General features: G+C 72.5%; 83 protein-coding genes and 3 tRNA genes. 44 read left to right on the top strand and 42 right to left on the bottom strand.

The genetic code is table 11. The features are described from left to right. Positions 1-57: 57 nt before the first annotated feature. Positions 58-1,209: an acetamidase/formamidase family protein gene (locus IE313_RS29940; protein ID WP_189937747.1), complete on the bottom strand. Its 1,152-nt coding sequence runs from the start codon at positions 1,207-1,209 to the stop codon at positions 58-60. A 411-nt stretch (positions 1,210-1,620) separates the two neighbouring features. Here IE313_RS29940 and IE313_RS29935 point away from each other — a divergent pair, with 411 nt between their 5' ends. Both IE313_RS29935 and IE313_RS29930 read left to right on the top strand, forming a co-directional pair. Then, positions 1,621-2,016: a hypothetical protein gene (locus IE313_RS29935; protein WP_189937745.1), complete on the top strand. Its 396-nt coding sequence runs from the start codon at positions 1,621-1,623 to the stop codon at positions 2,014-2,016. A gap of 885 nt (positions 2,017-2,901) precedes the next feature. Then, positions 2,902-3,414 carry a hypothetical protein gene (locus IE313_RS29930; protein WP_189937744.1) on the top strand — a complete coding sequence of 171 codons (513 nt, stop codon included), beginning with the start codon at positions 2,902-2,904 and terminating at the stop codon, positions 3,412-3,414. A gap of 69 nt (positions 3,415-3,483) precedes the next feature. Here IE313_RS29930 and IE313_RS29925 read toward each other — a convergent pair whose 3' ends face one another. The 3 genes from IE313_RS29925 to IE313_RS29915 are packed head-to-tail and all read right to left on the bottom strand — an operon-like array spanning position 3,484 to position 4,957. Beyond that, on the bottom strand, positions 3,484-4,083 hold the full coding sequence (locus IE313_RS29925) for a hypothetical protein (RefSeq protein WP_189937743.1): 600 nt from the start codon (positions 4,081-4,083) through the stop codon (positions 3,484-3,486). Beyond that, entirely contained in the window at positions 4,080-4,496 is a 417-nt protein-coding gene (locus tag IE313_RS29920; RefSeq protein WP_373317092.1) for an aldehyde dehydrogenase family protein, read from the bottom strand. The genes IE313_RS29925 and IE313_RS29920 overlap by 4 nt, the downstream gene beginning before the upstream one ends. A gap of 50 nt (positions 4,497-4,546) precedes the next feature. Further along, positions 4,547-4,957, bottom strand: a complete 411-nt coding sequence (locus IE313_RS29915) for an STAS domain-containing protein (RefSeq protein ID WP_229925074.1) — start codon at positions 4,955-4,957, stop codon at positions 4,547-4,549. A 109-nt stretch (positions 4,958-5,066) separates the two neighbouring features. Between IE313_RS29915 and IE313_RS29910 the strand changes: the two genes are divergently transcribed. The 5 genes from IE313_RS29910 to IE313_RS29890 all read left to right on the top strand — a co-directional run bounded on the left by IE313_RS29910 (position 5,067) and on the right by IE313_RS29890 (position 11,107). After that, a complete protein-coding gene (locus IE313_RS29910) occupies positions 5,067-5,396 on the top strand; it encodes a helix-turn-helix transcriptional regulator (protein ID WP_189937741.1) in 330 nt (109 codons plus the stop codon). 527 nt (positions 5,397-5,923) lie between these two features. Continuing rightward, positions 5,924-6,262 (top strand): EthD domain-containing protein, encoded by a 339-nt coding sequence (locus IE313_RS29905; protein WP_189937740.1) that lies wholly within the window; start codon positions 5,924-5,926, stop codon positions 6,260-6,262. A 505-nt stretch (positions 6,263-6,767) separates the two neighbouring features. Beyond that, complete coding sequence (locus IE313_RS29900) at positions 6,768-9,557, top strand: AAA family ATPase (RefSeq protein ID WP_189937739.1); 2,790 nt, start codon at positions 6,768-6,770, stop codon at positions 9,555-9,557. A 190-nt stretch (positions 9,558-9,747) separates the two neighbouring features. Continuing rightward, the gene (locus IE313_RS29895; RefSeq protein WP_189937738.1) at positions 9,748-10,320 is read left to right on the top strand and encodes a TetR/AcrR family transcriptional regulator; all 573 of its coding nucleotides are present in this window, start codon (positions 9,748-9,750) and stop codon (positions 10,318-10,320) included. 40 nt (positions 10,321-10,360) lie between these two features. Continuing rightward, positions 10,361-11,107: an IclR family transcriptional regulator gene (locus IE313_RS29890; protein WP_189937736.1), complete on the top strand. Its 747-nt coding sequence runs from the start codon at positions 10,361-10,363 to the stop codon at positions 11,105-11,107. 70 nt (positions 11,108-11,177) lie between these two features. Here the strand turns inward: IE313_RS29890 and IE313_RS29885 are convergent, their stop codons facing one another. Beyond that, positions 11,178-11,693, bottom strand: coding sequence for a DUF302 domain-containing protein (locus IE313_RS29885; protein WP_189937734.1), 516 nt, complete (start codon positions 11,691-11,693; stop codon positions 11,178-11,180). 208 nt (positions 11,694-11,901) lie between these two features. Beyond that, positions 11,902-12,708 carry an SDR family NAD(P)-dependent oxidoreductase gene (locus tag IE313_RS29880; RefSeq protein WP_189937732.1) on the bottom strand — a complete coding sequence of 269 codons (807 nt, stop codon included), beginning with the start codon at positions 12,706-12,708 and terminating at the stop codon, positions 11,902-11,904. A gap of 921 nt (positions 12,709-13,629) precedes the next feature. Between IE313_RS29880 and IE313_RS29875 the strand changes: the two genes are divergently transcribed. The 5 genes from IE313_RS29875 (at position 13,630) to IE313_RS29855 (ending at position 18,887) form a co-directional block, all read left to right on the top strand. Then, entirely contained in the window at positions 13,630-14,451 is an 822-nt protein-coding gene (locus IE313_RS29875; RefSeq protein WP_189937730.1) for an alpha/beta hydrolase, read from the top strand. A gap of 162 nt (positions 14,452-14,613) precedes the next feature. Further along, positions 14,614-15,474, top strand: a complete 861-nt coding sequence (locus IE313_RS29870; protein WP_229925073.1) for an alpha/beta fold hydrolase — start codon at positions 14,614-14,616, stop codon at positions 15,472-15,474. Positions 15,475-15,757: 283 nt separating this feature from the next. Next, the gene (locus IE313_RS29865) at positions 15,758-16,594 is read left to right on the top strand and encodes an alpha/beta fold hydrolase (RefSeq protein ID WP_189937725.1); all 837 of its coding nucleotides are present in this window, start codon (positions 15,758-15,760) and stop codon (positions 16,592-16,594) included. 720 nt (positions 16,595-17,314) lie between these two features. After that, positions 17,315-18,328: a sporulation protein gene (locus tag IE313_RS29860; RefSeq protein WP_189937723.1), complete on the top strand. Its 1,014-nt coding sequence runs from the start codon at positions 17,315-17,317 to the stop codon at positions 18,326-18,328. Positions 18,329-18,431: 103 nt separating this feature from the next. Beyond that, the gene (locus IE313_RS29855) at positions 18,432-18,887 is read left to right on the top strand and encodes a tellurite resistance TerB family protein (protein ID WP_189937721.1); all 456 of its coding nucleotides are present in this window, start codon (positions 18,432-18,434) and stop codon (positions 18,885-18,887) included. A 116-nt stretch (positions 18,888-19,003) separates the two neighbouring features. Here the strand turns inward: IE313_RS29855 and IE313_RS29850 are convergent, their stop codons facing one another. The 6 genes from IE313_RS29850 to IE313_RS29825 form a co-directional block, all read right to left on the bottom strand. Beyond that, positions 19,004-19,936: a M56 family metallopeptidase gene (locus IE313_RS29850; RefSeq protein WP_189937719.1), complete on the bottom strand. Its 933-nt coding sequence runs from the start codon at positions 19,934-19,936 to the stop codon at positions 19,004-19,006. Between the two features lie 6 nt (positions 19,937-19,942). Then, the gene (locus tag IE313_RS29845; protein WP_189937717.1) at positions 19,943-20,329 is read right to left on the bottom strand and encodes a BlaI/MecI/CopY family transcriptional regulator; all 387 of its coding nucleotides are present in this window, start codon (positions 20,327-20,329) and stop codon (positions 19,943-19,945) included. Positions 20,330-20,824: 495 nt separating this feature from the next. Beyond that, positions 20,825-21,046 (bottom strand): twin-arginine translocase TatA/TatE family subunit, encoded by a 222-nt coding sequence (locus IE313_RS29840; RefSeq protein ID WP_189937714.1) that lies wholly within the window; start codon positions 21,044-21,046, stop codon positions 20,825-20,827. A 473-nt stretch (positions 21,047-21,519) separates the two neighbouring features. Continuing rightward, positions 21,520-21,593 (bottom strand) — tRNA-Ile (locus IE313_RS29835). A gap of 168 nt (positions 21,594-21,761) precedes the next feature. Further along, positions 21,762-21,834, bottom strand: a tRNA-Asn gene (locus IE313_RS29830). Between the two features lie 5 nt (positions 21,835-21,839). After that, a tRNA-Asn gene (locus tag IE313_RS29825) sits at positions 21,840-21,912 on the bottom strand. 153 nt (positions 21,913-22,065) lie between these two features. On the opposite strand from IE313_RS29825, the gene IE313_RS29820 reads away from it, so the two are divergent. The 4 genes from IE313_RS29820 (at position 22,066) to IE313_RS29805 (ending at position 28,303) form a co-directional block, all read left to right on the top strand. Beyond that, the gene (locus IE313_RS29820) at positions 22,066-22,383 is read left to right on the top strand and encodes a YtxH domain-containing protein (RefSeq protein ID WP_189937712.1); all 318 of its coding nucleotides are present in this window, start codon (positions 22,066-22,068) and stop codon (positions 22,381-22,383) included. 422 nt (positions 22,384-22,805) lie between these two features. Further along, positions 22,806-24,260, top strand: coding sequence for an FGGY family carbohydrate kinase (locus tag IE313_RS29815; protein ID WP_189937710.1), 1,455 nt, complete (start codon positions 22,806-22,808; stop codon positions 24,258-24,260). A gap of 381 nt (positions 24,261-24,641) precedes the next feature. After that, positions 24,642-26,375 (top strand): ABC transporter ATP-binding protein, encoded by a 1,734-nt coding sequence (locus tag IE313_RS29810; RefSeq protein WP_189937708.1) that lies wholly within the window; start codon positions 24,642-24,644, stop codon positions 26,373-26,375. Beyond that, positions 26,375-28,303: an ABC transporter ATP-binding protein gene (locus IE313_RS29805; RefSeq protein WP_189937706.1), complete on the top strand. Its 1,929-nt coding sequence runs from the start codon at positions 26,375-26,377 to the stop codon at positions 28,301-28,303. The genes IE313_RS29810 and IE313_RS29805 overlap by 1 nt, the downstream gene beginning before the upstream one ends. Positions 28,304-28,555: 252 nt before the next feature. Here IE313_RS29805 and IE313_RS29800 read toward each other — a convergent pair whose 3' ends face one another. The 5 genes from IE313_RS29800 to IE313_RS29780 form a co-directional block, all read right to left on the bottom strand. Continuing rightward, on the bottom strand, positions 28,556-29,881 hold the full coding sequence (locus IE313_RS29800; RefSeq protein ID WP_229925072.1) for an RNA polymerase sigma factor: 1,326 nt from the start codon (positions 29,879-29,881) through the stop codon (positions 28,556-28,558). 94 nt (positions 29,882-29,975) lie between these two features. After that, a complete protein-coding gene (dnaG, locus tag IE313_RS29795; protein WP_189937704.1) occupies positions 29,976-31,892 on the bottom strand; it encodes a DNA primase in 1,917 nt (638 codons plus the stop codon). Between the two features lie 239 nt (positions 31,893-32,131). Then, a complete protein-coding gene (locus tag IE313_RS29790; protein WP_189937702.1) occupies positions 32,132-33,397 on the bottom strand; it encodes an NAD(P)/FAD-dependent oxidoreductase in 1,266 nt (421 codons plus the stop codon). A 180-nt stretch (positions 33,398-33,577) separates the two neighbouring features. Beyond that, complete coding sequence (locus tag IE313_RS29785) at positions 33,578-35,083, bottom strand: deoxyguanosinetriphosphate triphosphohydrolase (protein ID WP_189937700.1); 1,506 nt, start codon at positions 35,081-35,083, stop codon at positions 33,578-33,580. A gap of 139 nt (positions 35,084-35,222) precedes the next feature. Next, entirely contained in the window at positions 35,223-36,152 is a 930-nt protein-coding gene (locus tag IE313_RS29780) for a sirohydrochlorin chelatase (RefSeq protein WP_189937698.1), read from the bottom strand. A 527-nt stretch (positions 36,153-36,679) separates the two neighbouring features. On the opposite strand from IE313_RS29780, the gene IE313_RS29775 reads away from it, so the two are divergent. Continuing rightward, positions 36,680-37,336, top strand: a complete 657-nt coding sequence (locus IE313_RS29775) for a SanA/YdcF family protein (protein WP_229925071.1) — start codon at positions 36,680-36,682, stop codon at positions 37,334-37,336. A gap of 227 nt (positions 37,337-37,563) precedes the next feature. Continuing rightward, positions 37,564-39,900 (top strand): molybdopterin oxidoreductase family protein, encoded by a 2,337-nt coding sequence (locus IE313_RS29770; protein WP_189937694.1) that lies wholly within the window; start codon positions 37,564-37,566, stop codon positions 39,898-39,900. A 435-nt stretch (positions 39,901-40,335) separates the two neighbouring features. Here the strand turns inward: IE313_RS29770 and cutA are convergent, their stop codons facing one another. Continuing rightward, positions 40,336-40,674: a divalent-cation tolerance protein CutA gene (gene cutA / locus IE313_RS29765; protein WP_189937692.1), complete on the bottom strand. Its 339-nt coding sequence runs from the start codon at positions 40,672-40,674 to the stop codon at positions 40,336-40,338. A gap of 231 nt (positions 40,675-40,905) precedes the next feature. Between cutA and IE313_RS29760 the strand changes: the two genes are divergently transcribed. Then, positions 40,906-42,558 (top strand): M4 family metallopeptidase, encoded by a 1,653-nt coding sequence (locus IE313_RS29760; RefSeq protein WP_189937691.1) that lies wholly within the window; start codon positions 40,906-40,908, stop codon positions 42,556-42,558. A 232-nt stretch (positions 42,559-42,790) separates the two neighbouring features. On the opposite strand, the gene IE313_RS29755 is transcribed toward IE313_RS29760, so the two are convergent. Then, positions 42,791-43,492, bottom strand: coding sequence for an NADPH-dependent FMN reductase (locus tag IE313_RS29755; RefSeq protein ID WP_189937689.1), 702 nt, complete (start codon positions 43,490-43,492; stop codon positions 42,791-42,793). Positions 43,493-43,556: 64 nt separating this feature from the next. Here IE313_RS29755 and soxR point away from each other — a divergent pair, with 64 nt between their 5' ends. From soxR to IE313_RS36520, 7 genes are all read left to right on the top strand, one after another. Further along, the gene (gene soxR / locus IE313_RS29750; protein WP_189937687.1) at positions 43,557-44,015 is read left to right on the top strand and encodes a redox-sensitive transcriptional activator SoxR; all 459 of its coding nucleotides are present in this window, start codon (positions 43,557-43,559) and stop codon (positions 44,013-44,015) included. Between the two features lie 255 nt (positions 44,016-44,270). Beyond that, a complete protein-coding gene (locus IE313_RS29745) occupies positions 44,271-44,783 on the top strand; it encodes a hypothetical protein (protein WP_189937685.1) in 513 nt (170 codons plus the stop codon). A 25-nt stretch (positions 44,784-44,808) separates the two neighbouring features. Beyond that, on the top strand, positions 44,809-45,510 hold the full coding sequence (locus IE313_RS29740; RefSeq protein ID WP_189937683.1) for a class F sortase: 702 nt from the start codon (positions 44,809-44,811) through the stop codon (positions 45,508-45,510). 253 nt (positions 45,511-45,763) lie between these two features. After that, on the top strand, positions 45,764-47,386 hold the full coding sequence (locus IE313_RS29735) for an NAD(P)/FAD-dependent oxidoreductase (protein WP_308439229.1): 1,623 nt from the start codon (positions 45,764-45,766) through the stop codon (positions 47,384-47,386). 138 nt (positions 47,387-47,524) lie between these two features. Next, positions 47,525-50,140 (top strand): nitrite reductase large subunit NirB, encoded by a 2,616-nt coding sequence (gene nirB / locus IE313_RS29730; RefSeq protein WP_229925078.1) that lies wholly within the window; start codon positions 47,525-47,527, stop codon positions 50,138-50,140. Further along, on the top strand, positions 50,137-50,613 hold the full coding sequence (gene nirD, locus IE313_RS29725) for a nitrite reductase small subunit NirD (RefSeq protein ID WP_189937681.1): 477 nt from the start codon (positions 50,137-50,139) through the stop codon (positions 50,611-50,613). The genes nirB and nirD overlap by 4 nt, the downstream gene beginning before the upstream one ends. Positions 50,614-50,745: 132 nt before the next feature. After that, complete coding sequence (locus IE313_RS36520; RefSeq protein ID WP_373317093.1) at positions 50,746-51,273, top strand: SDR family oxidoreductase; 528 nt, start codon at positions 50,746-50,748, stop codon at positions 51,271-51,273. Here IE313_RS36520 and IE313_RS29715 read toward each other — a convergent pair. The 5 genes from IE313_RS29715 to dusB all read right to left on the bottom strand — a co-directional run bounded on the left by IE313_RS29715 (position 51,173) and on the right by dusB (position 59,613). Beyond that, positions 51,173-52,111 carry a carbohydrate ABC transporter permease gene (locus IE313_RS29715; protein ID WP_189937679.1) on the bottom strand — a complete coding sequence of 313 codons (939 nt, stop codon included), beginning with the start codon at positions 52,109-52,111 and terminating at the stop codon, positions 51,173-51,175. The genes IE313_RS36520 and IE313_RS29715 overlap by 101 nt on opposite strands. A gap of 2 nt (positions 52,112-52,113) precedes the next feature. After that, positions 52,114-53,112 (bottom strand): carbohydrate ABC transporter permease, encoded by a 999-nt coding sequence (locus tag IE313_RS29710; protein WP_189937677.1) that lies wholly within the window; start codon positions 53,110-53,112, stop codon positions 52,114-52,116. A 10-nt stretch (positions 53,113-53,122) separates the two neighbouring features. Next, on the bottom strand, positions 53,123-54,379 hold the full coding sequence (locus IE313_RS29705; protein ID WP_189937675.1) for an ABC transporter substrate-binding protein: 1,257 nt from the start codon (positions 54,377-54,379) through the stop codon (positions 53,123-53,125). A gap of 214 nt (positions 54,380-54,593) precedes the next feature. Next, a complete protein-coding gene (gene ppdK, locus IE313_RS29700; RefSeq protein WP_373317091.1) occupies positions 54,594-57,506 on the bottom strand; it encodes a pyruvate, phosphate dikinase in 2,913 nt (970 codons plus the stop codon). 832 nt (positions 57,507-58,338) lie between these two features. Next, positions 58,339-59,613: a tRNA dihydrouridine synthase DusB gene (gene dusB / locus IE313_RS29695; RefSeq protein ID WP_373317090.1), complete on the bottom strand. Its 1,275-nt coding sequence runs from the start codon at positions 59,611-59,613 to the stop codon at positions 58,339-58,341. A gap of 64 nt (positions 59,614-59,677) precedes the next feature. Between dusB and IE313_RS29690 the strand changes: the two genes are divergently transcribed. Then, a complete protein-coding gene (locus IE313_RS29690; protein ID WP_189937671.1) occupies positions 59,678-61,135 on the top strand; it encodes an MFS transporter in 1,458 nt (485 codons plus the stop codon). A gap of 96 nt (positions 61,136-61,231) precedes the next feature. Here IE313_RS29690 and IE313_RS29685 read toward each other — a convergent pair whose 3' ends face one another. Further along, positions 61,232-62,350, bottom strand: coding sequence for an FAD-dependent oxidoreductase (locus IE313_RS29685; protein ID WP_189937669.1), 1,119 nt, complete (start codon positions 62,348-62,350; stop codon positions 61,232-61,234). A 53-nt stretch (positions 62,351-62,403) separates the two neighbouring features. Here IE313_RS29685 and IE313_RS29680 point away from each other — a divergent pair, with 53 nt between their 5' ends. Further along, a complete protein-coding gene (locus IE313_RS29680) occupies positions 62,404-63,096 on the top strand; it encodes a TetR/AcrR family transcriptional regulator (protein ID WP_189937666.1) in 693 nt (230 codons plus the stop codon). Positions 63,097-63,770: 674 nt separating this feature from the next. Beyond that, the gene (locus IE313_RS29675; RefSeq protein ID WP_189937664.1) at positions 63,771-65,069 is read left to right on the top strand and encodes a glucuronyl esterase domain-containing protein; all 1,299 of its coding nucleotides are present in this window, start codon (positions 63,771-63,773) and stop codon (positions 65,067-65,069) included. 147 nt (positions 65,070-65,216) lie between these two features. Here the strand turns inward: IE313_RS29675 and IE313_RS29670 are convergent, their stop codons facing one another. Beyond that, positions 65,217-66,803 (bottom strand): alpha/beta fold hydrolase, encoded by a 1,587-nt coding sequence (locus IE313_RS29670; RefSeq protein WP_189937662.1) that lies wholly within the window; start codon positions 66,801-66,803, stop codon positions 65,217-65,219. A 253-nt stretch (positions 66,804-67,056) separates the two neighbouring features. Here IE313_RS29670 and IE313_RS29665 point away from each other — a divergent pair, with 253 nt between their 5' ends. The 3 genes from IE313_RS29665 (at position 67,057) to IE313_RS29655 (ending at position 69,431) form a co-directional block, all read left to right on the top strand. Beyond that, the gene (locus IE313_RS29665; protein ID WP_189937660.1) at positions 67,057-68,061 is read left to right on the top strand and encodes an aldo/keto reductase; all 1,005 of its coding nucleotides are present in this window, start codon (positions 67,057-67,059) and stop codon (positions 68,059-68,061) included. A gap of 25 nt (positions 68,062-68,086) precedes the next feature. Beyond that, positions 68,087-68,713 carry a TetR/AcrR family transcriptional regulator gene (locus IE313_RS29660; protein WP_189937658.1) on the top strand — a complete coding sequence of 209 codons (627 nt, stop codon included), beginning with the start codon at positions 68,087-68,089 and terminating at the stop codon, positions 68,711-68,713. A 76-nt stretch (positions 68,714-68,789) separates the two neighbouring features. Then, entirely contained in the window at positions 68,790-69,431 is a 642-nt protein-coding gene (locus IE313_RS29655; RefSeq protein ID WP_189937655.1) for a class I SAM-dependent methyltransferase, read from the top strand. Positions 69,432-69,569: 138 nt separating this feature from the next. Here the strand turns inward: IE313_RS29655 and IE313_RS29650 are convergent, their stop codons facing one another. Continuing rightward, positions 69,570-69,797, bottom strand: a complete 228-nt coding sequence (locus IE313_RS29650) for a hypothetical protein (protein WP_189937653.1) — start codon at positions 69,795-69,797, stop codon at positions 69,570-69,572. A gap of 142 nt (positions 69,798-69,939) precedes the next feature. Continuing rightward, a complete protein-coding gene (locus IE313_RS29645) occupies positions 69,940-71,319 on the bottom strand; it encodes an MFS transporter (protein ID WP_229925077.1) in 1,380 nt (459 codons plus the stop codon). Between the two features lie 230 nt (positions 71,320-71,549). On the opposite strand from IE313_RS29645, the gene IE313_RS29640 reads away from it, so the two are divergent. Beyond that, a complete protein-coding gene (locus tag IE313_RS29640; RefSeq protein WP_189937649.1) occupies positions 71,550-72,485 on the top strand; it encodes a helix-turn-helix transcriptional regulator in 936 nt (311 codons plus the stop codon). A gap of 274 nt (positions 72,486-72,759) precedes the next feature. Then, positions 72,760-73,830 carry a chitinase gene (locus tag IE313_RS29635; protein WP_373317089.1) on the top strand — a complete coding sequence of 357 codons (1,071 nt, stop codon included), beginning with the start codon at positions 72,760-72,762 and terminating at the stop codon, positions 73,828-73,830. A gap of 121 nt (positions 73,831-73,951) precedes the next feature. Here the strand turns inward: IE313_RS29635 and IE313_RS29630 are convergent, their stop codons facing one another. After that, positions 73,952-75,334: a glycine--tRNA ligase gene (locus IE313_RS29630; protein ID WP_189937648.1), complete on the bottom strand. Its 1,383-nt coding sequence runs from the start codon at positions 75,332-75,334 to the stop codon at positions 73,952-73,954. Between the two features lie 256 nt (positions 75,335-75,590). Here IE313_RS29630 and IE313_RS29625 point away from each other — a divergent pair, with 256 nt between their 5' ends. The 4 genes from IE313_RS29625 to IE313_RS29610 all read left to right on the top strand — a co-directional run bounded on the left by IE313_RS29625 (position 75,591) and on the right by IE313_RS29610 (position 78,872). After that, positions 75,591-76,613 (top strand): metal ABC transporter substrate-binding protein, encoded by a 1,023-nt coding sequence (locus IE313_RS29625; RefSeq protein WP_373317088.1) that lies wholly within the window; start codon positions 75,591-75,593, stop codon positions 76,611-76,613. Positions 76,614-76,762: 149 nt separating this feature from the next. Further along, on the top strand, positions 76,763-77,431 hold the full coding sequence (locus IE313_RS29620; RefSeq protein ID WP_229925076.1) for a metal ABC transporter ATP-binding protein: 669 nt from the start codon (positions 76,763-76,765) through the stop codon (positions 77,429-77,431). A gap of 21 nt (positions 77,432-77,452) precedes the next feature. Further along, complete coding sequence (locus IE313_RS29615; RefSeq protein ID WP_189937645.1) at positions 77,453-78,415, top strand: metal ABC transporter permease; 963 nt, start codon at positions 77,453-77,455, stop codon at positions 78,413-78,415. Positions 78,416-78,470: 55 nt separating this feature from the next. Continuing rightward, positions 78,471-78,872, top strand: coding sequence for a Fur family transcriptional regulator (locus IE313_RS29610; protein ID WP_229925070.1), 402 nt, complete (start codon positions 78,471-78,473; stop codon positions 78,870-78,872). A 64-nt stretch (positions 78,873-78,936) separates the two neighbouring features. On the opposite strand, the gene IE313_RS29605 is transcribed toward IE313_RS29610, so the two are convergent. The 10 genes from IE313_RS29605 to IE313_RS29560 form a co-directional block, all read right to left on the bottom strand. Then, positions 78,937-79,731: an isoprenyl transferase gene (locus tag IE313_RS29605; protein ID WP_189937643.1), complete on the bottom strand. Its 795-nt coding sequence runs from the start codon at positions 79,729-79,731 to the stop codon at positions 78,937-78,939. A gap of 45 nt (positions 79,732-79,776) precedes the next feature. After that, positions 79,777-80,526: a DNA repair protein RecO gene (recO, locus tag IE313_RS29600; RefSeq protein WP_189937642.1), complete on the bottom strand. Its 750-nt coding sequence runs from the start codon at positions 80,524-80,526 to the stop codon at positions 79,777-79,779. A gap of 352 nt (positions 80,527-80,878) precedes the next feature. Beyond that, the gene (locus tag IE313_RS29595; protein WP_189937640.1) at positions 80,879-81,430 is read right to left on the bottom strand and encodes a DUF8788 domain-containing protein; all 552 of its coding nucleotides are present in this window, start codon (positions 81,428-81,430) and stop codon (positions 80,879-80,881) included. A gap of 40 nt (positions 81,431-81,470) precedes the next feature. Next, positions 81,471-81,905 (bottom strand): DUF8788 domain-containing protein, encoded by a 435-nt coding sequence (locus IE313_RS29590; RefSeq protein WP_189937638.1) that lies wholly within the window; start codon positions 81,903-81,905, stop codon positions 81,471-81,473. 57 nt (positions 81,906-81,962) lie between these two features. Continuing rightward, the gene (locus IE313_RS29585; protein ID WP_189937636.1) at positions 81,963-82,760 is read right to left on the bottom strand and encodes a DUF8788 domain-containing protein; all 798 of its coding nucleotides are present in this window, start codon (positions 82,758-82,760) and stop codon (positions 81,963-81,965) included. Between the two features lie 70 nt (positions 82,761-82,830). Then, positions 82,831-83,259 (bottom strand): DUF8788 domain-containing protein, encoded by a 429-nt coding sequence (locus IE313_RS29580; RefSeq protein WP_189937634.1) that lies wholly within the window; start codon positions 83,257-83,259, stop codon positions 82,831-82,833. 133 nt (positions 83,260-83,392) lie between these two features. Further along, entirely contained in the window at positions 83,393-84,916 is a 1,524-nt protein-coding gene (locus IE313_RS29575; RefSeq protein WP_189937633.1) for a phenylacetate--CoA ligase family protein, read from the bottom strand. Between the two features lie 176 nt (positions 84,917-85,092). Beyond that, on the bottom strand, positions 85,093-86,712 hold the full coding sequence (locus IE313_RS29570) for a pyridoxal phosphate-dependent decarboxylase family protein (RefSeq protein WP_189937630.1): 1,620 nt from the start codon (positions 86,710-86,712) through the stop codon (positions 85,093-85,095). A 753-nt stretch (positions 86,713-87,465) separates the two neighbouring features. Continuing rightward, entirely contained in the window at positions 87,466-89,370 is a 1,905-nt protein-coding gene (locus IE313_RS29565) for a beta-galactosidase (RefSeq protein ID WP_189937628.1), read from the bottom strand. Positions 89,371-89,889: 519 nt separating this feature from the next. Beyond that, positions 89,890-90,651, bottom strand: a complete 762-nt coding sequence (locus IE313_RS29560) for a FadR/GntR family transcriptional regulator (protein ID WP_189937626.1) — start codon at positions 90,649-90,651, stop codon at positions 89,890-89,892. Positions 90,652-90,841: 190 nt separating this feature from the next. On the opposite strand from IE313_RS29560, the gene IE313_RS29555 reads away from it, so the two are divergent. From IE313_RS29555 to IE313_RS29535, 5 genes are all read left to right on the top strand, one after another. Continuing rightward, the gene (locus tag IE313_RS29555) at positions 90,842-92,470 is read left to right on the top strand and encodes an ABC transporter substrate-binding protein (RefSeq protein ID WP_229925068.1); all 1,629 of its coding nucleotides are present in this window, start codon (positions 90,842-90,844) and stop codon (positions 92,468-92,470) included. A 91-nt stretch (positions 92,471-92,561) separates the two neighbouring features. Further along, positions 92,562-93,524, top strand: a complete 963-nt coding sequence (locus IE313_RS29550; protein ID WP_189937622.1) for an ABC transporter permease — start codon at positions 92,562-92,564, stop codon at positions 93,522-93,524. Between the two features lie 74 nt (positions 93,525-93,598). Beyond that, complete coding sequence (locus tag IE313_RS29545; protein WP_189937752.1) at positions 93,599-95,626, top strand: dipeptide/oligopeptide/nickel ABC transporter permease/ATP-binding protein; 2,028 nt, start codon at positions 93,599-93,601, stop codon at positions 95,624-95,626. A 125-nt stretch (positions 95,627-95,751) separates the two neighbouring features. Then, positions 95,752-96,762, top strand: coding sequence for an oligopeptide/dipeptide ABC transporter ATP-binding protein (locus IE313_RS29540; RefSeq protein WP_189937751.1), 1,011 nt, complete (start codon positions 95,752-95,754; stop codon positions 96,760-96,762). Beyond that, a complete protein-coding gene (locus IE313_RS29535; protein ID WP_189937620.1) occupies positions 96,759-97,694 on the top strand; it encodes a dihydrodipicolinate synthase family protein in 936 nt (311 codons plus the stop codon). Before IE313_RS29540 ends, IE313_RS29535 begins: the two co-directional genes overlap by 4 nt. A gap of 94 nt (positions 97,695-97,788) precedes the next feature. Here the strand turns inward: IE313_RS29535 and IE313_RS29530 are convergent, their stop codons facing one another. The 3 genes from IE313_RS29530 to leuA all read right to left on the bottom strand — a co-directional run bounded on the left by IE313_RS29530 (position 97,789) and on the right by leuA (position 102,143). Beyond that, entirely contained in the window at positions 97,789-99,036 is a 1,248-nt protein-coding gene (locus IE313_RS29530) for a sialidase family protein (protein ID WP_189937618.1), read from the bottom strand. Positions 99,037-99,445: 409 nt separating this feature from the next. Next, on the bottom strand, positions 99,446-100,168 hold the full coding sequence (locus IE313_RS29525) for a TerB family tellurite resistance protein (RefSeq protein ID WP_373317087.1): 723 nt from the start codon (positions 100,166-100,168) through the stop codon (positions 99,446-99,448). Positions 100,169-100,394: 226 nt separating this feature from the next. Further along, positions 100,395-102,143 (bottom strand): 2-isopropylmalate synthase, encoded by a 1,749-nt coding sequence (gene leuA / locus IE313_RS29520; RefSeq protein WP_189937615.1) that lies wholly within the window; start codon positions 102,141-102,143, stop codon positions 100,395-100,397. Positions 102,144-102,436: 293 nt separating this feature from the next. On the opposite strand from leuA, the gene IE313_RS29515 reads away from it, so the two are divergent. Beyond that, on the top strand, positions 102,437-103,519 hold the full coding sequence (locus IE313_RS29515; RefSeq protein WP_189937613.1) for a M4 family metallopeptidase: 1,083 nt from the start codon (positions 102,437-102,439) through the stop codon (positions 103,517-103,519). Positions 103,520-103,663 lie beyond the last annotated feature (144 nt).

Below are 103,663 nucleotides of genomic sequence, written 5' to 3'. Positions count from 1 at the left end.
TCGGCGTGCGCGATCAGGTCGCCCACGATGGGGTGCCGCCGGACGCACGCGGCTGCCTCAGGGCAGCAGGGACTTCGGGATGTAGGCGGCGACCAGTTTGTTCCCGTCGACCGCCTCGGCTATGACGAAGTCGACGGCGAGGCTGCACAGTGCGTAGGCGTCGGCGTCACCGAGCGAACCGTGCGTGGCCTCGCGCAGGCAGCCGATGGCCTCCGTCGCGGCGACCTGGAGGGCGACGTCCAGGTCGGCGTCGATGCCCATCGCCACGGTGTGGCCGGGCAGATCGGCCCGCGGGTAGGTGAGCCGGCCGCCCTTGCGCACCGTGAACCGGGCGGTGAACGACATCGAGTGCTCGACGGCGGTCTGGTCGATCTCGCCGTGTCCCTGGGCACCGTGCGTGTCGCCGATGTAGAACTGCGCGCCCGGCTGGAACACCGGAAGGTAGAGCGTGGCGCCCGCGGTCAGGTCCTTGAGGTCGAGGTTGCCGCCCCACCGGTCGGGCGGGTTGGCCGAGACGAAGCCCGCGTCGGTGGGCGGTGCCACCCCGGTGATCCCCGCGAAGGGCCGGAACGGTACCCGGATGCCGGGTGCGAACCGGTAGTAGCGGTTGTGCCTGTCGAGGGTGAGCAGCCGGGTCGAGGGCTCGGTGAGCAGCCGGGGGAGCACCCCGCTGCCCGGGCCCGTGCTGTTCACGCCGTAGGGGACGCGGGGCGCGACGTCGAGGATCCTGATCTCCAGCACGTCGCCCGGCTCGGCGCCCTCGACGTGGAGCGGGCCGGTCAGGACGTGTCCGCTCGATCCCGGCGTCCTCGGGATGGTGGCGATGTCGGCCAGCTCCGGCAGCACCTGGTCGGCGGGCACACCGAGCGCCTCGAAGTACGCGACCGGCCCGTTCGGCGCGGACACCCCGGCCTGGTTCACCGCGTCGATCTTCACCACGGTGCCGGACGGGACGGTGAGCACGGCCGGGCGGCTCGTGGGGAACCAGCCCCACAGCGCGTTCTCCTTGCTGGTTCTGAGCAGCACGTCGTACGTCCTGCCGCCCTTGGCCCGCGCGGCGGCCGCCCTGGCCACGCCGGGCAGCGCCGTGCCGAGCGCCGTGCCGAGGGCCGCCGAGGCCCCGGCCGCCTGGAGCACCCGCCGTCGGCTGAGCCTGGAGCGCGCGGTGTCGTTGGAACGCCGCCTGCCCATGGGGATGGGGAAGTGCACACGTACCTCCATGCCAGAGGATCGGTAACGGACGGGACGACGGCCCGCCGAGTCCGCGGTGCCGTGGCCGAAGTGCGACCAACGTGGCCGACATGGCGAACACGGCGAACACGGCCAACGTGTCGAAAGCGTCCGACGCGTCGGACGTGAGCGACGCGTCGAACCCCTCCCGGCCTCGCCGTCCCGCCTGCCCTCTTCCCTCCCGCGGCAGCGGGCACACGGGGCGGTGTACTCGCGGCGCCGGGCCAGTCGCTGCTGACTGCGGACTTCGGTGTCGCGAACCTCGTCGGGGTCCAGGGGGCCCGATCCGCGCGACCGAGCATGCGCGTGTTTCCGGGGCGGCTTCACCCACACGGATGGACTCGGGCTGATAGAAGTACAACACCGCTGTGCGAACGCGAACATGGTGGGGTGACGGACGCCAAAGCACTCCTCTGCCTGGCCCAGGCCGCAGGCGACCTCGTGGCCCGGCTCAGCGAGACACCCGGCGGCGGCAGCCCCGGGACACCCTCGAACGGTGGCCGGGCACCCTCCGGCGGTGGCCGGGCCCCCTCGGACGAGACCTACGACATGGTCCTCGCTCTTGAGCGGCTGGCCCGGTACCTGCCCGCCACGCTGGACCGCATCTGGGCACACCTCGGCGGGCCGGACACCCTCCGGCGCGCCGGCTCCCGCGGCGGGACCACCGTGCACGCCCTGGCCGACGCGCAGTGCTCACTGGACGCCGCCAAGGCCGCCGCCGAATCGCTCGCCCTCGCCCTGGCACGCGCCCACACAGCGGCACTCACCCTCGTCGAAGGGCGTTGACCTGCCGACCCGGCACACGCCTCGGCCTCGGCGGTCCGCGCCGTGCCTCAGGCGCGCTCAGGCGCTCAGGCGCGCCTGAGGGCCACAGTCCCCACACCCACCCCGCCGCCCCCGGCCTCCTGGCTCCGCTGCCGGTCCGACCTGGGCGTTCGTATGCGACACGGAAGTGACGGGGGTGAACGCGGGTGCCTTCGGGGTTGGCCCTGTCCGGGTTCTGGCCACGAGTTGTTCGGTTCGAGCCGGTTACGCCGAATGGTGGTTCCTGGACGGGACCGTGGGACATCTCTGTTCGCAGTTGTGTTGGCGCGGCCCCGGGCGGGGCTGCGGGAGAGGGCACGCCAGGTCGAGTCGCTGCTTGCGGAGTTGCCGCGAGGTGGGAGGGGGAAGCCGTGCGGCGAGGGGCTCGGAAGGTCGTGCCGAGGCGACGAACGCGGGAGCTGACGGGCGCGGCCGAGGACGCGGGTGCCGTCCCCGCGGCCGCGGGGAGCCCGGCACCTGAGCACCACCGGCGCACGGCCTCGCTGCCCTAGTACTGCAACGGTGTTTGCCGTTCCAGGGGATGTCCGGCCCTGCCCCTGCGGGTCGGGCAACCGCCCCTGACTTCTGATGACGCGGCCCGCGCCGGTTCCTGCGGGCCCCAACGACCGGCGGCGAGCCACGGGCCGCGCACTGCGGCACCGGCGTGTTCGGCTGCCTGAACTGCCGGGTTCCCGTCCGCGACCGTCACCGCCGCCGCGGTGTCCGTCGGTGCCTGCCCCTGCCGCACGCCGTTTCCGTCCGCATGGTGTGAACGCCGAGAGAAGGAGTCCGACCGTGTCGTGTGTGCTGAGCCACGACGTCATCACAGACCCTGCCCCGCTGGTGTCACGGCCTGGGGCGCCCTCTGTGGGAACCGTGCACGTGATCGTCACCAACTCCCACGCGAGCTGGGTGCGCTGGCAGTACACCGAGGTGAGGGTGCCCATCGGCGACAGCGGCACGGACCTGGCGTCCGATGGCGCGGGAATCGTCACAGGAATCGACTACGACCCGTTCCGCTTCGGGGAGGCACCGACTTTCACCTGGGACGCCGCACAAGGTCTCGCCAGGGCGAGTTTCACCGAAGAGGTTCTGTTCGCTCCCGGTATGTCCATGACCCTCGCCCTGGAGCACATACCCGTCTCCACCAGGGAGGGCTTGGCCCTCCTGGAGCTGACGGAGTTCGCCCGGGGCGGCGACCGCAACGCGAAGTCCGGCGACCGAAACGGGGTCCTGAACGCCAACGCACACATGACGGTCAGGCGCGACAAGGGCGAATGGGTCCTGAAGACCGGCGACGAGAAGGTGGTGATCAACGCGGACCACTTCCACGTCATGGGCATGATGTCGTGCCGCTCTCGGGAGTGGGAGCAGCACTGACGACGGGACGCGAGCCCCCTTTGCTGCGCTCCCCTGCCGCGCCTCCCCTGCCGCGTGAGGGGGCGGCGGTCAGCCACCCGGCGGGCGTTCGTCCTCGGGGTCGTCCGACACCCGCTGCGCGACCGCCGCGGGTCCGGTCTCCTCGCCCCGCACCAGCAGGCGCAGCGAGGTGATCAGCCCGGTGTCGCGCATGCTGGCGAGCTCCCACGCCTGGGCCACCCCGAAGATCAGATCGGCGACGACCAGGTAGCACAGGACACGTACGGCGCCGAGGTCGGAGGGGGCGCGCAGCAGGCGGACGCCGGCCCAGATCTCGAAGACCACGATGCACAGCAGTCCGGCGGCCAGCCCGTAGGGCCGCCCCGCCGCCCCCTGCCGCCCCTCCTCCCTGACCCGCAGCGCGGCCAGCGCGAAGGCCAGGACGCCGACTCCCCCGGCGGCGGACCACCAGCCCAGGGCCACCCCGGGCACCAGGGCCGCCAGTGAGAGCACCAGGGCGTCGGTGAAGACCAGCAGGGCGGCCGAGGCCCTGGTGCGGAACCATGTGCCGCCCGCCGGGCCGGCCGCCCGCCGCGGGGAGAGCGAGAGCGCGACGAAGAGAAGTCCGGTCAGGGCACCGGTGGCCCCGGCCGCCGCGACGAAGAAGTCGCGGTACTCCTGCGGCATCATGCAGGCACGGTACCGTCGGCGCCCCGGACACGCCGGGATGCCGGCCCCCGGCGGGCCCGCACTGCCTGCTGCGCGTCCCTGCGCCTGCGCCGCGACACCGCACGGTGCGAAGGTGTCAGACGGCTTCGGCCACCCGCACCAGCCTGCGGTTCACGAATTCGCCGGTGTTCCGACAGCTCACGCCCGAATCCGGAGTTCTTGACCCCGCAGAAAGGCAGGCCCGGCGAGTCGGCGAAGCAGGAGTTGACGTACACCATGCCGCTCTCGGCACGGGACGCGACCCGCCTGGCGTGCTCGACGTCCGCATCGAAGACGTAGCCGCCCAGGCCGTTCCTGGTGGCGTTGGCCAACTCCGCTCCTGCGGGGAACGTGCCGCCCAGTCGCCGAAGAACGCGGAGGCCGTGCGGTTCCACGCCAGTACGTCGGTGCGGCCCCACACGTACGCGGGTACGTCCCGGCACGCTCAGGAGACGACGGCGTCCTCCACCGTCGCCCGCACTCCCAGGACGCTGTCCGTTCCCGTGATCTCGAACAGGCGACGCAGTTGCGCTCTGGGCGCGGCCACGCGCAGGGTGGTCGCCGTGTGGACGCGGATCAGGAGGTTCAGGAACGTCGAGTCGGCGAAGGTGACACCGGAGGCGTCCAGGACCACCTTCGGCCGTTCCCTGGCCGCCGTGAGCAGTGCTCCTTCCAGGGGTGCGATCGTGTCCATGTCGTACGAGCCGTAGGCGACGACGACCCAGGCCCCGTCGTGTTCGTACTGGACCACCGCGACCGCCCCCGAAACTCGCCCGTCGATCCGGTCGTACGGCGGCTCGCCGCCCCCGTCGGCACTGCTTGCCGGCCGTGGCAGGACGGCCTCGTCCAACGACACCTCGTCCTCCTGTGGTTCATGACCTCTACCGAAACACGTCATCCAATGCACGACAAGTATGTCATGAATGCGGTTTCGCGCAACACGCGTCCCCCCATAAAATGAGGCCATGGATGCAGCGCCCGAACCTCACACCGGATGGACGTTCGTCACAAGCCACGCTCGCGTACTGGCGGCCATCGCAGACAACCCGAACGTCCGGATCCGGGACATCGCCACCCACTGCCGGCTCACCGAGCGTGCCGTCCAGCGGATCATCTCGGACCTCGAACAGGACGGTTACCTCTCCCACACCCGGGAGGGGCGCACGAACACCTACCGCATCGAGCCGGGCAAGCTGCTGCGACATCCGGCGGAAGCGGGCCTGTCCGTGGCGTCGCTGCTCTCCCTGCTCGTGCAGGACGAGACCGACCGGGCCAGGAAGCCCGTCGCCCGGTAGGCGTCCACCCCCCGAAGGAGGCGGGGACTCCCGGGAGAAGCGGAGTCCGCGCCGACCCCGGTGCGCCGCGACCGCGTCGCCGCCGGGCCGCGGCCGCACAGGGCGCCCGGGGCCGGGCCGTCCGCCGACAGGGCCGCGGTCGCCACGGGCCGCCCGCCCGGCGATCCGCCGGCGCCTGCCGCCCGGACATGGCCCGCGACGCGCCGCCGCCACCGCCACCGCCACCGCAAGGTCCGCGGCACAGGCGCGGACAGGACCGCCACCCGCGCGCGGCCGCGGAGGGAAGGACGACCACGACCGGCACGGGTGCGCCGGCCGGTGGACCGGCCACGGCGGGGCGACCGTGCCGACCTTTCCGGCCTTTCCAACCTTTCCGACCGCCGGCAATCCCGCCCGCCCTCGGGCGCGGCGACGGGACGGCGAGTTACAGAAAGCGTTGGCAGCAGCCCCCTGTTTGCGAAACGGGGAGTTCCCCGTTAGCGTGGAAGGAGAAACGGGGAATTATCCGTATCGTGTGGAGGTCTGCCATGATGAAGCTGCTCAGCTATCTGACCAAGCGGGAAGGCACTACCGCGGAAGAGCTGATGGAGTACTACGAGGAGCACCATGTGCCGCTGATCCTGAGCCTTGCGCCCTCGCCGACCCTCTACAAGCGCCATTACCTGACGCGCGGCGACGCTTTCAACCTGCGCGAGGACGAGATCGACTTCGACGTGGTCACCGAGATGGGCTGGCCCGACCGCGAGGCCTTCCAGGCGTGGATGCACGCCGTTTCGGACGAGCGGGTGGCCGTCGACGAGGCCCGGTTCCTGGACCGGTCCCGGACCCGCGCGCTCCTGGTCGAGGACCGGGTCACGGCCGGCTGAGCCCGCCGAACGCGGTCACCGGCACGAGTGGAGCACCCACCGGCGACACCGTGCCGATGTCCGCCGAAGGCGCGCGGACGGCCCTTCCGGACCCTTCCGGGCCCCTCCGGACCCCTCCGGGCCTTTCCCTTCCTTTCCATGTCCGTTTCCATGTCCGTTTCCATGTCCGTTTCCCTGCCCGCCTCGGCCGGCACACCCCCTTTCCCACCCTCCGCCGAAACCAGGGGGCCACGGCAGCACCCGGCTTCCGGTCGGACCGAAGGCCGGCGGCCGGCACGTTCCGCGTTCGGCAGAGGGGAGTCCCCTTTCCCTCCCCCGCAGCAATACAGGCCAGGACAAGGACGCGCCGAGATGGACGAAGGAGCACGGCTTTCACTCAGTGAAAGTTTTTCGCCGTTCCACGTTCCACGGATAACATCAGCACCCCACGTGATTCAAGTTTCAAGGAATGCCGGGCTTCGGTAAGACCCCGGCTCAGGTCGGACGGTTGACTGGAGCGTGACCTGTGGGGGACCTGTTCGAGCACGACGCCTCCGCCGCCCTGGTGGGACGCGCACAGCAAGTCGGACGCATCTGCGACTTCCTCGCCTCCCCCGACCGCGGCGGGGCGCTCCTGCTGTCGGGACAGGCGGGAGTGGGCAAGACGGCGCTGCTCGACACCGCGGCGGACGTCGTGTCCTCCACCGGGACGCGGGTTCTGCGTGCCGCCGGAGTCGAGTTCGAGGCCGAGGTGAGCTACTCCGGGCTCAACCAGCTCCTCTTCCCCCTGTCCGAGTCGTTCGGCGATCTCGACAGCATCCACAGCGAAGCCCTGCGCGTCGCGCTGGGCTTCGGCAGCGGACCGCCACCGGACCGGCTCATCGTGTCCAGCGCGACCCTGATGCTTCTGCGTCAGGCAGCCTCCGCCGAACGGTTGCTCCTCATCATCGACGACCTGCCGTGGCTGGACAGCGCCAGCGCCGCCGTCCTGGGCTTCGTCGCGCGTCGGCTCGACGGCAGCCGGGTCGGCTTCCTCGGCGCCATGCGCTCGGGGAGCGAGACCTTCTTCAGCCGCGTCGGGCTGCCCGAGTACGAAGTCCCACCGCTGGACGGGAAGGCGTCGAGGGAGTTGCTCGACGTGCGCTTCCCCGCCCTCGCCGAGCGGGTGCGGGAGCGGCTGCTGGCCGTGGCCGAGGGGAATCCGCTGGCCCTGCTGGAGCTGCCGACCGCGCTGAGCGGCCAGCAACAGGCGGCGTTGGAGAGCCTTCCTGCCGTACTTCCGCTCAGCCAGCGACTGCAAGCGCTGTTCGTCTCCCGGGTCTCCGTCCTTCCCGCTCCCGCACGGCGTCTGCTGCTGCTCGCGACGCTGGACGGGACCGGTGACCTCGGTGTCATCCAGGCGGCCGCGCGGCAGGCCGGCCACGACGGCGGTCTCGAAGCTCTCGCGCCCGCCGAGCAGGACCGGTTGGTGCACTTCGAGGAAGCCACCCGACGGCTCGTCTTCCGCCATCCCCTGATCAGTTCGGCCGTGGTGGCGGCGTGCACCACCGCGGAGCGCCGCTCGGCCCACCGCGCCCTGGCCCACGTACTGATGGACCATCCCGAGCGCCGGGCCTGGCATCTGGGGGAGGCGTCCGTCGAACCGGACGAGGAGGTGGCCACCCTGCTCGAACAGGCCGCGCGCCTCATCGCGGCGCGCGGCAACGCGGGTGGGGCGGTGGCCGCACTGGTACGGGGCGCCGATCTCAGCCCCCGCGCTTCCGACCGTGCCCGCAGACTCGCCGAGGCCGCCTACATCGGCGCCGATGCGACCGGGGACCTGCGTGGCGTGTCGGAACTGCTCGAGAACGCACGCCGGGCGGACCCGGGCCTGGTGGACTCCCTGCACTCCGCCGCCGCCGCCGTCTACCTCACCATCAACAGCGGCGGGGACATCGACACCGCGCATCGCCTGCTGGTGGGCGCCATCGAGTCCGGCGTACACCGGTACGACGCCAAGGACGCCGCTCTGATCGAGGCGTTCCACCTCCTGCTGCTCCTGTGCTTCTACAGCGGCCGTGCAGAACTGTGGCCCCCTTTCTACACCGCACTCGCCCGCTTGCGTCCGGAGCCGCCGGCGCTCCTGTCCGTGGCCAGCAAGACCTTCTCCGACCCGGCCCGTTCCGGAGTCGCCGCCCTGGAACAGTTGCAGTCCATCCTCAGCGGGCTCCCCGAGGAGAGCGACCCCGGCAGGATCGTGCGCATCGGGACCGCATCGCTCTATCCGGACCGGCTGGCGGACGTCCGCGAGCCTTCCTGGAAGGTCGTTCTCCAGGGGCGGGACGGCGGTCCCGCGCGCAGGACCCTCGGCGCGCTGATGCACCTGTGCCTGGGCGACTTCCTGTCCGGCAGGTGGGACGAGTGCGACGAACTGGCCGACGAAGGAATCCAGTTGTGCGAGGAGTCGGGGTACGGGTTCTTCACCTGGTATTTCTGGTACTGCCGGGCCGTCGTCGCCGCCCCGCGCGGCGACGATGCCACGGCCGAGCGCCTGGTCGACCAGATCACCCGCTTCGCGACACCACGGGGAGTCGGGACGGCGCTTCACTACGCCCTGCACGTACGCACGATCGCGGACCTCGGACGTGGAGATTTCGAAGGCGCCTTCCAGCACGCATCGGCCGTCAGCCCGCCGGGTACGTTCGCCTCCCACGTCCCGCACGCGCTGTGGGTGGCGATGGATCTCGTCGAAGCCGCCGTGCGCACCAACCGCCGGGCGGAAGCGGTCGCTCATGTGCGCGCCATACGGGAGACCGGCATAGCGGAGTTCTCCCCCCGGCTCGCCCTTCTCGCCGGCTGCGCGGCGGCGCTGTGCGCCGAGGACGACGAGGAGGCGGTACGTCTGTTCGACACGGCCCTTGCGGTGCCGGGGCTCGAACGATGGCCGTTCGATCTGGCCCGGGTGCGACTCGCCTACGGTGAAAGGCTGCGACGGGCACGGGGGAACGCGGACTGCCGAGGGCCGTTGAGCATGGCGCACGACTCCTTCTCCCTGCTCGGCGCTCGTCCCTGGATGGAGCGCGCGGCCAAGGAACTTCGCGCCTCCGGATGGGTCGCGCCGAGAACGGCAGCCGTGGAAAGCGGGGTTCTCACGCCGCAGGAGCGGCAGATCGCGGAGTTGGCCGCGTCCGGGCTGAGCAACAAGCAGATCGCCGAGCGGCTCTACCTCTCCCACAGGACCATCGGCGCGCACCTTTATCAGATCTTCCCCAAGCTCGGAATCTCCTCACGCGCGGCCCTGCGCGACGCCCTTGCGCACCTGGAAGGAACGCCATAGCTCCGAAACGACCGGTGACACCGCGGACCGGCTCACGGATCGCGCGGACGCCGGCAGCGGTCGGCCGCCCCAGCGCGCGTGGCAGCGCTGGAACGGCTACTCAGCGCGGCCGGACCGCCACGCTAAACGGGGAATCCCCCTCTTTTCTGTTAGATTAAGGGGAGTCCCCCCTTCTCGAACAAGGGCTGCCGTGACCACTCTGAGAGAGCTCGTCCGCCCACCCCGGCGTGCGGACGCCCGGCGCAACTACGACGCGCTGGTCGCCGCCGCCGAGCAGGTCTTCATCACGCAGGGGTACGACGCGCCACTGGATGAGATCGCGCGGCGGGCCGGTGTCGGCAACGCGACCCTCTACCGCCACTTCCCCACCCGGCGTGACCTCCTCATGGCGGTCTGTGTCGGCGAGGTGGAGGCCCTGTGCGGGCTGGCCGAGCGGCTGCGCACGGGGTCGCGTCCCCGGGACGCGCTGCTCGAGTGGATGCGTGCCTACGTCGACCACGTCAGCGCGCACCGGGGACTGGGGGCCGCCCTGAGCACCGACACACCCGAGGGCTCCACCCTGGCCGTCGCGAGCCAGGCAGCCGTGGCCGAGGCCGGGGGTGCCTTGCTGGCCGCAGCCGCCGAGGCCGGCGGGGTGCGCCGGGACGTGCGCATCGACGACCTGCTCGCCCTGCTGGGCGCCGCCGCGACGGTCAGCGAGAGCGGGGACGGGGAACGACCGGAACGACTGCTGCGCCTGGTGGTGGAGGGCATCTCCGGCTGAGGAGGAGGAACGCGGATCATGGCACAAAGGGGCGGAGAAGATGTCTGACGAGCACGGCATGTCGGTGACCGACAAGGTCCTGGCGCTGCTCGGAGCGTTCTCCCACGAAACTCCCGCGCTGACGCTCACCGAGTTGTCCCAGCGGACGGGACTCTCCCTGCCCACGGTCCATCGTCGTGCCGCCGAACTCGTCGAGTGGGGAGCTCTTGAGCGCGGCCGCGACCGCCGCTACAGGGTAGGTCTGCGGCTGTGGGAGGTGGCCAGCCTCGCTCCCCGCGGCCATGGCATCAGGGAGGTCGCCCTGCCGTTCCTGCAGAACCTGTACGACGCGACGAAGCAGCAGCACATCCACCTCTCCGTACGGAATCATCTGGACGTCGTCATCCTGGAACGGCTCAGCGCGCCCCACGCCCCGCAGGCCGTCAGCCGGACCGGAGGCCGGTTCGGCACCTTCGCCACGGGAGCGGGCCTGGTACTGCTCGCGCACGCCCCCGACGATGTGCGAGAGGAGTATCTGGGCAAGCCGCTGCCCCGCTACACCGAGGAGACCGTGACGGACCCCGGCCGGCTCCGTGCCATGCTGGCCGCCGTTCGCAGGGACGGCTACGCCAGCAGTGACAGGATGATGGCCTCGGACGTCCACTGCGTGGGTGCGCCGATCTACGGGCCGGACGGCTCCGTGGTGGCATCCGTGTCCATCTGCTCCCGGGCCGGCACCCAGACCTTGCAGGCGCTCGCTCCCTCCGTTCGGGCAACGGCCCGAAGGATCTCCCAGGCCCTGCGGTGACGAGGGCCGCGGCGCCGACCGTCCGGCCGGGGATCGGATGATCGTGTGCAGCGGGTACGGCGGCAGCTCCTCAACGAAGGCCGGCGGGGACCGGAGCCCCCATCCTGTCGAGCAGATCGGCGACTTTCTGATCGAGCTCGGCCCCGACCCGTGAGATCTCAGGATGGCGGTAGCTGTTGAAGTGGGAGCTGGGTTTGTCGATCACGAACAGTGGACCGTCGGATCCCTGGTAGATCTCGGTACGCAGGGGTGCGTGCAGCATGACCGACGCGTCATGGTGGAACATCCGCTGGGCAATTGTGTGGTTCCCCATGAGGTACATCACGAACGAGGTGTTCTCGCCTGCCAGGCTCATCAGTGAAGTCCCCGCATTCCTCCAGAAGATCATGAATCCATGAGGGGCATTCCGCTCCGCCTGGTCCAGGAACTGCCCCCAAGGCGCGCGGGAGCCCACAAGGCCCTGAAGCGCGGTGGTGTCCAACGGGGGAACGAGGCTCTCGTAGTGCCGCACGGCATCCTCGAACGAGCCCGGCAGAGGCACGTGCAACCGGGTGACTTCGTAACTGGTCGATCGCGGCTCGGACATGTCTGAGATCTCCCTCATCGTAGAAAAGAGCTGATCGGAGGCCCTGTGGCCGTTCTCGGAGGCCGCGGGGAGGGGCAGGACCGGCCCGTTCCGCCGCGGACGGGTGGGGCCGTCGGCGGTGTGCAGCAATCGCACGCCGACCGCGCAGGCCATCCGCACCGGGCCCCGGAGCCGGTGGGCACCGGCGAGCACCCCGGCCCCCGGCCTGTCAGACCGGGGCGCCTCCGGCCCCGGGGGCGATGCGGAGCGGACGGCTGCCCTTCGCGCTGTCCACCACCATCGCGATGGCTTCGGCCGTCCGGGCGATGTCCGCTTCCGTGACAGTCTGTTGCGCAAGAACCGCGTCCACGCTGTCCACCAGGCCGGGATACCGGCTGTCGTACACGGCGGTGGTCTCGGTGTCGTCCGGGTGGACCAGTCCCAGGTGCCGGCCGGCATCGGCCGTACACGAACGGGAAACGACGGTGGAGACCTCGATCCCGAAGCCCGCCAGCTCCCTCGCGTAACTCGCCGCGAAATGCTCGATCAGCGTGACCGCTTCGGAGTGGAGCGCGAGGTAGGGAGTCCTGTCGGCAGGGTGCCCGGAGGGCACCGCCCAGACGAGCAGCCCGTCCTGGCGCTCGCGCATGTGCGGCAGTACAGCACGGTTCACCCGTTGGGTGGAGAGCACGTACGCGTCGTAGATCTGCGCCAGTTGGTAGGGGGTGAAGGATTCCAGGGGCCCCCGGGGCACAGGTCCCACGGTGTGGATCACCGCGTCGATCCGGCCGGACTCCGCCGTGATCTCCCTGACGGCCACGGAGACCGAGCGCTGATCGGCAACGTCAAGCCCGAGGGGGCGCAGTCGCGTGCCCTGTACGAGCGCGTGCCTCTCCAGCTCGGCAGTACCCCCGGGTGATGAGCCGGCGGCGGGCCCGATTCCGGCGTAGGCGGTGTGACCGGCCCCGGCGAGGGCCAGCGCTGTCGCCGCACCGAGTTCGGTGGAGGCCCTGGTGACAAGAACGATCTTCGACATCAGGCTCCTCAGCGGACGATGCGAACGGTGAGGCGGCCGTCGGCGTGGTGAGGGACGGGCCGCCGGACACGATCAGGCCATGGAGCCGAACCAACCGGCGCCCGGCAACGCGGGTTCTCCGCCCTGATCGTTACCGACCTCTGACCGTGCACATTGTTTTCCATACGAGACCTGGCCCAACAACCCTTGAGTGGTGGGCGAAGCCCGCCGCCCCCGCCCGGGCTGTTCACCCGGCACGGGAACACCGGAGCGGGGCCACGCCCGACAGATGCAATGTGCATCTGACCACGTGCCAGTATCGGCCGAGCCCCGATCGAGCCGCCTAAGTCGGATGACTGCACAGAAGACTGCGCCTCGCACCACCCGCAGCGGTGCGAGGCGAGCATCTCGGCCCTGCGACCCCCGGATCCGGACGCCGGAACGAGTCGCACGGCCGCTTGACGGCCACGGTCGGTACGGCCCCGCACACGACCACCGGGCACCGCCCGCCGGGATGCGGGACATCCCGCCACGGCCAGGGGCCGGGCACCCCCGCCCCTGGCAGGAATCGGACCCGGGAGCGGTGGCCCCTCCCCCGGAACCGCCATGGGCGGCGTGTTCCGCGACGCGTCTTCCGGGGAGCGGGAGGGAGGGCCGGAGCCTGCTGATGCGCCGACGACGTGCGCCATATCCCTACGGACTGGACAAACGGCTGCCCAGGACGCGGTGACCTGGTGGCCGATTGACAGATGCGGGCCGAAGAGGCTCGGGGAAACCCTGGGGCTACGCCGCTGGACATGTCGCACTCGACGCGTGCCGGGGCGGGTCACAAGGAGCGCGGAATCGGCTTCGCATGCGTTGAGCAGCGGTCGCCGGCCTCGGATCGCGCGCCCCCCAGACACAGACGCCGAACAGAACTTCTCTGCACACGGGAGATCCCGCATGAGCGATACCGACAGCGAACAGGCCGGCACCATCGTGCTCATCCACGGCCTGTGGGTAAATCCGCGCAGTTGGGAGGGGTGGAAGCAGCACTACGAGGCGCGGGGGTACGAGGTGATCACCCCAGCCTGGCCCGGCCTCGACCGCGAGGTGGAGGAGCTCCGGCGCGACCCCACCGGCATCGCGGGGGTCGGCCTCCTGGAGGTGGTCGAGCACTACGAGACGATCATTCGGGCTCTGGACCGGCCGCCGATCATCATGGGCCACTCCTTCGGGGGCACGGTCGTGCAGATCCTGCTCGACCGTGGGCTGGGCAGTGCGGGAGTCGCGATCGACTCGGCAGCCGTCAAGGGCGTACTCCCGTTGCCCCTGTCCACTCTGAGATCGGCCTGGCCGGTCCTGGGCAACCCCGCCAACAAGAACAAGGCGGTCCCGCTGACAGCGGAGCAGTTCCACTACGCCGTCACCAACACCCTGAGCGAGAGCGAGTCAGCCGCGCACTACAAGCGGTACGCCGTTCCGGGCTCGGCCCGGGTCCTCTTCCAGGGGGCATTCGCCAATTTCAACCCCAGGGCCGCCACCCGGATCAACTTCCGCAACCGCCGGCGGGCCCCGCTCCTGTTCATCGCCGGAGAGGCCGACCACATCGTGCCGCCCAAGGTGAACAAGGCCAACCACCACCTCTACCGCAAATCGCCCGCCGTCACGGACTACCAGGAATTCCCCGGGCGCTCGCACTTCATCATCGGGCAGAAGGGCTGGCAGGAAGTCGCCGACTACGCCCTGAACTGGGCGGAGGAACACGCGCCCGCTCGCGTGTGACGCAGGCCGGCCCGCCCTGGCCCACCTCTCCGCGGCCGTAGGCCGGATTCCCTCCTCTCTTCTCCCCCCTTCCCCCCTCCCCTCTCACAGTCGGCCCGCCCCACCGGTGCGGACCGAGATCCCACACGAACGAGCACCATGCAGTCATCCAAGGAGACAGTCATGCACAAGCGTCCCAAGCGCCGTGCCTTCCGCATCACCGTACTCGGCGCGACCGGCGTCGCCCTCGTCGCCGGCGTGGCCACCCTCGCGTCGGCCGCACCGTCCTACTTCACCGACCCGGCCCCGAAGCCGACCGTCGTCCTCGTCAACGGTGCCTGGTCCGACTCGGCCAGTTGGGGCGGCGTGATCAAGCGCCTCCAGGGCGACGGCTACCCCGTCACCGCCCCGCCCACCGCCCTGCGCAGCCTGTCAGGCGACTCTGCATACCTGGCCTCCTACCTCAAGACCATCAAGGGACCCATCGTCCTGGTCGGCCAGTCCTACGGCGGATCCGTCATCACCAACGCCGCCACCGGCAACACCAACGTCAAGGCCCTCGTCTACATCTCGGCCTTCGCCCCCGACACGGGCGAGAGCGCCCAGGACCTGACCGCGAAGTTCCCGGGCACGCAGATCACCGACGACCCCAGCGCCCCCGTCCCGACCGCTCTCAGCCCCGTCCCCTTCACCGCCCCCGACGGCTCCGTCGCAGTCGACCTCTACGCCAAGGCCGACCAGTACCGCGATCTGTTCCTGAGCAACCAGCTCAGCAGCACGACCGCGGCCGAACTCGCCGCGGAACAGAGCCCCATCACCTCGCAGGCCCTCAAGGATGCCTCCGGAGCCCCGGCCTGGAAGAGCATCCCCTCCTGGTTCCTCGTCTCCAACGACGACCACCTCATCCCCCCGGCGACGGAGCGCTTCATGGCCACCCGCGCCCACGCCCACACCGTGGTGGCCGACACCCCCCACGCCGCACAGGTGACCAACCCCGGAACCGTCACCGGGATCATCGAGCAGGCCGCCCGCGCCACCCGCTGACGCAAGCGGCGTCCACGCCGCCGCCGAGCGGCCCGGTCCTCCCGACGACCCACCCACCGGTCGCACCGGGAGGCGCCCGGGCCGCCTGGCAGCACTCCCCACCGACCGATCAACGCCGGAGAACCCGCGAAGGCGCTCGCCGGCCCCTGTCCAAGCCGGCCTCCGCCAAAGAGGCCCGCACCGACAGGCGCCGCTGAATCCGTGGCAGGACTCCGGCGGTTCGGGCACATCGAGAATGAGTGCCGCGCCCCAAGGCCGGCACGTGAAAGTGAGCCAAAAGACCATGTTCACCATAAAGGAATCCACCACCAAGACGGTGGATGTCGGCGGGACTCCGTTCACCTACCGTGAAGCAGGTACGGCCGAGGGTGTTCCGCTGGTGCTCCTGCACCACGTCACCGCCATGCTGGACGACTGGGACCCCGCGGTCGTCGACGGTCTCGCGGCCGAGCGGCGTCTCATCCTGGTCAATCTGCGGGGCGTCGGCGGTTCCGGCGGCACCACACCGGACAGCTTCGAGGCCATGGCCGACGATGCGGTGGCCTTCCTGAAGGCGCTCGGGCTCGGCCCGGTCGACCTGCTGGGCTACTCCCTGGGGGGAATCGTCGCCCAGGTGATCGCCCAGGAGCACCCCGCCCTCGTCCGCCGGATCATCCTGGCGGCCACCACACCCGCAGGCGCCCCGGGGCCCGCCGCCACCGGCGCGGTGCTCCAGGCCGCCATCCAGAAGGCGACGTCGGAGGGCAAGCACCCGAAGCACTACCTGTTCTTCGAGCAGTCGGCCACCGGCCAGGCAGCCGCAGACGCCTTCCTCGCGCGACTGGACGAGCGCACGCAGGACCGCGACACCCCGGTGTCGAACGAGACGATCGGCGCGCAGTTGACCGCACTCACCACGTGGGAGAAGGACACGTCGCCGACCGGCCTGGCGAGCGTCGAGCAGCCCGTCCTGGTGGTCAACGGGGACAACGACACCATGTGGCCGACCAGCGGCACGATCCAGCTCGCCCAGTTGCTGCCCAACGCGAAGCTGGCCATCTACCCGGACTCGGGTCACGGCGGCATCTTCCAGTACCACGAGCTGTTCGTGCAGCAAGCACTGGCGTTCCTCCGCGACTGACCCGCGTGCGGTCGTCCCACCTGGTGCGGCGGGCGGAGCAGGACCTCGGTGATGTGTACGGGGGCTCGGCGATGTCGTAGGTGACGGCCGGCACAGCGCGGCCGGGAAAGGGCCGACGTCCCCGAGATCGGGAGGCGCCCGCAGGCGCCCGGCCACGGTGCGACGGCCAACGCCCGCCGCGGCCCCGGCCCCGGCCCCGGGGCACGGCGGGCACGGCGGGCACGGCCCAGGGGATGACCTCCACGGGACGGTCGGACGTCGGTGACCCGCCGTTCCAGGCATCGGCCGGGGTAGGTGAACCAGTCCCGCAGGTTCATATCCGCGGTGAGCTCGTCCGCGCCGGCCCGTGCGGCCGTGGTGAGGGCCACGGCGAACTCACCGTGACGGGTCCACAAGGTTCCCTCGTCAAGCAGGCTGCGCTTGTCATCCGGGGGGCCTTTTCAGCCGTTTGTGTCAGACACGCCGTCGCGCGTCCTGGGAAGGTTGCCTCACACTTATGCTTCTACAAGCATGTAGAAGTAGTGAGAGGCGGAGCCGGATGCCCCCGGCCGCCTTTCGACATCCGGCCGGGAAGGGAGGGCGCCGCCATGAGGTGGGGCAGGCCGTTCACGACCGGTCACCGGTCAACGCACCGGCAGCCGGCACCGTTCCTCGGGGTGCGCCGCCGCGCCCTGCCCGGCGCGCCGCACGTGACACGCACATGAAGGAGTGAACGCCCCCATGGTGTTCAAACGGCTACTCGGCTCGCTCGGTGTCGGTGGGCCCACGGTGGACACGGTCCTCGACCCCGGCGCCGTCCTGCCCGGCGGGGCCCTGTCGGGGCAGGTCCACCTCAAGGGCGGCAACGCCGACTTCGACATCGACCGCATCACCCTCGAACTGGTCGCCCGCGTCGAGGCGGAGTACGAGGACGGAGAGGGCGAAGGCGCGGTCGCCTTCGAGAGGTTCACCGTCGGCGGCGGCTTCCGCCTGGGTGAGGGCGAACTCCGCAGCGTCCCGTTCACCGTGAGCCTGCCGTGGGAGACACCGGTCACCGAACTGCACGGGCAGCCGCTCGGCATCGTGCTCGGCGTGCGCACCGAGCTGGCGGTCGCCGGTGCGAAGGACAAGGGCGACCTGGATCCGCTCGCGGTGCGCCCGCAGCCCGCCCAGGAGGCGATCCTGGAAGCACTGGGCGAGCTTGGATTCGGGTTCAGGTCCGCCGACCTGGAGCTGGGCCGCATCGGCGGCACCGGCCAGCAACTGCCCTTCTACCAGGAGATCGAGCTCACCCCGGCCCCGCAGTACGCGCACCAGCTCAACGAGCTGGAGGTCACCTTCCTCGCCGGTCCCGGCGGCCTGGAGGTCGTGCTGGAGGCCGACAAGCGCGGCGGCTTCCTCACCGCGGGCCATGACGCGCTCACCCGCTTCACCGTCTCCCACGACGCCGCCCACCAGGACTGGAACACTCTGGTCGACGGCTGGATCCGGCAGCTTCTCGAACACCGCGACTCCTACGGCGCCCACGCCCCCTACGGGCACGGCGACCCGTACGCGGGCCATGGCCACGGCGGCCACCACAGCCACCACGGCGACCACCACGGCGGGCAGCACCGCTCGGGTCCCGGCGTGGGCACCGCGATCGCCGCCGGCGCCGCGGGCCTGGCGGTCGGTGTCGCCGGCGGCCTGGTCGCGGCCGAAGTCGTGGACGAGGTCGGCGACTTCTTCGAAGGCGAGGACGAGGAAGAGGACTGAAGGGGCATGGCTTGCCCCCGCTGACTTCTGCACAACCGTAAATCACCGGGAGCTTCGGGCCATGTGCACGGGCCCGGGCTTCCGTTCGAGACGTGGAGTACTCATGGCCCTGTGGGACCGCCTCAAGGAATCCGCCGCCACCATGCAGACCCAACTGGTGGCGAAGAAGAACGATCTCAAGAGCGGCGCCTTCCGCGACGCCTCCATGGCGATGTGCGCGCTCGTGGCGGCCGCGGACGGCACCGTCGACCCCTCCGAGCGGCAGCGCGTCGCCCAGCTCATCGCCACCAACGAGGTACTCCAGAACTTCGACGCCGACGACCTGCGCCGCCGTTTCGAGGCCAACCTCGCCAAGCTCACCGCCGACTTCGCCTTCGGCAAGGTCAGCGTGCTCCAGGAGGTCGCCAAGGCGAGGAAGAAGCCCGCCGAGGCCCGGGCCGTCATCCAGATCGGCATCGTCATCGGCGGCGCCGACGGCGACTTCGACAAGGACGAGCAGGCCGTCGTCCGCGAGGCGTGCTTCACCCTCGACCTGCCGCCGCACGAGTTCGACCTGTAACCGCGGCGGACCCTGGTCCGGGCCGTGCCACCGGCCGGTGGCACGGCCCACTCGTCCTCCACCGGGGTCTTCTGCGGGGCGCTGTTCCGCAAAGGGCCGTTCCAGGAGGGGCCGTTCTACAACGGAGTGGCAGCCTTCAGCACGAAGAACAGCGTGACGGCGGAATTCGCCGACGACAGAGCGGACATCATGGTGCCCGCGGCGGCGGTCCACACCGCCAGACCCACCGCGGTGAAGACCGGCGGCCACAAGAGCGCGGCGGGTGCGGGGCCGAGCAGGGCGGCGACCCGGCGCGGCACCGGCCCGGGGGAGGCGACTTGGGCCAGTGTCGCCGCCGGGGCGCCCTGGGAGACCAGCGCAGCCTTACCGACCGCCAGGGCCATCGCTCGACGACTGCCGATCGCCTGTGCCGCTTCCTCGTCCGCCCACCGCTCGACGGTGTAGGAGACCGCCGTGCGCAGCGGCCGCAGGCATGGATTCGCCTGCGCCGCCAGCCGCACCACCAGCAGAAACCGGTGATGGCGGTCGGCCAGGTGCGCCCGCTCGTGGGCGAACAGCGCCCGCCGTTCGGGCCCGTTCAGACAGGAGAGCATGGCGGTGGAGACCACCACCCGGCCCCGCCGGCCCGAGGGCAGCGCATAGGCGTACGGCACGCCGTCCGGCAGCACCGCCACCGACTTCCTGGGCAGCCCCGCCAATGCCTCTTCGGCCCGCATCCGGACCCGGCGGTGCCGCCACAGCACCCGCGAGCAGGCCACCACCAGGGCGAGCAGGGCCGGAATGGCGACCTTGCCCGCGACCTCGTCGCACGGGACGGCTTCGCGTACCTCCTCGTCCGACCAGCCGTCCGGCAGCGGATTGCCCGGTAGCTGGGCGGTGCCCACCACCACCAGCAGCGCCAGGCACACCGTGCTGCACACCGCCAGCACCCCCGCCGTCACCGACAACAGCCACGTCGCTGCCCGCGGGTGCAGACGCTGCTCGGCCAGTCGCGCCACCGGCAACGCCGTCAACGGCATCACCAGCGGCAGGAAGACGAACACCCCCATGAGGCTTCAGTCGTTCCCTTCCGGGCCGAGAGGGCCCAATAGCTGCCGCAGCAGACGTTCGTCCTCCGGCTCCAGGGAGGTCACGAAGCGGGCCAGCACCGCCCCCCGGTCGCTCTCGCCATCGAGCAGCTTGCGCATCTTGCGCGCGGCAAGCCCGGCCTGGTCGGACATCGGCGTCCACACATAGGACCGGCCCGCACGCTCCCGGGTCACCGCTCCCTTGCCCAGCAGCCGGGTCAGGATGGTGATCACGGTCGTGTAGGCGAGGTCCCCGCCCAGGCGTTCTTGCACCCAGCCCGCCGGCGCGGGCCCGCGCGCCTCGCGCAGGGTCGACAGGACCAACCCTTCCAGCTCGCCCTGTCCCCGTCGCCGGGGACGCTGCCGGTCGCCCACGCCCTCTCCCTTCCGCCGGTCACCACACCACAAGCCGTCGATCCTAGAAGTGCCCCGCACCGAACTCCCCCCGGAACGCACACGGCACGACCCGGCAGCCGCGCCTCGTCCGCAGAATCATCGAAAGGAGGGCCCGGGTGTCACCGCGCGGCCGGTTCCGGGCTTCTCGCCGGGCCGATCGCAGGGCCGTCCGCCCGGACGCGGTCCCGGCAGATGCATCGGCACCACCGGTACGGCACCACCGTCCTCGGCATCGCCGGCACACTCCTCGGCGGCCGGTTGTCGGCGGTCTTGCTCCACCGCCCGATCCGGTGGGATCCCTCCTCCCTCGCCGCCCGGGCCCGGCCGTCGGCGGTGCGCTCGTCCTGCGGACCGGCCGCCGCCACCTCCTGTTCGGCAGATCAGGGGCGTGGGCGCACGCCCGTGGCGGCGGGCGGGGAGACCCCGAACCCGACGTACCGCGGACCCGCCCCGCAGGCCGGGCCGGGCACCGCATCAGGCCCGCGGCGGCCGATCGTCGCGCTGCACGACGACGCCTTCCACGACCGGCCCCGAAAGTGGCGCCCCAGCGGACTCCTGCTCCTTCAGCGCCCCGGCCTCGCTCTTGAAGATCCGTGCCGCCCTGCCCGCGGAGCGCGTCAGCTCGGGCAGCTTCCTGATCCCGAGGACGACGACCACCACCAACAGGATCAACGCCAGCTCGCCCAGGCCGAACATCAGATGCGCTCCCTCTCCGTGTGCGGCACCCGGAACCGGGCGCCGGCACCCCGCCGTATCTACATTGCTGTAGAAGTCTTGCGCAGGGCACGATCGGTCACAAGCCCGCCCTCCGCGAAGCGGCACCTGGCGGAACGGCCGCGGCGGACCCGCAACCGTGCGGGACCGAACGACGCGCCCTCCTGCGCCCCGGCCCGGGGCGGAAACGCGAAGTACCCCCGCGGGCACGGGCCCAGCCCGTCGAACCGCCGACCGCCAGGCGCCCGAGGCCGTACCGGCAGGCCCCCTCCACAGGGCCCCGGGGGGCCGCGCGATCCCCGCAGAAGTCGTCAGGGGCCGCCGTGCAGCCGTCCGTGCGGCTACCGGGGCACCGGTTTTCGGCCTGGAGACGCGCCGAGGGCCGCCACGCTTGGCGTAGCGGCCCTCAGGTTACGTTTATGCAGGTCAACGGCCTGCTATGTGCGTCACCGCGGTGGGGCGGGTGGGACTCGAACCCACGGCCGACGGATTATGAGTCCGCTGCTCTAACCGGCTGAGCTACCGCCCCATTACGGCGCGTCGCGCACATGTGTGCGCGCCGTCTGCCGCAGCATAGCTGCTCATACGATCTCCTGCTTCGGCTGGTCGGCCTCGCACGACCATGAGGACTCCCCCCGGGCCCGTACGGTTCCACCAGGCACAAAAAAGGACCCCCTTGAGGGGTCCTTCCCGGCTGCTCCCCCGACTGGACTCGAACCAGTAACCTGCCGGTTAACAGCCGGCTGCTCTGCCAATTGAGCTACGGAGGATCGAGCTCCCCCGACTGGACTCGAACCAGTAACCTGCCGGTTAACAGCCGGCTGCTCTGCCAATTGAGCTACGGAGGATCGCCTCGGTGCATCGAACGCACCTCCCGGGGTATCCGCCAGGCGGCGCGCGCTCGCTGCACCGCATACATTAGCGCAAGCAGGGGGGTGCTCCGCCAATCGGTACTCGCGACGGACCCCGGCTCAGGGGAGACAACGGAAGGGTGGCCGCCCATGCGCTACCGGCTCACATTCGCCGCCGGACTTGCCCTCGGCTATGTACTGGGGACCCGGGCGGGACGCGAACAGTACGAGAAGATCAAGCAGTCCGTCCAGGACCTCGCCCAGAACCCGGCCGTGCGCAACACCGCGGAGTCCGCGGCCCAGCAGAGCCGCGACCTCGCCGGTCGGGCGTACCACACGGTCAGCGGCAAGGTGGGCGAGCGGATGCCGGACGCGGTGACCGGGCGGGTCCGCTCGATGCGCGAGCGCGCGCACGCCGGTCACTCCGGCCACTCCGGTGAGGACGACTGGGGTACCGGCGCCCCCTGACACACGGCGCCGGCACGCTCGAAGCACGGCGCCGGCACGCTCGGGAACCGCGGCTGCGAGGGTCCTGCCCCGTGTGCGCGGGCCCCGGTTCCCGGGCGTGTCGGCGAACGCGTCCCCGCGACCGCACGGTCGCGCGCCCCACCGGCCCCACCGGCCCCACCGGCCCCACCGGCCCCACCGGCCCCACCGGCCCCACCGGCCCCACCGGCCAGGGTGATGCCCCCGGGCACCTCCACAGGGCCATACCCCGCCCGTCGGCGGCGCGCCGATCCCGTTCGAGGCGCCCGGGCCGAGCGGACCCCCTGAACCTTTTGAACCGCTCGCCCCAGTCGGGCCCGGCCCCCGCCCCCTGCGGGCCGCCCCGGGCCGGGCGAGGGGCGACCCGGTGCGGCGCGTGCCCCCCGGTGCGGCAGAATCTCCGTATGGGGATAGTCGCCGGGCTGGACAGTTCACCGGATTCCACACGCATCGTCGTCTGTGACGCGGACACCGGCGCCGTGCTCAGGCAGGGGTACGCCCCGCACCCGACCGAGGGCGGCGAGGGCAGGCCGTCCGACGTCGATCCGCAGGCCTGGCTGCTCTCCCTCGGCGACGCGGCGGGCGGCGGCCTCCTCGAAGGAGTGCGGGCCATCGGGGTCTGTGCGCAGCAGCACGCGCTCGTCCCGCTGGACGGGCAGGGCGGCACGGTGCGGCCCGCGCTGGTCGGAGGGGACAAGCGGGCCCAGTCCGCGGCGGTCGACCTGATCGACCGGCTCGGCGGGCGGGAGGTCTGGGCCAAGGAGGTCGGCTGCGTGCCCCAGGCCGCCCAGCCGGTGGCCAAGCTGCGCTGGCTGGCGCGCGCCGAGCCCGACGCCGCCCAGCGCACCGCCTGCGTGGTGGGCGCCCACGACTGGCTGGTCTGGCAGTTGCTCGGCCGGCCCGCGCGCCGCACCACCGACCGGGGCGCCGCCTCCGGCACCGGGTACTGGTCGGCGGCCGCCGGCTCCTACCGGCCGGAGCTGGTGGAGCTGGCGCTCGGTCACCAGGTGGCCCTGCCGGAGGTGCTGGGACCGGCCGAGCCCGCCGGCACCACCCCCGAGGGCCTGCTGATCTCGGCCGGAACCGGCGAGACGATGGCCGCGGCGTTCGGCCTCGGCATCGGACTCGGTGACGCGGTGGTCTCGCTGGGCGCCTCGGGCTCCGTGATGGCCGTGCACCACGAGGCGCTGGTCGACTCCACCGGCATGATCACCAGTCTGGCCGACGCGACCGGCATGCACCTGCCGGTGGTGCACACCCTCAACGCGGTACGCACCCTGCGCGGCACCGCCGAGCTGCTGGGCGTCGACCTGGAGGGGCTCTCGGAGCTGGCGACGAAGTCCACTCCCGGCTCGCACGGCCTGGTCCTCCTGCCCTACCTGGAGGGCGAGCGCACCCCTCACCTGCCGCACACCGCGGGCACGCTGACCGGGCTGCGGCGCGAGTCGATGAAACCGGAGCACCTGGCACGCGCCGCGTTCGAGGGCATGCTGTGCGGGCTCGCCGACGCGCTCGACGTGCTGCGCGGCCGGGGCGTGGCGGTGCGCCGGGTCTTCCTGCTGGGCGCGGCAGCCGAGTTGCCCGCCGTGCAGGCCGCGGCGCCCGCGCTGCTCGGCGCCCGTGTCGTGGTCGTACAGCCTGCGGACTACGCGGCGCTGGGCGCGGCGCGGCAGGCCGCCTGGGCGCTCGGCGTCTCGGAGGGCACGCTGTCCCCGAGCTCCCCGCCGCAGTGGCCGGCGCCGTCGATGCAAATCTTCGAGCCCGGCGACGAGCTGCCGGTGGGCCAAGCGGTGCGCCAGCAGTACACGACCGTGCGCGACCAGATCCATCCGGACGCTTTTTCGGCCACCGTGCAGTGAGTAGGACTCCGGGCGGGACGCCGGTGGCACGCCGCTGACCTCGCCCTTCGTCGCGGCGGCCGGGCCCCGGCCGCCGGGAGGCCGCCGGGGGGCCGCCGGGGGGCCGCTGCGTGCGCCCCGCCCGGAGGCGGCCGTGCGCACGTCACCCGGCACGGCGCCCGCTCCCGGGCCGTGTACCGCATTCTGCGCGTTTTTGATCGTCTCTTGGCTAAATCACTTGAGGCAGCACGGGCGGAGTGACGGACGATAGGGGGGTGACGGTCGCTTGGGGGAAGCGGTCACCAGGGGGAGGCACCGCCGGCCGCCGCCCGGCCTCGTCCGCTCCTCCCCGAGTCGGCACGGAGACGACCCGCCCTGCCCCCGAGAGATCAAGAGACAAGCGTGCTCATAAGACTTCTGCGGACCCATCTGCGCCCGTACAGGAGGCCGCTCGTGCTTCTGGCGCTGCTGCAGCTCCTGCAGACCAGCGCCACGCTCTACCTGCCCACGCTCAACGCGGAGATCATCGACAACGGCGTCGTCAACGGCGACACCGGCTACATCCTGTCGCACGGCTCGGTGATGCTCGCCACCACGGTCGCGCAGGTCGTGTGCAACGTGGGAGCCGTCTTCTACGGTGCCCGCACGGCGTCCGCGTTCGGCCGGGACGTCCGGGGTGCCATCTTCGACCGCGTGCAGTCCTTCTCGGCCCGTGAGGTCAGCCACTTCGGTGCGCCCACGCTGATCACCCGGACCACCAACGACGTGCAGCAGGTGCAGACCCTCGTACTGATGTCGTTCACCCTGATGGCCTCCGCGCCGATCATGTGCGTCGGTGGTGTGGTGATGGCGCTCGGCCAGGACGTGCCGCTGTCCGGGGTGCTGCTGGCCGTGGTACCGGTACTCGCCATCGCCGTCAGCCTGATCGTGCGCCGTCTGCGCCCGCTGTTCCGCGCCATGCAGAAGCGCCTGGACACCGTCAACCGCGTCCTGCGCGAGCAGATCACCGGCAACCGCGTGATCCGCGCCTTCGTGCGCGAGCGCTACGAGAAGGAGCGCTTCCACGGTGCCAGCGACGAGCTGACCCAGGCGTCGCTGGGCACCGGGCGGATGCTGGCGCTGATGTTCCCGCTGGTGATGACGGTGGTGAACCTGTCCTCGGTCGCGGTGGTCTGGTTCGGCTCGCACCGGGTGGACAGCGGCGGGATGGAGATCGGCCAGCTAACCGCCTTCCTCGCGTACCTCATGCAGATCGTGATGGCCGTGATGATGGCCACGTTCATGTTCATCATGGTGCCGCGCGCCGAGGTGTGCGCCGAGCGCATCGAGGAGGTGATGGACACGGAGAGCAGCGTCACGCCGCCCACCGCGCCGGTGCACCGGCTGCGCAGCCACGGCCATCTGGAGGTCCGTGCGGCGGGCTTCCGCTACCCCGGCGCCGAGGAGCCCGTGCTGAAGGGCGTGAGCCTGGTCGCGCAGCCCGGCGAGACGACCGCGGTGATCGGCTCGACCGGCAGCGGCAAGTCGACCCTGCTGGGCCTCGTGCCCCGGCTCTTCGACGCGACCGAGGGCGCGGTGCTGGTCGGCGGCACCGACGTCAGGGACGTCGACCCGGCGCTGCTGGCGAAGACGGTGGGACTCGTCCCGCAGAAGCCCTACCTGTTCTCGGGCACGGTCGCCACCAACCTGCGCTACGGCAACCCGGACGCGTCCGACGACGAGCTGTGGCACGCGCTGGAGGTCGCGCAGGCCCGGGACTTCGTCGAGAAGCTGGACGGCGGTCTCAACTCACCGATCGCCCAGGGCGGCACCAATGTGTCCGGCGGCCAGCGGCAGCGGCTGGCGATCGCGCGCACGCTCGTCCAGCGCCCGGAGATCTACCTCTTCGACGACTCCTTCTCCGCGCTCGACTACGCGACCGACGCGGCGCTGCGCGCGGCCCTGAGTGCGGAGACCGCGCAGGCGACGGTGGTGATCGTCGCCCAGCGGGTCTCCACCATCCGGGAGGCGGACCGCATCATCGTCCTCGACGAGGGCCGTGTGGTCGGCACCGGGCGGCACCACGAACTGATGACCGACAACGAGACCTACCGGGAGATCGTCCTCTCCCAACTGACGGAAGCGGAGGCCGCCTGATGTCGGGGCCGGGCGCACGGATGATGGCCGGCACCAGGCCGACCCAGCGGTCGATGGACTTCAAGGGCTCCAGCAGACGGCTGATCAGGCAGTTCAGGCCCGAGCGGCCCACGATGATCGTGATGGTCTGTGCCGGGGTGCTGAGCGTGGCCCTCTCGGTGGTCGGCCCGAAGATCCTGGGGCGGGCCACCGACCTCGTGTTCGGCGGCATCATCGGCCGCAGGATGCCGGCCGGAGTGACCAGGGACCAGGCCATCCAGGGGCTGCGGGCACGCGGCCAGGGCGGCGTCGCCGACATGCTCTCCGGGATCGACTTCACCCCGGGCAGGGGCATCGACTTCGACGCGGTCGGCATGGTGCTGCTGCTGGCGACCTGCACGTTCCTGGTGGCGGGCCTGCTGATGGCGGTCTCCACCCGGCTGGCGAACCGGGCGATCAACCTGACCGTGTTCCGGCTGCGCGGCGAGGTGCAGGCCAAGCTCTCGCGGCTGCCGCTGTCGTACTTCGACCAGCGGCAGCGCGGTGAGGTGCTCAGCCGCGCCACCAACGACCTGGACAACCTCGGCCAGACCCTCCAGCAGACCATGGGCCAGTTGATCAACTCCCTGCTGACCATCGTCGGCGTGCTGGTCATGATGTTCTGGATCTCCTGGGTGCTCGCGCTGGTCGCGCTCGTCACCGTGCCGCTGTCGTACGTGGTCGCCACCACCATCGGCAAGCGCTCGCAGCCGCAGTTCGTGCGCCAGTGGAGCTCCACGGGGGCGCTGAACGCCCACATCGAGGAGATGTACACCGGCCACACGCTGGTGAAGGTCTTCGGCCGCCAGGAGGAGTCGGCCCGGCTGTTCGCCGAGCAGAACGACGCCCTCTACGAGGCGGGGTTCAAGGCGCAGTTCAACAGCGGCATCATGCAGCCGCTGATGCTGTTCGTCTCCAACCTCAACTACGTACTGGTCGCGGTCGTCGGCGGGCTGCGGATCGCCTCGGGCACGCTGTCGATCGGCGACGTGCAGGCATTCATCCAGTACTCGCGGCAGTTCTCGATGCCGTTGACGCAGGTCGCGTCGATGGCGAACCTGGTGCAGTCCGGTGTGGCCTCCGCCGAACGGGTCTTCGAACTGCTGGACGCCGAGGAGCAGGAGGCCGACCCGGTCCCCGGCGAGAAGCCGGAGCGGTTGCGCGGACGGGTCGAGCTGGAGCACGTCTCGTTCCGCTACGACTTGGACAAGCCGCTGATCGAGGACCTCTCGCTGACGGTCGAGCCCGGGCAGACGGTCGCGATCGTCGGCCCGACCGGTGCGGGCAAGACCACCCTGGTGAACCTGCTGATGCGGTTCTACGAGGTGACGGGCGGGCGGATCACGCTCGACGGCGTCGACGTGGCGAGGATGTCCCGCGACGAGCTGCGCTCCGGCATCGGGATGGTGCTCCAGGACACCTGGCTGTTCGGAGGCACCATCGCGGAGAACATCGCCTACGGTGCGCCCGGCGAGGTCACCCGGGAGCAGGTGGAGGAGGCGGCACGCGCTGCACACGCGGACCGCTTCATCCGGACGCTGCCGGACGGCTACGACACGGTGATCGACGACGAGGGGACGGGCGTCAGCTCCGGGGAGAAGCAGCTCATCACCATCGCCCGGGCGTTCCTCTCGGACCCGGTGATCCTGGTGCTCGACGAGGCGACCAGCTCCGTCGACACCCGCACGGAACTGCTGATCCAGAAGGGGATGGCGAAGCTGGCGCACGGCAGGACGTCGTTCGTGATCGCGCACCGGCTCTCCACGATCCGGGACGCGGACACCATCCTCGTCATGGAGAGCGGCTCGATCGTGGAGCAGGGCACGCACCAGTCCCTGCTGCTGGCCGGGGGCGCGTACGCGCGGCTGTACGCGGCGCAGTTCGCCCAGGCGGTCGCGGAGGTGGACTGACCGAGGGACCGGCCGAGGGACCGGCCGAGGGGCGGAAACCCCCATGTCCCGGCTCCTGGGCCGCCGCCGGGTCCAGGAAGCCCCTTCTTGGCTCGGGGCGTCCTGGGCCCGGGGCCTCTTGGCCCGGGGCCGCGCCCGAGCGGCTGGGCAGCGCGCCCGCGGCGGCCCGGCCGGCGCAGGGCCGGGTCGGTCCCCCGCGGCGGCGGGCCGGTGGACGGCGGCGGGCCCGGTGGACAGGGACGTGGCGCCGGGTCAGTCCAGGTAGCCCCTGAGCTGATCGGCCAGCGCGTGGTCGCGGAGCTTGCCGAGGGTCTTGGACTCGATCTGCCGGATGCGCTCCCGGGTCACGCCGAAGATCCGGCCGATCTCCTCCAGGGTCCGCGGCCGCCCGTCCGCGAGCCCGTACCTCAACTGCACCACCTTCCGCTCCCGCTCCCCGAGGGTGGAGAGCACCGCGTCCAGGTGCTGGCGCAGCAGCAGGAACGCGGCGGACTCCACGGGGGAGGCCGCGTCGCCGTCCTCGATGAGGTCGCCGAGGGCGACGTCGTCCTCCTCGCCGACCGGAGCATGCAGCGACACCGGCTCCTGCGCGAGGCGCAACACCTCGCTCACCCGCTCATGGGTCAGGTCGAGCTGGGCGGCGACCTCCTGCGGCGTCGGCTCGTACCCGCGTTCCTGGAGCATCCGCCGCTGGATCCGGATGACGCGGTTGATGAGTTCCACGACGTGCACGGGGACGCGGATGGTGCGCGCCTGGTCGGCGAGGGCGCGGGACATGGCCTGCCGGATCCACCAGGTGGCGTAGGTGGAGAACTTGTAGCCACGCGCGTAGTCGAACTTCTCGACCGCCCTGATCAGCCCGAGATTGCCCTCCTGCACCAGGTCCAGCATGGTCAGTCCGCGGCCGACGTACCGTTTGGCCACCGACACCACGAGCCGCAGGTTGGCCTCGATCAGGCGCCGCTTGGCCATCCGCCCCATTACCACCAGCCGGTCCAGGTCCATGGCGAGCCGGGAGTCGAGGTCGGCGGCGGTGCCGAGCCGCTCCTCGGCGAAAAGCCCGGCCTCGACCCGGCGGGCCAGCTCGACCTCGTCGGCGGCGGTGAGCAGCGGTATGCGGCCGATCTCACGGAGGTACTGCCGGAACAGATCGGAGGACGGCCCCTGGGACTCGGCACGCACGGCGGCACCGACCGGTGTGATCTGACCGGATTCCATCGCCTCGGCCATGTCCGGGCCGGACCTGCCGTCCACCGGCGGGGCGTCCGCCGCCGAGGAGGAGCCGTCCGAAGCGGCCGCGGGCCCGGACTCGGGGTGGTGGGCGGCCCGATCCTGTGCGGGCACCGCGGGCAGGACGTCGGTCGCCGCGCCGGTGTCCGCGGCGCCGTCGACAGGGGTGAGGGTCTGGGTCTGCACGGGGGCGACCTCCAGGATGATCGCTGCTGAGGCATGCGACAGCGGTAGGGCGGGACCGGTGTCGGCGGCCGCGCCGCTGACCGTCCCGGACACGATGAGCGGAACCGCGAGGGTGGGGCGCCCGCCTTGGGCGGGCCGGCCGCGCTCCGAGGACTCAGGCACCGCACCCCAGTGTGCGCTACGACACATCTCCGCCACGAGGGGCGTGCGACGACTTTTTGAGTCCTGGCCGTGACCGTTCGGTTACCCTGCCGCCTCAGAGGGCGTCCGCGCCCCGTTCGCGCAGGGAGCGCCCGTACTGCTGCAGGACCCACAACTCGTTCTGCACGGCGGCCAGATGGGCCGGGTCACCGCCGGTCGACAGGCGGGTCAGGGTGCCCTGGATCTCCTGGACCCGGCGATCCACCGCGCGCAGCCGGACCTGCACCAGTTGGGTGGCCGCGTAGATGTCGTCGACGGTCCTGCGCAGGATCGTCTCGACGGCGAGTTCGGTGACCATCGCTCGGACCGTGTCGTCCGGCGCGGCCTCGCGGACCCGGGCCAGGTAGTCCGGGCCGTCCTTCGCGCCGAGTTCGGCGCCGCCCGCCTCTTCGATGGCCACGCGCACCGCCGCGTACGGCGGTGCCGTGAACTCGTCGGCGCCGTAGGCGTCGAAGGCCGGCGAGACCAGCTCCGGGTACTGGAGGGCGAGTTTCAGCAGTTCCCGCTCGGTGCGGTGGGCGGGGCTGCGGAGGTTGAGCGCGGGCCCTGCGTGGCGCGCGGGGCGGGCCGGGCCGGGTGCCGGGGCGCCGTGCGGGGCGCGCGGGGGGCCGGCGGGTGCCGGGCCGCGGCCGCCGCGGTCGCGGGCCCAGCGCGCCAGTTGCGCCACCCGCCTCACCACGAACTGCGTGTCCAGGATGCCGAGCATGCCCGCGAGCTGCACCGCCACCTCGTGCTGGGAGGCGCTGTTCTTGATGCGGGCCACCACGGGCCCCGCCTCGTCCAGCGCCGCCGCACGGCCCGCCGGCGTCTCCAGGTCGTAGCGGGCCACGATCTGGCGCAACGCGAACTCGAAGAGCGGGGTGCGCGGCTCGACCAGGTCGCGCACGGCGTCCTCGCCCTTGGCGATGCGCAGCTCGCAGGGGTCCATGCCGTCGGGTGCGATGGCGATGTAGGTCTCGGCGGCGAACTTCTGGTCGTCCTCGAAGGCCCGCAGTGCCGCCTTCTGGCCCGCCGCGTCGCCGTCGAAGGTGAAGATCACCCGTGCCGAGCCGTTGTCCATCAGCAGTCTGCGGAGGATCTTGATGTGATCGCCGCCGAAGGCGGTGCCGCAGGTCGCGATGGCCGTGGTGACCCCGGCGAGGTGGCAGGCCATGACGTCCGTGTAGCCCTCGACGACGACGGCCCGGCTGGACTTGGCGATCTCCTTCTTGGCGAGGTCGATGCCGTACAGGACCTGGGACTTCCGGTAGATCGCGGTGTCCGGGGTGTTGAGGTACTTCGGCCCCGTGTCGTCATCGCGCAGGCGGCGGGCGCCGAAGCCGACGACGTCCCCGGCGATGTCCCGGATGGGCCACATCAGCCGGCCGCGGAACCGGTCGATGGGGCCCCGCCGGCCCTCCTGCGAGAGTCCGGACAGCAGCAGTTCCTTGTCGCTGAAGCCCTTGCCGCGCAGGTAGCGGGTGAGGTGGTCCCAGCCGGCCGGGCTGTAGCCGACACCGAAGTGGACGGCGGCGGCCTGGTCGAAGCCGCGCTCGGCGAGGAACACGCGGCCGGCCTCCGCCTCCGCTCCGGTGTCCAGTTGCTCGGCGTAGAACTGCGCCGCGACCCTGTGGGCCTCCACCAGGCGGATGCGCTCACCGCGCTGGTGTGCGGGGTTGTAGCCGCCTTCCTCGTAGCGCAGGGTGATACCGGCCTGGGCGGCCAGGCGCTCGACCGCCTCGGAGAAGGTGAGGTGGTCGACCTTCATCACGAAGGTGATGGTGTCGCCGCCCTCCTGGCAGCCGAAGCAGTGGAAGAGGCCCTTGCTCGGGCTGACCTGGAAGGAGGGGGACTTCTCGTCGTGGAAGGGGCACAGCCCCTTCAGGTTGCCGCCGCCCGCGTTGCGCAACTGGAGGTACTCGGACACCACGGCGTCGATCGGGACCGCGTCCCGTACCGCCTTCACGTCCTCGTCGTTGATCCTGCCGGCCACGCGGAGATTCTACGGCGCCGCGGCACCGCGGGGGTACGCGCAAGGGTGCGACCGGTCACCCCTGAGCGGGCGGCCGCCGCCGGCACGCGGGGGCCCCTGCGGCCCCCTCCCGCCCACCGGGCGGCGGCCGTGCGCGGCCGTGGAAAGGGCCGTGGACGACCGCGGGCGGGCGGGGTCCTCCTCCGGTCCCGGGCCTGCGGCGGGCCGCGGGAAAGGTGCGGTCCCGGGCCGCCGGCGGGTCAGCCGGCGAGGGAGTCCAGGGGCACGGACGGATCCGCCAGGGCGTCCGCGTCCACCCGGGTGCGGGCGGCGATCAGCTTCTGGACGGGCCCGGTGACGTCCCACACGTTGACGTTCATCCCGGCGAGCACCCGCCCGTCCGCGAGCCAGAAGGCGATGAACTCCCGTTTGGCGGCGTCCCCGCGCAGCACCACCTGGTCGTAGGATCCGGGCGGCGCCCAGCCCGAGTACTCCAGGCCCACGTCGTACTGGTCGGAGAAGAAGTACGGCACCCGCTCGTAGCTGACCTCGCGGCCGAGCATGGCGCGGGCGGCCGCGGGGCCGCCGTTCAGCGCGTTGGCCCAGTGCTCGACGCGCAGCCGGTCGCCGCCGAACAGCGGGTGCCGTGCGGCGGCCACGTCGCCGGCGGCGTAGATGTCCGGGTCCGAGGTGCGCAGCGAGGCGTCCACGGCGATCCCGCCGCCGCGGGCGGCATCGACCAGGTCAAGGCCGGCGGACTCGGCGAGGGCGGTGCGCGGGGCGGCGCCGATCGCGGCGAGCACGTCGTGCGCGGGATGCTCCTCGCCGTCGTCGGTGCGGGCCGCGAGGACCATGCCGTCCTGGCCGACGATCTCGGTGAGCCGGGCGCCGAAGTGGAAGCGGACGCCGTGCTCGGCGTGCAGGTCGGTGAAGATCTGGCCGACCTCGGGCCCGAGCACCCCGTACAGCGGTGCCGCCTGCGGTTCCACGACGGTGACCTCGGCACCGTACTCGCGCGCGGCCGCGGCGGCCTCCAGACCGATCCAGCCCGCGCCGGCGATCACCAGGTGGCCGTTGTCCCGGCCGAGCGAGGCGAGGACGCCGCGCAGCCGCTCGGCGTGCGCGAGCCGCCGCAGGTGGTGCACGCCGGCGAGGCCGGTACCGGGGATGTCGAGCCTGCGCGGCTCCGCACCGGTGGCCAGCAGCAGCTTGTCGTAGCGGACCAGGGTGCCGTCGCCGAGCCGTACCGCCTTCTGCGAGCGTTCGACGGCGACGGCGAACTGGCCGAGGTGGAGTTCGACGTCGGCCTGTGCGTACCAGGCGGGCTCGTGGACGAAGACGCTGTCGCGCGGCTCCTTGCCGAGCAGGTAGCCCTTGGACAGCGGCGGGCGCTCGTACGGATGGTCACGCTCGTCGCCGATGAGGATCACCCGCCCGGTGAAGCCCTCGGCGCGGAGCGTCTCCGCCGCCTTCGCTCCGGCCAGGCCTCCTCCGACGATGACGAACGTCTGATCCGCGTCGACCACTTGGTGCCTCCTCCTGTTGACCATGGCGCCCTATGCGAGCCTCCCGCACCCTGCCTGCCGCGGGAAGAGGGAGTGGCCCGAACAGGCCAGTGGTCGTCACACCCGGTGCCCGCGAGGCCCGCCGGGACACGGGTCCCGCGGGGCCGGGCGCCGGCGGGCCACCCCGCCCCGGGGGGCCGCTCAGGCCGCCCGCCGCGTGAACCTGCGGTGCAGGGCGCGGGCGGTGGCGTCGGTGAGGGACGCGATCTGGTCGACGATCACACGTTTGCGGGCCCGGTCGTCCGCGGCCGTGTCGAACAGCGCCCGGAACTGCGGGTCCAGGCCCTCCGGCGCCCGTGCCGCGAGGGCGGCGGCCAGCTCGGCGACGATCACCCGCTGGTCGGCGCGGAGCCGCTCCTGCTCGGCGCGCTGCATGACGTACAGGTCGGCGACGGCCTTGAGGACCGCGCACTCGTTGCGGGTGGCGCGCGGCACCACGAGCTGTGCCTCGTACCTGCTGAGCCCGCCGGCGCCGGACCCGGCCCGCCCGCCGCCGGGCCGGGGCCCCCAGCGGGCGTGCGTGGCGGACTCGGCGGCCAGGCAGAACCGGCCGATGAGCTGGCTGGTGGCGTCCTTGAGGCGGGCCTGGGCCACGGAGGAACCGTCGTACCCGTGCGGCCACCACTCCTGGTCGAGCAGCCGGTCGAGCGCCTCAGCCAGCTCCTCGGGGCCGGTGTCCGCGGGGACGTACCTGCCGATCGCCACGTCGAGGATCGCGCGGCGCTCCGGCTCGGCGCAGAGCGCGTTGGGGTCCACGTGTCCGGCGTGCAGGCCGTCCTCCAGGTCGTGCACCGAGTAGGCGACGTCGTCGGACCAGTCCATGACCTGGGCCTCGAAGCAGATGCGGTACGGCGGGGCGCCCCTGCGGAACCAGTCGAAGACGGGCCGGTCGTCCTCGTACACGCCGAACTTCCGCGAGTCCGGGTCGGTGGGGTGGCCGCCGAGCGGCCAGGGGTATTTGGTGGCGGCGTCGAGAGCCGCACGGGTGAGGTTGAGGCCCACGCTGACCAGTTCCTCGGACGGTCCTGGCGGGTTCCCCGGCGTCTGCTGCGGCGGGTCCGCGGACGGACCGCCCGCGGCACCCGCCCGGGTCACGGTGCCCGCCCGGACGAACCGCTTGGGTTCGAGGCGGGTGAGCAGCCGCAGTGACTGGGCGTTGCCCTCGAAGCCTCCGCAGTCCTTCGCGACCTCGTTCAGGGCCTGTTCGCCGTTGTGGCCGAAGGGCGGATGGCCGAGGTCGTGGGAGAGGCAGGCGGTCTCGACGAGGTCGGGGTCGCAGCCGAGGGCCGCGCCGAGCTCGCGGCCCACCTGGGCGCACTCCAGGGAGTGCGTCAGACGGGTGCGGGGGCTCGGGTCCCACGCCTGGCTGTAGGTGCCGGGGGTGACGACCTGCGTCTTGCCTGCGAGCCTGCGCAGCGCCGCGGAGTGCAGCACGCGCGCGCGGTCACGCTGGAACGCGGTGCGTCCCGGGCGCTTGTCCGGCTCCGCGGCCCAGCGTTCCAGGGCCGCGGCGTCGTAGCGCGCGGCGCCCGGGAACGGCGCCGGCGGCACGGAGGGCGCGGACGGCGTCGGGGACGCAGACGACGCAGACGACGCTGAGGAGGAGGGGTGCACAGCCTCCCCCGTGCCCGGTGTGGTGCCTTCCATGCACCGACAGTACGCGCAAAGGGGGCGTTCCGGCCGGGTACGCGGGCGCGGGGACGCGGCCGGGCGCGGGGGCCGGCGGGTCCGGTCCCTCGCTGCCGGGAGGGGCGGGTGAGCGCGGCCCGGGAGCGCCGTCCGGGCCCTAGGCGGAGGTGAGGCGGTGGGGCTGAGGACGGCGCCGGGCGGCCGTGGCGAGGGCCTGGTCGTAGCGGTGCAGGAGGAGGCGGGCCATGGCGGGGTGGGCGCCCAGGGGCGCGGAGGCGCATCCTGCGGCCGCATCCGCGCTCTGGGTCGCGAACCGCCCCGGGGCGGTGAAGTACGAGGCGACGACGGTGTGCCGCCAGCCGCCGATCGCCAGCATCCGTAGCGCCTCGGGCACGCTCGGCGCGGCAGCGGACGCGTACGCCGGGACCACCGGCACTCCGAGGCGGGCGGCGAGCAGCGCGGCCGTCGCACGGGTGTCCACGGCCGCGTCCGGGTCACGGGAGCCTGCCGCGGCCAGCACGACGGCGTGCGTGGCGGACGGGTGCGGACGGCGGCGCGGGCGCCCGCCGCGGATGCGGGGCACGGCCCCGTGCCCCGTGGTCGCCCGGGCGGCGGACACCTCGCGGGCGCCGGGCCCCGGGGGGCCGTCGGCGGGACCGGGCACCCGCCAGCCCGCTTCGAGCAGCCGCTCGTGGAGCACTTCGGCGAGCAGCGGATGCGGTCCGAGCGGGGCGGCGAAACAGCTCTCCAGGTGCGGCGCGTCGGCCGCGGCGGCCGGTATGTCGTACGAGACGTGGTGCCCGCGGCCGAGCAGCAGGGGCACCAGCACCGCGCGGCCGGGCGGCAGGGCGGCGAGCGCGGCGGACAGCGGCGGCTCGTTCAGCTCGATGTGCCCGAACCGCACAGTGAGTTCCGGCCGCAGCGCCCGCACCAGGCCGAGCAGGGCCCGGACGGTGTCGAGCGCCCGCGGGTCACGGCTGCCGTGCGCCACGGCGACAAGCGCGGGCGGGGCTCCCGCGGCGCGGGCGGGGAGTGCGCTGCGCGGATTGCTGGACACCGTCGTGAGCGGATTGCCTGGCACCGTCATGAAGCGATGGTGGCCCCGGCACGTTGCGGTCCCGTTGCACGGCGGTCACAGCCGCTTTCTGCCCGGCTCACGGTGCTCGCGGGGCGGTTGTCAGTGGGGTGTCCTACGGTGGATCACCGACAACCGGTGAGGGGGCGGGAGCGGGGATGCGCGGGCGTCGGGCGCGCGGGTGTGTGGGCGCGCGGGTGTGTGGGCGCGCGGGTGTCGGGAGTCACGGGGACGGGACAGGGGGTCTGATGGGGCATGGCGGGAGCACCGAGGGGGCGGGTCCTCCGCAGCGGGCGGAGAGGGGCCTGTCCGAGGGGCCTCGGCGCGACGGCGCACGGGAGCCGCGGAAGCGCCCGGACGCCCGGGCGTCCGCGGGGGCTGCGGGGTCCGCGGAGCGTGCCGGGGAGCGGGAGCGGTCGGCGGCGGGCGCGCCCGCGCAGGCGCGGGGGCCCGCGGGGCGGTCGGGGGCGGGGCCGGCGGCGGAGCGGTGGCGCGGGCGGGGCCCCGCGCGGGTGCCGTGGTGGCCTGCGTGGCCGGGGATGCCGAGGGACCGCGCGGGCCGGCGGCGCGCCGTGCAGGTCCTCATGGGCCTGTGCGTGCTCGCCCTGCTGCCCGCCACCTGGATGTTCCTGACCGCGGACGGCCGCCTGCGCACCCCGGGCGACGTGCCGCGCACGGAGGTGGCGGTCGTCTTCGGCGCGGGCCTGTGGGACGGCGAACCGTCCCCCTACCTCGCCCACCGCCTGGACACCGCGGCCCTGCTGTACACGACCGGCCGCATCAAGGTCGTCCTGGTCACCGGCGACAACAGCCGCAAGGACTACGACGAGCCCGACGCCATGCGCGCCTACCTCGCCCGGCACGGCGTGCCCGGCCGGCGGGTCGTGACCGACTACGCGGGCTTCGACACCTGGGACTCGTGCATACGCGCCAGGAAGGTCTTCGGAGTGCGGCGCGCGGTGCTGATCAGCCAGGACTTCCACATCCGCCGTGCGGTCGCGCTCTGCAGGGCCGCCGGGCTCACCCCGTACGGCGTCGGGGTCGCCGACGTCCGCGACACGACCTGGTACTACGGCGCCACCAGAGAACTGTTCGCCGCGGCCAAGGCCGCCGTGGACGCCGCCGTCCGGCCGGACCCGCGCTTCCTCGGCCCCAGGGAGAAGGGCATAGCCGAGGCACTGGCCCGGGCGGGGTGACGGGTACGGGGCGAGGGATGCGGCGCCACGGGCACGGGGCGACGGGTACGGGCCACAGGTGCGGGGCGCCGTGCCCGCGGCCCGCCCGATCTCTCGCCCATGGACCATCCCCACCTCACGCCCGTGGACCCGCCTCACCGCACGCCCGCCGGCCCGGGGAGCCGCCCGTACCGGCGCCGTAACCCGTGCGGCCGGGCCCCGTAACACGCACGGTGCACCGTGCGGATATGCAGCCGCGCACTCCCACCCACTGCCCCTACTGCGCCCTCCAGTGCGGCATGAACCTCGTGCCGGGACCGGCGGGCGTGGCCGTCGCCGAGCGCCCCGACTTCCCGGTGAACCGCGGCGCCCTGTGCGGCAAGGGCCGCACCGCGACCGCCCTGCTCTCCCCCGCCGCCCGGCTGACGGAGCCGCTCGTGCGCACGGCCTCGGGCGACCTGGCGCCGGCGAGCTGGGCCGAGGCCCTGGACCGGGTGGCCGAGGGCCTCGCCCGGGCGCGGACGGCGGGCGGCGCGGACGCCTGCGGGGTGTTCGGCGGCGGCGGGCTGACCAACGAGAAGGCGTATGCGCTGGGGAAGTTCGCGCGGGTGGTGCTCGGCACCTCGCAGATCGACTACAACGGCCGGTTCTGCATGGCGTCGGCGGCGGTCGGCCAGCAGCGGGCGTTCGGCCTGGACCGCGGGCTGCCGTTCCCGCTGGCGGACGTCGCCCGCACCGGTTGCGTGATCCTGGTCGGCTCCAACCTCGCCGAGACGATGCCGCCCGCGCTGCGCTACCTGACGGAGCTGAAGGCGAACGGCGGCCGGCTGGTCGTCGTCGATCCACGCCGCACCAGGACCGCCGAGCAGGCCGACCTGCACCTGGCCCCCCGGCCCGGCACCGACCTCGCACTCGCGCTCGGCCTGCTGCACCTGGTGGTGGCCGAGGGGCACCTGGACGAGGCGTTCATCGGGGAGCGGACCAGCGGCTGGGAGCAGGCGCGGGCCGCGGCGATGGCGCACTGGCCGGAGCGCGTGGAGCGGATCACGGGAGTACCGGTGCCGCTGCTGCGGGAGGCGGTGCGGATGTTCTGCACGGCCGGGTCGTCGATGGTGCTCACCGCCCGCGGCCCGGAGCAGCAGTCCAAGGGCACCGACACGGTCGGCGCGTGGATCAACCTCTGCCTCGCCACCGGGCGCGCGGGCCGGCCGCTGTCCGGGTACGGCGCCCTGACCGGTCAGGGCAACGGCCAGGGCGGGCGCGAGCACGGCCAGAAGGCCGACCAGTTGCCGGGCTACCGCAAGCTGACGGACCCGGCTGCGCGGCGGCACGTCGCCGAGGTGTGGGGCGTCGACCCCGACCGGCTGCCGGGGCCCGGCCGCAGTGCCTACGAGCTGTTGGAGGCGCTCGGCTCCGACGTCCGCGCACTGCTGCTGATGGGGTCCAATCCGGTCGTCTCCGCGCCGCGCGCCGCACACGTCGAGGAACGGCTGCGCGCACTGGACTTCCTGGCCGTGGCCGACGTGGTGCTCTCCGAGACGGCGGCGCTCGCGGACGTGGTGCTGCCGGTGACCCAGTGGGCCGAGGAGACCGGGACGGTCACCAACCTGGAGGGCCGGGTGCTGCTACGGCGGCAGGCCGTGGCACCGCCGCCCGGCGTCAGGTCGGACCTCGCCGTTCTCGGCGAGCTGGCCGCACGGCTCGGTGTGGAGAAGGGGTTCCCGGCGGACCCCGAGGAGGTCTTCGGCGAGCTGCGCCGGGCGTCGGCGGGCGGCCCCGCGGACTACTCGGGCATCACCTACCGTGCGCTCGCGGCGGGCGAGGGCGTGTTCTGGCCGTGCCCGGCGCCGGAGGAGGAACAGTCCGGCAGCACGGGGCCGGACCCGGACGGGAGGCCCGACCCGGACGGGAGGCCCGACCCGGACGGGAGGCCCGACCCGGACGGGTGGCCCGAGCCGGGCAGGAGGCCCGGCCCGGACGGGCCGCTCCGAGGCGGACCGCTCCGTGACGGGCCATTGCCTGACGGGCCATTCCCTGGCGGGCCCTCACCTGCTGGGCCGCTCCCCGGCAAGCCGCTCACGGACAGCCCGCTCCCCGACGTGCGGCGGCCGCCGGACACACCGGCCGGTACACCCCGCCTCTTCCTCGACCGCTTCGCCACCGAGGACGGACGTGCCCGGTTCGCACCGGTGACGCACCGGCCCGCCGCGGAGGAGCCGGACGCCGAGTACCCGGTGTTCCTCACCACGGGAAGGGTCCTGGCGCACTACCAGTCCGGGGCGCAGACCCGGCGGGTGGCCGAGCTCGACGCCGCGGAACCGGGCCCGTTCGTCCAGTTGCACCCCCGCCTGGCCGCCCGGATCGGGGTCGCCGAGGGCGAGCGGATCGCCGTCGTCTCACGGCGCGGCCGGGCCGTGGCACCGGCCCGCATCAGTACGGCCATCCGTGCGGACACGGTCTTCATGCCCTTCCACTGGCCGGGCGAGGGACGCGCCAACACGCTGACCAACCCGGCGCTCGACCCCGCCTCGCGGATGCCCGAGTTCAAAGTGTGCGCGGTGCGGGTGGAGCGTGCCGAGGGCTGAGTGCGCGGGCGGACGGCAGCAGTGCGGGAAGCGCTGGTCGGCGCCTCACCACGGCCGCCCGCCGCCGCGCTCCGTGCCGCGCTCCGGCACGCAGGCCCGCACCGGCACGCCGGCCCGCGCCGGACCACCGCCGTGCCCGCGCACGCGCCCACGCCCGCGCCCGCGCCGGAGGCCCGCGCCACCCGCCGGCTCCGCCCGCCCCACCGCACCACGTCCCGTCCGTCCCGTCCGTCCCGTCCCACCGCCGCACGCGCGCCACCGGGGCACGGGGCCACCACCGGTGCCGCCCTGTCCGTACTGGCCGGCCTGGCGGGCCCACCGTTCTCGCAGCAGCCGACCACCGGGGTCGGCCCACCACCGGTGGCGGGCCCACCGTCGAGGGGGCGGGCCCACCGTCCGGCACGAACGCGCCCCGCCCCCGCCCCCGCCCCTGCGCTATCCGGCCGTCTCCTCCTCCAGCCAGCCCAGGTAGCCCGCACTGCCGCGGACCACCGGTGTGGCGATGATCTCGGGCGTGTCGTAGTCGTGGACCGACAGCAGCCACGACTCCAGCTCCGGATAGCGGCCCTCGCTCGTCTTGAAGAGCACCTGCCACTCCTGCGCTGTCTCGATCTCCCCCTTCCACCGGTAGACGGACGTCACCGGCCCGTTGATCTGCGCACACGCGGCATGCCGCGCCCGCACCGCACCGCGTGCCAGGTGTTCCGCCTTCTCCGCGGCGTCCGTGGTGGTCAGCACGGTGAGCCAGGCGGAGGCGCTGGTGTCGGTCGTCATGGGCGTACTCCTCTCGTCCCGCGGTTCCCGCCGGCGGCCCGGTGCCGCACCGGCGCACCCCGCGGTCCCTTCCCTCCGAAACGGTCCACCGATTCTCACCCGTTGCAACCCTTGCACCGCCTCTCCACCCGAGGCGGTATGGACATGCCAGGTCATCAGCCCGTACACCTGATGGGACATCAGCGTGCCGCGTGCGCGCACTCCCGTGTTCCCGAGGAGGCCGACGACACGATGAGACATATCCGAGCGCCCCGCATATCCGCTCCCCTCACCCTCGCCGGCACCCTCGCCGCCGCCGTCACCCTGCTGGCCGCGGCCCTCGCCCCGACAGCCGGTGCGGACGCGCCACCGCAGTGGAGCCGCGCCGACGCCATCCGCCACGCGGAAACGGCGGTCGGCGACCACGCCGCGGACCTCGACCTCACCAAGGCCGAGAAGAGCACCGTCCGCGACGTCGTCGTGGACCCCGACGGCAGCCAGCACGTGCGCTACGACCGCACGTACCGCGGGCTGCCCGTCCTCGGCGGCGACTTCGTCGTCCACCTGGCACCGGACGGCGGCTACCGCGGTGCCGACCGCGCGGTGTCCGGGGACGTGTCCGTACCCTCCGTCACCCCCCTGCTGTCGTCGCAGCGGGCCGCCGGCCTGGGCGCGGGCGCGCTGCGCGGCGCGCACCGCGGCGAGCGGCTCAGCAGCGTGGTGACCAGGCCGGAACTGGTCGTGGACGCGCTGCACGGGGCGCCGCGACTGGCCTGGCGGACCGGCACGGCGGGCAAGGACCCGCTGGGCAACCCGGTGGCCCGGGTGGTGCTCACCGACGCTTCGGACGGCAGCCGGATCGACGCCTGGGACTCGCTGGAGAGCGCCACCGGCGACGGCAAGTCGCTGTACAGCGGCACCGTGCCGTTGCAGACCACCCAGGGCGGCTCCGGCTACGAGCTGTCGGACGCCACCCGGGGCGGCACGTACACCGGTGACGCCCGGAACAAGACCGACCTGTGCATCCTGACCATCTGCATCAGCCGCGCCCCGGCCGACCTGTTCACCGACGCCGACAACCACTGGGGCACGGGCTCCGACACGGACCGCGCCAGCGCGGCGGTCGACGCCCAGTACGGCACGGACACCACCTTCGACTACTACAGGAACGTGCACGGCAGGAACGGCATCGGCAACGACGGCAAGGGCTCGTACAACAGGGTCCACTACGGCAACGCCTACAACAACGCCTTCTGGGACGACACCTGCTTCTGCATGACGTACGGCGACGGCGACGGGACGACCTTCGGACCGCTGGTGGCGCTGGACGTCACCGGCCACGAGATGTCGCACGGCGTCACGGCGGCCACCGCGGGCCTCACCTACTCCGGTGAGTCCGGCGGCCTGAACGAGGCGACGTCGGACATCTTCGGCACGCTCGTGGAGTTCTACGCGAAGAACGCCTCGGACCCCGGGGACTGGCTGATCGGCGAGAAGATCGTCCGGTCCGGCGCCGGCACGCAGGCGCTCAGGTTCATGGACCAGCCCTCGAAGGACGGCCAGTCGGCGGACTGCTGGAGTTCGTCGGTCAAGAACCTGGACGTGCACTACTCGTCCGGGGTCGCGAACCACTTCGCCTACCTGCTCGCCGAGGGCAGCGGGCCGAAGGACATCGGCGGGGTGCGGAGCGACGGCACCACCTGCAACGGATCCTCGCTGACCGGCATCGGCAAGGACAAGCTCGGCGCGCTCTGGTACCGCGCGCTCACCGTCTACATGACCTCCTCCACCGACTACGCGGGCGCGCGCAAGGCCACGCTCTCCGCGGCGTCGGACCTCTACGGTGCGAACAGCGCCGAGCACGCCGCCGTGGCGGCGGCCTGGTCCGCGGTGTCGGTGAACTAGCCCCACCGCGCACACGCACGGCACGCACGCGCACGGCACGCACGCACACGGCACGCACGCACACGCACACGCACCGCACGCGCACGCCACGCACCACCGAGGGCGACCGCCCCGGCCCGATGAGCCGGGGCGGTCGCCCTGTGCCGGGGCGGTCGCCTTGCGCCGGACCGGGGACACTCGTACCGGGCCGGCCGCTCCGCGCCCCGGCGGCGCCCGCATGCCGTGGGCGCCCTCATGCCGTGTACGGATGCTCCTCCTTGGCCGTGCGCAGTGCCCTCGCCCACCACACGAGCTGGTCCACCATGCGCCGAGCGGCCGCGTCCGCCACGGCCGGGTCGCGGTGGCGGCCCTCCTCGTCGAAGTGGCTGCCCGCGTTGTGGAAGGAGACGGTGTCGCGGATCGTGACGGCGTGCAGCTCCGCGAAGACCTGCCGCAGGTGCTCCACGGCACGCAGGCCGCCGGAGACGCCTCCGTAGGAGACCAGTGCGACGGGCTTGGCCTGCCACTCCGCGTAGTGCCAGTCGATGAGGCTCTTCAGCGCGGCCGGGTAGGAGTGGTTGTACTCGGGGGTGAGCACGACGAAGGCGTCGGCGGCGGCGAGCTTCGGGCTGACCCGGGCCAGTTCGGCCGCCACGTCCGGGGAGGGGCGTGAGGTCAGGGCCGTGGGCAGGTCGGTCGCGGCCAGATCGATCACGTCGACGTCGAGGTCGGCGCGCGGTCTCAGCCGGGACAGCAGCCAGTCGGCCACGACGGGCCCGAAGCGCCCGTCGCGGTTGCTGCCGATGACCACGGCGGTCCGGATCGGAAGGGCGCCCGGCGCGGAGCCGGACCCCGGCGCGGGGACCGTGGCGGTCGAAGCGGTCGAAGCAGTCGGAGCGGTCGACGTCGCGGAAGTGGGCGCGGACGTCGGCGTCGGAGTGTCGGTGGTCTGCATGACGGGGAGCCTCCAACTTGAAGGACGCTTCAAGTCAAGCGCGTGACGAGGTTACATTGGCGAGATGTCGACGCACCTCACACCGAACGCCAGGGAACTCACCGTGGGAGAGCTCGCGGAGCGCAGCGGCGTCGCCACCTCTGCCCTGCGCTTCTACGAGCGCGAAGGCCTCATCCACAGCCGCCGCACCGCAGGCAACCAGCGCCGCTACACCCGCGACACGCTGCGCCGGGTGGCCTTCGTGCGCACCTCGCAGCGGCTCGGCATCTCCCTCGCCGCGATCCGCGAGGTGCTGGGCCTGCTGCCGGACGACAGGACTCCGACCCAGGAGGACTGGGCCCGCATCTCCGCGTGCTGGCGCTCCGACCTGGACGCGCGGATCCGCGCCCTCCAGCGCCTGCGCGACAACCTCAGCGACTGCATCGGCTGCGGCTGCCTCTCCCTCGACCGCTGTGCGCTGTCCAATCCGTACGACGAGCTGTCCACCCGCGGCCCGGGCCCGCGGCGGCTGATGGAGGAGTGAGGCGGGCGGCCGCGGCGCCGGTCACCCGTTCACAGCCGTCCACGTCCTACTTCGGAGCCCGCCCGGTGCACCCGCCGTGACCTGCTCAAACGTATCTGTCGCCCTGTCAGGTGCCGTGCGGCGGCAGGTCCTTTGGGCCGCACACGGGAGGCGGGCACGGCCGACTGGCACTTACCTCGGTAGGGCAGGGGCGCGACCGACGCAGCGGCACCTCGGGGGTGCCGCGGGCCGTGCCCCCTCCGAGGAGCGAGCACCATGCGCACAGCCCGCCTACTGACCGCGTCCTTCCTCGCCGCCGCCGTGACGGGCCTGGCCGCGGCGGCACCCGCGCCCGCCGCGGGCCCCGACGGCCTTCAGGTGTCGCCGTTCAGCGCCGCGCCCGGTGCCACGGTCACGGTGCACACCGCCGCGTGCGGCGCGGGCGGCATGGCGACGGGCGACGCCAGCACGGTGGGGGCCGGCAGGTTCGCGCTGGCGCCCGGTGCCGGGCGCCAGACGGGCCGCTTCACGGTGCCCCGGACGGCGCAGCCCGGCACCTACGAGATCGTCGCGACCTGCCAGGACCGTACGCGGGTGAGCGGCGACCTGGCGGTCATGCAGGCGGCCGCCGGGTACGGGGCACCGCCGAAGGGCCATGTGGCGACAGGTGTCGGCGGGGCGCTGGGGCCCGATCCGGTGCGCACCGCAGGCGGCATCGCGGCGCTCGGGGTGGCGGCGGCGGGCGGCACCTGGCTGCTGCACCGACGGGTGCGGGGCGACGCGCTCTGAGTGCGGACGGACGGAAGGGAGCGGCATGGCCAGGACCAGCACCGTACTCATAGCCACCGTCAGCGTGACCGCCCTGGGCACCGGCGCCTGGCTGCTGGGCAGCGGCACCCGGGGCCATCCCCCGCCCCAGCCCTCGGCAGCGCAGGCCGCCCCCTCCGCCGGCGCCCCGGCCGGCCCTGCCGCGGCTCCGCTCGCCCCCGTGGCACCGGAGCGGATACGCATCCCGGCGATCGGTGTGGACGCCCCGCTGGCCGGGCTCGGCCTCACCCCGCGCGGGAGCCTCGCCGTCCCACCGCCGCAGCGCAGGAACCTCGCCGGCTGGTACGAGGACGGCACGGTGCCCGGTGCCACGGGCACCGCCATCGTCGCCGGGCACGTCGACAACGCCGAAGGACCCGCCGTCTTCTTCGGCCTGGGCGCGCTCAGGAAGGGCAGCACGGTCGAGGTGGAGCGCCGGGACGGCACCGTGGCGGTGTTCACAGTGGACGCCGTCGAGGTCTACGACACCGAGAACTTCCCGGACGCCAAGGTGTACGGCGCCGCGCGGCGGCCCGAGCTGAGGGTGATCACGTGCGGCGGCGGCTATTCGGAGCGGACCGGGTACCGGGGCAACGTGGTGGTGTTCGCCCACCTCACGGGCGCGCGGCCGGGCGGCACCCGGCTCAGCGGCACCCGGCTCAGCGGGGCGCGCGGTTCCCCGCCCCCCGGCGGGCCACGCCCCACGTGAGGCGGGCCCCGGGCCCCGGCAGGAGCCGCCGGGCGGTGCGCGCACGGCCCCCGCGGACGATGGCCACCGAGCGCGGACCACAGGTGGGAGCGGCAGTCCCCCGCGGGACAGTGCAGGACCGGAGCCTGCCACGGCCGGGCGCGCGGTCCTGCGCGCCGCCTCACATCCCGCTCCCCCGCCCGCTGAGCGCAGCGTTCCGCGCGGGAAACAGCGGGGATGCCACCGGGTAACACCAGCGCCGCACGCTCGGGACATGCCGCCGCAACCGCCACCGCAGGCGCCCGGGGCGCAGCGCGCGCCGGGCACCAGCGCACCCGCACCCGGATCCGCACCCACCGCACCCTTCGTGGTCATAGGTGCCGGACTCGCCGGGGTGCACCTCGCCCAACGGCTCGGCGAGCCTGCCGGCCCGACCGCGGCACCCGGCACCGGCACCGGAGCCGGTTCGGGCACCGGCTCCGGTGCCGCGCGGGGCCCCGGGTCCGGCGTCGTCCTCATCGGCGACGAACCCCACGCCCCGTACAACCGCGTCCTGCTCGCCGAGGTCCTCGCGCACCGCTACGGCCCCGAGGTCATCGCGCTGCCCCGGCCGCACGGCACCTTCCTGCGCACCCGCGCCACCCGCATCGACCGGGCGCGCCGGGCCGTGCACTGTGCGGACGGCACCGTGGTCCCGTACGGCACGCTCGTCCTCGCCACCGGCTCCAACCCGGTGCTGCCGCCGCTGCGGGGCCTGCTCACCCCGGGCGCCGCCGCGCTCCCCCGCGGTGTGCACGCCTTCCGCACCCTCGACGACTGCCTCGCCCTGTCCGCCGCGGTGCGGCCCGGGGTCCGGGCGGTGGTCGTGGGCGGCGGGCTGCTCGGGGTCTCCGCGGCCGGGGCACTGGCCCGCAGGGGCGCCGGCGTGGTGCTGGCCCAGCAGGCCGAGCACCTGATGGAGCGCCAGCTCGACCCGGCGTCAGGGCGCCTGGTGGACCGGCATCTGAAGGGACTCGGCGTGGAGGTGCACACCGCGTGCCGGGTGCGCGGCGTGGGCGTCGAGGCGGGGGCGGTGCGCAGCGTGGAACTGGCCGACGGCTATGTGCTCGGCACCGATCTGCTGGTGCTCGCCTGCGGGGTGCGGCCGCGTACCGGCCTGGCGGCCGACGCCGGTCTCCAGGTGCGCCGCGGCATCGTCGTGGACGACGAGCTGCGCACCTGCGACCCGCACATCCGGGCCATCGGCGACTGCGCGGAGCACGCGGGCGAGGTCCCCGGTCTGGCCGCGGCCGCGCTCGACCAGGCCGAGTTGCTGGCCCGCGCGCTCACCCCGCCCCACCCGCCCGTCCGCTACCGCGGCACCCGCGCCCTGACCCGCCTCACCCTCGCGACCACCGCGAACGCCCCCGCAGCCGGGAGCGCCACTGCCGCACCGGGGCCCACACGGACCACCGGAACCCCCGGCGCCATCAGGACCACCGGAACCCCAGAGACCACCGGAACCGCAGAGACCGCGGACACGGCGCTCACCGCGGACACGTCGTACCCCGCAAGCACCCCGGCGCACACCGGAAGCACCACGACCACCACGCCGGCCGCGGCCCCCGCCGCCCACCTGGAGCTGGCCGCCTTCGGCGACCCCGAGCCGCGCCCCGGTGACGACGTCGTCCAGCTCACCGACGCCACCCGGGGCACGTACCGCAAGCTCGTCGTCCGCGGCGACCGGCTGGCCGGCGGGGTGCTGCTGGGCGAGCTGGGCACCGTCGGCGCGCTGGCCAGGGCCTGGGAGGCCGACGACGCGCTCTACGACGACGACACCGGCACCGGCACCGGCACCGGCGGCAGTGGCAACGGCGCCCCGCTGCTCCACCTGCTCACCAACGACGGAGGCTCCTGAGCCATGCCCATGGAAACGGACACGCACCCGGCCCCCGGCGCGCGCCCCGGCGGCCCGCCCGCGCCCGGCGGGGACACCGGCACGCCCCACGGGGCCGACCGCTCCGGCCGTCCCACCCTCGTGCTCGTCGGGCACGGCATGGTCGGCCAGCGGTTCCTGGAGGCGCTGGCCGAACTCGGCCTGACCGGCACCCACCGGGTGGTCGTGCTGGCCGAGGAGCCCCGCCCCGCCTACGACCGTGTCCGCCTCACCTCCTACTTCTCCGGAAGCACCCCGCAGGACCTCTCGCTCACCGATCCCGCCTTCCTCGCCGGGCACGGCATCGAGCTGGCGCTCGGCGACCCGGCGGAGCGCGTCGACCGGGCGGCGCGCACGGTCACCGCCCGCTCGGGCCGGGTCGTCGGGTACGACACGCTGGTACTGGCCACCGGCTCGTACCCGTTCGTACCGCCGGTGCCGGGCCGGGACGCGACGGGCTGCTTCGTCTACCGGACGGTCGAGGACCTGCTGGCCATCGAGGAGTACGCGAAGGGCCGGGCGAGCGGCGCCGTGGTGGGCGGCGGGCTGCTCGGCCTGGAGGCGGCCGGTGCGCTCCAGGGCCTCGGCCTCGCCACGCACATCGTGGAGTTCGCGCCCCGGCTGATGCCCGTCCAGGTCGACGAGGCGGGCGGCGCCGCGCTGCTGCGCACCATCGAGGGCATGGGCCTGACCGTGCACACCGGTACCGGCACCCAGGAGATCACCGTCGGTGCTGACGGCCGGGTCACCGGGATGCGGCTCTCCGACGGCAGCGAGCTGGCCACCGACCTGGTGGTCTTCTCCGCTGGCGTACGGCCCAGGGACGCGCTGGCACGCGAGTGCGGGCTCGCCGTCGGCGAGCGGGGCGGCATCGCCGTCGACGCCCGGTGCCGCACCTCGGACCCGGCCGTCTTCGCCATCGGCGAGTGCGCGCAGGCCGTGGACGGGCGGGTCTACGGCCTGGTGGCGCCGGGCTACGAGATGGCGCAGGCCGCCGCGGCCGCGATCGCCGCGGCCGCGGGCACGGGACCCGGTGGGCGGACGGCGACGGCGCCCGCGGAGTTCACCGGCGCGGACACCTCCACCAAGCTGAAACTGCTCGGTGTGGACGTCGCGTCCTTCGGCGACGCGCACGGCACGGCGGAGGGCAGCCTCGACGTCGTGTACGCCGACTCACGCTCCGGCGTCTACCGGAAGCTCGTGATCGCCGCGGACGGGTCGCTGCTCGGCGGTGTCCTGGTCGGCGACGCGGAGGCGTACGGGACGCTGCGGCCGATGACCGGCTCCGTGCCGCCGGTGCCCGCCGAGCGCCTGGTGCTGCCGGCCGGCGCCGGCGGCCCCGCGGTGCTCGGGCCCACCGCGCTTCCGGACACGGCCGTGATCTGCTCCTGCCACAACGTCACCAAGGGCGCCATCCGTGCCGCCGTCACCGAGCAGGGCTGCGGCACCGTCCCCGACGTCAAGAAGTGCACCCGGGCCGGCACCGGTTGCGGCAGTTGTGTGCAGGTACTCGGCCGGCTGGTCGCGGCCGAGCTGGAGGCGGGCGGCATCGAGGTCGACAAGGGCCTGTGCGGCTGCTTCGCGCAGACCCGCCAGGAGCTCTACGAGACCGTGCGCGCCCTGCGCATCACCGGCTTCAGGGAGCTGCTCGACCGGCACGGGCGCGAGGGTGCGCGCGGCGGCGAGGGCTGCGAGGTCTGCAAGCCCGCGGTCGCCTCCATCATCGCCTCGCTGGCCCCTGCGCTGGGCGCCAGCGGCTACGTCCTGGACGGTGAGCAGGCCGCGCTCCAGGACACCAACGACCACTTCCTCGCCAACCTCCAGAGGAACGGGTCGTACTCGGTGGTGCCGCGCATCCCCGGCGGTGAGATCACTCCCGAGAAGCTGATCGTGATCGGTGAGGTGGCCCGGGACTTCGGCCTCTACACCAAGATCACGGGAGGTCAGCGTATCGACCTGTTCGGAGCCAGGGTCGAGCAGCTTCCCGCCATCTGGGCGCGGCTGGTCGACGCGGGCTTCGAGTCGGGGCACGCGTACGGCAAGGCCCTGCGGACGGTGAAGTCCTGCGTGGGGCGGACCTGGTGCCGTTACGGGGTGCAGGACTCGGTGCGGATGGCGATCGACCTGGAGCTGCGCTACCGGGGGCTGCGCTCCCCGCACAAGCTGAAGTCCGCGGTCTCCGGCTGCCAGCGCGAGTGCGCGGAAGCCCGGTCGAAGGACTTCGGCGTGATCGCCACGGCGGACGGCTGGAACCTCTACGTCGGCGGCAACGGCGGCGCCACCCCGCGGCACGCCGACCTGCTCGCCCAGGACCTCTCCGACGCCGATCTCGTGCGGCTGATCGACCGGTTCCTGATGTTCTACATCCGCACCGCGGACCGCCTGGAGCGCACCGCCGCCTGGCTGGAGCGGATCGAGGGCGGACTCGACCACGTGCGCGACGTGGTCGTGCACGACTCGCTCGGCATCTGCGCCGAGTTGGAGGCGCTGATGGCCGACCACGTGTCCCACTACCGCGACGAGTGGGCGCAGACGCTCGCCGACCCGGAGCGGCTGGCCCGCTTCGTCTCCTTCGTCAACGCGCCCGGCGTGCCCGACCCGACGGTCGGCTTCGTCCCGGAGCGCGACCAGATCAAGCCGGACCTGCCCCTGCTCTCGCTGGGCACCCGGCCTCCGGCACCCGCCCCGGCGGGCAACGGCCCGACCGCACTCCTGGAAGGAACCTCCGCGCGATGACGACGGCACCGACGAGGCAGCCGGCGGGGCAGCGGCCCGCGCCGGGCGGCGCGGCACCGACCGGTGCGGCCGCACCCGCACCGGGGCCCGGGACGGGGTCCGGCGACCCGGCCGGCACGGTCCACGGCGGGACGCTGCGGATCCAGCTACTCCTGGAGGACGGCTGGCGCACGGTCTGCGACGCGGCGCGCCTGACGGCCGGACGCGGGGTGGCGGTGCTGCTGCCGGACGGCCGGCAGGTCGCGCTCTTCCTGGACAGGACCGGGCGGCTGCACGCGATCGACAACCGCGATCCGTTCACGGGCGCCTCCGTCCTCTCCCGCGGCCTGCTGGGCTCCGCCGACGGCACGCCCTTCGTCGCCTCACCGCTGCTCAAGCAGCGCTTCGCCCTGACGGACGGACGCTGCCTGGACGACGACGAGGTGTCGGTGGCGGCGTACCGGATCCGGGCGGCCGAGGTCCGGGCCGCCTGACCGGGCCGCTCGACCGGGCCGACGAACGGGACTGGGACACCGTGCTGCGGACCAACGTCACCGGCGTCCTGTTCTCCATGGAGCACGGGATCGCCCGGATGCGCGCGGACGGCGGCGGGGGCCGTCGTCGACATCTCCTCCGGCCTCGGCGCCCGCACCCGCCGTCCCGGCACCGCGGCGTACACCGCCTCCAAGGCCGCCGTGTCCGCGCTGACCCGGGCGGCCGCGCCCGACCGCATCGGCGAGGGCGTCCGCATCGACGCGGTCAGCTCTGGACCGTCCGACAGCGCCATGTCGCTCGCGCCCGGCGAGAGCGGGGAGGACCGTGCGGAGCGCATGGAGCGGGCCTCGCCGCCGGGCCGCGTCTGCTCGCAGGGAAGGTGGCCGCGGCCGTCCTCCACCTGGCCTCCGACGCCGCCGCCTGCCTGGTCGGCACCGGCCTGGTCGTCGACGGCGGCATCTCGGCCCGAGCGAACCGGCCCCGACCGGCGCCCGGGTGTCCGCGGGGCGCCGCCGGGCGCACCGGTCCGCGGGCGCCCACGGGTGCCCGCGGAGCCGTTCAGTCGTCGATCCCCGACCGCTCCACCCCGGCCACGATCCACCGCTGGAAGAAGAGGAAGACCACCAGCAGCGGCACGATCGAGACGGCAGCGGCGGTGAACAGCTCGTGCAGCCGGATGACCTGGGAGGTCGTGAACGACGACAGGGCCACCTGGACCGTCCACGCCTGCCGGTCCTGGCCGATGACCAGCGGCCACAGGAACGAGTTCCAGGCACCGATGAACACGATGGTGCCGACCGCCGCGAAGACCGGCCGGGAGTTCGGCACCACGATCAGCCAGAACGTGCGCCCGTACCCGAGCCCGTCCACCCGCGCCGCGTCCTCCAGCTCCCGCGGGAAGCCCAGGAAGTACTGCCGGAAGACGAAGCAGGCGAAGGCCGAGAACAGCGTCGGCACGATCAACCCGCGCAGCGTGGAGATCCAGCCCAGGGTCGACACCAGCACGAACGTCGGCACGAAGGTGACGGTCGCCGGGACCATCAGGGTGCCAAGGATCGCGTAGAAGACCTTGTTCGCGTGGCGGTACGGGATGCGGGCCAGGCCGTAGCCGGCGAGCGAGGCCAGCAGCAGGGTGCCCAGCGTGGTGGCGACCGCGATCAGCGCCGAGTTCAGCAGCGAGCGGGCGAACGGGACGGATGTGTCGGAGAACAGCTCCGACAGGTTCGACCAGTGCAGCGTACTGGGGAAGAACGTCCACTCCGGCGAGGTGATGTCCTGCTCGCTGGCCAGGCCGTTGCGGACCAGGAGGTAGAACGGCACCAGGAAGAGCACCGCCAGTGCCGTCAGCAGCGCGGCCCGCAGCGCCCTGCCGGCACGCACGAGACCCTCGCCGGAGGGGCGCGGGCGGACGGTGGCGCTTTGGCTGTGCGGGGCGCGCTGCGGGCGTGCGGTGCGGTCACCGCGTGCGCCGGGACGCCCGTGGGTGTCGGCGGCCATCGTCAGTCCTCCTTCCTGCCGAGCCCGAACCAGCGGGCCTGACCGACCGTCACCACGGCGATGATCAGCGCCAGGATCACCGCGCCCGCACTGCCGTAGCCCAGGTTCTGCTCCTGCCCGAGAGCCGTGAAGTAGAGGTAGACCAGCGGCGGGCGGGCGTAGGGCGGATAGCCGCGGGCGTCGGAGAGCAGGTTGTAGAACTCGTCGAAGGCCTGGAAGGCGTTGATCACCAGCAGCAGCACCACGGCCACGGAGGTGGCGCGCAGTTGCGGGAAGGTGATGTGCCTGAAGACCTGCCAGCCCGGCCGTGCCCCGTCGACCGCGGCGGCCTCGTAGAGCACCGGGCTGATCCGCTGGAGGCCGGCCAGGAAGAGGATCATGTAGAAACCGGCCTGGAGCCAGAGCCGCACGGTGACGATCACCAGCCAGTACCAGGGTGGCGAGGTGGTCGACAGCCAGGCCGTCTGGTCGGCGCCGAACCAGCCGAGCACCGTGTTCGCGAGCCCGAAGCGCACCCCGTTGAAGATGGACATCTTCCAGATCAGCGCGGCGACGACGTAGGAGCACGCGGCGGGCAGGAAGAACACCGACCGGAAGAACGCCTGCGCCCTGCGCAGCCGGTTCACCATCAGGGCGAGGGCCAGGGACAGCAGGTAGGTGGCGGGGACGATGAACGCGCAGAACGCGGCGAACGTCGTCAGGCTGCCGGTGAAGGCGCCGTCCCGAAGCATCGACGTGTAGTTGCCGAGCCCGATGAAGTGGTCGGGCGTGACCGTGTTGTGCGCGTCGAAGAAGCTGAGGTAGACGCTCCAGGCGAGCGGGATGTACGTGAAGACGCCGAGGCCCAGCGCGAAGGGTCCCACGAAGATCCAGAACCAGAGCGCGTCCCGGCCGCGGGTGCGCAGTGCGGGCAGCGCCGGGCGGCGCCGGGATCCGGCGGGTGCGGCCGCTTCCCGGCCGGTGAGCAGGTCGGTGGGAGGGTCAGGTGCGGAGCGCTTCATCGCCGGGCGGTCACCTCTGCACCCGGTCGAGTTCCGCGGACACCTTCCGCACCACCGTCCTGAGCTGGCCGTCGGGGCTCGCCCCGTCCCGGATGATGCGGTTGACGGCGTCCTGGTAGGCGGTCTTGCTGGCCTGGGTCCACAGCAGCGGCTCGGCGAAGCTGTGCTCGGTGGTGAACCGGACCGCGTCCGCGGCCGCGCCCTCGCGCAGTTGCCGGGCCTGCTTCGCCAGCGAGATCCGGGCCGGGATGTGGAATCCGTAGGAGAGCGCGAAGTCCTTCTGGTCGGCGGTGCCGTCCACCCACAGCCACTTCACGAACGCCTTGGCGGCGTCCTTGTGCTTGCTGCGCGCGCTGACGGCCGCACCGTAGGCGCCGACGGGCACGGTCGGTGCGCCGGAGCCGTCCTTGGGGAACGGCAGCACTCCGAAGTCGTCGCCCAGTTCCTTCTGCACCTGCGGCAGCGCCCACAGGCCCGTCCACTGCATGGCGGTCAGGCCCTGGAGGAACGCCGACGGGTCGGACCAGTCGGCGGGGGCGCCGAGCAGCAGCGACTTGTCGGCGTAGAGCCGGTGCAGCTTGCCCAGGGTGCGGGCCGCGGCCGGGTCGTCGAAGCCGACCTTGCCGCCCTCGGTGACCAGTTCCAGGCCGGCCGCGTACAGCGGGGTGCCGCCGAGCGCGCCTGCACCGCCGTCGTTGCCGAGGAACAGGCCCTTGACCTGCTTCGACGTCAGCGCCTTGGCGGCGTCGACGAGTTCGTCGAGCGTCGTGGGCGGGTCGATGTGCGCCTTGGCGAGCAGGCTCTTGCGGTAGAAGAGCATCTGCATGTCGATGACCTGCGGGATGCCCCATATCCTGCCCCGGTAGGTCTTCGGTGCCAGTACCGCCGGGTTGAAGTCGTCCTTGACGCCCTCGATCAGGTCGGTGAGGTCGACGACCTGGCCGCCGCGGATCTGGTCGAGCGTGGGACTGCCCTCGAAGACGTCCGGGCCCGAGTCGGTGAGCAGGGCGGCGGCGGTCTGCTGGTCGTAGTTGCCGGGCCGCCACTGGACGGTGACCCGCGCCTTGTCGTAGGCGGCCGCGTACCGCTGGACTGCCTGCTCGGTGCCCTGCTCGCCGTACTGGTGGTACCACTGCTGGAGCGCCGGCCCCTTCCCCGCGGACCCCGAGCCGTCGCCGCGGCCGGTGTTGGAACCGCAGGCGCTGAGCGCCGCCCCCGCCCCCGTCGCGGCACCCGCCGCGAGAAGCATCCTCCGGCTGACGGTCATGCTGTCCCCCTGTCCGATCGTGTGGCCTGGCCCAACGATCAACCATGCAGTGCGTTTACGACAGGGTTATTACAGCGGAATGTCACCCCCCGGGGCCCCACGGGTACCGCGGCGCACGCCGGCGGGGGGAGCGCCGGCGTGTGCGGGCGGGGGCACCGGCCCGTGCGAGCCGGAACCCGGCGGCCGCGCTGCCGTGCGGGCGGACGGCCGGGGGTCAGCGGCTGTCGCTGCTGTGCGGGGCGGCGCAGGCGCGAGCGGCCTCCAGACGGGCCACGGGGATGCGGAACGGCGAGCAGGAGACGTAGTCGAGTCCGACCTCGTGGAAGAAGTGCACCGACTCCGGATCGCCGCCGTGCTCGCCGCAGATGCCGAGCTTGAGGTCCGGCCTGGTGGCCCGGCCAGCGCGGACCGCGTCCTCGACGAGCCTGCCGACACCGTCCCGGTCGATGGTCTCGAACGGGGAGACCCCGAAGATGCCCTTCTCCAGGTAGGCCGTGAAGAAGCTCGCCTCCACGTCGTCGCGGCTGAAGCCCCACACGGTCTGGGTGAGGTCGTTGGTGCCGAAGGAGAAGAACTCGGCGGCCTCGGCGATCTCACCCGCGGTCAGTGCCGCACGCGGCAGCTCGATCATGGTGCCGAGCGCCAGGCCCAGCGTGGTGCCGGTGGCCTCCTCCACGTCGGCGATCACCTGGGTGGCCTCGTCGCGGACGAGTTCCAGCTCCTGGACGGTGCCGACCAGCGGGATCATGATCTCTGCGCGCGGGTCGCCCTTGGCGGCGCACCGCTCGGCGGCGGCCTCGGCGATGGCACGCACCTGCATGGCGAACAGGCCCGGGATGGCGAGGCCGAGGCGGACACCGCGCAGGCCCAGCATCGGGTTCTGCTCGTGCAGCCGGTGCACGGCCTGGAGCAGCCGCAGGTCGTTCTCGTTGGCGTCCTTGCGGGACTCGGCGAGTGCCACGCGTACGGACAGCTCGGTGATGTCGGGCAGGAACTCGTGCAGCGGCGGGTCGAGCAGCCGCACCGTCACCGGCAGGCCGTCCATGGCCTCCAGGAGCTCAACGAAGTCCTGCTTCTGCATCGGCAGCAGCGCCTTGAGGGCATCCTCGCGCTCGCCGTCGGTGTCCGCGAGGATCAGCCGCTCGACGTACTCGCGGCGCTCCCCGAGGAACATGTGCTCCGTACGGCACAGTCCGATGCCCTGGGCGCCGAACCGCCGGGCGCGCAGCGCGTCCTCGGCGCTGTCGGCGTTGGCACGCACCCGCAGCCGCCGCACCCGGTCCGCGTACGCCATGATCCGGTGCACCGCGACGACCAGTTCGTCGGCGTCGTCGGCGCCCGCGTGCATCCGGCCCTCGAAGTACTCCACGACCGGCGACGGCACCACCGGCACCTCGCCGACGTAGACCTTGCCGGTGGAGCCGTCGATGGAGACGGTGTCGCCCTCCTCGACCACGACGGTGCCGCGGCCGGTGGAGCTGTCGATGCCTCGCGCGGTCATGCAGCGCCGCTTGGTGTCGACCTCCAGCTCCTCCGCGCCGCACACGCACGTCTTGCCCATCCCGCGGGCGACGACGGCGGCGTGCGAGGTCTTGCCGCCGCGCGAGGTCAGGATGCCCTCGGCGGCGATCATGCCGTCCAGGTCGTCGGGGTTGGTCTCGCGCCGGATCAGGATGACCTTCTCGCCGGACCGCGACCACTTGATCGCGGTGTACGAGTCGAAGACCGCCTTGCCGGACGCGGCACCGGGCGAGGCGGCGATGCCGTGCGCGATCTTCTGGACGCCGTGCTCCGCGGCCGCGCCGTCCGCCGCCTTCTCGTCGAAGCGCGGGAACATCAGTTGCGCGAGCTGGCCACCGGTGACGCGGCGCAGCGCCTCGGCCTCGGTGATCAGCCCCTGGTCCACCAGTTGGACGGCGATGCGGAAGGCGGCGCCCGCAGTGCGCTTGCCGACCCGGGTCTGGAGCATCCAGAGCTTGCCGCGCTCGATGGTGAACTCGATGTCGCAGAGGTCCTTGTAGTGGTTCTCCAGGGTCTCCATGATCCGCAGAAGTTCGGTGTACGACTTCTCGTCGAGCGCTTCGAGCTCGGCGAGCGGCACGGTGTTGCGGATGCCCGCGACGACGTCCTCGCCCTGGGCGTTCTGGAGGTAGTCCCCGTAGACGCCCTGCTGGCCGCTGGCCGGGTCTCGGGTGAAGGCGACGCCGGTGCCGGAGTCCGCGCCGAGGTTGCCGAAGACCATCGAGACCACGCTGACCGCGGTGCCGAGGTCGTGCGGGATGCGCTCCTGGCGCCGGTAGAGCCTGGCCCGCTCTCCGTTCCAGGACGTGAAGACGGCCTTGACGGCGAGGTCCATCTGCTCGCGCGGGTCCTGCGGGAAGTCCCGGCCGGCCTCGTTCTTGACGATCTTCTTGAACCGCTTGACCAGTTTCTTCAGGTCGGCGGCGCTCAGGTCGGCGTCGGAGGTGGCACCCGGTGACGCGCCGGGGCCGGTGATCTCTTCGAGGGCCCGTTCGAACTGCGCGCCCTCGATGCCGAGCACCGTCCTGCCGAACATCTGGATGAGCCTGCGGTAGGAGTCCCACGCGAACCGGTCGTCGCCGGCCTGGGCGGCCAGGCCCTCCACGGAAGCGTCGGAGAGGCCGATGTTCAGAACGGTGTCCATCATGCCGGGCATCGAGAACTTCGCTCCCGAACGCACGGACACCAGGAGCGGGTCGCTGGGCTCGCCGAGCTTCTTGCCCATCGTCTGCTCCAGCGCGGCGAGGTGCGCGCTCACCTCGTCGTTCAGCGCCTCGGGAACCTCACCGCTCTCCAGGTAGACGCGGCAGGCCTCCGTGGTGATCGTGAAGCCCGGCGGCACGGGGAGACCGAGGTTCGTCATCTCGGCCAGGTTGGCGCCCTTGCCGCCGAGCAGATCCTTGAGGTCCTTGTTGCCCTCCGTGAAGTCGTACACGTACTTCGTGGCTGAGTTCCCTGCGTTTTCCGACACGGCTCTCGACTCCTGAAGATAGGCAGCACGGACGGAGTCCGCTCCGATGAGGGCGGCGGTGGGCGACGGGCGGGCGCGGTGGCTGCCCTGACGGCGAGGAACATACCCAGATCGAAGGTGTCTCGGTACGTCCACTCGTGCGTCATACGGCCGCAACCACCCGTCCGCCAGCAGATCGAAAGTCGCTGGGACGAGTGGTATCCGACCGGCCTGCGTTCACCTCTTGAACGGGGCTGGGATGACTGAGCACATCCAGCGCTCACATGAGCGACTATAGCCCCATCTGATTTCAGCCGCCGAAGATCGACGCCATGGCACTGGGTGCCATCTTTTGGAGAAGTGCATCCGTACGGGGGCCCGCTCATTCGAGCGGAAAGGCTCTCGAAGTGGCGAGAATCACATGCCCGGATCGGTGCCGATGTCAGCATCCGGACAGCGCACGGCGCGGCCGGAGGTAGGCCCCGCGGTCCGTGCCGCGGGCCTGAGCTCGGGAGATGTGAGGCCGGTCGGACGCGCGCCGGGCGGTCCTGAGCCGGACAGGGCGGGACCCCCGGTCCCGAGCCGAAGGGGACAGGACCAATCCGGGGCGGTTTCCAGCCGAATGTGTGGGAACCCTCGCGGCTTCCGCCCGCAGGCCCCTCATCGATGCCGCTCGGCGGCCCCCTCACCGGCCCGCTCACCGGAGCGTTGCCGCTCGGCACCGCGGAGACAGGGGCGAGGGCTCCGCGGCGCGGCCGGGCGGGGGGAAACCGCACGGCGCCGGGCTGGGCGCAGGCGCGGCGCGAGGCGCAGGCTCACTGGCGCGAGGCGCAAGCTCCGTGGCGCGGGGCGAGGCGCAGGCTCACTGGCGCGGGGCGGGCCGGGGACCGCGCGGCACCGGCCCGTCCGGCGCGGATCGTGCGCCGCGCCGCGGGCCGCCCCCGCAAACCCGTGCGCTCCGCGCGCCCCGCGTTCCCGCGCCCTCGGGTCAGCCGCCCGACGTGTCCAGTTCCGCGTCCGCGCCGAGGCCCGTGCAGTCGTGCGGATCGGCCAGCCAGCCGTCCGGCAGGACCACCCGGTTCTTGCCCGAGGTGCGGCCGCGCGGACCCTCCGCGCCGGGCGGCCAGGGCTGGTCCAGGTCCAGTTCGCCCAGGCCCGCCGCGAGCTCGGCGAGCGAGGAGGCGATCGCCAGCCTGCCGCGCATCTCGGACCCGACCGCGAACCCCTTGAGGTACCAGGCCACGTGCTTGCGGAAGTCGATCACACCGCGCGCCTCGTCGCCCAGCCACTCGCCGAGCAGCGTCGCGTGCCGCAGCATCACGTCCGCGACCTCGCGCAGCGTCGGCCGGGCAGCCGCCCCGCCGCCCTCGAACGCGGTGACGAGGTCGCCGAAGAGCCAGGGCCTGCCCAGGCAGCCGCGGCCGACCACGACGCCGTCGCAGCCGGTGGCGCGCATCATCCGGAGCGCGTCCGGCGCGGACCAGACGTCCCCGTTGCCGAGCACGGGGATCTCGGGCACGTGCTCCTTGAGGCGGGCGATTGCGTCCCAGTCGGCCGTGCCGCCGTAGTGCTGCGCGGCGGTGCGGCCGTGCAGCGCCACGGCACTGACGCCCTCCTCGACGGCGATGCGTCCGGCGTCGAGGTAGGTGAGGTGGTCGTCGTCGATGCCCTTGCGCATCTTCATCGTGACCGGCAGGGTCCCGGCGCCGCGCACCGCCTCGCGCAGGATCGCGCGCAGCAGCGGCCGCTTGAACGGCAGCGCGGAGCCGCCCCCCTTGCGGGTGACCTTCGGCACGGGGCAGCCGAAGTTGAGGTCGATGTGGTCGGCCAGGTCCTCCTCGGCGATCATGCGGACGGCCTTGCCGACGGTCGCCGGGTCCACTCCGTACAACTGGATGGAGCGCGGCCGCTCGCTCGCGTCGAAACGGACCAGTTGCATGGTCTTCTCGTTCCGCTCGACCAGCGCGCGAGTGGTGATCATCTCGCTCACGAAGAGGCCCCTGTGCCGGCCCTGGGCCGGGGCTGCGGGCCGCCCCGGGCCGGCCCCGCCGCGGCCCTCGGCGAAAGCGCGGCACAGGGTGCGGAAGGGAGCGTTGGTGATACCGGCCATGGGCGCGAGCACGACGGGCGGCCAGACGGTGTACGGGCCGATCGCGAGGCCGCCGGACTCCGGGGCGCGGGAGTCCTCCGTGGCCGCGGGCGCTTCGGTGGCCGCCACCGCGGGTGCGGCGGGCGGCGCGGTCGTCGTCATGGGCGTGGACATCCCCCCATTGTCGCGTACCGGGAAGCGTGCACTCAAGGTCGTTAGTTAGGCGTACTATTGAAGAATGCCGGAGCTCAGTCACCGACGGAGGATGCTGGTTCTTGCCATCTGCTGCATGAGCCTGCTGATCGTCAGCCTCGACAACACCGTACTGAACGTCGCCCTGCCCGCTTTGCAGCGCGAGCTGCACGCGAGCGTTGCCGGGCTGCAGTGGACGATCGACGCGTACACGCTGGTCCTCGCCTCACTGCTGATGCTCTCCGGCTCCACCGCCGACCGGATCGGGCGCCGCCGGGTCTTCCAGGCGGGCCTCGTCATCTTCACGGTCGGCTCGCTGCTGTGCTCGCTGGCGCCCAGCCTCTCGCTGCTCGTGGTCTTCCGCATGGTCCAGGCGATCGGCGGCTCGATGCTCAATCCGGTCGCCATGTCCATCATCACCAACACCTTCACCGATCCCCGGGAGAGGGCCCGCGCCATCGGCGTCTGGGGCGGTGTGGTCGGGATATCGATGGCCGCGGGACCGCTGGTCGGCGGACTGCTGGTGGACTCGGTGGGCTGGCGCTCCATCTTCTGGATCAACCTCCCCGTGGGCCTCGCCGCCCTGCTGCTGACCATGCGGTTCGTTCCCGAGTCGCGCGCCCCAAAGCCGCGCAGGACCGATCCGGTGGGCCAGGTGCTGGTCGTCGTGCTGCTGGGCTCGCTCACCTACGCGATCATCGCCGCTCCCGACGCGGGCTGGGCCTCGCCGCGGATCCTGTTCTTCGCCGCGCTCGCCGCCGTGGCGCTGGCCGCGCTGATCCGCTACGAGCCGCGGCGCCCCGAGCCCCTGATCGACGTGCGGTTCTTCCGCAGCGCACCGTTCAGCGGGGCCACGGCCATCGCGGTGAGCGCGTTCGCGGCACTCGGCGGATTCCTCTTCCTGAGCACGCTCTTCCTCCAGGACGTACGCGGACTCAGCGCGCTGCGTGCCGGGCTGTGGATGCTGCCGATGGCGGCGGTGACGTTCGTCTGCGCACCGTTGTCGGGACGGCTGGTGGGCAGCCGGGGGCCGCGGTTCCCGCTGCTGCTCGCGGGAGTCGCGATGACCGCGAGCGGGGTGCTGTTCGCCGTGCTGGACGCGGAGACGTCGAACGTGACCCTGCTCACCGGCTATGTGCTCTTCGGCCTCGGCTTCGGGTTCGTGAACGCGCCGATCACCAACACAGCGGTGTCCGGGATGCCCCGGGCGCAGGCCGGAGTGGCGGCCGCGGTGGCGTCCACGAGCCGGCAGATCGGCTCGACCCTGGGCGTGGCCGTCATCGGTGCGGTGCTGGCGTCCGGGGTCGGCACAGCGAGCTACCGGGCGGGCTTCGTGGCCGCGAGCCGTCCCGCCTGGTGGATCCTGACCGGCTGCGGGGTGTGCGTGCTGGTGCTGGGGTGGGTGACCAGCGGACGGTGGGCACGCGGGACCGCGCGCCGCACGGCGGAACGGCTCGCGGCTCCGGAAGCGGTACCCGAGCGGGCGGGCAGCCCGATCCACTAGCGCGCGGCGGACGGGGCCCCGGACGTCCGTTCCGGTGCCGTACCGCCCCGTGAAGCAGTGGCGAGCCGTCGGTGCCGGTGCCCTCGCGCTCGGCGGTCAGGACGGCTGGACCTGGTCGAAGAGGGCGAGGGCTTCGGCGGGGTCCGGGCCCACGAGGCGTTCCAGGCCGGCCGTCGTGGTCTTCGCCCACCTGCCGGCCCGTGCCCACATCCGTTCCTCGAAGGCGCGGACGACCTCGTCCGGATCTCCCGGGGCGCTGGCGAGGGACTCGGCGAGTTCGGCGCCTTCCAGCATCGCGAGGTTCGCGCCCGCCCCCAACGGGGGCATCAGATGGGCGGCGTCGCCCAGCAGCGTCACCCCGGGGACGTGGGTCCAGGTGTGGGACACGGGCAGGACGTAGAGGGGCCGGTCGACGAAAGCGGTGCCGTGGCGGAGGAGGTCGAGGACGGGAGCGGCCCAGCCGTCGAACAGGGCCAGCAGGCTCGATCGCACGGCCTCGACGTCGGCCAGGTCCAGGTTCGTGTGCCAGTCCAGCGGCGCGCGGAACTGGGCGTACACCTTGACGTGGCCGCCGCTGTTGCGCTGGGCGACGAGAGCTCGGTTCACGCCGTACACGGCCATGGAACCGTCGCCGATCAACCTGGCGAGGTCGGGATGGCGGGTGTCGACGTCGTCGAGGGAGGTCTCGACCGAGGTGACGCCGGTGTAGTGCGGGGTCACCGGCGAGACTGCCGGGCGGGTCCGGGACCAGGCACCGTCCGCGCCGACCACGAGGTCGAACGCCTCCTGCCGCCCGTCCGCGAAACGGACCAGTACGCCGTCCCGGGTCCCCGGCACCACCTGCGTCACGTCCCGGCCCCACCGGACGGCGAGCCGACCGAGCAGCAGGTCACGGAGCTGCCCGCGGTCGATCTCGGGATTGGCCCGGTCATCCGGACGGGGTCGCCAGTCGCGCAGGACGGTCCCGTCCGCGTCCAGGATGCGCATGGCCTGCCCCTCGGGACGGGACAGCGCCCGGAACTTGGCCAGCAGCCCCGCCTTGTCCAGCGCGAGCTGGCCCAGTCCTTCGTGCAGGTCCAGCGTGCCGCCCGGGGGGCGCGCGTCGGGGGCGGGATCCCGTTCGAGGACGGCGACGGGGTGGCCATGGCGGTGCAGGACGCCGGCGAAGGCAAGGCCGGCGGGGCCGCCACCGACCACGGCGATACGTTGTCTCATGTCGATACACTGTATTTACACGATACGGCGTATCGCAACAGTAGGGTATGACCATGACTGTGTGGGACCGGCCGGAGCCGCCGACTCGCCCCGTGCCGCTCGACCGGGAGCGGATCGTCGCCGCCGCCATCGCGCTGGCCGACGAGGGCGGGCTGGAGGCGGTGTCGTTGCGCAAGGTCGCTGCCCGGCTGAGCGCCGGCCCGATGCGCCTGTACGGATACATCTCCACCAAGGAGGAGCTGTTCGACCTCATGGTGGACGAGGTCCAGGCCGAGATCCTCCCCGAGGGGCAGCCCGGTGACTGGCGGGAGGCGCTGCACACCCTCGCCCACCGCACCAGGCGGGCCGCTCTCCGCCACGAATGGCTGGCCGACCTGCTCGGCGGCCGCCCGGCCCTGGGTCCGAACGGCCTCGCCGTGGCCGAGGCCACGCTGGCCGCCCTCGACGGCCTCGCCGACGTCGACACCGTCATGCGCGCCGTGGAGACCGTCAGCGCCTACTCCACCGGCGCGATCAGGCGCGAGATCGCGGACCTGCGGGCCGAGCGCGCCACGGGCCTGTCCAAGCGCGACTGGCAGCGCGCCCGTGGCCCGCATATGACGAGGATGCTGGCCACGGGCCGCTTCCCGGCGCTGGCCAGGGCCGTGTACGACGGCACGGACGTGGACGCCGAGGCATCCTTCGCGACCGGCCTGGACTGGGTCCTCGACGCCGTGGCCGACAGACTCACCCGGCCGCCGGCGTGACGCCCAGCCCCCGCCGGGTGTGAGCCGGATCGGGGTCGGTGTCCACGGGTCGCGCGCCACCACCTCACCACGCCGGTACCGCCATCGGACGAGCGGACGCCTACCAGATCACGCCCGCCGGGCGCGAGGACGCTCCACCCGCTCGCGGTGTCGAAGGCGACCCGGCACAGGGTCGCCGGCATCGCACCGGCCCGCTCCCGCACTCCGGCCGATTGCCCGACATCCCGTACGGCGTCTCCCGCAGCCGCCGGTTCGCCGCCTCCCGCACCGAGGCCGCCGACCGCGTCGGCGCCGTCGCGCCAGGCAGCGAAACCGCCCCTCCCGCGACCGGCCGACCGCCGCGGCGAACAGGGCCTTCGCGCACCCTGGACCGCCGCGCCCCGCAACGCGCCCGACAAAGGGTCCCAACGCGCCTCACGAGGGGCCCGACAGGGGCCGAAAACGGCCAACCCTCGGAGCCCGCGTTCCGGTTGTTGCCGCCTCCCGGGCCCACTCCTACAGTGGGAGCGCTCCCAGTTCGTGTACGGGCCGTGTTCGAGGTCTGGGGCAGCCTCGATGGCATCGCGGTCCGGCGCGCTTTCCCCCATCCGGCGCGCACCGGCACACACCGACTCCGTGCCGTCCGGCAGGGAACCGTCGCCGTCGTCCGCGCGCCTTTTCACGGAGGTCCCCACATGCGCTTCCATCGACATCGGCCCCGGATGTGGGCAGCCGCGGTCTTCGTGTCCGTGGCCGGCCCGGCTGCCGGCACCCTCAGCGCGCAGGCGGCAACCCCGCTCGGCACGCCGTCGACCACCGGCGGCACCGCGCCCACCGCGGCCACCGCGCCCCAGATCAACGCCGGCGGCGAGGACGACGGCGCCGACTGCGCCGTGCCCACCCCCGGCTCCCTGACCCCCGACTCCAAGCTTCCGGACCCCTTCAAGAGGATGAACGGCACGCGCATCACCGCCAAGTCCGACTGGCGGTGCCGGCGCGCGGAGATCAAGAAGCTGGCGGAGAGATACGTCTACGGCGAGAAGCACACCAGACCCGCGAGCGTCACGGGGACGGTGTCGAACACCGGCATCACGGTGAACGTGACGGACCAGGGCAGGAGCTCCAGCTTCTCGGCCAGGGTCGAACTGCCCAGCGGCCCGGGCCCGTTCCCGGCGGTCGTCGTGCTCGGCGGATTCGGCGCGGACACGGCCACCATCAAGGCATCGGGTGCCGCGGTCATCACCTACGACCCGCTCGCGGTCGGCAGGGAGGGCACGCCGCGGAACAACAAGCAGGGCGCGTTCTACGGCATCTACGGCGCATCGAGCAGCACCGGGCTGCTCATGGCCTGGTCGTGGGGCGTGAGCCGCATCATCGACGTCATCGAGCAGTCCGGCGGCACCCTCCTCAAGGCGGACGCGCTGGGCGTCACGGGGTGCTCGCGGTACGGGAAGGGCGCCTTCGCGGTCGGTGCGTTCGACCAGCGCATCGCCCTGACGATGCCGATCGAGTCCGGCACCGCCGGCGCCCCCATCCTCCGCGGCATCCCGGGTGAGGGCGGCTCGCAGCCGCTGAGCAGCGCCTACTCGGAGCAGCCGTGGCTGGGCGACGCGTTCAGCTCCTTCACGGGGAACCCGTCCACACTTCCGGTGGACACGCACGAGATCGTCGCCATGGTCGCACCGCGGGGGCTCCTCATCATGGAGAACCCCCACATCGACTGGCTGGGCGCCAGGTCGGGGAGCGTGGCGGCCCTGGGCGGCGCGGAGGTCTACAAGGCGCTCGGGGCGGGCAGCAACATCAGCTACTGGTCCGACATCCAGGACGGGACGCACTGCGCCGTCAGGAACGAGTGGAAGGCTCCGTTGCAGCAGAACATCCAGAAGTTCCTGCTGAAGACGGGCAGCCAGGCCGGTGTGTTCAGGATTTCGAGCAGGAAGTCCGGCGACCTGGCCGAGTGGAGGAACTGGCAGACCCCGGTCCTCACCGGTTAGCCCGGCAGCCGCCGCACGGCACACCCCCTGCGGGTCCCGGGGCCCGGGGGATCCCGGGACCGGCGGACCCCGGACCCCTGCGAGCCCCGAGGCCCGGCGCGCGCTCGCACCGGGCCTCGGGGTCCTCGAACGGTCGGCCGCGCCGTGTCAGGGCGTGCGGGGCGCCGGGATCGGCGCCCCGGGGCACGACCCGTCGGAGGTGGTGCCGTCGGTGAAGAACGCCACGGCCTTCGAGGCGCAGGGCAGGTTCTCCAGCGAGACGTGGACGTCGTCCTGGACGGTCAGCAGCGAGCCTCCGATCGTGGCCTGCATCTGCTTCGCCCACGGCAGGGGGGTGTTCACCTCGAAGGCGTGCCCGACCAGTTGCAGCGCCCCGCCGTTCCTGCTCAGCCGCCAGGGCTGTGCCGGGAAGGGCCAGCCCTGGCACCGGATGATGCCGGGCGTGGCGTTGCTGCCGTAGGCGGCGACCGGATACTCCTGCCGCAGTTCCTCCGCGTGGGCCCAGCTCGCCTCGAAGTCGCGGTCGGCCGGCGAGTCGTTGCAGCCCACGGACGCGAGCATGAAGTCGGCCTCGCCGTCGGGGGCGGGGTCGTCGGCGTAACCGTTGCCCACCGGCTCCGCCGCTTCGGACCCCCCGGCCTCGGACGGTGCCGCCGAGGGCGCCTCGGGTACACCGCCGTCGCGAATGGCGACGAGGTCACCGGCCGACCGCGCCCAGTCGGCCCGCGATGCCTGCAGCAGGGCGTCGACCGCCTCGCCGTCCACCGCCGGCCCGCCGGTGCCGCCCGGCCGGGGATGGGCCGCCAACTGGTCCCGCAGGGCGATCAGGGCCTTGGCGACCTCCTCCCCGGTGCGGCCGAAGTGGTAGGTGCCGTCGTACCCCGCGATCCACGCGGCGAAGTCGTGGAACAGTGCCTCGTGGGCGGCGAGCTGGTCGTCCGCGTCGGTCTTCGACTGGCCCGGTGCCAGCACCGAGTCCAGCAGCATCCTGTCCACGTGGCCGCCGAACAGGCTCCGGTAGGAGGCGCCGAGCGCGGTGCCCCACGACTTGCCGAAGTAGCTGATCTTCTTCTCGCCCAGTGCGGCGCGGATCCTGTCCATGTCCCGCGCGATGTTCGCCGTGGTCATCGACCTGGCGAAGTCCGGGTCGCGCTCGGCGCAGTGCGTCAGGTTCTCGGCGTAGTCGTCGCTCCTGAACCTCGCCCGCTCCTTGGGGGTGAGCCCGGCGGGCGGCTGCTCCGCGGCGTCCGGCGACAGCTCGGGGCAGACGAGCTTGCCGCTGTATCCCAGGCCGCGCGTGTCGAAGCCGATCAGGTCGTGGTCGCGCCCGACGTCGGCCATCTTGCTCCGGGACAGGAGGTAGGGCTCGCCGACGCCCGGCACGCCGGGGCCACCGGGGTTGATGAGGAGCACCCCCCGGCGGTGGGCGGGTTCGGTGGCCCTGATCCGGCTCACGGCTATGTCGACCTGACGGCCGTTCGGCTTGGCGTAGTCCAGCGGGACCGGCACGGTCGTGCACTCGGTCTCGTGGTCCTCGGGGGTGCTCCAGTCGCGGGCGATCTCGAAGCACGGCTTCCACACGAGCTTCGCGGCGGCCGGCACCGCGGCCGGATTCTGTCCGGCATCCGCCGTCGTGGCGGCCAGCGACTGCACGCCCAGGGCGGCCAGTGCCATACCGGCCGCCGCGACGACGGCCTTCCTCGTTCTCCTGTGTGCTGTGCCGGTCAGCGGCATGAAGGCTCCTCGGGTCCATCCGGTCGGATCGTTCGGATCACGAAGGCAGGTTAGGAGCGGGCTGTATCGACTGTGCCTCCGTGCCGCGTCGAAGTCCCATCCGAACTCGCGGACGTCGCGGACGGCCCTGCGCCCGCGCTGCGACCGGCGACACGACCGTTCGGCTGACAGAAATTGATAAATGTCATCTGTCATGACAGGGTGGCCGGGACAAGACAGGTTCAGGCGAGCGGCTTCACGTAAGGAGCATCCAATGCGCACCCTGAAGCTCGGCAGCAGCGGCCCCGAGGTCTCCGAGGTCGGCCTCGGCTGCATGGGAATGTCCTCGATGTACGGGGACACCGACCGCGACGAGTCGATCGCGACCATCCACGCCGCCCTGGAGGCCGGGGTCACCCTGCTGGACACCGGCGACTTCTACGGCCAGGGCCACAACGAGCTGCTGATCAACGAGGCCCTGCGCACGGCCCCCGCGGCACGCCGCGAACAGGCTCTGATCAGCGTCAAGTTCGGCGGCCAGCGCGACCCCGCGGGCGCCTTCGTGGGGTACGACGCGAGCCCGGCCGCGGTGAAGAACTTCGCCGCGTACTCGCTGCAACGACTGGGCGTGGACCACATCGACGTCTACCGTCCCGCCCGGCTCGACCCCAAGGTGCCCGTCGAGGAGACGGTCGGTGCCATCGCCGAGCTGGTCGAGGCGGGGTTCGTCCGGTACATCGGGCTGTCCGAGGTCGGTGCGGAGACCATCCGCAGGGCGGCGGCCACCGCCCCGATCGTCGACCTGCAGATCGAGTACTCGCTGATCTCCCGCTCCGTCGAGGAGGCGATCCTGCCGACCACCCGCGAGCTGGGCATCGGCATCACCGCCTACGGAGTGCTCTCCCGCGGCCTGATCTCGGGCCACTTCACCCGGGACCGCAAGCTCGACGCCCGTGACTTCCGGGCCCGTGTGCCGCGCTTCCAGGGCGAGAACCTCCGGCACAACCTGGGTCTCGTCGAGGCGCTGCGGAAGATCGCCGAGCAGAAGGGCGTCACCGTCGCGCAGATCGCGATCGCCTGGGTGGCCTCGCGGGGCGACGACATCGTGCCGCTCGTCGGCGCCCGCCGCCGCGATCGGCTCACGGAGGCGCTGGGCGCACGGGACGTGACGCTCGACGACTTTGACCTCGCCGCCATCGAGCGCGCCGTGCCGGCCGGAGCCGCGGCCGGCGACCGCTACCAGCCCTCGGAGATGGCACACCTCGACAGCGAGCGCTGAGCGCGGTCCGGGTACCTTCGTCGACATGTCACCCGAGCCCCTGACCGCCGAGCGCATCCTCGAAGCCACCGAGGAGGTGCTGCGCCGGCACGGCCCCGGCAAGGCCACCGTGGTCGACGTGGCACGCGCGCTCGGCGTCAGCCACGGCAGCGTCTACCGGCACTTCGGGACCAAGGCGGCGCTGCGCGAGGCGGTGACCAAGCGGTGGCTGGACCGGACGGCGGACGAGCTGCGGCACATCGCCGGCCGCCGGGAGCAGTCCGCGGACGGTGTGCTGCGCGCCTGGCTGGCCGCGCTGTTCGCCGCGAAGCGGCAGAAGGCGGGCGGCGATCCTGAGCTGTTCGCGACCTACGAGGTGCTGCTGGACGGGAGCAGCGGGGTGGTCGCCGCGCACCTGGCCGACCTGGTGGGCCAGCTCACCGTCATCGTGGAGGCGGGCGTGGCCCGCGGCGAGTTCACCGCCGTACCCGGTGGCGCCGCCGCCACCGCCGAAGCGCTCTTCCACGCCACCAGCCGCTTCCACGACCCGGCCCACGCCCCCGAATGGTCGCGCCCCGGCATCGGCGACGCCTTCGAGGCCACGGTGGAGCTGCTGGTCAGGGGGCTTACGGCCACGGCGGGGCGGGAGCCGGGCCGGTCCCGTGGCCACTGACGGGCAGTCGTCCTCCGGCGGCGGGGCCGGCACGGGCCCGGCAGTGCGACCGTGCGCGGGTGTTACCTTCCCACCCGTGGTGGAGCACCAGGAAGAGACCAGGGCGGCCTACGACGGGGTCGTCGAGCGGTACGCCTCGATGTTCGCGAACCGCCTGGAGGCGCACCCGTTCTCGCGGGCCATGATCGGCACCTTCGCCGAGCTGGTGCGCGGGACGGGGAACCCGCGCGCAGCCGACGTCGGGTGCGGCCCCGGCCATCTGACGTCCATGCTGCACGAGGCTGGACTGGACGCCTTCGGGCTCGACCTCTCCCCGGGCATGGTCGACCACGCCCGGCGGGCCCATCCGGCACTGCGGTTCGACGAGGCGCGGATGGAGGCCCTGCCGGTCGGGGACCGTGCGCTCGGCGGTGTACTGGCCCACTACTCGATGATCCACACCCCGCCGGGGGAACTGCCCGCGCTGCTCGCCGAGCAGGTGCGCGTCCTGGCACCGGGCGGCCTGCTCCTGGTCTCGTTCTTCGCGACCGACCGACCGGAACCGGTCCGCTTCGACCACAAGGTGACGCCCGCCTACGGCTGGCCGGTGGACCGGTTCGCCGAGCTGCTCTCCGGGGCCGGCCTCGTCCCGTTCGCCCGGCTGCTCCACGACCCGGCCTCCGAGCGGGGCTTCCTCGACGCCCACCTGCTGGCCCGCCTCCCGTCCGAACAACCGTGATCCGCCCAGATCGGCAGGAGGCGCCACCGGAGCCTCGGCTGCCGGCGGACGGTGTGCCGACCGCGGCTGTCTGCGGACCGCATGCCGAGTACGGGCCGTCCCCGGGCGCGGGCGGACCGGGCCGCTGGCTCCGGCCGGTCACCGCTCCGGCTGCTCCTGCGCCTCCCCCGCGGCGTCCACCGTCGCCCGGTGCGTCTGCGCCAGGTGCTCCTCGGCCTTCAGCCACGGCAGGAACTGCGCGGGCCTGTGCCAGCCGCAGGTCTCGCACTCGATGACCCGGCGGGCGCCCGTGCGCTGCACGCGCACGGTGTGCTCGCGGCCGTCACCGTCCCGGCGGCTGACTCTGCTCGCGTCCATCTCCGGCATGGCCTCTCCTCCTGTGCGGCGTGGCAGGGGGCGGGCGCCCCGAAGAACGCTCCGCACCGCAGCAAGGAGTGTGCAGCACGCCCAACATCAACGGGGGCTTCCGCACCGCGCGTTCACGTGCCGGCCGGCACCGGGCCAGGGCTCAGGCGATCGCGCGGGGCAGCCGCAGGCTCAGCAGCCCCGTCAGGAGCACCGTGGCCAACTGGGCCAGCAACGTGGCCACCAGGGCGTTCTGCATACCGGCTCCGGGCACCAGGCCCAGGAAGAGCGAGCCGAGCGTGGCGACCCCCAGCGCGAGGGCGGACTGCTGGGTGGTGATCATCACGCCGCTGCCGACGCCGGCGCGGTGCTGCGGCACCTCGGAGAGGATGATCCGGAAGACGACCGGCAACTGGAGCGCCTGTCCCGCACCGGCCAGCGCGGTGCCGGGCAGCAGTGCCGGCAGGCCCAGGTCGGGCCACTGCCGCCAGGCGGCCAGCGCCAGCAGCGCCACGCCCACCCCCTGCACCGCGCTGCCCGCGGTCACCACCCTGGTGCCGTACCTGGCCACCAGGCGCGGACCGGCCAGCGACACCGCGAAGAAGACCACGGCCATCGGTGCCAGTGCCAGGCCCGCGGCCACCGGGCCGAGCCGCGCGCCCTGCTGGAGGGCGATCGCGATCACGAACATGAAGCCGCTGAACCCGATCGAGAACGGCACCACCATCAGCAGACCGCGGCGCAGCGACACGAGCCCGAAGAGGCTCGGCGGCACCAGCGGGGTACGGCCCAGCCGGTCCGCGCGCAGCTCCACGCGGTAGAAGGCGAACGCCGCGAACGGGAAGACGGCCAGCGCCGCCCACGTCCACACCGGCCAGCCCGCGGCGCGCCCCTCCGTCAGCGGCGCGAGCAGCGTCAGCAGCGAGACGCCGAGCAGCAGCGTGCCGGGCACGTCGATGGGCTCGGGGTGCCTGGAGCGGGTCTCCGGCACCGTGCGCACCGCCAGCACCAGGCCGACCAGCACCACCGGCACGTTCACCAGGAACACCGAGCGCCAGCCGGAACCGGCGATGTCCGCGGCGACCAGGACGCCGCCGAGTATCTGCCCGGCCACCATGGCGAGGCCGGCCGTCGCACCGTAGAGCCCCATGGCCCGGGCCCGGCGCGGCCCGGAGGTGGCCGACTGGATGGTGGCCAGCACCTGCGGGAGCATCAGCGCCGCCGCAGCCCCCTGCGCCACCCGCGCCCCCACCAGCGACCAGGCGTCCGGAGCGAGGCCGCAGGCCAGCGAGGTGAGGCCGAAGGCGGCCATGCCGCCGAGGAACAGCCGGCGGCGGCCGAACATGTCGCCGAGCCGCCCGCCGAGCACCAGCAGAACCGCGTACGCGACGCCGTAGCCCGCCACGACCAGTTCCAGCACCGCCTCCCCCGCGGCCAGGTCACGGCCCATGGTCGGCAGGGCGACGTTGACGATGAAGAAGTCGATCAGGGGCAGTGCCGCACCGAGCAGCACGGTGAACAGGCCGGGCCCACCGAGGAGCACCGCGGCACCGGCCGGGTCGGCGGGCGGGACGGGTGTCCGGGGGGCGGCGGCCGAGGTGGGAGCGCTGCCGGGGGCGCCTGCCGGTGGTGCCCCGGGGCTGGTCTCCGAGTCGATTCCTGTGTCACTCACCCCACCAGGTTCGGCCACCGCTCAGGGTGGTACCAGAGTGTCCTTGTCCTGGTAGTGGCAGTACCTGGCAACAGGCTGCGCGATGCGGCAGGCTGGAGCGCATGTCCACCACGGCCGAGGAGCAAGCGGTTCTGCAAGGTCCGGGGAAGCCGCAAGAGCCCGGGCGCGCGAGTGCGGCGCCGGAGCCGGGGCGCCCATCGGAGTCCGAGGTCAGACGATCGGAGCTGGCCGGATTTCTGCGCAGCCGCCGGGAGCGGATCGCCCCCGAGCAGGTGGGCCTGCCGCGCGGGGCCCGCAGGCGTACGCCGGGGCTGCGCCGCGAGGAGGTCGCCCAGCTCGCCGCGGTCGGCGTCACCTGGTACACCTGGCTCGAACAGGCCAGGGACATCACCGTCTCCGTCCAGGTGCTGGACGCGCTGGCCCGCACCCTGATGCTGGACACGAGCGAACGCTCGCACCTGTTCAGCCTGGCCGGCGCCGTGGATCCCGCGCCCGGCACACCGTGCCCCTCCATCACCCCCGCCATCAGGCTGCTGCTCGAACAGCTTGAGCCCTTCCCGGCCTGCGTCCAGAACGGCCGGTACGACATCCTCGCCTACAACCGCACCTACGGCCGGCTCTTCTGCGACCTCGACGCGCTGCCGCCCGAGGACCGCAACTGCATGCTGCTGTGCTTCACCAACCCCGACTGGCGCGCCTCGATCGTCCTGCTCGACGAGACCGCGCGGCTGATGGCCGCCAAGTTCCGCGCCGCCATGGCCGGGCACCTGGCAGAGCCCGCCTGGAAGATGCTGCTCAAGCGGCTCCAGCGGGAGTCCCCCGACTTCCGCCAGGCCTGGGAGCGGCACGAGGTGATGGGCCCGCGCAGCAAGCGCAAGCAGTTCCGCAACGCGGACGTGGGGCTGATCACGGTGGACCACAGCGACCTCTGGCTCGGCCCGGTCAACGGCCCGCGCATGGTGACGTACGCGCCGGCGGACGACGAGAGCCGGGCGCGCCTGGAGGAGCTGCTCGCACTGGCCGTGGCACCGGCGTGAGGAAGCCGACGACGGCACGGGCCCGAGCAGCCGACGGCGCCCGGCCTGACGGCACGAGTTGACGGACGACACGAGGCCACCGACGGCACGAGGGCACCGACAGCACGAGGGCACCGGTCAGCCGACGCGGCCGGCCGAACGGCGCCCGCGGCCGAGCGGCCGACGACGGGGCGGGCCTGGCGCGGCAGACGCAGTTAGGTCCAGACCTATTGACGACAGGTATGGACCACTGCACTGTCATGTCCAAGACACCCACATCTGCCGGGAGGCCCGTATGACCCGCTGGACACCACACCTGCTGCGCAGGCCGCGGCTGCTGGGGGCCGCACTCGCGGCGGCCTGCCTCGTCCCCCTGCTGGCCCTGGGCACGACGACCGCGTCCGCGGCGGACACCTGTGCCGTCAAGTCCAGACCCTCGGGCAAGGTCCTCCAGGGCTACTGGGAGAACTGGGACGGCTCCTCCAACGGCGTCCACCCGCCCTACGGCTGGACCCCCATCACGGACTCCGCCATCGCGGCCCACGGTTACAACGTCCTCAACGCCGCGTTCCCGGTCATCAGGTCGGACGGCACGGCGCTGTGGCAGGACGGGATGGACTCGACGGTGAAGGTCGCCACACCGGCCGAGATGTGCCAGGCCAAGGCGGCCGGCCAGACCATCCTGATGTCCATCGGCGGCGCGACGGCAGGCATCGACCTCAGTTCGAGCACGGTCGCCGACCGCTTCGTCGCCACGATCGTGCCGATCCTCAAGGAGTACAACTTCGACGGCATCGACATCGACATCGAGACCGGGCTGACCGGCAGCGGCAACATCAACCAGTTGTCGGCCTCGCAGGCCAACCTGGTCCGCATCATCGACGGCGTGCTCGCCCGGATGCCGTCGAACTTCGGCCTGACGATGGCCCCAGAGACCGCCTACGTCACCGGCGGCAGCATCACCTACGGCTCCATCTGGGGCGCCTACCTGCCCATCATCAAGAAGTACGCGGACAACGGCCGCCTGTGGTGGCTGAACATGCAGTACTACAACGGCAGCATGTACGGCTGCTCCGCCGACAGCTACCAGGCGGGCACCGTCCAGGGCTTCGTCGCCCAGACCGACTGCCTGAACAAGGGCCTGGTCGTCCAGGGCACCACGGTCAGGGTCCCCTACGACAAGCAGGTCCCCGGCCTGCCCGCGCAGTCCGGCGCGGGCGGCGGCTACATGTCGCCGAGCCTGGTCTCCCAGGCCTGGCAGCACTACGGCACCAGCCTCAAGGGCCTGATGACGTGGTCCCTCAACTGGGACGGTTCGAAGAACTGGACCTTCGGGAACAACGTCAGGTCGCTCCAGGGCCGGTGACGGCACCGGAGCCGGTCGCGCGGTTCCCCGTGCCCCCTGCGGGGCCGCGCCCCTGGCCGGGGGCACGGGCCGGGGGCGCGGGGAACCGCGCGACGAACGGCGTCCGGATCGCCGGGGGCGCTCAGCAGCCGAGGAGGCGGCCGGCCAGGTAGCCCTCGATCTGGTCCAGGGAGACCCGGTCCTGCTTCATCGAGTCACGCTCGCGCACGGTGACGGCGTTGTCGTCGAGCGTGTCGAAGTCGACGGTCACGCAGTACGGGGTGCCGATCTCGTCCTGGCGGCGGTAGCGGCGGCCGATGGCGCCGGCGTCGTCGAACTCGATGTTCCAGTGCTGCCGCAGCGCCTGGGCGAGCCCCTTGGCCTTCGGCGACAGCTCCGGGTTGCGGGACAGCGGCAGCACGGCGACCTTCACCGGCGCCAGGCGCGGGTCCAGCCGCAGCACCACCCGCTTCTCCATCTTCCCCTTGGCGTTCGGCGCCTCGTCCTCCACGTAGGCGTCGAGCAGGAAGGCGAGCATGGTGCGGCCGACACCGGCGGCGGGCTCGATCACGAACGGCGTCCAGCGCTCGCCCGCCTCCTGGTCGAAGTAGGAGAGGTCCTGGCCGGAGGCCTTGGAGTGCGCGTTCAGGTCGTAGTCGGTGCGGTTGGCGACACCCTCCAGCTCGCCCCACTCACTGCCGCCGAACTGGAAGCGGTACTCGATGTCGGCGGTGCGCTTGGAGTAGTGCGAGAGCTTCTCCTTCGGGTGCTCGTACCACCGCATGTTCTCCTCGCGCAGGCCGAGGCCCGTGTACCAGGACCAGCGCTGCTCCATCCAGTACTCGTGCCACTTCTCGTCCTCGCCCGGCTTGACGAAGAACTCCATCTCCATCTGCTCGAACTCACGGGTGCGGAAGATGAAGTTGCCGGGCGTGATCTCGTTGCGGAACGACTTGCCCATCTGGGCGATGCCGAACGGCGGCTTCTTCCGCGAGGTCTGCTGCACCTGGGCGAAGTTGGTGAAGATGCCCTGCGCGGTCTCGGGACGCAGATAGGCGACGGAGCCGCTGTCCTGCGTCGGGCCGAGGTGGGTGGCGAGCAGCCCGGAGAACTGCTTGGGCTCGGTGAACTGGCCCTTGTTCCCGCAGTTGGGGCAGTTGACGTCCGCGAGGCCGTGCTCGGGGAGGCGGCCGTGCTTGGCCTCGTACGCCTCCTCCAGGTGGTCCGCGCGGAAGCGCTTGTGGCAGGACGTGCACTCGGTGAGCGGGTCGGTGAAGGTGGCGACGTGACCGGAGGCCTCCCAGACCTCGGTGGCCAGGATCACCGACGAATCGATGCCGACGACGTCCTCACGGGAGGTGACCATGTAGCGCCACCACTGGCGCTTGATGTTCTCCTTGAGTTCGATGCCCAGTGGACCGTAGTCCCAGGCGGCGCGCTGACCACCGTAGATCTCACTACACGGGTAGACGAAGCCACGGCGCTTGCTCAGGCTGACGATGGTGTCGATCTTGTCGGCGGCCACGGTGCTCTCTTCTAGGACGACTGACGGTGGACTGCTGCGGCGCCGTGCGCCTCGATGGGGAGGTCACGAGACGGATGGGCGAATGCTTCAGGTTACCGGCGCGCGGGGTGCCCGGATCAAATCGGTTCGGCTGTTCCGCGGGGGAGCGCCCGCGGGTGGCCCCGGAGCGGCCGGTAGGGTCCTGCGAGCAGGCGATCCGGGCACGGTCCGGTCCATTTGTTGACAATCATTTCCACTTTTGTTGAAAATGACAGTCATGAACGAGCGACGCTCAGGCCCGATACCCGCTCTGACCCCGCTGGCCGCCCTGGCCACCGCCACCGTGCTCTGCGCCACGGCCCTCACCGGTTGCTCCGTCTTCGGCACGAACGGCGACACCGGCAAGGGCGCGCACGGGAAGCTGGCGGTGGTGGCGTCGTTCTACCCCCTGCAGTTCCTCGCCGAGCGGATCGGCGGGGACCACGTGAGCGTCACGGACCTGACGGAACCGGGGCAGGAGCCGCACGACCTGGAGGTCAGCGCCCAGCAGAGGGCCCGGTTGGAGGATGCCGACGTCGCGCTCCACCTGAAGGGCCTGCAGCCGTCCGTGGACGAGGCGATCGACCAGTCCCCCATCGCCACCAAGGTCGACGCCGCCTCCCTGACCACGCTGGAGCGGCACGGCGACGAGGTCGGCGGGCACGCCGCCGCGCATGACGCGCGTCCGGGCGGCGCGCAGGAGGGCGACAGCCGGGCCGCCGACCCGCACATCTGGCTCGACCCGGTGCGCTACGCCGAGGTCGCCGAGGGAGTCGGCAAGGCGTTCGAGAAGGCCGACCCCGGCCACGCGGCCGCCTACCGCACGAACACCGCCGCCCTGGTCGAGCGGCTCGACGCGCTGCACACCCGGTACACGCGGGGCCTCGCGCACACCCGCGGCAAGGTCTTCATCACCACGCACGCCGCCTTCGGCTACCTCGCCGAGCGCTACGGCCTCACCGAGGAGGCGATCAGCGGCCTCGACCCGGAGAGCGAGCCCAGCCCCGCCCGCGTCCGCGACCTCCAGGAACTGGCCGCGGCGGACGGCGTGACGACCGTGTTCTACGAGACGCTGGTCTCCGGCAGGACCGCGGCGACCCTGGCCGGCGACGCCCATCTGAGGACCGACGTGCTCGATCCCCTGGAGGGCATCACGAAGCGGTCCAGGGGCCGCGACTACTTCCAGGTCATGGACGCGAACCTGGCGGCCCTCCAGAAGGCGCTGGGCACGTCGGCCGGCGCACGGGCCGGTGCGCGGTGAGGCCCGCGAGCACACCGCGGGCACGCGAGCGGGCACGGGAGCGGGCACGGCAGCGGGCGCAGGAGCCCGCGGAGGGCCCCGCGGCCGCGGACGGCGGCGGGGACACCGGCAGCACCGGGGACACCGGCACGCGAGCACCCGTCCTCGCCCTGCGCGGGGTCACCGCGGAGCTGGGCTCGCGTCCCGTGCTGCACGGGATCGACCTGACCGTGCGGCGCGGCGAGGTCGTCGCGCTGCTCGGCGCCAACGGCTCGGGCAAGTCCACCACGCTCCGCACGGTCATCGGCCAGACCCCGCCGACCGCCGGCAGCATCGAGATCTTCGGCACACCGCAGCGCCGCTTCCGCAACTGGGCGCGGCTCGGTTACGTGCCCCAGCGCACCACCGCGGTGAGCGGCGTCCCCGCGACCGTCACCGAGGTCGTCTCCGCCGGGCGGCTCTCACGCAGCCGCTTCGGTGTGCTGCGCGGCGCGGACCGGGCCGCCGTCCGGCACGCGCTGGAGCTGGTCGGCATGGCGGACCACGCCCAGGCCGCGGTCGGGGCCCTCTCCGGCGGCCAGCACCAGCGCGTCCTGATCGCCCGGGCGCTCGCCGCCGAGCCCGAGCTGCTGATCATGGACGAGCCGATGGCCGGGGTCGACCTGGACAGCCAGCGGGTGCTGGCCGGGACCCTGCGCGGGCAGGTCGACGGCGGCGCGTCCGTGCTCCTGGTACTGCACGAGCTCGGCCCGCTGGAACCCCTGATCGACCGGACGGTGCTGCTGCGCGACGGCCGTGTGGTCCACGACGGACCGCCGTCCGCCACTCCCCGACCCTGACTCCCCGAAGGCGCTGACCCCATGGACATACTCGACTACGCCTTCATGCAGCGGGCACTGCTCGCCGCCGTCCTCGTCGGCGTCACGGCACCGGCCATCGGCATCTACCTCGTCCAGCGGCGCCAGGCCCTGATGGGCGACGGCATCGGGCACGTGGCGATGACCGGTGTCGGCCTCGGCTTCCTGCTGTCCACCTCGCCGGTGTGGATGGCAACCGCGGTGTCCGTGCTGGGCGCGGTCCTGATGGAGCTGATCCGCTGGTACGGCAGGACCCGCGGTGACATCGCGCTGGCCATGCTCTTCTACGGCGGGATGGCGGGCGGGGTGATGTTCATCAACCTCGCACCCGGCGGCTCCAACGCCAACCTCGGCTCGTACCTCTTCGGCTCGCTGTCCACGGTCTCGCCCGCGGACGTGCGGGCGATCTGCCTGCTGGCCGGCTTCGTGGTCGTGGTGACGCTCGGGCTGCGGCGCCAACTGTTCGCGGTCAGCCAGGACGAGGAGTTCGCCCGGGTCACCGGGCTGCCGGTGCGGGCGCTGAACCTGCTGACCGCGGTGACCGCCGCGGTGACCGTCACGGTCGCCATGCGGGTCGTGGGGCTGCTGCTGGTCAGCGCGCTGATGGTGGTGCCCGTGGCGGCGGCGCAGCAGCTCGGCAGGAGCTTCGCGGCGACCTTCGCGATCGCGGTGGCGGTGGGCGTGGCCGTGACGCTCGGCGGCACCGTCACGTCCTACTACGAGAACGTGCCGCCCGGGGCCACGATCGTGCTGCTCACCATCGCGGTGTTCGTCCTGCTGACGGCGCTCGCGGCGCCGCTCGCGCGGCGGCGGGCCCGGGCGGCGGCCGAGCGCGGCGGGGCCGCCGGACGGGGTGCCGCGGCGGGTCCCGAGGTCGCGTGCGGTGGCGATCCGGACACGGAGTGCGTCTTCTCCGACACCATGGTCTCCGGCGCGGCACCGGGCGAGGCCCGGGCCGGCGTCTGACGCGGGGCGGTGCACGCCTGGCAGAATGACCTTGCAGCAGTATGGAGGAGGCAAAGTGGCAGCCCCGGTACGAGGCCGGTCCACCCGGCAGCGTGCGGCCGTAGCGGCCGCTCTCGACGATGTCGATGAGTTCCGCAGTGCGCAGGAGCTCCATGACATGCTCAAGCACAAGGGCGACTCGGTGGGGCTCACCACGGTCTACCGCACGCTCCAGTCGCTGGCCGACGCCGGCGAGGTGGACGTACTGCGCACCTCGGACGGCGAGGCCGTCTACCGCCGCTGCTCCACCGGCGAGCACCACCACCACCTGGTCTGCCGGGTCTGCGGCAAGGCGGTGGAGGTGGAGGGGCCGGCCGTGGAGAAGTGGGCCGAGGCCATCGCCGCGGAGCACGGCTACGTGAACGTCGCCCACACCGTCGAGATCTTCGGCACCTGCGCGGACTGCGCGGCGCTCTGAAGGGGTTGCGGGGCCCTGGCGGGGGCGCGGGTCGCTCACGCGTTTCCCGCGCCCCTTCGAAGTGCTACGCGCTCCCGAACCGGCGGTCGCGGGAGGCGTACTCCAGGCAGGCCCGCCACAGGTCACGGCGGTCGAAGTCCGGCCAGAGCACGTCCTGGAAGACCATCTCCGCGTAACTGCTCTGCCAGATCAGGTAGTTGGACGTGCGCTGCTCGCCGCTGGGGCGCAGGAAGAGGTCCACGTCCGGCATGTCCGGGTAGTAGAGGTACTTCTTGAGGGTCTTCTCGTTGACCTTCGCCGGATCCAGCCTGCCCTCGGCCACCTCCCGGGCGATGGCCTGGGCGGCGTCGGCGATCTCCGCGCGGCCGCCGTAGTTGACGCAGAAGTACAGCGTCATGGCGTCGTTCTGCGTGGTCTGCTCCTGGGCGACCTGGAGCTCCTGGACGACCGACTTCCACATCTTGGGCATCCGGCCCACCCAGCGGATGCGGATGCCCAGTTCGTCCATCTCGTCACGGCGGCGGCGGATGACGTCGCGGTTGAAGTTCATCAGGAAGCGGACCTCCTCGGGGGACCGCTTCCAGTTCTCGGTGGAGAAGGCGTACAGGGAGAGGTTCTTGACGCCCAGCTCCAGGCAGCCCTTGAGGACGTCCAAGACGACGCCCTCGCCGACCTTGTGGCCCTCGGTGCGCGGCAGGCCGCGCTCCTTGGCCCAGCGGCCGTTGCCGTCCATCACGATCGCGACGTGCTGGGGGACCAGCTCGCCCGGGATCTTCGGCGGGCGCGCGCCCGAGGGGTGCGGCTCGGGGGTCCGGTACTCACGGCGGGGCCGTCCGAGGATTCCGCGTCGTGCTGACATGCGCCCTACTCTCCTGTTTCCCTTGCTTCGTCCACGCCCATACTCCTACGTCTTCTCCACATAGCGTAGTGAGCGCAGACCACGCTCCAGATGCCAGTGCAGATAGGCCGACACGAGCCCGCTGCCCTCCCGGACGTGCCGGGCCTCCGCCGCGTCCGCAGTGGCCCAGTCGCCGGTGAGCAGCGCACCGAGCAGGGTGAGGGCCTCCGCCGAGGGCACGACGCTGCCGGGCACCCGGCAGTCGGCGCAGACGGAGCCGCCGGCCGCCACCGAGAAGAACCGGTTGGGGCCCGGCATTCCGCACTTCGCGCAGTCGCCGAAGCTCGGGGCGTAGCCGTTGACGGCGAGGGAGCGCAGCAGGAAGGCGTCGAGGACGAGGTGGGGCGCGTGCTCGCCGCGGGCGAGGGTGCGCAGGCCGCCGACGAGCAGCAGGTACTGCTGGACCGCGGGCTCCCCCTCGTGGTCGGTGAACCGCTCGGCGGTCTCCAGCATGGCGGTGCCCGCGGTGTACCGAGCGTAGTCGGTGACGATGCCGCCGCCGTACGGAGCGATCGTCTCGCTCTGGGTGCACAGCGGCAGGCCGCGGCCCACCAGGTCGCTGCCACGGGCGAAGAACTGCACGTCGACGTGCGAGAACGGTTCGAGCCGCGCCCCGAACTTGGACTTGGTGCGCCGCACCCCGCGCGCCACGGCACGCACCCGACCGTGCCCGCGCGTCAGCAGCGAGATGATCCGGTCGGCCTCACCGAGCTTCTGCGTCCTGAGCACCACTCCGTCGTCCCGAAAGAGGCTCATGGCGCCATTCTCCCGCACCCCGCGCACCCGCCCTCCCCCGGCTCGCCACCCCCGCGACCGCGCACGGGCGCGGGGGCCTCGCGGGCGGCGGGCCCGCGGGGCCGGTGCGCGGAGGAGGAGCGTGGGACGGCGTCCGCGCCGGTCCGCCGGCGGCGGACTCCCCGCGCAACCGCGCCGCCGGGCGCACACCGGCCACGCAACCGCGCCGACGGCGCACACCGGCGCGCACGGCCCTGCGCCGTCCCGTGGTGCGGGACCCCGTCCCCCAGCAGGCGCCCGTGCCTGGCCCGGCAGAGGCCGGACCGGGCACGGGCACAGGGGCCGCCAGGCGGGGGCCGTCAGGCGGGGGCCGTCAGACTTCGAGCACCCGGATCGAGGGGTGGTCGATCGTGTTCAGGTAGAGCTTGTCCTTGGAGTTCTCCCGCTCCAGCTCCACCACCAGCCGGTACTTGTACACCCCGGGCCGCGCGGTGCTCAGGACCGTGCCCGCCCAGTAGTAGTAGACGGGTGTGTACGGCGAGCGCATCCGGTCCGGCATGCCGTAGATCTTCAGCTCGGTGAAGAGCTTGCGCTCGGCGACGTCCTCCTCGTCCCCCGTCTCGGTGTCCAGCACCACGATGTTGTTGATCTTGGGCATCGGGGGCCAGGTGCCGTCGATCCGGCGTTCCATGTCGATCGGCCGGATGATCCAGTTGATCACCTGGCCCTGTTTGCAGACGGTCTCCAACTGCCGGGTGCCCTGCCCCGTCCCGCCGACGCTGTTGTCCATCATGAACATGGCGTCGTTCAGCGATCCCGTCGCCGTCGCCCGTTCCATGTTGACCAGTGTGACGATGTTGAGCTGGACGGAGTTGAGCTGGCCCGGGTTCTGCTTCTGTTCGTCAGCCTGCTTGGTGTTCGTCAACGTCTCTCCTTCGAGCGCGCCGCTAGCCTGCCTGAGCGCCCTAGCCGACCAGGGCCGGCGAGAGGGCGGTGGTCAGCGGCTCGTCCCGCGTCCCCAGCTTGAACCTGATCTGGTACGGCACCTCGGTGGTACCGCTCTTCTTCACGGTGCCGATCCAGTAGGAGACGTCCGTGCCCGGGTACACCTTGCGCACCGGCTCGCACACCTCCTTGTCGATCTCGATACCGTCGATGGCGACGAACGCCTCGCACTCCAGCGCCAGCACGTTCCACAGGAGCTGGTCGCCCGCCGTGACCCTGGTCCTCAGTTGCTCGGTGCCCAGACCGGCGGACCCGCCGGCCTTGTTGGTGTCGTACAGGTACACATGGCCCCGCGTGTTGCCGGCCGCCAGCGCGCCCACGCAGTCCACCACTGCGGTGATCGAGATGGGGCGCCGGGGGGCCGCCGCCTTCTGCTGCCTCGGTTTGGTGGTCATCCGCCGTTCATGTCCTCTCGTGGTCGTTCGCGTTCTCGTACTCGCCCGGCCGGGCGGCTACGCGGACACTCCCGGCGCCAGCGGCAGATAGCTCAGACCGGCCTGCGTGAAGGCGTTGCGGCGCGGCTGTGAGACCACCTGGAGCCGGGACTCGCAGACGAGGTTGACCGGCTCCCAGGTCCAGTCGCCGGCCCGCTGGACCAGCTCGTGCAACTGGATCCTCATCTTGTAGGTGTAGGTGCCTGGCCTGGAGGTGTCGACGGTGGCCGACCAGTACCAGCCGTCGGTCACGAGGTCCGGCGAGCCGTACGCGGCCGGGTAGATGATCTTCTCGTCCACCGCCTCGCCGAAGACGTCGGTGATCACCGGTGCCGGGTAGTTGTGCAGGCCTTGGCCGTGGTCGGAGACCACCTTGCCGGTGACGTCGAGCACCTGCTGCCCGGCGAGCGCCCGGGAGCGGCCCGCGGCCCTCACCCGGGTGCCCACGTTCTTCCTGATGGCGCTGAGCGCCGCCTCGGCGTCCTCGCCGTCCGACGAGGGCCGGCCGGTGAGCGCGGTCAGGTCCGCAAGCGCCTGCCGGTCCGCCTGCTGCGTCCGGGCGGCCTGGTAGCTGCGCGGCACCGTCGGCGGGATCGAGCCGAGGCTGTACGGCAGCCAGTTGAGCACCTGTTCACTCGCCTGCGAGCCGTCGCTCCAGTACGCGCCGTTGATCGCGGTCACCAGGTCGCCGGTGCCCTGGTTCTCGGAGCCGTGCAGTTTCATGTTGTCGAAGAGATAGGTGTTGTCCTTCAGCGACCGGGACTCCAGCGCGTTGCCGATGTCCACGAGCACGATGATCGCTAGCTGTTGGGGCATGTGCCGCCTTCCTCGTTCCGTGTCGTTCCCGTTGTGCCGGGGCGTGCCGGGGCGTGCCGGACCCAGGCGCCTAGACGCACAGCAGCCCGGGGGTCTCCAGGTGCAGCACGCTGTTCTCGCCCTCGTACATCTGCAGTTCGAGGCGGTACCTGTGCGGCACCCCGCGCGTCATCGAGTACGGCACCACGCCCGACCAGACGTTCAGATCGAGGTGGTCGCCGTCCACGACGCGCTCGCCGGGGCCTGCGCCGCCCGCCGCGTCCGCGCCTCCCAGGAAGGTGATGTTCCTGATCTCCACCGGGGTCTGCAGGTCCACGGCGAGCGCGTACCACTGCACGACCTGGCCGGGTGCTACCGCGGTGTGCAGCTCGTGCGTGCCCTGTCCGGTGCTGTCGAAGGGGCCGTCGTCGATCAGGCAGCAGTTGCCGCCCAGCAGGCTCCGGTCGGAGAGCGCGCCGATGACGTCCACGACGACGGCGATGTTCACTTGCGGCTTCACGCCCACTCCATTCGTCATTCGCTTCCTCTGTTCCTGGGTGTCCCGTGTTCCCGGGTGTCCCGGCCGCCGGTGCGGCGGCCGGCTGTTGAGGGGCCGCGGCCCGCTGCCCGGCGACCGCGGGGACGCGGCCGGGTCAGCCCCGGTCCCGCACCAGCGGCACCTTGCCGACGGCCGTGCGCTCGATCTCCGGCGACGTCCTGGACACGAACTCCAGCCGGAAGCCGTATCCGGTCCTCTCGATCGACCCCGGGTTCGCCTCGCCGTCGTTGAACAGCGACAGGGAGCGGGGCAGCGCGGCCGTGAAGAGGGGCTGGACGCCGTACGGGAAGGCGGTGTCGCGGGCGTAGGTCGCGGCGTGCACGTCGTCGACCGAGACCAGCAGGGTGAGGATCTTCGCCTCGCGGTGGTTCACGAACTGGATCTCGTGGGCCAGCGCGTCCAGGTCCAGGGCCGCGGCCCTGCCGAGGTCGTCGCGGAGGGCGGCGTAGGCGCGCGCGGCCGAGTACTGGCTGTCGTTGAGGTGCAGGATGTCGCCGGTGCGGCCGGCGAACTCGAACTGCTGGGTCTTCAGTCCCGGCCCCTGCGTCCTGGGCCTCCTGATCATCCGGTCGCCCAGCTTCAGCCGCAGCAGGGGGGCCTCGTGGGCGTGCAGCCGGGTGACGACCAGCTCGCCCTCCTGGCCCTCCTCGACCCACCGGCCGTGCTCGTCGACGATCTCCACCAGGTGCAGCCCCGGCACCGCGGCCAGGGCCGGGTCGTCCGCGCGCAGTTGGAGGCCGATGGTCTCGGCCTGGGTGGCGGCGAAGTAGCTGAGGATGGAGAGGTTCGGGTAGGTCGCCAGCAGCTCGACGCGCTTGCGCTTGGGCAGTACGCCGCTGCCGTAGAGGGCGACCCGGAAGCTCTCCTTGGCCTGCCGGCTCATGCCCTTGCCCAGCTCGCTCAGAATGGCGATACCGGCGGTGATGCCCATCAGCGCCTTGGGGCCCGGGTAGGAGAACATGTGCTCGAGCACGGGCGCGGTGACGGGGCCCGCGCCGATGTAGTTGACCCCGGGCACGTTCGCCAGCACACCGCCGACCATCGTGCCGCTGCTCCACATCTGGTAGTCGGCCAGCGTGGTGTACAGCCACTTGGGGTCGCTGCCGCGCAGGTACTCGCCCAACTGGTAGGTGCCCATGAAGCGGCCGGCGGCCTCGTAGGTGTCGCGCAGCTCCCGCAGCGAGTACACCGTCTCCAGCGGGCTGCCGTCGCTGGTGCCGCCGCTGGCCACGATCTCGAAGCCGCCCCGGTCGAGCGGCACCACCATGCCCGGCCTGGTGCCCATGAAGAGGTCGCGCTGCGTCCGCTTGTCGGCCGTCGGGATCTGCTGCCAGTCCTCGTAGCTCTCCGGCGCTTTGGTGATCCCCGCGCCGGCGAGCCGGCTGCGCCACAGCGGGTTCAGCAGCACGGTGTTCACCACCTGCTGGAGCCTGCGCAGCACCAGGGCGTCCTGGATGTCGTGCGCGGTCTCGCTGTACGGGGAATTGCAGACCCGTTCGCACTCGCGCAGCTTGCTGGCGAAGGACGGGAGTTTCTCCACCACGTCAATGGAATCAGGCCGCCATTCCCAGTCCGGGATCAGCCAGGAGGCCAGCTCCCGGGCGTCTCCTCCGGGCATGGGCCCGGTTCCTGGAGGGCACACTGAGGTCATCGCTTCACCGCTCCTGTCGCTCATTTGATTCGACCGCCGGCGCTTTTCCACGCATGCGCCCGGCGTGGTGGTGCTGAATGTTGGGTGGCCTGTTCCGCCGGTTCCGATGGGTGCCGGCGCGGATTGCGGCGTCCGCCCTCCCGCTACGCGGCGGCGGTGAGGAGGTCCTGTCCGACCCGCCTGATCTCGTCGAGCAGCGCCCTGACGTGGTCAGCGGTGATCTGGTGGTTCATCATGACCACGCGCAGCGCGGCGACGCCGTCGATGTCCACCTTCGAGATGAAGTAGGTGCCCTCGCGCTTGATGCGGTTGCGGATCGCCACCTGGAAGCGGTGGACGTCCCGTTCCCCCAGGCCGGCGGGGCGGTGGCGGAAGCAGAGGATGTTGGCCTCGGGGCGGTGCACGGCCTCGAAGTCGGGCTCGCCGAGGAGGATGCGGTGGGTCTCCGCCGCCAGGTCGCACAGGTACTCGATCTTCTCGGCGAACAGCGCCGGTCCGTAGACGGCCCACAGGGTCCACAGCGGCATGATCATCGGGCGTTTGGTGCACTCGAAGTTCCTGCCGCCGCTGTCGAGTTCGGTGTAGGGGTCGGGTTCCTCGTCGAAGACGTAGCTCGCGCGCTGCCGGAAGGCACCCAGGCTGTCCGCCTCGTCGCGGTAGAAGAGGAGCGTGCAGGGGGCGGGCACGAACATCATCTTGTGCGCGTCCCAGGCGAGGGAGTCGGCCTTCTCGATGCCGCGCAGCCTGCCGCGGAACCGGTCGGAGACGAGCAGGCTGGCGCCGTGGGCGCCGTCCACGTGCAGCCACATGCCCTTGTCGCGGGCGAGGTCGCCGAGCTCGTCCAGCGGGTCGAAGGCACCGACGGACGTGGTGCCCGCGGAGGCGACCAGGCAGAAGACCTTCAGACCGCGCCGCTCCGCCTCGGCCAGCTCGTCGCGCGCCCGCTGCGGGCAGACGCGCCGGTCGGGGCCGAGGGGCAGACGGACGATCTGGGCGTCGCCGATGCCGAGGACGCCCGCCGCGCGGGACACGCTGTAGTGGACGTCTGCGCCGACCGCCACGGCGGGGCGCCCCCCGCCCTCGCCGCGGGCCGGGCCGCCGTCCGACCAGAAGCCCGGGAACGCCTTGTTGCGGGCCGCGAGCAGCGCGGTCAGGTTGGCCAGTGAGGCGCCGGAGGTGGTGATCATGGCGAAGGTGCCCGGGGCCCAGCCGATGAACCTGTTCAGCTCGTCCGCCATGATGCGCTCGGCGACGCTGGGCAACTGGCCCGCCTCGTAGAAGGAGGAGGGCTGGTTGACCACCGAGCTGACGAAGTCGACGACGCCGGAGAGCGGGACGACGCCGGAGAACTGGCGGCCCATGTAGCCCGGGGAGTGGACCTGGATCCCGGTGCGGACGTACAGATCGAGGATGGCGTCGAGGCGCGCCTGGTCGAACGGCGCGACGGCGTCCCGCTCGGCGGTCATCAGGGACCGGGCCGTCTTGGACAGGAGGGCGGGGTCGACGAGGTCCAGTCCCCTGACCGAGGTGTCCGCCAGGTTCCTCGCCAGGTGTCCGGCCGCGGTCTGCGCGTCCCTTCTGAACCGTCCCGCGTCGAAGACGGTGCTCAGGCTGTCGTGCGGCGAGGGGCCGTGCACGGGCCCGTCGTGCGGCGTCCTGGGGCGACACGGAGCGGTGGGGCCCTCGAAGGGCGCGGGGAAGGTGACCGAATCGGTTGTTCCGTACTGCTCGAAGACCGGACTGTTCGGCCTGGGTTCGACCAAGGGAGCTCTCCGTTGAGAAGAATGGGCCATCGGAAACGGGCCACGGCGGTGGGCCTGGAACTCGACCCATATGGCCTGACACTCATATTTCCGGAAGACGTGATCCAGGGTGTAACCCCGCGACCGCCGCTGTCCAGACGGTTAACTCCATAGAGGGTTCCTGGACGAAGTGCGGGCGTTCGAGAATAAAGACGTGCCCACCGATTCATATGATTAATGTTCGACTGTCGATCACTGAACAGGGCCGCGATCAAGCGGGAGTTGCTTTGCCCGGTTCGCACATCGAATTCGCTCGGAGACGCCGATCCTCGAACGCCGTGTCAGGAGCGTTCTCCTGCGGGTCGGCGTCGCGGACCGCGCCGAGTCGGTGGGAGCGGAGAGTGCACCCGGTGCGGGCCGCGAACCGGATGCGCCCCCTCCTGCGATCTCGTCCGCACCCGGGCGGTGACCGCCTCCGGACGGCGCCCGGGAGGTGGACGGCCCGCCGCTCGTCAGGGGCGGCGACAGCGGCAGCGGGGTGTTTTCGCCGTCCCTCAAAGGGGTGTCAGAGGCTGCCGGAGGGGTGTGATGGGGCACCACCACGCGCGTGCGCTCGCGCATGGTGGTGCACGGACGCGCGAGCGCGGGTGCGGACGGGAGCCAGCCCGCGGGACCGCGGTCCGGCCGGGACCGATCGGTCGGCGCCGCCGTCCAGGCGGGGCTGCGGTCCCTGCGGCCTTTGTCCCGGCGGCAGGAGGAGGGCGCGGGCGGGCCTCAGCCCCGCCGTACCGCCACCTCCCCCGTCCGCTCGGTCAACAGGATGTGGACCGGGGTGCCGTCCGCGGTGACGCGGGTGCGGGCGTAGGTGCCGTCCGGGAGGTCCGGGAGGACGGGCTCGACACCGGCCTCCGCGCGCACCCGGTCCATCAGCGTCCGCATGGCCGCGGGGCCGAGGCGAATCCCCAGGTACCAGGCCACCCCGGCGCCGAGCACGTGCCGGGTCACCGCGGGAGTGCCCGCGCCCGAGGTCTCGACCGCCTCGGCGCCCGCCAGGCGGATCTCCTCCGCCCAGGAGCCGTCGGGACCGGGGTCGAACTCCTCCACCTCGATGCCCAGCAGCTCGCGGAAGGGCGCCGGGTAGCCGCCCAGGTGGACCCGGTCGTGCTCGTCCGTGATGCCGGAGAAGAAGGACATCACGAGGGTGCCCCCGGCCCGCACGTACTCCGTCAGGCGCCGGGCCGTCGCGGTGCTCACCGAGTAGAGGTTGGGCACCACCAGCAGTCTGTAGTCGGTGAGGTCGGCGGTCACCGGGACGACGTCGGTGGCCACGGATGCGTCGTGGAACGGCCTGTGGTGGGCGAGCGCGGTGTCCAGGAGGCCGAGGTCGGCCGGGTGGGCGTCCAGTTCCAGGGCCCACCAGTTCGGCCAGTCCAGCAGGAGGGCGGTGTCGGCGCGCCGCGGAACGGAACCGAGCAGGTCCGGGTGGGCGGCGAGCTCCGCGCCCAGGGCCGCGACATCGCGGAAGATCCGGGTGCCGGGACCACCGTGCGGCACCATCGCCGAGTGGAACTTCTCCGCGCCGCCGCGCGAGGCGCGCCACTGGAAGAACAGCACGGCGTCCGCGCCGTGCGCGACCGCCTGCCAGCTCTCCAGGCGCATCCGTCCCGGTGGCTTGCGGCCGTTGCGGCGGCGCCAGTTGACGGCGCCCGGGGCCTGTTCGAGCAGCAGCCAGGGCTGGCCCGCGCGCAGGCCGCGCATCACGTCGAAGCTGAACGCGGTGCGCTGGAAGGCGGCCGGATCGTGCGGGTCGGGGTAGGAGTCGTACGAGATGACGTCCAGGTGCGGGGCCCAGGAGAAGAGGTCCAGGGTCTTCGCCACGGGGACGAAGTTGGTGGTGACCGGGACGTGCGGGGTGAGCCGGTCCAGTACCTCCCGTTCCGCCAGGTAGCAGGCCAGCAGTTCGTCGGAGGAGAACCGCTGGTAGTCGAGCCGCTGGCCGGGGTTGCGGAAGGACGGGGCGGTGCGCGGGGTGAGGATCTGGTCGAAGTCGGTGTAGCGCTGCGACCAGAAGTCGGTGGACCAGGCTTCGTTGAGGGCGTCGACGGTCCCGTAGCGCGCACGCAGCCAGCGGCGGAAGGCCAGGGTGGAGACGGGGCAGTGGCAGTGCCGTGCGGGATGGCAGCCGAACTCGTTGCCGATGTGCCACAGCGCGAGTGCCGGGTGGTCCGCGTAGTGCCCGGCCAGCTCGCCCACCAGGCGCGTGGCGTGCTCGCGGTGCACGGGGCTGGACGGACACCAGTGCTGGCGTGCGCCGGGGTACAGGGTGGTGCCGTCCTCCAGCACCGGCAGCGTCTCGGGGTGCCGGGCGGGCAGCCACGGGGGCGGTGAGGCCGTCATGGTGGCGAGGCTGACGGCGATCCCGGCGTCGGCGAGGCGGTCCATGTGGACGTCGAGCCAGCCGAAGTCGTAGGCGCCGGGAGCCGGTTCGGACCGGGCCCAGGCGAAGATGCCGAGGGTGACGAGGCTGACGCCGGCCTCCCGCATCAGCCGGATGTCCTCGGCGTGCACGTCCGGGCCCCACTGCTCGGGGTTGTAGTCGCCCCCGTAGCCGGGCGAGCGGAGCCTGTCGTAGAGATGAGCGAGGCGGGACGGCACGGCCGGGTGGCGCGGGGCGGTCATACAGCTCCTTCCGGGAGGGGGCCCCGGGGCTGCGCCCCGGCAGCGGGGACGACGGCGGACCCGAAGGGGTGCCGGAGGCGCGGCCCCCGAAGGGATGCCGGAGGCGCAGTGCCCGACAGGGGCGCGGGGGGACGAGTGACAGCCTCCCGGACCCGGCCACCCCTGTCACTGTTGCACCACCCTGAGCGAGGGTGATGGTGCGTGAAAAAGGGGCCGCCCGGCTGGTCGGTCGGGCGGCCCCTCACCAGCCCACAGCCACAGCCACAGCCACAGCCACAGCCACAGCCACCAGGAAACGCTGCCTCACGTCCCCTCCTGTCGCACAAGTACTCACGCGGACACTTGTAGTGTCGGAGTCGGGCGTGGTCCCGTCACTTCCCCGCCCGGTCGACCCGAGTGTCACCAGTGCGACAACGTGAACGCTTCACGCTCCGCGGCAGTCATCACGAGCGTGCGACTCGTGACCCTGGTGGACGGGGCCCGGGCGCAGGCGACATGGGCGCAGGCGCACGGCGGGGGTCACTGCACCCCGTGGGTCTCCTGCGCCGCCCGCGCCTCGATGCCGCGGAAGTGATCGGCCATGGCACGCTGCGCGCCCTCCACGTCACGTGCACGCAGCGCGGTGAGGATGTCGCGGTGGCGGCGGACGGTGACCTCGGGCGCCGGGTCCTCGGTCCACCCCCGGACGCCGGCCACCCGGTGGAAGACGTTCCAGAACGCGCCGAGCAGTTGGGGCACGAGCTCGTTGCCGAGGGCGCGGTAGAGGCGTTCGTGGAACTCGCGGTCGAGCTCGGGAAAGGGCTGGTTCTCCCGCCCGGCGGCCTCCATCCGGACCACGATCTCCTCCAGGGCGTCCAGGTCCCGCTCGGTGAGGGAGGGGGCGATCCGACGTATCAGCCCCTCCTCCAGCACCTCGCGGACCTGGAGGATCTCACCGAGCGCGTGGGCGTCGTCGCCGAGCAGGGACAGGGTGCGGAAGGTGAGCCCGTCGACGAGGGGGGTCAGGGACGCCTGGCCCACGTAGGTGCCGTAGCCGTGCCGGATCTCGACGATGTCCAGGGCCTGGAGGGCCTTGAGCGCCTCGCGCACCGAGTTGCGGCTGACACCGAGGTCCTCCATCAGCTCCGTCTCGGTGGGCAGCGGCGCGCCGGGCTTCAGCTTCCGGTCCAGGATCAGTTGGGTGACCTCGCGCTGGATCTGGCTGTTCACCCGCCACCTGCGGGAGGACCGCGGGGCCGGGTGCACCCTCGAAGTCCTGGGCTCCTCAGACATGCGCCCCATCGTACGCCGTGGGACATCCCACGTCCCATGTCGTCCGCGCGGTCGATCAGGGCCGCACGCGATCCGTGCACGCCCCCTTGACCGCCCACCGGCCCCGACTTATGGTCCGCGAAGACGTAGGACGTCCTATCTCCGGGCCCGGGCAACCGGGACGTTCAGCATCTTCCGAGGGATCTCCCATGGAGGCACTGTGAGCGACGCGACCCCGCAACCGGCGCTGCACCGCCGGTCCCTCCTCAAGTACACCGGTGCGCTGAGCGCGGCGACCGCCCTCACCACCTCCCTCTCCGCCTGCTCCGCCGGTCCGGAGTCCACCAACGACACCGGCGGCGGGGGCGGCTCCGACTCGCTGACCGCGGTCATCGGGTACGGCAACGACCAGAGCTGGGACCCCACCAGGACCGCGTCCGCGTTCACGATGGCGGCCAACCACCACATCTACGAGGGCCTGCTCGACACCGACCCGATCACCCGCGAGCCGTACGCGGCGCTCGCGACCGAGGTGCCCACCGACCTGAAGGCCACGACCTGGCGCTTCACCCTGCGCTCGGGAGCCAGGTGGCACGACGGCCGGCCGGTCACCGTGGACGACGTGCTGTTCACCTTCGACCGGATCCTGCGCCCCGGCACCGCCCTGCTGGCCACCGGGTTCATCGAGCCGTGGCTGAAGGAGGTGCGCAAGGTCGACGACAGGACGGTGGAGCTGGTGCTGAGGTTCCCGTTCCCGGAGGGCGCACCGCGGCTCACACTGGCGAAGATCATGCCGAAGCACGTGTTCGGCAGGCCGGGCGGCTGGGAGGCCGCGGACGGCGGCAAGGCCGTCGGCTCCGGCCCCTACCGGCAGACCGCGCACCACCCGAAGTCGAACACCACCTTCGCGGCGTTCGAGGACTACAACGGCCCGCGCAGGCCCCTCTTCAAGACGATGAACTGGCTGTCCATCGTGGACGCCGCGCCCCGGGTCGCCAAGATCTCCGGCGCGAACGCCGGCGCCCAGATCGCCGACAACATCCCGTACGCCAACATCCGGCAGTTGGAGAAGGGCGGCCTGACCGTCCGGGGCGGCGCGGGCATGAACCACCTGTTCCTGCTCTTCAACACCGCCCGCGAACCGTTCGGCGACGTCCGGGTGCGCCAGGCCCTGTTCTACGCGATCGACACGCAGAAGCTGATCCAGGCGGGCCTGCGGGGCCATGGCAAGGCCGCGTCCTCGTTCCTGGACACCGGCAACCCGTCCTACCGCGAGGCCGCGACCGTCTACCGCCACGACCCGGCCAGGGCCAGGAAGCTCCTCGATGAGGCCGGCGTCAAGGACCTGTCCGTGAACCTGCTGGCCGGGAACGTGAGCTGGATCGTGGACTGCCTGCCGACCATCAAGGCGTCCTGGGACGCGATCGGCGTCAGGACCACGCTCACCCCGCAGGAGACCTCGGCCGTCTTCAGCAAGCTCGACCAGAGGAAGGACTTCCAGGTCGTCGCCTCCGCCTCGAACCCGAACCAGTTCGGCATCGACGCGGACCTGATCATGCACTACAACTACGGGCCGCAGAACACCTGGATGGGGTACGCCCGCTGGCAGGACGACCCCACCGCCAGGCACCTGTTCACGCTCATGGACCGGGCCACACGCGAGCCCGACCCGGAGCGCAAGAAGCGGATGACGCAGGACTACATCGACATCGTCGCCGAGAACGCGGTGATATACCCCGTCGTCCACACCGAGCTGATCACCGCCTGGGACCCGCGGAGGATCACCGGTGTGCGGGCGCAGCCGTACCCCGGCGTCAACCTCCTCAAGGCCGAGCCCGCCAAGGGCTGACCCCGGCCGGGCCCCGGCCCGGGGCGGCGGCCCCCGCCACCCCGCCGCGGCCCGCCCGCCCTGCCTGCCCCTTTGTTCCTAGGAGCCACCCGTGCTCGCGATCGCCAGGATCCTGGCCCGCCGCATCGCCCTGCTCGTCCCGCTGCTGCTCGGCATCGTGCTGTTCGTCTTCGTCATCATGCGGTTCTCGGACAGCGACCCGGCGTCCGCCTACTTCCAGGGCGCCAACCCGACTCCGGAGCAGTTGCACCGGTTCCGCCTGGACAACGGCCTGCTCGATCCGCTGCCGCTGCGCTACGTGCACTTCGTGGGCGACCTGCTCCGCGGCGACATGGGCATCAGCGTGCTCAACCGCGCCCCGGTGACCCAGCAGGTCGCCACCGCCCTGCCGCTGACCCTGCAACTCACCCTGCTGGGCCTGGTCATCGCGGTGGTGCTGGCGCTGCTGCTCGGGGTCACCGCCGCCATCCACCGCGACCGGGCGGCCGACCAGATCATCCGGGTGGTCTCCCTGACCGGCGTCGCGGCGCCCGGCTTCTGGCTGGCGCTGCTGATGATCCAGTACCTGGCCGTGAACGCGGGATGGTTCCCCTCCGGCGGCTACATCAACCCGGCGGACTCGTTCACGGGCTGGCTGGAGACCATGACGCTGCCCGCCTTCTCGCTGTCGCTGCCCATCGCCGCCCAGCTCACCCGGATCGTGCGCACCGCCGTCGTGGAGGAGCTGGACAAGGACTATGTGCGCACCGCGATCGGCAGCGGCCTGCCGCCGGTCGTGGTGGTCGGCCGCAACGTGCTGCGCAACGCCCTGATCAATCCGCTGACCGTGCTGGGCCTGCGGGTCGGGTACCTGCTGGGCGGTGCCGTGGTCACCGAGACGATCTTCGCACTGCCCGGCATGGGCAAGCTGATGATCGACGCGGTGAAGAACGGCGACCCGGCGGTGGTGCAGGGCGTGGTGCTCACCACGGCCGTCGGGTTCGTGATCGTCAACCTGGTCATCGACATCCTCTATCTCCTGGTCAACCCGCGTCTGAGGAGTGCCGCCCGATGACCGAGCAGGTGACGGGGGCGCCGGCCTCCTCTTCCAGGACGTCCCGTGCGCCCCGTGCGCCCCGCCGGCCCAGGATGCGGGCGGTGCTGCGGCTCCTGGCGCTGCGCCGGCTGTCCGTGCCGTCCCGGATCTCCCTCGCGGCCGTCGTGCTGGTGGTGCTGATGGCACTCCTCGCGCCGGTACTCGCGCCGCACGACCCGCTGGACCAGGCGCCCCTGCTGGGCGGCGGCGGGCCGTCGGGGCGGCACTGGCTGGGGCAGGACAGCCTGGGCCGGGACATCCTCAGCAGGCTGATGTACGGGGCGCGCTGGTCGCTGGCGATCGGGCTCGGTTCGACGCTGCTCGCGCTGCTGGCCGGCGCCGTGCTGGGGGCGTTGGCGGCGACCTCGCGCAAGGCGGTCGACGAGACGCTGATGCGCCTGCTCGACATCGTCATGGCCTTCCCCGGCATCGCACTCGCCGCGGTCCTGGTCACCGTCTTCGGCGGCGGCATCCCGGTCCTGATCGGGGCGCTCGCCTTCCTCTTCACCCCGCCCATCGCACGCGTGGTGCGGGGCAACGTCCTCGCCCAGTACGAGGAGGACTACGTCGTCGCCGAGCGGGTGATCGGCGCCAGGACCCCGCACATCATCGTCCGTCACGTCGCCGTCAACTGCGCGGCGCCGGTGCTCGTCTACTGCACGGTGCAGGTCGCGGAGGCGATCGTCTTCGAGGCGTCGCTGTCCTTCATCGGCGCGGGCGTCCGGCCGCCGGACCCCTCCTGGGGCAGCGTCATCGCGGACGGCAAGAACATGGTGCTCACCGGGGGCTGGTGGGCCACCGTCTTCCCCGGTCTGCTGATGCTCGTCACCGTGCTGGCGCTGAACGTCCTGTCCGAAGGGGTCTCCGACGCCTGGGCGGCGCCCGCGGAGCGCCGCGGGGCGACGGACGGCACCGGCACAAAAGCAGACACAGACGCGGACGCGGACACCGTCGACGCGCTGGAGACGGCACGGCCCGGCACCGGGACGGTCACCGAACTGCCCGCCCTCACCGAGGCCGGGGTCCGGCTGCGGGAACGGGCCAGACCGCTGCCCGCGGGTGAGCCCGTGCTGCGGGTCAAGGGCCTCACCATCGGCTTCGCACAGCGCCACCGCGGTGTCGACATCGTGGACGGCATCAGCTTCGAGGTCCGTCCCGGTGAGGTGCTCGGCCTGGTCGGCGAGTCCGGCTGCGGCAAGTCGCTGACCGCGCTCACGGTGATGGGCCTCGCCCCCGCGGGCGCCAGGATCGGCGGCCGGATCGTCTTCGACGGCAAGGAGCTGACCGGGATGCGGATGAGCGCCCGGCGCCGGCTGCTCGGCCACGACATGGCGATGGTCTACCAGGACGCGCTGTCGTCGCTGAACCCGGCGATGACCGTGCGGGCACAACTGAAGCAGTTGGTCCGCAGGGGCGGCGGGCGCGGCGCCGGAGAACTGCTGCAGTTGGTGGGCCTCGACCCGGACCGCACGCTGCGCAGCTACCCGCACGAGCTGTCCGGCGGACAGCGGCAGCGGGTGCTGATCGCGATGGCGCTGTCCCGCAGCCCCAAGCTGATCGTCGCCGACGAGCCCACCACCGCGCTGGACGTCACCGTGCAGGCGCAGGTCATCGAGCTGCTGCTGCGGCTCCGTGCAGAGCTGGGCTTCGCACTGGTCCTGGTCTCGCACGACCTTGCGCTGGTCGCGGACGTGACGGACCGGATCGTGGTGATGTACGGCGGGCAGATCGTGGAGAGCGCGGTGACCGCTGCCCTGGTCGAGGCGCCGGCCCACCACTACACGCGCGGTCTGCTGGGCTCCGTGCTCTCGCTGGAGTCGGCGGCGGAGCGGATGACCCAGATCCGCGGCGTCGTGCCGTCCCCGGCGGACTTCCCCGCCGGCTGCCGGTTCGCCGACCGCTGCCCCCTGGCCGGCGAGGTCTGCCGCACCACCGCGCCCGACCTGCGCGCCGGCCCCGCCGACGGCACGGCCGCGCATGCCGTGGCCTGCCACCGTCCGGCGGTCGAGCTGCCGGTGCCCGTACCCCCCGCGGGCCGCACGGACGGCCTGCCCGACCGCGGAAGCGAGGCCCTGAAGTGACCGGCGGGAGTGACGGCGCGGCAGCGCGCGGGGGCGGCGGCACCCCACCGGCCGAGGGCGCGGGGGCACCCGACAGCGGCGGCGGGCCGGGCGGCGGGCCGCCCCCGGGCCGCGCGGACACCGACCTGGTCGCGCTCAGCGGCGCCGGCGTGGTGCACCGGGCGCGCACCGGCGGGCTCTTCCGGCGGGACAGCGTCCACGCACTCACCGGCGCCGATCTCGCCGTCGCATCCGGCGAGACGGTCGGGGTGGTGGGCGAGTCGGGCTGCGGCAAGTCGACGCTGGCCAAGGTGCTGGTGGGCGTCGAGCGGCCCACCTCGGGCACCGTCACCTTCCTCGGCCGTGATCTGTGGGCGATGGCTCCTGCGGAGCGCCGGAGCCTGGTCGGCGCCCGTACGGGCATGGTCTTCCAGGACCCCTCGACCGCGCTCAACCGCCGGCTGACGGTCCGCCGGATCCTGCGGGACCCGCTGGACGTGCACGGCAGGGGCGGCTCCGAGCAGCGCGAGCGGCGGGTGCGGGAGCTGATGGCACTGGTCGGGCTGCCGAAGGTGCTGGCCGAATCGCTGCCGGGGCAGTTGTCCGGCGGGCAGCGGCAGCGGGTCGCCATCGCGCGTGCGCTGGCCCTGGAGCCCTCCCTGGTGGTCGCCGACGAGCCGACCAGCGCCCTGGACGTGTCGGTGCGCGCGCAGATCCTCAACCTCCTGCTCGATCTGAAGGAGCGCCTCGGCCTCGCCCTGGTCTTCGTGTCGCACGACATCCGGACGGTGCGCCGGATGAGCGACCGGGTGATCACCATGTACCTGGGCCGGATCGTCGAGGAGGCACCGGCCGCAGAGGTCGCGGACCGGGCCCGGCACCCCTACACCCGGGCGCTGTTCTCGGCCACGCCCGGGCTGCTCGCCCCGATCGACCCGATCCCGCTGGCGGGCCCCGTGCCGTCGGCCACGCACCCGCCGAGCGGGTGTCCGTTCCGTACCCGCTGCTGGCGGGCAGACCACTCGTGCGCGGCCGCCATGCCGGACGTCGGCGACGCGGGGCGCGGCCACCGCTTCCGCTGCCACCATCCCGTGGGAGCGGACGAGTCGATCCACGACCTGGTCCTCCAGGCCACCGCACCAAAGGAGCGTTCATGACCTTTCCCACCCCGATGACCGGTGTCGTCCCGCCCGTCTGCACCCCCCTGACGCCGGACAACGAGGTGGACACCGCCTCCCTGACCAGGCTCGTCGACCACCTGGTGGCGGGCGGCGTGGACGCGCTCTTCGTGCTCGGCTCCTCGTCCGAGGCGGCCTACCTGCCGGACCGGTTCCGAAGGACGGTCGTGGACACGGTCGTGCGCCACGTCGCCGGCCAGCTTCCGGTGCTCGCGGGCACGATCGACATGTCGACCTGGCGGGTCCTCGACCACGCCGAGGCCGCCGTCGCCGCGGGCGCCGACGCACTCGTCGCCACCGCCCCGTTCTACACCCGCACCCACCCCGCGGAGATCGCCAGGCACTTCCGGGCGATCGCCGGGCGCACCGGCGTCCCCGTCTTCGCCTACGACCTCCCCGTCTCGGTGCACACCAAGCTCGATGCCGAACTGGTCCTGGAGCTGGCCGCGGAGGGAGTGCTCGCGGGCCTGAAGGACTCCAGCGGGGACGACGGCGGCCTGCGCCGGGTCGTCCTGGAGGCCAGGAATCGCGCCGACGTCACCGGGTTCAGTGTCCTCACCGGCTCCGAGGTGACGGCCGACTCGGCCCTCGCGATGGGCGCGGACGGAGTGGTGCCGGGGCTCGGGAACGTCGACCCTGAGGGGTACGTGCGGCTCTACCGGTACTCCAGGGACGGCGACCGGGAGCGGGCACGCGCCGAGCAGGAGCGGTTGTGCGCGCTGTTCGGGATGGTACGGGCGGGCGACCCGGCGCGGATGGGCGGCAGCTCGTCCGCGCTCGGGGCCTTCAAGGCGGCTCTCCACCTGCGCGGCGTCATCGCCTGCCCGGCCACCGCCTACCCGCAGATCCCGCTCAGCGCCGACGAGGTGGAACGGGTGGGCAAGTACCTGGCCGCGGCGGGCCTGTCGTAGGCCCCGCGCACGCCCCGCGCACGTGGGCGGCGCGGGGGCCGCGCCGGTCGCCACCGGCGCGGGAGTGCGCCCCGCCGGCCGCGGGTGCCGCCGGTCAGGACCGCGCCGCCGGGCCCCCGCCCGCCAGGGCGCCGATCGGCAGGCGCCGGAACTCGATCCGCTCGTAACTCCCCGCCTCCCCGGTCTCGTAGAGGAGGCCGACCGTCCGCGCGCCGACCTGGACGAGGTCGGAGTAGGCGGCGGGCAGCTCGGAGAGGGTGGTGGCGCGGGTGAAGGTGCCGCCGCCGTCCGTGCTGCTGAAGACCGCCATCGCGGCGCGGGCGGTCGGCACGGAGGGGCCGGAGAACAGCAGCGGCCCGCCGGCGCCTGCCGTCTGCAGCACGCTGCCCTGGACCACGGGCACGTCGTCCAGCGTGTGCTGTGCCGCGTAGGGCCGCTCCAGCGTCCGGCCGCCGTCCGCCGAGCAGGCGTCCAGGCGGTTGCCCGCGCTGGTGCCGTTCTGGTCGCGGGCGCTGAGGTAGAGGCGGCCGTCGGGCAGTTCGGCGGCACTCGACTCGTTGGCGTTGACCACGCCGTCGTAGGTGCCGTCGACGAAGCCGATCCGCCAGCTCCGGCCGCCGTCGTCGCTGTAGAGGGCGTGCGCGCCGTAGTACCGGGCCTCCTGGCCGGTGTCGGCGGAACCGGGCGGCGGAGCGGCCGAGTGGTTGGCGGGGACCACGAGGCGTCCCTCGTGCGGGCCCCTGGTGAGGGCGACGGCATGGCCGGGACCGGTGGCGTACCAGCGCCAGCCGGGGCGCTTGGCGTCGTCGGTGATCTCGCGCGGCGGCGAGAAGGTGCGGCCGTCGTCGCTGCTGGTCTGCACGAAAACCCGGCGGCTCTGCTCCGCCGTGGCCTCGCCGCGCATGATCTGCGCCTCGCTGACCGCGCCGCTGTTGTAGCAGGTCAGCAGGACGACATGGCCGGTGCGCGGGTCGACGACCGGGGCCGGGTTGCCGCGGGTGTCGCCGTCGCCCGCGGCCACGACGCCGAGCGGGCCCCAGGTGCGGCCGCCGTCGTCGGAGCGTCTGCTGACCACGTCGATGCTGCCGGAGTCCCCGGCGCCGCCCACCCGGCCCTCGGCGAACGCCAGCAGGGCGCCGTCCCGGGTGCGGACGGCGGCGGGGATGCGGTAGGTGTCGTAGCCGCCCTCGCCCGCGGTGAACGGCACCGAGGAGGTGCACGGGGCAGGGCCCTCCGCGGCGGCCGGGCCGGTGCGGGAGGAGGCGGAGGCGGTCCGCGCGGTGTCGGACGAGGCGGCTCCGGCGACGGCAGGACTGGCGATCAGGCGACTCTGGGCGGTCATCGCTCCCCTTGGTCAGCATACGGGCGGCGCCGTCCTGGAACATGGGACGTGGGACGTCCTTCCATGCAACCTAGTGCGACGGGAGACGCCCGGCAATACCCGGTGGCGGGCCACCGCGCCGCGACGGACGTGCGAGGCCCGCGACCCGGCACGCTCCCGGCCCTCGACCGGGTACGGGGCCGCCCCGCGACCCGGGGGCGGAACGGGCCGCGCCCGGGGAGGGGCAGCCCCGCGGCCGGGGGCGAGGCAGGCTCACGGCTCACGGCGGAACGGCTCCACGGCGGAACGGCTCCACGGCTCGCAGCAGGAGGACCCCACGGCTCACGACGGGAGGGCCCCGCAGCTCACGACGGACCCCACGGCCGGGGGCGGGAGGGCCCGCGTTCTCGGGCGGGCCCGGACGGCGGCGTCAGGAAAGGGTGGTCCGTGCGGCCGCCAGCAGCCGCGTGACGTCGTCCGACCCCATGGTGAGCGCGCTGCCGACCGTACCGAGGACCTCACGCTCGGCCGGCGAGTACGGACCGTCGGCGAGGGCGATGCGCGCGCCCTGGACGAGGATCGACTCACGGCCGGCGGGCGCCAGGTGCGGAGTCAGCGGGTCGAGCGCCTCGTGCAGCTCTATGGCGAGCCCGGTGAGACCGCCCCCGACCTGCTCGGGCAGCCGCCCGGTGTCCGCGGCGAGCGCCTCGATGAGCGTCGTGAGCTGTTCCTCGGTGCACTGCTCGAACCCGGCGCCACGCACCACGCCCACTGCCGCCTCCAGCGCGGGGCGCTCGCAGGTGCCGTCCGCCGCGAGCACGGCGAGCGCCACGGTGTGCACGGCGTCCCTGAGCATGGCGGAGAAGCGGTGCGTGGTGGGGTGGTCGAGGACGTCCGTGGAGAACCGGTCGTGGCAGGCGGCGCACTCGACCACCGGCCCCGTCGTACCGCGCGGCACCAGCGGGACGCCCAGCACGGCGAACCTGCGGCGGCCGGTGCGGCGCTGGTAGTTGCGGTCGCCGCCGCAGCCGGGGCAGAAGAACTCCCCGTCGCCGACGGTGGTCCAGACGGTCCGCGTCCCCAGGATGCCTGACATGCGGGCGGTACGAACACCGCGAGCGGTTCGTCCGTTACATCCCCATCCTGGCAGCACGTGGCACCCCTCCATAACTCCGCGACAACAGCTTCGTTGCGTGCGCTCCACTCCGCGCTCCTGCTCTTCCAGAGCAGTTCTCGGATACAGAACGGTCGCGTTGGCGTGATGTTAGCCACATAGCCGACGCGGCGTCAGTACCCCGCACGTGAGCTTGGCCGGGAGATGATGCGGCCCCGTGCACCCAGGGGGCGCACGGGGCCGGAGAAAGCGCCGGTCACTCCGGCTAACGAGCCGCCCGGTTGACCGCCGAGACCACGGCCTTCAGCGACGCACGTGTCGTATTCGCATCGATCCCGATACCCCACAGGACCTTGTCGCCGATGGCGCACTCGATGTACGAGGCGGCCTGCGCGGAGGCGCCCTCGCTCATCGTGTGCTCCTGGTAGTCCAGCAGCCGCACGTCCAGTCCGATGGAGCCCAGGGCGTCGAAGAACGCGGAGATCGGGCCGTTGCCGGAACCGGTGAGCACGACGGCCTCGCCGTCCACCTCTGCCTCCACCGTGAGCGTGTCCACGCCGTCCTCGGTGCCGGTGGTGGTCTGTCCGGACACCACCTGGATGCGGCCCCACGGGTTCTCCGGGTTGGGCAGGTACTCGTCGCGGAAGACGGACCAGATGTCCCCCGGCGTGATCTCGCCGCCCTCGGCGTCGGTCTTGGCCTGGATGATCTTCGAGAACTCGATCTGCATCCGGCGCGGCAGGTCGAGCTTGTGGTCGTTCTTCAGGACGTAGGCGATACCGCCCTTGCCGGACTGCGAGTTGACGCGGATCACGGCCTCGTAGGAGCGGCCGACGTCCTTGGGGTCGATGGGCAGGTACGGCACGGCCCAGGTGATCTCGTCGACGGTCCTGCCGGCCGCCTCGGCGCGCGCGTCCATCGACTCGAAGCCCTTCTTGACGGCGTCCTGGTGGGAGCCGGAGAAGGCGGTGTAGACGAGGTCGCCGGCGTAGGGGTGGCGCGGGTGGATCTCCATCTGGTTGCAGTACTGGGCGGTGCGGCGGATCTCGTCGATGTCCGAGAAGTCGATCTGCGGGTCCACGCCCTGGCTGAACAGGTTCATGCCCAGGGTGACCAGGTCGACGTTGCCGGTGCGCTCGCCCTGGCCGAACAGGCAGCCCTCGATCCGGTCGGCGCCCGCCATCAGCGCCAGTTCGGCGGCGGCGACGGCGGTGCCGCGGTCGTTGTGCGGGTGCACCGACAGGCAGACGTACTCGCGGCGCGAGAGGTTGCGCGACATCCACTCGAAGCGGTCGGCGTGCGTGGAGGGCGTGGAGCGCTCCACGGTGGCGGGCAGGTTGAGGATGATCTCGCGCCCCTCGCCCGGCTGCCAGACGTCCATGACGCCCTCGCAGACCTCCAGGGCGAAGTCCAGTTCGGTGTCGGTGAAGATCTCCGGCGAGTACTGGTAACCGAAGGTCGTCCGGTCGTCGAGCAGCTTGTCCGCGTACTCCATCACCAGCCGGGTGCCGTCCACCGCGATCTGCTTGACCTGGGCCTTCGAACCGCGGAAGACCACCTCGCGCCAGACCGGCGCGGTGGCGTTGTACAGGTGGACGGTGGCACGGCGTGCGCCCCGCAGGGACTCGACCGTGCGCTCGATGAGCTCCTCGCGCGCCTGGGTCAGCACGGAGATGGTGACGTCCTCGGGGATGGCGTCGGACTCGATGATGGAGCGTACGAAGTCGAAGTCGGTCTGGCCCGAGGACGGGAAGCCGACCTCGATCTCCTTGTAGCCCATGCGCACCAGCAGGTCGAACATCTCCCGCTTGCGGGCCGGCGACATCGGGTCGATCAGGGCCTGGTTGCCGTCCCGCAGGTCGGTGGAGAGCCAGCGGGGCGCCGTGGTGATGCGCTTGTCGGGCCAGGTCCGGTCGGCGATGTCGACCTGCTCGTACGGGAGGTACTTGTGGACCGGCATGGCGCTCGGACGCTGGAAGTGCGTGGCGTTGGTGACGGGCGTGGGCTGCGACATGAAGCGGTACTCCAGGGATCCGCGGAAGACGGCCGACGGTGCGCACCACCGAACTCCGCGGGGAGGGGGTCGGCCTTCGACTACAGGCCCTCGCCGCGGCAGCTAAGGAGAAGCAGCCCGAAACGCATGATGCAGGACACCTTAACCGAGACCCCCGGGATGCGCGGAGCCGTATCACTATGCGGGATCACAGGGAGCGGGCCAGGTCACGGACCGAAACCAATTTTCACTCTATTTCACCAATCGCCGTTGCCGGTAGTGACAGATTCATCACCCAGTGCCACCGTCGGTGTATGACCGTCCACGCGTACGCGGGCCACACGCCCGCCTTCTGCACCATTGTCCCGCCCCACGTCCTCGACGCCCTGGCCGCACACGACGACGACGCGCTCGCCAGGCCCGCCCGCCGCACCCTGGAGCGGGACGCCCTGGAGCGCACCCGCAGGCGTACCACCACGCTGGTCGGCGCGCCCGCGGCCGAGCGGCACCCGAGGGCCGCCGCCGCCAAGGTGCACCGCGTCATCCACGACGCCGAGCACGGCACCGAGCTGCCCGGCACCTCGGTGCGCGACGAGGGCGACAGCGCCTCCGACGACGCCACGGTCAACCGCGCCTACTCCGGCCTCGGCGCCACCTTCGAGCTCTACCAGAAGATCTACGCGCGCAACTCCATCGACGGCGAGGGCCTCTCCCTGGTCGCGAGCGTGCACTACGACCGCGAGTACAACAACGCCTTCTGGAACGGCGAGCAGATGGTGTTCGGCGACGGCGACGGCGAGATCTTTCTCGACTTCACCATCCCCGTCGACGTCATCGGCCACGAGCTGACCCACGGCGTCACCCAGTTCACCGCGAACCTCTCCTACTCCGGCCAGTCCGGAGCGCTCAACGAATCGCTGTCGGACGTCTTCGGCTCGCTGATCAAGCAGTACACGCTCGGCCAGACAGCGGCCGAGGCGGACTGGCTGATCGGCGCGGGCCTGCTGGCGCCCCGGGTCACCGGCGAGGCGCTGCGCTCCATGAAGGCCCCGGGCACCGCCTACGACGACGACGTGCTCGGCAAGGACCCGCAGCCCGCCACCATGGACGACTACGTGGACACCACCGACGACAACGGCGGCGTGCACATCAACTCCGGCATCCCGAACCACGCCTTCTACCTGCTCGCCACCGAGCTGGGCGGGCACGCCTGGGAGAAGGCCGGCCAGATCTGGTACGACACCCTGACCGGCGGCGACCTGCCCGCCAACGCGGACTTCGCGGCCTTCGCCCGGCTCACGACGGCCGCCGCCGCCAGCCGGTACGGCGGCCAGGACGCACCCGAGGCGCAGGCGGTGGTCAAGGCGTGGAACCGGGTCGGAGTGCCGCCGGCCTAGGAGGCACCCGCCGCGGGCATCCGACAGGACCCGCCCGGCAGGCCGCCGCAGGCCCCTTGCGGGCGCCGGGAGGGCCCCCGCGGACCCTTGTGGGCCCGCCGTGGTCGGGGGCGCGATTCCGCGGGCCGGCCGGCCCGCGGAATC

Origin of the sequence: Streptomyces sulfonofaciens, from assembly GCF_014656295.1 — a bacterium.
GTDB lineage: Bacteria > Actinomycetota > Actinomycetes > Streptomycetales > Streptomycetaceae > Streptomyces > Streptomyces sulfonofaciens.
Note: the sequence above shows the minus strand (reverse complement) of the source record. Positions and strands in the feature narration are given on the sequence as shown.

Coding starts and splice junctions, on each gene's coding strand:
- IE313_RS29885 (WP_189937734.1), bottom strand. CDS start 11,693: ATGTCCGAGCCGCGATCGACCAGTTACGAAGTCACCCGGTTGCACGTG.
- dusB (WP_373317090.1), bottom strand. CDS start 59,613: ATGTCCACGCCCATGACGACGACCGCGCCGCCCGCCGCACCCGCGGTG.
- IE313_RS29815 (WP_189937710.1), top strand. CDS start 22,806: ATGGGGATAGTCGCCGGGCTGGACAGTTCACCGGATTCCACACGCATC.
- IE313_RS29605 (WP_189937643.1), bottom strand. CDS start 79,731: ATGTCAGCACGACGCGGAATCCTCGGACGGCCCCGCCGTGAGTACCGG.
- IE313_RS29635 (WP_373317089.1), top strand. CDS start 72,760: ATGACCCGCTGGACACCACACCTGCTGCGCAGGCCGCGGCTGCTGGGG.
- IE313_RS29585 (WP_189937636.1), bottom strand. CDS start 82,760: ATGCCCCAACAGCTAGCGATCATCGTGCTCGTGGACATCGGCAACGCG.
- IE313_RS29755 (WP_189937689.1), bottom strand. CDS start 43,492: ATGCAGACCACCGACACTCCGACGCCGACGTCCGCGCCCACTTCCGCG.
- IE313_RS29745 (WP_189937685.1), top strand. CDS start 44,271: ATGCGCACAGCCCGCCTACTGACCGCGTCCTTCCTCGCCGCCGCCGTG.
- IE313_RS29805 (WP_189937706.1), top strand. CDS start 26,375: ATGTCGGGGCCGGGCGCACGGATGATGGCCGGCACCAGGCCGACCCAG.
- nirB (WP_229925078.1), top strand. CDS start 47,525: ATGGTCGGCCAGCGGTTCCTGGAGGCGCTGGCCGAACTCGGCCTGACC.
- IE313_RS29910 (WP_189937741.1), top strand. CDS start 5,067: ATGGATGCAGCGCCCGAACCTCACACCGGATGGACGTTCGTCACAAGC.
- IE313_RS29860 (WP_189937723.1), top strand. CDS start 17,315: ATGGTGTTCAAACGGCTACTCGGCTCGCTCGGTGTCGGTGGGCCCACG.
- IE313_RS29710 (WP_189937677.1), bottom strand. CDS start 53,112: ATGAAGCGCTCCGCACCTGACCCTCCCACCGACCTGCTCACCGGCCGG.
- IE313_RS29565 (WP_189937628.1), bottom strand. CDS start 89,370: ATGACCGCCCCGCGCCACCCGGCCGTGCCGTCCCGCCTCGCTCATCTC.
- IE313_RS29715 (WP_189937679.1), bottom strand. CDS start 52,111: ATGGCCGCCGACACCCACGGGCGTCCCGGCGCACGCGGTGACCGCACC.
- IE313_RS29640 (WP_189937649.1), top strand. CDS start 71,550: ATGTCCACCACGGCCGAGGAGCAAGCGGTTCTGCAAGGTCCGGGGAAG.
- IE313_RS29890 (WP_189937736.1), top strand. CDS start 10,361: ATGTCTGACGAGCACGGCATGTCGGTGACCGACAAGGTCCTGGCGCTG.
- soxR (WP_189937687.1), top strand. CDS start 43,557: ATGTCGACGCACCTCACACCGAACGCCAGGGAACTCACCGTGGGAGAG.
- IE313_RS29665 (WP_189937660.1), top strand. CDS start 67,057: ATGCGCACCCTGAAGCTCGGCAGCAGCGGCCCCGAGGTCTCCGAGGTC.
- IE313_RS29870 (WP_229925073.1), top strand. CDS start 14,614: ATGCACAAGCGTCCCAAGCGCCGTGCCTTCCGCATCACCGTACTCGGC.
- IE313_RS29515 (WP_189937613.1), top strand. CDS start 102,437: ATGACCGTCCACGCGTACGCGGGCCACACGCCCGCCTTCTGCACCATT.
- IE313_RS29575 (WP_189937633.1), bottom strand. CDS start 84,916: ATGCCCGGAGGAGACGCCCGGGAGCTGGCCTCCTGGCTGATCCCGGAC.
- cutA (WP_189937692.1), bottom strand. CDS start 40,674: ATGACGACCGACACCAGCGCCTCCGCCTGGCTCACCGTGCTGACCACC.
- IE313_RS29880 (WP_189937732.1), bottom strand. CDS start 12,708: ATGTCGAAGATCGTTCTTGTCACCAGGGCCTCCACCGAACTCGGTGCG.
- IE313_RS29865 (WP_189937725.1), top strand. CDS start 15,758: ATGTTCACCATAAAGGAATCCACCACCAAGACGGTGGATGTCGGCGGG.
- IE313_RS29660 (WP_189937658.1), top strand. CDS start 68,087: ATGTCACCCGAGCCCCTGACCGCCGAGCGCATCCTCGAAGCCACCGAG.
- IE313_RS29535 (WP_189937620.1), top strand. CDS start 96,759: ATGACCTTTCCCACCCCGATGACCGGTGTCGTCCCGCCCGTCTGCACC.
- IE313_RS29530 (WP_189937618.1), bottom strand. CDS start 99,036: ATGACCGCCCAGAGTCGCCTGATCGCCAGTCCTGCCGTCGCCGGAGCC.
- IE313_RS29850 (WP_189937719.1), bottom strand. CDS start 19,936: ATGGGGGTGTTCGTCTTCCTGCCGCTGGTGATGCCGTTGACGGCGTTG.
- IE313_RS29675 (WP_189937664.1), top strand. CDS start 63,771: ATGCGCTTCCATCGACATCGGCCCCGGATGTGGGCAGCCGCGGTCTTC.
- IE313_RS29925 (WP_189937743.1), bottom strand. CDS start 4,083: ATGATGCCGCAGGAGTACCGCGACTTCTTCGTCGCGGCGGCCGGGGCC.
- IE313_RS29560 (WP_189937626.1), bottom strand. CDS start 90,651: ATGGGGCGCATGTCTGAGGAGCCCAGGACTTCGAGGGTGCACCCGGCC.
- IE313_RS29590 (WP_189937638.1), bottom strand. CDS start 81,905: ATGACCACCAAACCGAGGCAGCAGAAGGCGGCGGCCCCCCGGCGCCCC.
- IE313_RS29760 (WP_189937691.1), top strand. CDS start 40,906: ATGAGACATATCCGAGCGCCCCGCATATCCGCTCCCCTCACCCTCGCC.
- IE313_RS29685 (WP_189937669.1), bottom strand. CDS start 62,350: ATGAGACAACGTATCGCCGTGGTCGGTGGCGGCCCCGCCGGCCTTGCC.
- IE313_RS29740 (WP_189937683.1), top strand. CDS start 44,809: ATGGCCAGGACCAGCACCGTACTCATAGCCACCGTCAGCGTGACCGCC.
- IE313_RS29840 (WP_189937714.1), bottom strand. CDS start 21,046: ATGTTCGGCCTGGGCGAGCTGGCGTTGATCCTGTTGGTGGTGGTCGTC.
- IE313_RS29545 (WP_189937752.1), top strand. CDS start 93,599: ATGCGGGCGGTGCTGCGGCTCCTGGCGCTGCGCCGGCTGTCCGTGCCG.
- IE313_RS29705 (WP_189937675.1), bottom strand. CDS start 54,379: ATGACCGTCAGCCGGAGGATGCTTCTCGCGGCGGGTGCCGCGACGGGG.
- IE313_RS29650 (WP_189937653.1), bottom strand. CDS start 69,797: ATGCCGGAGATGGACGCGAGCAGAGTCAGCCGCCGGGACGGTGACGGC.
- IE313_RS29775 (WP_229925071.1), top strand. CDS start 36,680: ATGCCGAGGGACCGCGCGGGCCGGCGGCGCGCCGTGCAGGTCCTCATG.
- IE313_RS29615 (WP_189937645.1), top strand. CDS start 77,453: ATGGACATACTCGACTACGCCTTCATGCAGCGGGCACTGCTCGCCGCC.
- IE313_RS29780 (WP_189937698.1), bottom strand. CDS start 36,152: ATGACGGTGCCAGGCAATCCGCTCACGACGGTGTCCAGCAATCCGCGC.
- IE313_RS29690 (WP_189937671.1), top strand. CDS start 59,678: ATGCCGGAGCTCAGTCACCGACGGAGGATGCTGGTTCTTGCCATCTGC.
- IE313_RS29785 (WP_189937700.1), bottom strand. CDS start 35,083: ATGGAAGGCACCACACCGGGCACGGGGGAGGCTGTGCACCCCTCCTCC.
- IE313_RS29670 (WP_189937662.1), bottom strand. CDS start 66,803: ATGCCGCTGACCGGCACAGCACACAGGAGAACGAGGAAGGCCGTCGTC.
- IE313_RS29905 (WP_189937740.1), top strand. CDS start 5,924: ATGATGAAGCTGCTCAGCTATCTGACCAAGCGGGAAGGCACTACCGCG.
- IE313_RS29875 (WP_189937730.1), top strand. CDS start 13,630: ATGAGCGATACCGACAGCGAACAGGCCGGCACCATCGTGCTCATCCAC.
- leuA (WP_189937615.1), bottom strand. CDS start 102,143: ATGTCGCAGCCCACGCCCGTCACCAACGCCACGCACTTCCAGCGTCCG.
- IE313_RS29735 (WP_308439229.1), top strand. CDS start 45,764: ATGCCGCCGCAACCGCCACCGCAGGCGCCCGGGGCGCAGCGCGCGCCG.
- IE313_RS29625 (WP_373317088.1), top strand. CDS start 75,591: ATGAACGAGCGACGCTCAGGCCCGATACCCGCTCTGACCCCGCTGGCC.
- recO (WP_189937642.1), bottom strand. CDS start 80,526: ATGAGCCTCTTTCGGGACGACGGAGTGGTGCTCAGGACGCAGAAGCTC.
- IE313_RS29820 (WP_189937712.1), top strand. CDS start 22,066: ATGCGCTACCGGCTCACATTCGCCGCCGGACTTGCCCTCGGCTATGTA.
- IE313_RS29855 (WP_189937721.1), top strand. CDS start 18,432: ATGGCCCTGTGGGACCGCCTCAAGGAATCCGCCGCCACCATGCAGACC.
- nirD (WP_189937681.1), top strand. CDS start 50,137: ATGACGACGGCACCGACGAGGCAGCCGGCGGGGCAGCGGCCCGCGCCG.
- IE313_RS29770 (WP_189937694.1), top strand. CDS start 37,564: ATGCAGCCGCGCACTCCCACCCACTGCCCCTACTGCGCCCTCCAGTGC.
- IE313_RS29680 (WP_189937666.1), top strand. CDS start 62,404: ATGACTGTGTGGGACCGGCCGGAGCCGCCGACTCGCCCCGTGCCGCTC.